Source organism: Guopingia tenuis (assembly GCF_014384805.1).
GTDB lineage: Bacteria > Bacillota > Clostridia > Christensenellales > Christensenellaceae > Guopingia > Guopingia tenuis.
In genome coordinates this window covers 57,444-172,786 of record NZ_JACRSS010000003.1, presented here as the reverse complement: position 1 = coordinate 172,786, position 115,343 = coordinate 57,444, and the positions used below count along the sequence as shown (strand labels likewise).

Genomic DNA, 115,343 nt, shown 5'->3' with positions numbered 1-115,343 from the left:
TCCTGTTCGATCATGAGATAGGAGAGATCCTGCACGGTAAAAATGGTTTCCCCTTCCACGGTAACCAGCGGAGTGGAGGGGTCATCCTCCAAAACAGAGGCTTCCTGACATCCCGCAAAAAGCAGGAGCAAAACCAAAAGGAGCGGAATGAGCTTTTTCATGGCAAGGGTTCCTTTCTTGGGGTCAGACCGCCGTGATGCTCAGGCAGAGCAGAAGCTGGGCCACATAATAGGTCGACAGGTTCCAGGCCGTGAGATGGCGGTGGGGACGGGAATAGAAATATTTGAAGAGCAGGAACACATCCGAGGCCAGAAACAGCGCCTTGCCCACCGCCAGGAGCAGCGTAGCCGGGCCGGGGTCCTTGAAATACCGGAAAAGTGCCGCCGAGAATGCAAAGGTGAGGAGCAGGGAATAGACGAGAATTGCCGCCAGAAATCCGCCCCGAAGCTTCATCTGGAACAGATGAATGCCAACCGCGGCAAGCGCCGTCAGCCCGATGGCCAGGAGCAGGGGTTCCCACATAGTATAGCCTCCCTCCAGCGCGTGCCAGCTATAGGCGATCTGGGCCAGGCAAAAGGTTGCAATTCCCAGATAGAAATCATAATTATGCTTTTTATGGTCATAGAGGGCCAGAAATCCATCCCCGCCAAAGGAAAAGAGAAGGCCCAGGACGATGGGAAGAGCTTCCCAGTGATGCAGATAGAGGCCGATGGCGCCCAGGGCGACGAACATGAGGCTTGCCAGGGTTTTATAAATATACCGTTCCCGGGGTCCATGGCGGTATTCCGAGACGATCAGACAGACAGAAAAAATAAGCAAAAGGGCCGAAATGGCAATGACCCAACCCAACATATGAAACACACCTTCCTTCAATTGTCCGCTTCTATTATAAACAAAAAGCGCGGCAATGTAAATTCTTGCCGCGGCAGGAAAACCTGTTTTTTCTGTTTTGTTACAGCCCGTTTACGATATGGAGCGGGCGCATGTCCTGCTCTATCCGGCGGATATTCTCCCAAACCGAGCGGTGCATGGAGCGGAATGCCTGGACGGTGACGCCGCCAATATGGGGCGAAAAGACAATCCGGCTGGCATATGGCTCCTCCAGCTGCAAAAGGGGATGCTCCGGGCACACGGGCTCGGGGGCGAGAGTATCTAGCCCCGCCCCGGCAAGTCGCCCGGATCGGAGCGCAGCGATGAGGGCACTGTCGTCCATCAGCTCTCCCCGGGAAGTATTGATGAGAATGCTGCCGGGCTTCATCTGGCGAAAATTCTCCCGGCTCATGAACTGAAAAGTATCCGGCGCGGAAGGAAGATGCAGGCTGACGATATCGCATTGGGAAAGGAGCTGGGGCAGCGGCGCATAGGTGACGCCCAGTGCGTTTTCCTCTGCCAGGCGGCGCGTCCGGCTGTAATAACAGACCGGGCAGTCAAAGGATCGCAGGCGTTTGGCCGTTTCCCTGCCAATGGCGCCAAGGCCGATGAGGCCCACCCGGCAGCTCCATAGCTCCCGAATACCCTCCAGGCTCCATGTGCTTTTTGCCTCCATCTGCCGCCCGACACGAACCATCCGGTCGCCTTCTACAGTCCGGCGGAGACAGGCCAGCATGAGCAAAACAGCCTGTTCGGCCACCGCCTGGCTGTTGGCGGCGGCATTGTTGCAGACGAAAACGCCCCGCTCGCGGGCGGCGGCGCAGTCGATTTTATCATAGCCGACGCCCTCGGAATGGATGAGCTTCAGATGGGGCATCTTTTCGATCAGCTCCCGGGGCACCGGTCGGATGGCGTCTGCAAAGATCACATCTGCATCTTCCCCCAAAGAGAGGAGGCGGGACGGATCTGTCTCATCCCCGGCAAACATCAGGGAATAGGAGGCGGGCAGAGAGGCGAGATCATAAAACCGCTCTACCCGCTCCTTTAACGTCAAAATCAATATTTTCATAATTCCTCCTGATATCCACCTCGGCGGTGGGCCCTGACACTGCCGCTGTTCCGGCAAGGAAAGCAAATTACTGCCGAGCGAAAAACAGAGCGGCGGCATATGATTCATCACCTCGGCGGTGGGCCCTGACACTGCCGCCGTTCCGGCAAGGAAAGCAAATTACTGCCGAGCGAAAAGCAGAGCGGCGGCAAGTGACTCAACACCTCGGCGGCAGGTCATAACGCTGCCACTATATCTGCAAAGATAAAGGATGCACTCATAATACTTTGCAATCATGCAGCGGTTTTCCGCAAAAAACGAAGCTTTCCGGCTGGAGAGACGCGGATAACCCCTGACGGCGGAGCCCCGCTGTGCGACGGCTTTGATCCCCACAAGGAGAGAAGTTTGGAAACTGCCGCAATCCGCACGATAAACTTGTTGCAGTCACACAGACTCCGCAGCGGCTGGGATAGCATTTCTGCGCGGGGCATCTGAGGCCTCCCCAGCCGGAATCCAGGCGATGGAATAGCCGCTCCCGCCACCAGGCGCAGCGAATCACATATGGGAGAATCCTCCAAAGCCAAAGCTGGCTGCGGCTTGCTCTGCTCTGGATACGCGGGACGTATCCCGGATATTTCTGCCACTGGCCGGGATAAAATCGCAGATCTTCGGGCGACCGGAAAATATGGCAATTTCATTTGCCTTACTGCCGCATATCTTTCCGCAGACGCGCCTATTTCGACTGCTGGTGCGCTTCGGCGATCCGGCGGGTATGGGCCAGAATCTTTTTCAGATATTGGCCGGTATAGCTTTCAGGGATCTCGGCAACCTCCTCCGGGGAACCCTGGGCGACGAGGGTGCCGCCGTGGTCGCCGCCTTCCGGGCCGAGATCGATGACATAATCCGCGCATTTGATGACGTCCAGATTGTGCTCAATGACCACAATGGTGTTGCCCGCTTCCCCCAGACGCGTGAGAATGTTGATGAGCTTTTTCACGTCGTGGGAATGCAGGCCAGTGGTAGGCTCATCCAGGATGAAGAGGGTGCGGCCGGTCTGGCGGCGGGAAAGATAGGTGGCCAGCTTGATGCGCTGGGCCTCGCCGCCCGAAAGGGTGGTGGAGGGCTGCCCCAGCTTGATATAGGTGAGGCCGACATCCTTCAAGACCTTAAGAATCGGCTCGATGCGCGGAATATTTTTAAAGAAATCATAGGCCTCTTCCACGGTCATATCCAGCACTTCATAGATGTTTTTGCCCTTATAGCGCACTTCCAGCGTCTCTTTGGTATAGCGCATGCCCTTGCAGACCTCGCAGGGGACGTATACGTCGGGCAGGAAGCTCATGCCGATCTGGATGATGCCATCGCCCTTGCAGGCCTCGCAGCGCCCCCCCTTGACGTTGAAGGAGAAGCGGCCCTTGTTGTAGCCCCGAACCTTGGCGTCGTTGGTCATGGCAAACAGGTCGCGGATATAGTCGAACACGCCGGTATACGTCGCCGGATTCGAGCGGGGCGTCCGGCCGATGGGGGACTGGTCGATATTCACGACCTTATCCAGATGCTCCAGCCCCAGAATTTTTTTATATTTGCCTGGCCGCATATGCGCCCGGTTGAGCTCCTTTGCCGTCACCTTATAGAGAATTTCGTTGACGAGAGAGGACTTGCCGCTGCCGGAAACGCCGGTCACTGCCGTCATCAGCCCCACGGGGAAGGATACGTCGATATTTTTCAGGTTGTTTTCGCGCGCTCCCTGAATGGTGATGAATTCCTTGCCCGGCTTTTTGCGCTCCTTTGGCAGAGGGATGTATTTGCGCCCGGAGAGATAGTCTCCCGTGATGGAAGCCGTATTGGCGGCCACCTCTGCCGGCGTCCCCAGGGCGACGACCTCGCCGCCGTGCGCTCCGGCTCCCGGCCCGATATCCAGGATATAGTCGGCCTCCTCCATAGTCTCCTCGTCGTGCTCCACCACAAGAAGCGTGTTGCCCAGATCCCGCAGCCGCTTCAGCGTGTTAAGAAGCATGGTGTTGTCCCGCTGGTGCAGGCCAATGCTGGGCTCGTCCAGGATATAGAGCACGCCCATCAGCCCGCTGCCGATCTGGGTTGCCAGGCGGATGCGCTGGGCCTCGCCGCCCGAAAGCGTCCCCGCCGAACGGGACAGCGTCAGATAGGAGAGCCCCACGTTGATCAGAAAGTCCAGACGGGCGTTCAGCTCCTTGAGCACCCGGGAGGCCACCGCCTGCTGCTTGGCGTTCAGCGTCAGGTGGTTCAAAAAGTCCTTGATTTCGTTGATGGGCAGATCCGAAAGCTCGGCGATGTTGAGGCCGCCCAGCTTGACAGCCAGGGCCTCGGGACGATACCGCTTGCCATGGCAGGTATGGCAGGGGCTTTCCACCATATACCGCTGAATCTCAGCCTTTGTGCCTTCCGAGCTGGTTTCCCGGAAACGCCGCTCCAGGTTGGGGATGATGCCTTCGAAGGGCTTCTCATAGCGGGATACGCCGCTGCTGCTCACATATTTGACCTTGATCTTCTCGTCGCCCGAGCCATAGAGGACGATGTGCCGCGCCTCTTCGGAAAGGTCTTTCCAGGGGGTATCCATGGAAAAGCCGAAATGATCGGCCACGGCGGCAATATGCTGGTGATTCCATTTTTCCCAGGCCGAAAGGTTCCATCCTGAAACCTTCACGGCCCCCTGATTCAGCGAAAGGTTGGGATCCGAAACGACCAGGCTTTCGTCTACCCGGAGGATGACCCCCAGGCCCGTGCAGTCCGGACAGGCGCCGAAGGGGCTATTGAAGGAAAACAGCCGCGGCGAGATCTCGTCGATGCCCAGACCGCAGTCCGGGCAGGAGAAATTCTCGTTAAACACGAATTCTTCGCCGCTGTCCACTTCCTGGACGATGACCAGCCCGCCCGAGAGCTTGAGGGCGGTTTCCAGGGAGTCTGCCAGGCGCTTGGCACTGTCCGGCCGGACCCGAATCCGGTCCACCACAACCTCAATGGTATGTTTGTTGTTTTTGATGAGGGAAATTTCCTCTTCCAAAAGACGCATCTCCCCATCCACCCGCACACGGGCGTAGCCGGTCTTGGCCAGATCGGCCAGCAGCTTCTTGTGCTCGCCCTTTTTGCCGCGGATGACCGGCGCCAGGATGTTGATGCGCACATCCGTGGCATGCTTCAAAATCTGGTCGATCATCTGGTCAACGGTCTGCCGCTCGATGGGCTTGCCGCATTTCACGCAGTGGGGGACGCCCGCCCGGGCAAAGAGAATCCGCAGATAGTCGTGAATTTCCGTCACCGTGCCCACAGTGGAGCGGGGGTTGCGGCTGGTGGTCTTCTGATCGATGGAGATGGCAGGGGAAAGCCCTTCGATATAGTCCACATCCGGCTTTTCCATCTGGCCCAGAAACTGCCGGGCATAGGAGGAGAGGGATTCCACATACCGCCGCTGTCCCTCGGCATAGATGGTGTCGAAGGCCAGGGAGGATTTCCCGCTCCCGGAAAGGCCGGTCAGGACGACCAGCTTGTCCCGGGGGATTTTGACGCTGATGTTCTTCAAATTGTGCTCACGGGCACCCTTGATGCTGATATATTCGTTCATGGATTGTCTATTGCTCCTCGTCTCTTAATTGTTTGATCTCATCCCGCAGCTTGGCGGCAATCTCGAATTCCAGCTCCTTGGCGGCCTGGCGCATCTGCTCCTCCAAAACGGCGATGCGCTTTTCCCGGTCGAACTCGATGGCCGGGGCGGTTTCCCCGGCTTCTTCTGCCACCTGGCTGGCCATTTCCAGGCTGGCAGCCACTTCTTTGGAGATGGATGTGGGGGTAATGCCGTGTTCCCGGTTATATTTCTTCTGCAGCGTCCGCCGCCGGGCGGTTTCGCAGATTGCGCTCTTGATGGAACGGGTCATCACGTCGGCATAGAGAATGACGCGCCCTTCGGCGTTGCGGGCGGCGCGGCCGATGGTCTGGATCAGGGAGGTTTCATTTCTGAGGAATCCTTCTTTATCCGCATCCAAAATGGCAACCAGAGCTACCTCCGGGATATCCAAACCCTCCCGCAGGAGGTTGATGCCCACCAGCACATCAAATTCCTTTAAGCGCAGGCCCCGGATGATCTCAATGCGCTCCATGGTGTCGATATCCGAGTGCATATATTTGACGCGGATGCCCATTTCGGCGTAGTAATCCGTCAGCCGCTCGGCCAGTTTTTTGGTGAGAGTGGTGACAAGGACGCTGTAGCCCTTGGCAACCGTCGCCTTGATCTCGCCCAGCAGGTCGTCCAGCTGGTTTTCCACCGGCCGGACGGATATCTTGGGATCGAGAAGGCCGGTGGGCCGGACGATCTGTTCAAAGATATGGTCCTTCCCCGCCAGATTCCGCTCATATTCCGCCGGCGTGGCCGAGAAATAGATGGCCTGGTTGATCCGGTCGTTGAATTCAGGAAAGGTGAGGGGCCGGTTGTCCCGGGCGGCGGGCAGGCGGAAGCCGTATTTCACCAGCATATCCTTGCGGGCCCTGTCGCCGTTATACATCCCCCGCACCTGAGGCAGGGTTACATGGGACTCGTCCACAAACAGGAGATAGTCCTCGGGAAAGAAGTCCATGAGGGTGAAGGGCGGCTCACCGGCCTTGCGCCCGTCGAAATAGCGGGAATAGTTTTCGATTCCCGAGCAGCCGCCCACTTCCTTCAACATTTCCATGTCATAGGTAGTCCGCTGCAAAATCCGCTCGGCTTCGATGAACTTACCCTCGGCCTTAAACTGCTCGGCCTGGGCCACCATATCCGCCTTGATCTGGGGCAGGGCGTTCAGGACCTTTTCCCGGCCCACGGCATAGTGGGTGGCGGGGAAGATCATGGTATAGCTGACCTGGAGGAGGGGTTTGCCCGTGAGGGCGTCCACTTCCAGAATGCGGTCGATCTCATCGCCGAAAAATTCGATGCGGGTGGCCTTATCGGCCATGCCCATGGGAAAGACTTCCACAATATCGCCCCGGACCCGGAAGGTCCCCCGGGTGAACTCGATATCGCCCCGGGTGAAGTTGATGGAAACCAGCTTGTCGATCAGCTCATCCCGGTCCAGGGTCATGCCCGTGCGCAGAGAGACTGTGGCGTTTTTGTAGTCGTCCGGGTCGCCGATGCCATAGATACAGGACACGCTGGCCACAACGATGACATCCCGCCGCTCGAGAAGGGCGGAAGTGGCGCTGTGGCGCATCCGGTCGATCTCCTCGTTCATGCTGGAATCCTTTTCGATATAGAGATCGCGCTTTTCGATATAGGCCTCCGGCTGGTAATAATCGTAATAGGACACGAAGAATTCCACGGCGTTATGCGGGAAAAACTCCTTGAATTCGCTGCAAAGCTGGGCGGCCAGCGTCTTGTTATGGGCGAGAATCAGCGCCGGGCGCTGGGTCTGCTCGATGATGTTGGCCATGGTAAAGGTCTTGCCCGAACCCGTGACGCCCAGGCAGACCTGATGCTTGACATTGTCCTTCACGCCCTGGGAAAGCCCGGCGATGGCGGCCGGCTGGTCTCCCGAGGGCTTATATTTGGAACACAGAACAAATTTTTCCAAAGATCGGCTCCTTTGCTTGGTTTCAAAAACGAAACTTTTTCTCTTCTCTATAATATACTACTAAAATAAGTATTGCAAACAAAACTTGAAGTATGTATCATATAGTTTAGATGCGAAACCCTATCAAACAATGGAATATGGAATAATGAAAAAAGGAGCAAAAGATGATTATTTACGCAAAAGACAGAAAGCCGGTTCTGGAGAAAAATGTTCTTGGTGGACAAGGGACGGAGACGGAATGGGCGGTATTTGATTATAAAGCTGTGGATGCCCCCAAAAACTGTTCGCTGTTTATGGAGGTGGAATATCCGCCAGGGACGGGAACAGGTTATCACCAGCATCACGGGGCCGGCGAAATCTATTATATTCTCTCGGGAAAAGGAAGGTATAACGACAACGGGACGGAAGTCATACTGGGCCCGGGAGACAGTGCTGTGAGCTATGATGGACAATCCCATTGCATGACCAACGACGGCCCCGCTCCCCTGCGGTTTCTAGCAGTGATGTTTACGTCGGATCCCAAAGAATTTGACGCGTTTGTAGATCAGGCAGGATATGAACATTTGGAAAAATAGGAGAGCCAAAATATGATTATTTACGGTAGAGACCGCAAGGTCGTGGAGGAGAGCGCCGTTCTGGGCGGAACGGGAACGGAGATCCAGCGGGCCATGTTTGATTATGACGCGGCGGACGCCCCCAAAAACTGTGAGCTGTTTATGGAAGTGGAATACCCGCCGGGAACCGGCGCGGGCTATCATCCCCATGCGGGCGCCAGCGAGATCTATTATATTTTGTCTGGCGAAGCGACATATAACGATAACGGCGTGGAAACCAAGCTACATGCGGGGGATACGGCGGTCTGTTATGACGGCGGCTCCCACAGCATCCGCAACGACGGGACGGAACCCATGCGGTTCCTGGCCGTCATGTTTACATCAGGAGAGGAGAAATAGGAAAATGATTGTGTATGGAAAAGACCGGAAATTACAGGTCCGCTCGGAAGTTTGGGGCGGCAAGGGCGACACCTATCAGCGGGATATGCTGAGCGAGGAGCTGGGTGAGCGCCCGGCCCATTATAAGCTCATGACGGAAATCGAATATCCCCCGGGCAGTGAGCTGGGATACCACCAGCATGTGGGAACCAGCGAGATCTATTATATCATTGAGGGTGACGCAATCTATAACGATAACGGCACGGAGGTTGCGCTGCATGCCGGAGATACGGCGATCTGCCCGGATGGAAGCTGGCACGCCATCAAAAATGTCAGCGATAAGCCCATGCGGTTTCTGGCGACGATTATCAACACCTGATGATACAAAACGAGAATGCAGACAGCAGAAAACAAAACGGCAAGGCAGCAGTTATATTCTGCCGCCTTGCTTTTTTGTTTTCAGTGAAAGCAGGATAATTTAAAAACCAGAATATTTTGCCGCACTTTTTGTTGACAAGAGAGAATGCTTGCGTTGCCAAAAACGTATAAGCTAAAATGTTTGCCGGGTGGTTGATGGATAAAGGAAGCGCTTTAACGCGGTCAAACGGAGAGGCAATGTCATGAAGAATAGAGAAGGGTTTCGTAAAATACTACAGAAGCTTTATGGGCTGTTGGATGCAAAACAGAAAAGAAATTTTGCTGTGATTATTCTCATCATGATCGCGTCTGCAGGATTGTCACAGATAACTCCCAAAGCAATCGGCTGGTTGACAGACGATATTCTGGTGCAGAAGCAGATCGAGTTCTTAAGCATCATTCCTTTTCTGCTGTTTATCCTCGCAGCAAACGTGGGAAATGAAATGATAAAGATTATAAGGCGGGTACTGGTAGAAGACACTGCGACGAAAACCGAGAAAAAAGCTCGCGGACTTGTGATTCGGTCTTTGCTGAAAGCGCCACTGTCTTATTTTAAAAAAAATATGACGGGAAATATCCACGGCAGGCTGAATCGCTGCCTTGAAGGGACAGTAAACCTGGAAAAACTGTTGTTTATGGACTTTGCACCGGCGATATTCAACAGCATCGCAGCAATCGTCGTTATTTTCATGACTCTGCCGGTCATACTGGCATTGCCAATGCTGCTTGTTATTCCCATTGGAATGGCCATCGTATTCCGCCAGATTAGCACACAAAGAGGAATCCGCGTCGAACTCCTGGAAACCAAATCTGCGATGGATGGAACGATTGTTGAGCTTTTAAACGGTATTGAAGTTATTCGGATCGCGGACAGCACGGCCGTGGAAGAGAAAAGATTTGATGGAAAATCGGAATTTCTGCGGAAAAAAGAAATGAAGCATCATAAGCAGATGGCGAAATATGACTGCCTGAAATTTATAAACGAGGCTATTTTTACAGTTCTGATGATCGGTATTTCGACATACCTTGCAACGCGGAATATCATAACCGTAGGAAGTGTCCTGACGGCATATCTCTGCTTTGCGCAGCTGATCAAGCCTCTGGAGGAGCTGCATAGAATTCTGGATGAATTGTCAGAATGTATGGTTTTAGCGGAAGATTTTTTTAGAATGACCGATTTGCCCAGTGATTTTTCATATGAGACGGTACCCGAAAAAGCACAGAAAAACCGCAGAGATTCGGCTGCGGCCATAGAGATTCGGGATCTGACATTTTGCTATGAGGAAGGAGACGCGATACTTAACGCAATTGAATTGAATATACAAAAGGGTATGTTTCTGGGCATCGCGGGTCCGAGCGGATGTGGAAAGTCCTCCCTGATAAAAGCGATTTGCAGGCTGGAAAAATGCCAAGGGGATATCTTCATCAATGGAAGGGATATAAATTCCTTGTCCAGAAAGGATATTTCCAAAATGATTGCCCTGGTTCCCCAAAATCCGTTTTTAATTGCAGGAACAATCTATGAAAATATCTGCTATGGTCTGGATCGGGAGATATCCCTCCCTGAAGTGGAGGAAGCAGCGCGGAAAGCGTATATCTATGAGTTCATTGAAAGCCTGCCCGATAAATTTGAGACGGCAGTCTCCGAGGGCGGAAACAATCTATCCGGCGGACAAAAACAAAGGATCGCTATTGCAAGGATATTTCTGCGAAAGCCAGAAATACTCATTTTGGACGAGGCTACCTCAGCATTGGATAATACGTCCGAAAAGCATATTCAAATGGAGATTGAGCGGATGAAGGAAGAACAGAACATGACGATTATATCCATAGCTCACCGGCTCACAACCTTGAAGAATTGTGATAGAATCATTGTGCTGCATAAAGGGAATATTGAGCAAACCGGCAGATACGATGATCTGATTCAAACTCCAGGGATATTCAGTGATATGTACTATGGCAGATTAAAGTAAAGCGCCCATGGATAAGCTGCATTTTGCGAAAGAAGATATTGATGGATAATTCCAAAATGAGATGAATGGAGGAGGAAGGATGACCGAACGGGAGAAAATGCTGGCAGGACTGCTTTATGACTGTGCAGACAGGGAGTTGCTGACGCAATGGCATAAGGCTAAGAATTTGATCCGGGAATTTAACCAAATGGATTCGGCAGATATAGAAGGAAAGAATCGTATTCTCCATAGTCTGCTAGGCGGACATGGCAAAGATTTATGGATCACGCCGCCCTTTTTTGTGGACTACGGCAACAATATTTTTTTTGGAAACAACTGCGAAGTCAATATGAACTGTACCTTTTTGGATGACAATAAAATAACGATCGGTGATAATGCGCTGATTGCGCCCAACGTTCAGATCTATACCGCTTTTCATCCGGTAAACGCGGCAGATCGATTTGGAGAAACCCGAAGTGATGGCTCCTTTGCATTTTGCAGAACCCAGACAGCTCCCGTGACCATTGGCGATAATGTCTGGATTGGCGGCGGAGCGGTCATCCTGCCGGGCGTTACTATTGGGAATAATGTAGTCATTGGCGCAGGCAGCGTCGTGACCAAAAGCATTCCGGCAAACAGTATAGCCTATGGAAATCCCTGCCGGGTAGCAAGAGAGAATCGATGAGTTTCATAAAGAATGCCATGCCGCCGGGAAGAATTTGTCTTTGGCCTACAGCAATAAAGGGTTATGACTCTCCGGATTCCGGAAAAGAGTCCTCTCCCAGCAATTCCCGGGCAGTAAACAGGTCGGCTTTCTCCATGCCTTGGAGCCGGCGCTCGATGCCCCGGGAAGCGGCGAAGGCACGCTCCAGGTTGTTTTCCGCCGCCCGCAGGCTTTTCTGCGTGCTCTCCAGCCGGGCTGAAAAGGCGGCAAAAGAGGTTTTCACCGCGCCCAGCAGCTTTAGGATCTCCCCGGACTGCCTCTCGACAGCCAGCGTCCGGAAGCCCAGCTGGAAGCTGTTGAGCAGCGCGGAAAGATTGGAAGGCCCGGCAAGCAGGATGCGGAAATCCCGCTGCAGCGCAAAGGGGAGATCCGCCGCCGCCAGATAGGCATATAATCCTTCGGAAGGGACGAACAGGACGGCGAAATCCGTGGTGTCCGGCGGGAGAATATATTTGGCGGCGATCTTTTTGGCCTCGTCGCGGACGGTTTTGAGGAGGGTTTCCCTGGAAAGGGCTTTGGCCCGGTCGTCTCCATATTGCTCGGCATCCAGAACCGCCCGATAGCGGTCCATGGGGAATTTGGAATCGATGGGCAGATAGACGGGTTTTTCCCCGTCCCCCGGGAGCCTGACGGCAAAATCCACTTTTTCCGCCGAACCGCTGAGGGAGAGCTGGGCGGCATATTGCGAGGGAGACAGGATATCCGAGAGCAGGCTTTCCAGCTGTACCTCGCCCCAGGTGCCGCGGTTTTTCACGTTCCCCAAAATGCGCTTGAGATCCGTCACGTCTGCCGTCATGCTCCGCATCTCGCCCATACTCTTATAAACCTGTTCCAGCTGGCTGGAAACGGATTGAAAGGAGGCCGCCAGGGAATCCGTGAGGGTTTCGGAAAGATTTTTGTTCACGGTCTGGCGCAGTTCGGCGAGGCTTTTTTCATTTTCTGCCTGAATTTCCGCCAGACGGCGATCCATGGCGGCGCGCATAGCCTCCAGATCCCGCCCCGTGTTGGAGGAAATCTGGGAAATGGCGGCCAGAGAGATCTGGTTCAGGTTTTTGAACTGGCTGAGAATCTCCTGCCGGGAGAGACTCTGGGCTTTTTCGTTCATGCCGCGCAGCGCGCGCATCTCCTCCCGGAGAGCGGACGTATCCGCCGGCTTTCGCAGGAGAAGGACGATGAGCAGCACGAGAATGGCGAGCCCCAGGACAAGGGCAATCAGCAGAATCGGGTCCATTCCATTTCCTCCGTTGTGTGTGTTGGGTTCATTATAGCATCCTCTCCCCGGGAACTCAAATGTGTGCTATAATATCTATGGATAAAACGCCGGGAAAACCCGGCAAAAGAGAAGGATGGCGCCGGGCAGCGAGCGGCATGAGGGAGGAAATATGCTTACAAAGAACCAGATGGCGGAAATAGAGATCAGCGATATAACGGTGGATGGGCTGGGCGTCGGCCGTGTGGATGGCATGGCGGTGTTTGTGGCGGATATGCTGCCCGGGGAGAAGGGCGACATAAAGATCATCAAGACAGCCAAAAACTATGCTGTGGGCCGCAGTGAGAGCGTGACCGAGGTATCTCCCGAGCGGGAGGTGCCGGTCTGCAAGGTGTTCAGGGAATGCGGCGGGTGCACGCTTCAGCATCTGAGCTATATCGGGCAGCTGGGAATTAAGCATGAGCGGGTCAAAAGCTGCATGGAAAAAATCGCCAAATGTCCCGTGCCCGTAAACTTTCCCCTGCCCGCTAAGCAGCCGCTGCGCTACCGCAACAAGACGGCGTTTCCCGTGCATCGGGGTGAAAACGGCGTGGAGATCGGCTGTTATAAGGCTCATAGCCACACCGTGGTAGACGCCAAAGTCTGTTTTCTCCAGTCCGAGCGGGCGGATGTCTGCGTGGAGGCTGTGCGCCGCTGGATGCAGGAATACGATGTTCCCGCCTATGATGAAACGACGGGGGAGGGCCTTGTGCGCCATGTGGTGGTGCGGGTGACGAGCTATGGAGATATCATGGTGGCTCTTGTCATCAATGGGACGGTTATCCCGCACCAGCGGGAGCTGGTCCGCGCCCTGCGGCTCAACGTGCCGGAAATCCTGAGCATTCTTCTGAACACGAACCGGGAACGCGGCAACGTGATCCTGGGCCGGGAAACCCAGGTGATTTTTGGGACGGACCGGCTGGTGGAAACCATCAAGGGCCTGGATTTCTCCATTTCGCTTCATACGTTTTTGCAGGTGAACCATGCGCAGACCGAGCTGCTCTATACCCAGGTCCTCAAATTTGCGAAGATTTTTCCGGATGAGGTGGTGGCCGATCTATACTGCGGCGCGGGCACCATCAGCCTGCTGGCGGCGCAGCTGGCCCAAAAGGTAGTGGGCATCGAGATCGTTCCCGAGGCTGTGGCGGACGCCCGGGCAAACGCCCAGGCCAACAACATTGAGAATGCGGAGTTTCTCCTGGGCGACTGCGCGGAAATTTTCCCGCAGATTTTGGAAAAGGAAGGACGGCTGGACGTGATCATTGCCGATCCGCCCCGCAAGGGGATGGATGCGCGTGTGATCCGGGCAATATCGGATTCGGCGGCTAAACGGCTGGTCTATGTTTCCTGCGATCCCGCCACCCTGGCCCGGGATACGGCGCTGCTGATGGAGCAGGGCTGGGCGGCGCAGGTCTGCCAGCCTGTGGATATGTTCCCCCAGACGACGAATATCGAAACGGTACTGCTGTTTTCCCGGGAGGCATGATGCGGCAGGAAGAACATGAAAAAGCGCTGCCGGTGCCGGTCCATGCGCTGCATACTACGCCCATGGGAGCGGAACGGATCCGGAAAAATCTTTCGCTGGGCGAGCAAGACGCGGCTTCCTGGTGCCGGGAGCAGCTGCGGCGGCCGGACGCGGTTTTCGTGCGGAAGGGAAAAAACTGGTATGTCCATGGGGCGGGCTGTGTCATCACCATAAACGCTGATAGCTATACGATTATCACCGCCCATCCCGAAAAGATATAAAAAGAGAGGTGGTGTGCCGTGCGGCGCTGCATTGGCAAAGCTGGAACCGCTTAAGAGAAAAATGAACATGCGAGGAGGATTTGCATATGACGGTTCCAGAACAACAACTCTATCCCCGTTTGGGGGATCGGCAGACAATTTATCTGAAGGCTGCCGTCACAAACCCCAATATCTCCGTTGGGGAGTATACTATGTATCACAGCTGCGAGGGAGATCCCACGCTGTTTGAAAAGAAAAACGTGCTGTATCATTATCCCATCAACCACGACCGGCTGGTAATTGGGAAGTTCTGCTCGATAGCCAGCGGCGTGCGCTTTCTGTTCAACAGTGCCAACCATGCGCTGGGCTCGCTTTCCACTTATCCCTTTCCCTTGTTTTTTGAGGAATGGGGCCTGGACCCCGGGGATGTTGCAGACGCCTGGGATAACCGGGGCGATATCGTCGTCGGCAACGACGTCTGGATTGGCTATGAAGCGGTTCTGCTGGCCGGCGTCACCATCGGGGACGGCGCAATTATAGGAGCGCGGGCGCTGGTAACGCGGGATGTTCCGCCCTATACCATCGTGGGCGGCGTTCCGGCGCGGCCCATCCGGCCGCGGTTTTCGCAGGAAACAGTTTCCGCCCTGCGGAGGCTGAAATGGTGGGATTGGCCCCGGGAGAGAATCCGGCGGAACATTGCGGCGATTTCGGCGGGCGCGCTGGATAAACTGCAGTGAAATCATAACAAAAAGGGGAGCAAAGCCTTTTATGGACTGCTCCCTTTTTATACTGTAAGAAAATGGAGGGATTCAGACGAGACGGGCAAAGGCGCCTGCCTGCGGAAGTTTTCCCAGCGAACGGATCCCCCGGAAGGCTCCCGGTGCGTCTGCCATGGCGGCCATGGTGATCTGGCTGTTGTCATAGGTTCTAAAATAGCATTCCTGCGCCTGAAGGCTGTAAAACGCCGTATACTGGGTATAGTCGGAGATGTCCCGGCTGGTGACAACCGCCCCTTTGGGGATGCTCAGGCTTTCCATCACATGAAAACAGGCTCGAACCGCCGCGTCCCGGCCGGGCGGGAATTCCGTGTGGGTTTTCAGATAGGCGGCGCGGACGAACCGGGATGGCGGCGTGAAATCTCCGGGCAGGCCAAAGGTTCCGCCGCCCTGCCCAAAGGGTTCAAGATGAACCGGGCCCCACTCCGCCTCGGAGGGTTGGGTGGGGGCGGCCTGCAGATAGTTTCGCAGGTTGGTCATGTGCCAGGGAAAATTGGGGCTGTTGGAGAGCACGCCCAGGGGATTAGGCATAATGTGCAGGCCATCGGTCATTTTTTCCGCCGCCATGCAGTGCCCGCCGGCATCGGCCAGAAGCCAGTGGAGCGGGGTGACCGAGCGGGTCACAGGGTCTTCCGCGCCGACAATGCGGATGGAGCGCAGCAGAGAAACGGCCTGGGCCACTGTGGCGCACTGGCCCAAAAGATAGCCCACGAGCTCCGCAGCCGCGACCTGGAGAATCCCCTCCTCCTGGGAAGGGGCGTCATAGGCGGCGTAGCCGGGAAAATATAGCATGGCGGCGGCAAACCCCCTTTCGTTGACACCGTCTGAAAACACAACCGGAGAGATATCCTGCCCGATGCCCATGAAACGAAAACGGCCCTGGAGCATCTGGGTGCCGGTAAGGCTGGGCCAGGCATAGCCCGGGGCGGCCACGAAGAGCTCGGGGTCCAGGGGATAGGAAAAATCCATAGTGCGGCCCAGGAGAAAGTCTCCCTCGGCGGTTTTTGCGGCAATAGCAGTGCACATAAAAGAATACCTCCCAAAATGTGAAATTTTTTTATCCCTATTCAAAGAAGACGGCGGGCATTCCGGTCTTTTCCGCATGAAAAATACAACCTGCCCTGCAAACGTATTGCCAGCGGAGCCGGACGGCAGGTATAATAGAATTGCCTTATGGATTGATAAAAGGGAGGAATGGCGGATGAAACGAGTAAAAATTACAGTTTTAAAGACGACGCTGGACCGGGAACTGGCGGCGGAATACGGCGCAGAGGGGCTTGGCGCATGTCCCATGCTGCGGGAAGGGCAGGTGTTTTATGGAGACTATGCAAAGCCCGAAGGCTTCTGTGACGAGGCGTGGAAAGCCATCTATCAATATGTATTTGCCCTGGCCCATGGCGCCGGGGATGGGCTGTTCTACTATGGAGACTGGATCCGTAAGCCCGGCGTCGCAATCGTGAGCTGCAACGACGGCCTGCGCCCCGTGATTTTCAAGCTGGAGGCGACGGAGGAAGAGGCGGCGATGGAGGATGACCAGCTGCTGCAATAAGGCGGCCAAAAATCGGAAGGGTCGGCAATCCGTGCGCGCCCGGCATCCTGCCGCATGATGGCGATGCAGAGAGGAGACGAGAATGGAACTGAAAAATCCCATGTTGGTTGTGACAGATCTGGAAAAGAGCAAGGCATTCTATAGAGAGGTGCTGGGGCTGCGGGTAGTGTTGGACTTTGGCGCCAATGTGACGCTCACGGGAGGGCTCTGCCTGCAAACCCGGGAAAGCTGGATGGAATTTCTCCATAAGGAGAAACAGGAAATCCGGTTTGGGGGATGCGATGGGGAGATCTATCTGGAAACAGAGGATCTGGACGCCTTTTTGGAAAAGCTCCCGGCCTTTTGCGTGGAGCTGGTGCATCCGCCCTATACGCACCGCTGGGGGCAGAGGGTGGTTCGACTCTTTGACCCGGACCGCCATATCCTGGAGGTGGGAGAGAGTATGAAAACCGTTGTCCGGCGCTTTTTGGAAGAGGGGATGCGTCCGGAAGAAATCGCAGTCCGCATGGACGTTCCCGAAAGCTATGTCCATAGAATGCTGAAATAACGGGGAAATGGTATGGAGCCAAGCTGGAGGTTTCCGGCGGCTCCGGGAGAGGAATAGAAAGAGAGGATCTACCGATGAAAACATATCGTATTGCAGTCATCGCCGGAGACGGCATTGGCCCGGAAGTGGTGAAAGAGGGGATGCGGGTGCTGAAGCATGCCGCCCGGCAGGATGGCAGTTTTGACTTTTCCTTTTGTGAATTCCCCTGGGGATGCGACTATTATCTGAAAAACGGCCGGATGATGCCGGAGGACGGCATGGAGCGGCTGGCCGGATTTGACGCGATTCTGCTGGGGGCTGTGGGGGATCCCCGGGTGCCCGACCACATCTCCCTTTGGGATCTGCTTCTGAAAATCCGCAAGGGTTTTGATCAATATGTCAACCTGCGGCCGGTCAGGCTGCTGAAGGGCGCGCCCTGTCCCCTGAAGGGTGTGGAGCCGGGGCAGATCGATATGCTGTTCATCCGGGAAAACAGCGAAGGGGAATATGCCGGGAGCGGGAGCTGGCTGTTCCGGGATACGCCCCGGGAGGTAGTGCTGCAAAACGGCGTGTTCTCGCGCCATGGCTGCGAGCGGATCATTCGCTATGCCTTTGAAACAGCCCGGGAGCGCAAACAGAGCCTGACGAGCATCAGCAAGGCCAACGCGCTGAACTATTCCATGGTGTTCTGGGATCAAATATTCGGGGAAGTGGGCCGGGAGTATCCCGATGTCCCCACGGAGAGCCTTCTGGTGGATGCGGCCAGCATGCTCATGGTCAAGCATCCCGAGCGGTTCCAGGTGGTGGTGACGTCCAATCTGTTCGGCGATATTCTGACCGACCTGGGAGCGGCAATCACCGGAGGCATGGGCATTGCGGCGGGAGCCAATCTGAATCCCGAGAGAAAATACCCTTCCATGTTTGAACCCATCCATGGTTCTGCGCCGGATATCGCGGGGAAGGGCATCGCCAATCCTCTGGCGACCGCCTGGACGGCGGGGCAGATGCTCTCCTTTCTGGGCTATCCCCAGTGGGAAGAACGGATCGTGAATGCCATTGAAAGGGTGATGGAGGAAGGACGTGTTCTGACGCCGGATATGGGCGGCCGCGCCACGACCCGGCAGGTGGGAGATGCGCTGCTGGCCTGTTTGGCATAGACGGGCCAAAAAGAGGGCGGAAGAAAACCATATGGTTTTCTTCCGCCCTGATTATTTTATATAAAGATAACAGATGCGGCGGCCTGAGGGCCATGGCCTTTTCTTTCCCCGCCCTATCAACTATTCTTTGGGCGAAGCGCCGGTTACATCTGGAATCGCTGGCGCGGCCTTATCCCTTTTTTGCAGATTTCTGTATTCCCTGGGGGAATATCCGGTTTTCTCACGGAAGCATTTCCCAAAATGGCTCATTTGATGAAAACCGACGGCGGCGGCGATATCCCCGACGGGCCTGTCGGTATTTTTTAAAAGCCGCGCTGCCTCGGAGAGCCGGAATTCCGCGAGATACTTATAGGGCGTCGTGTTCAGGCTGAGCCGGAAACATCGGGAACACTCGGATTTGCTGATATTTGCGCTGTTTGCCAAGTCTTCCAGCGTCAGATCGCCGCCATAATGCCGGGCAATATAGGAGAGGATTTTGTGCATGCGGCGGCGGAGGGTACTCTCCTTCTTTTCCGGCAGGAGGGTCAGATTCTTCCGCATGGCAAGCCAGAGGGAGGAAAGCAGGACGAGCACCTCATAGCTGTAGAATTCGGTTTTGTTTTTTTCCAGTTCTGCCAGCTGCCGGAGAAGGGAGAGGACGGCATGGCTGCCTTCCTCCTTGCTGGAAAAATGAAACAATGGGATCTGCCCGTTTTCCGTCACGCCGTCCACAAATGCCTTTGCCGGGCTTCCGGCATAAAATCCGAGAAAATATGCCGGGAAAAGAAAGCTGTTGTAATGGCATTTTCCCCGGCGCCCCACATAGTGCACCACATTCGCGTTGATAAAAACCCCTTCTCCCGCCTCCGCCGCAATGACGGTGTCCAGCGTCCGTACCTCGATGGTTCCGGCCAGGACGTAGATAAACTGCAGGTCCTCATGCCAGTGCATAACCTGAAAACCCGGATTGCGGGGATGGGGAACGCCGTTTGCCACGTCCAGAACAAGATAGGGAAAGTCCGTGCCGGTGTTGAGATTTATGGAGTTGATGTATTTTTCTCTTTCCAAAACCATGCCCTCATTTTGGGAATATTTTGATAATAATTGGCGATTTTATAATATTATTCGCCGATATATTGTGATAAAATCATAATATGAAAAAGAGAGAAAGTCAATGGGATAGGAGGATGCGCTTTGTATTTCCATTATGGCAGAACAGAGACGGAATATCTGAAGGGCAGGGACAAGATCCTGGGCGAGTGCATAGACAAAATCGGCCCTATCCGCCGGGAGGTGGACGACGGCCTGTTTTCCTCCGTGCCGCTTCATTGTATCGGCACAGATTTTCAAAGGGAGATATGGGAAATTCTCTGCACGATCCCCTATGAAAAGACGATAACCTATGGAGAGATTGCCGGGCAGATCGCTACAAAAAGAGGGAAGAAATGGATGTCTGCGCGGGCAGTTGGAGGCGCGGTGGGGCACAACAAAATCTCACTCATTATCCCCTGTCACCGGGTCGTCGGTTCGGACGGCAGCCTGACCGGCTATGCGGGCGGACTGGAAAGGAAGGCAGGGCTGCTGGCCTTGGAAGGGGCGGGCAGAAAAAACGGATTATCCCCGGAAAAGGAGGACAGTTGTGATGAAACCGGAAAATATAGAAAAGATTCGCCGTTCTTTTGAAACCCAGGCGCCGGAATTTGAGAGCAAGGCACTGAATTTTTCCAAAGAAGAATACCTGGATTACGCGCTGACTGAGATCGCGCCCGCTCCGTCGGACGATGTTCTGGAAGTGGCCGCAGGGACCTGCGCCTGCGGGCGCTCCTTTGCCTCTCGGGTGCGTACGGTGGTCTGCCTGGATGCGACGCCATCGATGCTGGAGGTGGGAAGGCGGGCGGCAGAAAACAGCGGCCTTGGCAACATGGTTTTTGTCAGGGGTTATGCCGAAGAACTGCCGTTTTTGGAAAACAGCTTTACCATTGTGTTTTCCCGCCTGGCCTTTCATCATTTTGCGGATGCGGAAGCGGCATTTTCGGAGATGGCGAGAGTGCTGAAACCCGGCGGAAAGCTGGCGATGATTGACATGGAGGCGACTGGAGGGGAGCTCCGGGAAGTGCGGGATGAAATCGAAACGCTGCGCGACCCGTCGCATGTGAGGAACCTGCGCCGGGAGGAAATGAAGGCGCTGTTTTCCGCGCACGGCATGGAAATAGAAAAATGCGGGGCTATAACCATCCCTCAGCGTTTGGAAAGCTGGCTTTCCCTCACAAAAACGCCCCAAAGCGTCTGCCGGGAGATCCGGCGGCGCATGCAGGCGGATATAGACGGCGGGAAAAAGACGGGCTTTTGTCCATACATACAGGAGGGCGATATCTTTTTCCCGCAGAGATGGGTTTTGACTATGGGAAGGAAGGGATGTTAGGCGGGACGGATATTTGGAAATCCGGCGCAGTGCGCTTTTTCCGGGCAACACATAAAATGAACCGGCAGGGCGTTTGCCCCGCCGGCAAATGGATAAATGACAGAGAGTGCAGCGGCAGCCGGTTTTGCGGCTGCCGTTTGCTTTTCGGTTTACATAAAAAACTGGAGAACCGCAGGAGTGAGAAAAGCCTCTACTGCGGCTGCCACCAAAAGCAGGGGCAGGCAGATCATCAGATAGGTGCGAAGCGCACCCGTCATCGCCGCCCTGCATTCCCCGGGCAAGGCCCGGTGAAGGGTATAGCGGGTAAACGAGCGGCAAATGGCAAAGCCGCAGGCCAGAGCCAGGGCGATGGCCGGGATCTCCAAAATGCCGTGGGGCAGGATGCCCGCAAAAAAGGTCACGGCGGATATCCCCATCCGTTCATAGATGGCGCCTATCAACCCCATGGAACAGGCGTTTAGCAAAAGCGGCGCCGCCGGAGCAAAGAGAAACGGGAAAAAGCCCATAGCGATATAGACGGCGCTGACCAGCAGGTTGTTCCAAAGGATGCGGAGGAAATCCATGACGGGGCTGATGCCGAATAAATCATTCTGCATGTTGGCCGACAGCTGGGCGAACAGAGTGGCCGTCCATTCCGGATTTGCCCTGCAGATAAAATAGAACCCTATACTGGCGGCGATAAAAGCAGCAAAACAGATCACGAAGATGCGCCAGAGCCGGCGTCCGAAATATTGCCAGGCTGCCAGCCAATGACGTTGAAACGCGTTCATAGGCAGATCCTCCTTTTTTCTTTCATTATAGTACGGCGGGATCTAAAAGACCAGCGTTTCTTTCGACAATCTGCAAAAGAATCCCCCGGTCTTTTCCGGAACGCATCCCTGGAGGCTGCATCTTTTTCGGCAAGGGCGGGTACTCAGGTGAAAATCTGCAAAAGACCGAGCCCCATCATGGCGATGGCGGAAAGCAGGGAGAGCAGCCTGCCGTTGAGCTTTTTTCCGGTGGTGAGGCCCAAAACATTGCCGATGCCCACGGAAAGAAAGCTGAATCCCCCCACAAACAGGCCCACGAGCAGGGGAGAAAGGCCGCTCATGCCGACGCCGAAGGCTGCGGCCAGGCAGTTGAGGGCCAGGGCAACGCCCAGCATGAGGCTCTCGCCGGGGGAGAGCTTGGCGGGAGCGCCGGCCTGCATAATCTTTTCTTCTGCCGGGGCGCCTTTGGCGGGCAGAAGGGAGAGAACACCCAAAAGAATGAGAAGCGATCCTCCAAAAATGGCGGGGAGACGGCCCAGTCCGGCCAGGAGCGAGGAAAGGGAGCAGCAGACAAGGGCTGCCGCTCCCGAGCAGAGGGCAATAAGCAGGTTGTTCATCCAGGAAATATGACGGCGCCGCAGCCCCAGTGCCGCGCCGATCAGCAGGTTATCGAGGTTTGTGGCTACCCCGATGAGCAAAACCGAGAGAATATCCAAATTGCAACGCCTCCTTCTCCCTCATCATATGAGAGGAAGAGAAAACGGGTTCCCCGCAAAACGTTTACTTTGCAGGGGGAGTCTGCTAGAATATAGAAAAACGAAAGAAAATGCCCGGTTTTGGCTTTTTGGGCCTGGGATGGGGGTGCGAAAGTGCTCCCGCGTGACGAAAATCGGCGGGGCGGTTCCTGCCCCCTGTATTTCTGGCGCAGTATGCGCCGGAATCCGGAAAAACGGCAATGGAAGGTAGAAAGATGAAATCTCTTCGTGAATTATATAAAATCGGGAACGGGCCATCCAGTTCTCATACTATGGGGCCGCAAAAGGCGGCGGAACAGTTTTTGCAGGCATATCCCGGGGCGGATGCCTATGAGGCAGTCCTTTTCGGCTCTCTGGCCCGGACGGGCCGGGGACACCGGACGGACTGGATCCTGAAAAAGACGCTGGAACGGGAGGGAGTGCCCGCAGAAATTCGCTTTGATATGGAGACGCGGGAAGAGGAGCTTCCCCACCCCAATACCTTTACTCTGACTGCGAAAAAGGAGGGAAAGGTTCTGGGGGAATGGCGGGTCATGAGCGTCGGCGGCGGAGCGATCCAAATCGAGGGCCAGAGCGATCCGCCCAGCGCCGAGGTCTATGCTCTCTCCACTTTTGCCGGGATCAGCGCCTATTGCCGGGCCCATAAGCTGCGGCTCTATGAATATGTGGAACAGGAAGAGGGCCCGGAGATCTGGGGATTTCTGGAACGGGTCTGGCAGGCCATGAAGCAGGCTATATTGGACGGCCTGGAGGCCGAAGGAGAATTGGAAGGCGGGCTGCATATCGAGCGCAAAGCCAAATTCCTCTATAACCAGCGGCATATGGATGAGAGCGCGCAGACCCGGGAGAACCGGCTGGTGAGCGCCTATGCTTTCGCGGTGAGTGAGCAGAATGCCGGCGGCGGTCAAGTCGTGACGGCGCCGACATGCGGCGCCAGCGGCGTTTTGCCGGCGGTGCTCATGTATATGCAGCAGACCCGGGAGGTTTCCGACCGGCGTATCCTGCGGGCCTTGGCGACGGCGGGGCTCATGGGCAACCTAATTAAGACAAACGCCTCCATCAGCGGGGCAGAATGCGGTTGCCAGGCCGAGATCGGGAGCGCCTGCGCCATGGCGGCCGCCGGCCTGGCGGAGATGTTTGATATGGAGCTGGAACAGATCGAATATGCGGCGGAGGTGGCGCTGGAGCATCATTTGGGGCTGACCTGCGATCCCATTGCCGGATTGGTGCAGATTCCCTGCATTGAGCGGAATGCCGTGGCGGCTATGCGGGCCATCAACGCGCTGAGTCTGGCGAATTTTCTCACATATACCCGGAAAATATCCTTCGACCTGGTGGTGCGGACGATGTATGAAACCGGAAAGGATCTTCACGATCGTTACCGGGAAACCAGCGAAGGCGGGTTGGCAAAACTGTATCAATAGATTATAATTGGATGTATATAAAAATGGGAAAATAGGTTCTTTTTTGAAAAGAGAATAAATCCGGATCTGTGCAATAAAAAAATCCCCCACAGAGGGGGATTTCGGCGGCAATATATTTCCCGGGGAGAACTATATCTTCCCATAGGCTATTTATAGCCCATCCCGGCTGCGAAAATCTTATTCCGCAAGATCGGCGGGATCGATAGGGCCATGGTTCTTCTCGAAATTTTCGATCAGACTGCGCATCATAAACTCGATTTGTTTGTTTTTGGATCGGCCATAATATTCCGCAACATATCCGAATTTTTTCATAATGACAGGATCAATGCGGATTAAAAGGGCATATTTCTCGCTCATAATCCCTCGCCCCCTATACAAAATATTTATTTATATTTTATCGGGAACATTGCTCTAATATACTTATAAGATATTTAAAAGATAATAAAATGATATCTATTATATAGAAAGAGGTGAATGCTATGCGTGCTGCTATTCTTGGAAAAGGGAATTGCACGGTTCTCTTGGAGAAAGTCCTGCCCCTGGGAATCGATCAGCTGCTGATTTGTGCCGAGGACGGCGTTTTACGGCAGGCAACGGAATTTGCCGACCGCAGCAAGATTCCCCGGCTCATCTGGAAAAAGCCTGGGGCATATGAACGGGTGCCTATAGAGGAAATGGTTGCCTTTGTGGAATCGGCGGAGTATATCCTCTTTCTTTACAGCGAAGAGGATGAACAAATCCACAGGGCCAAAGAGCGGGCCCGGGAGATTGGCAGACGCTTTCGGGTAGTTATTCTGGATGCGCAGGGGGATATAAAAGAATTACCGATATAGCATTTGCTGTCCGCGCAGGATATGTTGAAAAAACGGCCTTTCGTCGTTTTTTGTTTTTTTATGAGGACTTCTGCTGTCGGGCTTGCCGGGAGATCAAATGCGTGAGAACATATGCGGTACATCTTTGTCGTTTTTTTATGCCGTGGGAACGGGAAAGGAAATTCGGAAGGCAATCCAACACCGCGTCATTTGCTCCCGCCCCGGGAGATTTGTCGCAAAATGAAACAATAATCCCCCGGATCCGGCAAAGCAGGTTGCCTTTTTTTGGACAGGCCGTTATAATAAAATTAAGCCAAAAAGGGAGTAGCTTGCATTCCAGGGGGAATGTGGCATAGGACGTCAGCACGGTTGGAAAGCGATGGAAAACCCGTCTATGCGTTTAAAAAGCGAGACTTTTGTTCAAGGTTCTATATAACAAAAGTATAAAGGAGGATTTTATGGAGGCGCTTTTTTCAAATGTGCTGAACATTACCTGGCAGCAGGCCGTCATGTGGGTCATTGGCGGTGTGCTGATCTATCTCGCCATCAAAAAGGATATGGAGCCTGCGCTGCTCCTGCCCATCGGCTTTGGTGCGATTCTTGTCAACCTGCCCCTTTCCGGCGCGGTGACCCAGGTGATTGACAATGTAACGGAAGTGGGAATTTTGGATGTGCTCTTTGACGCGGGCATTGCCAATGAGCTGTTCCCATTGCTGCTGTTTATCGGAATCGGGGCGATGATCGATTTCGGCCCGCTGCTCTCCAATCCGAAGATGCTGCTCTTCGGTGCGGCGGCTCAATTTGGAATCTTTTTTACACTTTCCATGGCGACGCTTCTGGGATTTGGGCTGACGGACGCTGCCAGCATTGCCATCATCGGCGCGGCGGATGGCCCCACGTCTATTTTCGTGGCTAACTATTTCAACACACCCTATATCGGCGCGATCATCGTGGCGGCCTATTCCTATATGGCGCTGGTGCCCATTGTGCAGCCCATTGCAATCCGTGCGGTGACGACGAAGAAGGAACGCCGTATCAAGATGACATATAACCAGAAGGATATCTCCAAAACCACCCGTATCCTTTTCCCCATTGTGGTGACGGTGATCGCGGGCATTGTGGCGCCGCGCTCTGTGGCCCTTGTGGGATTCCTCATGTTCGGCAATCTGATCCGGGAATGCGGCGTGCTCAATTCCCTTTCGGAGACAGCCCAGAAAGTACTGGCAAACCTGATCACCCTGTTCTTGGGGCTTACCGTAGCGGCCAAAATGCGGGCGGATATGTTCCTGACACCCTCCACTCTTATGATCCTGGGGCTGGGGCTGGTGGCCTTTATCTTTGATACTGTCGGCGGCGTTTTGTTTGCCAAGCTCCTAAACCTGTTTTCCAAGAACAAGATCAACCCCATGATCGGTGCGGCGGGCATTTCGGCTTTCCCCATGTCGGCGCGGGTTATCAATAAGATGGGCCTGAAGGAAGATCCCCATAATTTCCTGTTGATGCATGCGGCGGGGGCGAATGTGGCCGGGCAGATCGCGTCGGTCATCGCGGGCGGCATGATCCTCTCGCTGGTGGCGTAAAGGAGGTATATGATGAGTTTATTTATGAAGAGCCTGCAGATCATGTTATATGGAATGCTGGGGATTTTCGCGGTGATCGTTGTAATCTATCTGGCGATTCTCCTGATGAACAAAGTCTTTTCCAAACCCCGGAGCGAAAAGAAAGAATAGCTCCAAATAGAATAGAAACGGTACGGCGCCGCGGGTATCTGCGGCGCTTTTTATTTTGAGCCTTCAACCGAATCGTTCCCAAATAAGTTTATTAGGATGAATGGAATACAAAAGCTATATAAGGACATTTTTTGTGAGGGTAAATGATTTTTCTACATTGTTGCGGAAACAGTTGGGAAAAAGGGAAGGGAGGACATAATAGACTCCTTTGTTTTTTTCAAAGAAAAGAGTCTGGACAAAATAAATGGCCTCTCTGGATTTTTGGATATGCAGAAAATAAAGACTTGAGGGTAGCCAATCGTGAAAACTTTTTGCTTGTATCTTTTCAAAGAAAAGGTTTTTGTGGAACAAAAGGTCTCTTTGGATTTTTGAATGTGCAGAGAATAAAGGTTTTGAAGTGACCAGTCGTGAAAACTTCTTTGCTTGTTTCTTTTCAAAGAATAGGTCTTTACGGAACAAAAGGCTGCTCTGGATCTTTGAATATGCAGAGGGATAAAGGTTTTGGGGTAACCAGTCATGAAAGTTTCTTTGCTTCTTTCTTTTCAAAGAAAGAAGGGTGGGTGTACTTTTTCCGCAAATTATAGTATAATCGAACTGTATTTCCAAAAAAACAGAAGGATATGAGGGAGGAAAAATGGAAAGAAAGAGCGATATTGCCATTGCCCAGGAGACGCCCCTGCTTCCCATTGGCGAAATAGCCCGGGAAGCGGGAATTCCTGAGGAATATATAGAGCCCTATGGGCGGTATAAAGCGAAAATTGACGATAAAATCCTGAAAGAGCGCACGGATAAACCGGAGGGAAAGTTGATTTTAGTGACGGCGATTTCCCCCACGCCGGCGGGCGAGGGAAAGACGACGGTGACAGTGGGCCTGGGGGACGGCCTGCGCCGCCGGGGGAAAAAGGCCATGGTGGCCATCCGGGAGCCTTCCCTGGGCCCGGTGTTTGGAATCAAAGGCGGCGCTGCCGGCGGCGGCTATGCCCAGGTTGTGCCCATGGAGGAGATCAACCTGCACTTTACCGGGGATATCCATGCCATTGGGGCGGCCAACAACCTGCTGGCGGCGCTTCTGGATAACCATATCCACCAGGGAAATGCCCTTGGAATCGACCCCAAACGGATCACATGGAAACGGTGCCTGGATATGAACGACAGATTCCTGCGCCAAATTGTGGGCGGCATGGGGCCAAAGGCCAACGGGTGTGTCCGAGAAGATGGCTTTGATATCACTGTGGCGTCGGAAATTATGGCGATTCTCTGCCTTTCCCGGGATCTGAAGGACCTGAAGCGGCGGCTGAAGCGCATTGTGGTGGGATATACCTATGCCGACCAGCCTGTGACAGCCGGGGATCTGCGGGCGGAGGGGGCCATGACGGCTCTCCTGAAGGACGCCATAAAGCCCAACCTGGTGCAGACGCTGGAGCATACGCCGGCCCTGGTGCATGGCGGCCCCTTTGCCAATATCGCCCATGGCTGCAATTCGATCATGGCGACCCGCATGGCACGGCGGCTGGCGGACTATGTGGTGACAGAGGCAGGCTTTGGTTCAGATCTGGGCGCGGAGAAGTTTTTGGATATCAAATGCCGCAAGGCAAAATTCCGGCCGGACGCCGTTGTGCTGGTGGCAACCATCCGGGCGCTGAAGATGCACGGCGGACTGGCTAAAAACGAGCTTTCCGAGGAAAATCTGGCGGCGCTGGAGGCGGGAACGGCAAACCTGCTGCAGCATCTGGAAAACCTGCGGGGCGTCTATGGCCTGCCCGTTGTGGTGGCGGTCAATCGGTTTCAGACGGATACGCCCGCGGAGATTGCCCTGGTGCAGGAGGTTTGCGCCCAGGCCGGTGCGCAGGCGGTTCTGACGGAGGTTTGGGCCAAGGGCGGCGCCGGTGCGCTGGAGCTGGCAGATGCCGTTGTTGCCCTGGCGGAAGGGGAGAGCGAATTTTCCTATTGCTATCCGGATGCCATGCCGCTCAAGGAGAAGATCGAGGCGGTGGCTCGGAAAATTTACCATGCCGACGGCGTCGACTTTGCCCCGGCGGCGGAAAGCCAGCTGGCGCGCCTGGAGGAGCTGGGCTTCTCCCGCTTCCCGGTCTGCATTGCCAAAACCCAATACAGCTTTTCAGATAATCCGGCGTTGCTGGGCGCTCCCCGGGGTTTCCGCATCGCTATACGGGAGGTCAAAGTTTCGGCAGGTGCCGGATTCGTGGTGGCGCTGGCGGGAAATATAATGACGATGCCCGGCCTGCCCAGAGTTCCGGCTGCCGAGGGGATCGATGTGGACGAGGGCGGAAGGATATCCGGGCTGTTTTAGGAAAAACCAGCCGTGCGATGGCCTATATTGATTTTTTTTTTGGCAGATCAGGTATAATGAATGCACGGACGAAGCGGAAACAAGCTTCCGCGTCCGGGGTATTCCTTTGATAACTGCCCGTGCTGCACAATGCGCGGCAGAGACATCATAATACAATGGGTGCGCACCTACCAGCAGTCAGGCGAAATGTCTGGCTGCTTTTTTGCTTGAGGAGGAGAGGTATGATTCATTTGCTATGGCCCATTCTTTTGGTTGTGGGCGCCAATACGGTCTATAATATCGCGGCAAAATCGACGCCGCCGGGGATCAATTCCTTTGCTTCACTGGCCGTATCCTATTTTGTGGCGATGGTGAGCGCAATAGCCCTGTTTTTTGCGACATCCGGCCAGAAAAACCTGCTGGCCGAGTTTTCCAAAATGAATTGGACGTCGGTCGCCCTGGGCATTGTGATCGTCGCTCTGGAATTTGGGTATATCAGCGCCTATCGTGCCGGATGGAAGGTGAGCATAGCGTCACTGGTGGCCAATATCAGCCTGGCCGTGATCCTGCTGGCTGTGGGGCTGTTGCTCTATAAGGAAAGCCTTTCCCTGCGGCAAATCCTTGGCATGTGTCTTTGCGGGGCCGGGCTGGTGCTGATTGCCCGATAGGGGAGCCGGGAAAATAGAGAGCTGTTTTTCGGAGAAAAAATCCAAAACAAGAGGCGGAAGAAAATTTCTTCCGCCTCCCGTTTAAAAATGGAGATATCAGGTAGGGTGTTATACGCATTTTCATAGCCGCCGGCGAAGGTTCTCCAAAATTTCCCCTGCGGTCTTTCTGCACCGAATCGCAGAAGCATTTTTTATAAAAGATCGGTGATAATCCTGTGCATGGCCTCCCGGGTGACCTCCCGCTTGCAGAGCTTGGTGATGGGCACCGCCATGCCGGCGTCCACAATGGCGTCCACGTCCTCGGGCTTTACGCCGCGATCCGACAGATGCCGGGGCAGCCCCACGGCGTCATACAGCCGGTCGATCTCATCGATAAGAGCTTCGCTGCCACTGAACCCACAATACCGCCCCATGCGGTCCAATGCCGCTTTGACGGCTGGGTCCTCGGATTCATAGCGCAGGAAGGGGATCAGCGTGAAGGCGCAGGCCAGGCCGTGGTCAATGCCGTAATCCGACGTCAGCTTATAGCTGATGGCGTGGCAGACGGTGGTGCGGGTCTGGTTAAAGGAAATACCGGCGATATAGGAGGCGATAACCATTTCCTCCTGGGCGTCTCCGTCGCCGTTGCAGGCCGGATAGATATTTTTGACGATTTTATCCACTGCCTCCATGGAAAGCGCCTCGCAGAGAGGAGAGGTGCGGATATTCCAATAGGCTTCGATGGCATGGCAGAGAGCGTCGAACCCGGAGGCCGCCGCCACCCGCTTGGGCATGGTTTCGGTCAGGCAGGGATCGATGATGGCGATATCGCCATAGAGGATGGGATCCACCAGCGAAAGCTTTTTATTGATCTTGGGATCGGTCAACACGGAAACATTGGTCACCTCGCTGCCGGTTCCCGCTGTTGTGGGAACCAGGATCAGTTCCTGGCGATGCCGGCCCAGCGCCTTTCCGGCCATGTAGTCGGCGGTTTTTCCCTCTTCGCAGGAGAGGACGGCAACGGCCTTGGCCGTGTCCAGAACCGAACCGCCGCCAATGCCGATGACACAGTCCGCGCCGCAGCTCTTGCAGAGCGTAACGGCTTCGTCCACCATCTCGCATTCGGGATTGGGCATGACACCTGCAAATTCGCCGGCAATGCGGCCCTTCAGCAGCTCCTTGATCTCACCGTAAAAAGCCATGGAAGAGATAATCTTATCGCTGATAAGCAGAATTTTTTTGCTGCCTGTAAACTCGCCGATGGAGCGGAACTTGCCCCGCCCGGCCATGGATTTCACAGGACTTTGAAATGAAAAATCATACATTGCAATCACGTTCTTTCATAGGTAAGGATTTACTGCCGGATATCGGCACCGCAGAGCGTTCGCTATGCGGCGGCCTTTCCCATTCTTTCTTATTATACCGCCCAAGCGTGCTGATATCCAGCAAAAAACCCGGCTGCGGACGAAAGATCCGAACCATATGCCGGGTTAATTTGCCGTTGATATAAGGTGCGCCCGAAGATCCGCTGGGAAACATCGGGACGCTTATGTGGGAAACGACGAAGGGAATGCCCGTCGTTTCCTGGAAACAGAGATCCGAATCGGCTTAAAGCGCGCCGTCCCATGTGCCGACATGCTCTTTTTTCATATCCTCTTCGTTAAACCAACGGGTCGTAACGCATTTGGACTCTGTATAGAAGCGCATGCCGTCCTTCCCGAGGCAGTGCAGGTCGCCGAAGAAGGAGTTTTTGTGGCCGGCAAACGGGAAGATGCCCGAGGGAACGGGAATGCCCACGTTGATTCCGACCATGCCGCCGTGCGTTCTCTTGGCAAACTCACGCGCATAATAACCATTCTGCGTGAAGATCACCGAGCCGTTGGCGAACGGGTTGGCATTCATGATGCTGATGCCCTCTTCAAAGTCTTTGACGCGTTTTACACAGAGCACCGGCCCGAAAATTTCTCTCTGGCCAACGGTCATCTCAGGAGTTACATGGTCCAAAATGGTATGGCCTACATAGAAGCCGTTCTCATATCCGGGAACCACGACGTTTCTGCCGTCGAGAACCACCTTGGCGCCCTCGTCGATGCCCTTCTGGATCCAGTCGCAGACGAATTTTTTGTGGGCCGCGGTGACAACAGGGCCGAGATTTGTCTCTTTATCATAGGCGGGGCCGATCTTCTTCTTGGAAACCTGCTTGACAATTTCATCCACCAATGCGTCGGCGATGGATTCCTGCACGACGATGACCGGAAGGGCCATGCAGCGCTCGCCTGCGCAGCCAAAGGAAGAATTGATGATGCCGGCGGCTGTCCGGGTGATGGGAGCATCCTCCAGGACAAGCGCATGGTTTTTCGCTTCGCACAGGCACTGCACCCGCTTGCCATGCTTGGCCGCTTCGCCATAAATATGCAGGCCGACCTCGGTAGAACCGACCAGCGTAACCCCCTTTACGTCGGGATGGGACAGGAACATTTCGGATTCCTTCCGGGAACAGGTCACGATATTGACAACACCTGCCGGCAAGCCGGCTTTTTCCAGAAGCGCAACCATTTTGAGCGAGGTCATGGGGCACATGCTCGCCGCTTTCAGCACCAGCGTGTTACCGGTGGCGATGCACATGGGCATCATCCAGCCCATGGGGATCATGGCGGGGAAATTGAAGGGAGCGATGCCCGCAAAAACGCCCAGAGGCTCTCTATACAGCGTGGTATCAAAGCCGGGGGTGACATTCATGGTGGATTCGCCCATCATGATGGTGGGCGCGCCGCAGGCAACCTCAACGGGTTCCTTCACCTTTAAAATATCGCCCTTTGCCTCGTCCCAGTTTTTTCCGTTTTCCCGGGCCAGCGTATAGGTAAGGTCGTCCATATTTTCCATGAGAAGATCTCTGAATTTATAGAGAACCTCCACCCTTCTCTGCACGGGCGTATCCGACCATTTGGGGAAAGCGGCCTTTGCGGCGGCAATGGCCGCCTCCACTTCCTGCGCGGTGCAGCAGGGAGTCTGCGCGATAACTTCGCCTGTGCTCGGATCATAAACAGGCATATACTTATCCGTTTTAGATTCCACAAATTCACCGTTGATATACGGCTTTAAAATTTCCATTGCGAGTCTCCTTTTCTAATTTTAATCAAAAATCTTTCTTTATGATAATATGGAACCGGGGAAAGTGTCAATATAAAATGTTAAATTTATATATTAAATAACATGGCATAAATTAGATAAGAAGAAATAAATTGCAAAATGAAAGAATTGAGATAATAATAACGTGATATTTGTTATAATATTTATAAAAAAACATTTTATATGAGGAATTATTAAAAAATATGAAAATTATCCATGCATAAGAACATTTTTTATGAAATTTTTCCCGGATGCTATTGTCAGAAGAATAAGAAAGTGATATAATACAAAAGATATTGGCATTTAAATCAAAAGGGCCGCCGGGGCGGCGCCGGATAAGGAAATTCTGTTTATCCCAATGAGAATCAACAATTTAATAGCATCCGACGGAATAAAAACATGAGAAAGGATCCATTTGAAGGAGGAAGAAGAATGATCGACAAGAAACGTTCGCTGTGGATTTACAACAAAATGAATGAAATCCGCAATTTCGAGCTGAAAGCTTTGGAGCTTTTTGAAGAGAACAAGCTGCGCGGCTCTGTCCATCTCTATATCGGCGAGGAGGCCGTTGCGGCAACCATCTGCTCGAGCCTGCGGGATGAGGACTATATTACCAGTACCCACCGTGGCCACGGCCACTGCATCGCCAAAGGCGCGGAGCTGGATAAAGCCATGGCCGAGCTTATGGGCAAGGCCACGGGCTATTGCCGGGGCCGGGGCGGCTCCATGCACATTGCCGATCTCACCAAGGGCAACCTGGGCGCCAACGGCATCGTGGGCGGCGGTCTTCCCATTGCCACGGGCGCGGCTCTCGCCAGCAAAATGCGGGGGCAGGATCGGGTGGCGGTCAGCTTTTTCGGCGACGGCGCCTCCAACGAAGGCACTTTCCATGAGAGCCTGAACCTGGCGTCCCTCTGGAAACTGCCCATCATCTTTGTCTGCGAAAACAACGGCTTTGGCATCTCCGTGCCGGCATGGCAGTCCACGTCTGTGGAAAATATCAGCGACCGGGCCCATGGATACAACATGCCGGGCGAAACCGTGGACGGCAACGACGTAAACGCCGTGGACGAGGCCTTCCAGCGCGCCCTCAAGCGGGCCAAGGCTGGCGAAGGCCCGACGCTCATCGAATGCAAAACGTATCGCTGGATGGGCCACTGGATCGGCGACCCGCAGCTCTACCGCACCCGCGAAGAGGTGGAGGCATGGAAGGAAAAGTGCCCCATCAAGCGGTATCGCGCCTATCTGCTGGAAAATGGCATTGCCAGCGAGGAAGAACTCGGCGAAATCGAAAGCCGGACCAAGGCGGCCGTGGATGCGGCGGCGGAATTCGCCATGAACAGCCCTGAGCCGGATCCGGCAGGCGTCCTGGAAGACGTATACTTTGAAGGTTAAGGAGGAAAAGCAATGAGCATCAAGACATATGCAATGGCAATTCGCGATACCATCGCTTCGGAAATGCGGCGGGACGAAAATGTGTTCTGCATGGGCGAGGATATCGAAACTGCGGGCGGCTCTTTCGGCTGCACCCGGGATTTATATAAGGAATTCGGCGTGGAGAGGGTGCGCAACACCCCCATTTCCGAGGCGGGCTTTGTCGGCGCGGGTGTCGGCGCAGCTAACGCGGGTATGCGCCCCATCGTGGAGCTCATGTATTGGGATTTTGCCTATGTGGCTATGGACCAGATTTTGAACCAGGCGGCGAAAATCCGCTATATGTTCGGCGGCAAGGCTAAGGTGCCGATGGTCATCCGCGGCCAGCAGGGCATCGGCAAGGGCAACGCAGCCCAGCACAGCCAGTGCCCCGAGGTGTTTTTCATGCATATCCCTGGCCTGAAGGTCGCCATGCCCTCCTGTGCGGAGGATGCGGCCGGCCTGCTGCGGACGGCGATCCGGGACGATAACCCGGTTGCCTTTATCGAGCATAAGGCCCTCTATTTCATCAAAGGCGAGGTGCCGGACGATCCGGAATTCATGATTCCCTTCGGCCAGGCCAAAATTCGCCGGGAGGGCAGCGACGTGACGATTGTCGCCACGCACCTGTTTGTCAACCGCTCGCTGGAAGCGGCGGAAAAGCTGGAAAAAGAGGGCATCTCCTGCGAGGTCATCGACCCGCGGACGATCGTTCCCTTCGATTATGATACCGTCATCAACTCCGTGAAAAAGACCGGCCGGCTGGTCGTTGCCCATGAGGCGCAGAAGACGGCGGGCATGGGCGCGCAGGTCGTGACCTATGTTCAGGAGCATGCCTTTAACTATATGGATGCCCCGGCGCAGGTGGTTGGCGCCAAGCCCTGCCCGGTTCCCTTTAACCTGGGGCTGGAGACGGCGGCGATTCCCACCGTGGACGATATCGTGGCGGCGGTGAAAAAGACGCTCTATAAATAAGGAGGAACACATGGCGCAGAAAATTATCATGCCCAAGCAGGGCCTCCAGATGACCGAGGGCACGATCATCAAGTGGCTGGTGGAAGAAGGCGGCCAGGTCAAAGAAGGCGATCAGCTTTTCGAGATGGAGACGGATAAGCTCACCATCACCATTGATTCCACAGCCACCGGGACGCTCCTCAAAATCGTCCATGGCGAGGGAGACGTGGTTCCCATCGCCGAGACGATCGCCATTGTGGGCGAAACGGGAGAGGATTTCAGCGATCTGCTTCCCGCGGGAGAATCAAAAGAAGAAGCCAAGGACGAAGCCCCTGCGGCGGCTCCTGCCAGGGAACCCGAGGCCCTTGCCATTGCCCATCAGGGCGGCGGCGAGCGCCGGTTTGTGACTCCCCGAGCCCGGATGCGCGCCGGGGAAAAGGGAATCAATATCGACGATGTCCCCGGTTCCGGCCCGGAAGGCCTGGTGATCGAGAAAGACGTCTTGAACTATGCGGCCTCCGCGCCCAAGGCGACGCCGCTGGCGAAAAAAATCGCGGCCCAGGAGGGCGTATCTCTGGCGGATATCCAGGGGACCGGCTCTCATGGCAAGATTCAGGCGGCGGATATCGCGGCAAAAATTGCGGCGCGCACCAGGGGTGCGGCCCGGGGCGAGCGGCTAATCCCGCTCACGGGTATGCGCAAGATTGTTGCCGAGCGGATGAAGGCCAGTCTGACGGATATGGCCCAGGCCAACCACCGCATGAATGTGGATATGACCGAGGCTGTCCGCATCCGCGAGCAGCTCAAGGCAAGCGGCGTCAAGGTGAGCTATAACGACATCATCATCCGCTGCGTCGCCAAAGCGCTCACGGAATTCCCCATGATGAATTCTTCCATGACCGACGATGGTATTGTCGTGAAGGAGTATGTCAACGTGGGGATGGCGGTGGCCGTGGAAAACGGGCTGATCGTTCCGGTCATCAAGGACGCAGACCTGATGACGCTCCAGGAGATTGGCGCCTGCTCGGGCGAGCTGGCGGCAAAAGCCAAGGAAAACCGCTTGAGCCCCGACGACTATACCGGCGGGACCTTCACGGTTTCCAACCTGGGCATGTTCGATGTGGATAGCTTCACGGCTGTCATCAATCCGCCCGAGGCGGGTATTCTGGCCGTGGGGAAAATCGACAAAACGCCGGTGGTGGTGAACGATGAAATCGTCATCCGTCCCATCATGACCTTGAGCCTGACTTATGACCACCGCGTGGTGGACGGCGCTCCGGCAGCCCAGTTCTTAAAGCGGATCAAGGAGCTTTTGCAGGCTCCGGCGCTGCTTCTGTAAGGCGGGGGACAGCATATGAAAGAATTTCAAGTGGCCGTCCTGGGCGGCGGCCCGGGAGGATATGAGGCGGCAATTCGCTGCTCGCAGCTGGGGCTGAAAACCGCGCTGATCGAGGCGCGCGAGCTGGGGGGGACCTGCCTGAACCGGGGCTGTATCCCCACCAAGGCCCTGCTCCACAGTGCGGAGCTTTTTGAAGAGGCAAAAAATGCCGCTGCCTTTGGCGTGAAGGCTGAAAACGTCTCCTTTGATTTTGCCGCCATGGCAAAGCACAAGGACGGCGTGGTTGCCCGTCTGCGCCGGGGCATTGAGGCCCTGGAAAAAGGCCATGGCGTGGAGGTGATCCGCGGCTTTGGCAAACTGACGGGCAAGAATACAATCGATATAAACGGCGAGACCGTTCGGGCGGAAAAGATCATTCTCGCTATGGGTTCCGCACCGGCCCGCCCGCCCATTCCGGGCATCGACGGGAAAAATGTCATGACCAGCGACGATATCCTGGCTATGGAGAGCTGTCCGGACAGCTTTGTCATCATCGGCGGCGGCGTTATCGGCATGGAATTTGCCACGCTGTTTGCCACTCTCGGTAAGCCGGTGACGGTGATTGAGATGATGCCCAGCATTCTGCCGGGAGTGGAAAAGGAGATCACGGATCTGCTGCTGGCGGGCTTGGGCAAAAAAGTGAAAGTAATTACCGGCGCGAAGGTGACCGCCATCGAGGGCGGAGACACCGTGACCGTTCGCTATGAGGAAAACGGAACGGCGCAGACAGCCCAGGGCGGCGCCTGCATCGTCAGCGTAGGCCGGCGGCCCATGACAAAGGATATGGGTTTGGAGGCGCTGGGAATCCGCATGAACCGCGGGTTTGTGGATGTAGACGACTTTCTGGAAACCAGCATTCCCGGCATCTATGCCATCGGCGATATTACCGGCAAAATTCAACTGGCTCATGTGGCCAGCGCCCAGGGGCTTGCTGCGGCGGCGAACTGCGCTGGCAAGCGGGAGCGCATGGCATATGATATTGTTCCGGCCTGCATCTATACATCTCCGGAAATTGCCTATGTGGGGATGACGGAGGAAAAGGCGAAAGCCGCGGGAAGGGAATTTGCTGTCGGCCGCTTTAACGTGGCGGGCAACGGCAGGGCCATGGTTATGGGCGCGGCATCTGGACTGGCAAAAATTCTGAGCGACGCCAAAACCGGGGAGATCCTGGGAGCGCAGCTTATGGCGCCCCGGGCGACGGATATGATTGCCGAGATCTGCGCCGCGATGAAATGCGAGGGCACCATTGAAGAATTGGCGGCAACGATTCATCCGCATCCCACGGTGAGCGAGGTTATCATGGAGGCGGCCCACGATGCCGAAGGCCTCTGCTGCCACGCCATGCCCAAGAGGAAATAGCAGCATTTCCGGCGAAAACAAAAAGAATAACAGTTTCATGGCGGAACGCAGGGGAAAGGGCGAGCTCTCTGCCTGCCATGAAAGACACAAGGGGGAAACCCGCAGAAACTTCTGCGGGTTTCTTTTTTTGCGATGAGGGAAAGGTTCCTCTTTCCAGTATAGATTCCGGCAGCCGTCTTTTCACAAACCGATTTGTGCGGCTGGCTGTTATTTGCAAAAAGGCGCCGGACAAGGCGGGGAAGAGCATGGCGCAGGCATGGATTTTGCTGTTTGCTTTAGAGATTCCGGGTGTTTTTATGGCTTGGGAAAGGAAACAGCGGCCGGAGAATTTTGATGGGATTCCAAAGCCCAGGAAAAACTGCCGCCGGAAATAAAAAAACCGTTTGACATCCTATGCGGAAAATGATATTATAATAAGGCTGAATGGGTAAGCGCCCAGAAAGGCAGATTGCGCTGTTAGCTAAGCTGGATATAGCGTTCGGCTACGGACCGAAAGGACGGGGGTTCGAATCCCTCACAGCGCGCCACGTCGGAGCAAGCTCCGCTTACAATACCCCATCTAAAGGATGGGGTATTTGTTTGCTTCGCTGCTCCTCCTCCTTTATGCACAAAGTCACGCTGCACCTTCGCTGTTCGATTGTAAACGCGCTCACTACGCTTCGGCTTGCTACCAACTTTTTGCGGGTCATCGTTAAAAAATCTATATTGTCAATGATAAGCACGTCACGGTGGATTCCGCGCTTTATAACCCGCTCGGGCAACCGGGCGGGTTTTCAAATTGCTTCATCACCGTTCCTCCTTCACAAAAAGTCACCCTTACTCCGCCTGCTCGCTGTGAAACGCCCTCGCGACAGCTTTTTACGGCTTGCCGGTGGAGATGTGCATTTTTGCCGTCTAGCATCTGTCGGAGGAACCCCCGCGGCTATGTATCCCACCCTAACAGATGGGATTTGATTTCTCCTGCCGGTTCCACGACATCGGATAAGGGCTTGTAACCGCGCCCTTTTATCGCTGATTTGGTTACGATCACTTTTCTGCGGGTGCGTTTTGTTATAATTCAGGAGTTCAAGTTTGGCAGGGTACTCCACGTCAGAACAGATGATGCTTGTTCTGATTTTTTATTTTGTAAAAAATCAGTCACCGCTGCACGGTTCCTTCTTATTCTCAAAAAAAGCACGTTTGCCGGGGTTGTTCGCTTGTCTGCGTTCTAGGGGATAAACGCGTTTGCGGCGAGTACATAGCAGTGGACTTTGCGGCAGTTATCCCACCTGAAAAATCAGATGGGATTTTTGCTGCTCTTATTAAGACGTTGCCTTGAAAAAGAGTACTTTGCACAAATCGCGAAGGAAAGCGGCTATTTACAAAAATCTAGCCTTTTTTTCACAAATTAGTCACATATATTGCTTAGACTTATAATGAGGTGAGTATGCTTTGGATATGAATTTCAGGAATACAGAAAAATTTCTGCCCTATCCTTTGAAATGCAAACAAATCATAGAAGAAGTGGAAAAGGTATTTCTCGGAAACCGGGAAGCCGTGCGCAAAGTGCTCATGACCCTGCTGGCAGGAGGGCATGTGCTGCTGGAGGATATCCCCGGCGTGGGGAAAACGACGCTGGCCACTGCCTTTTCCAAGGCTCTGGATCTGGAATGCAACCGGATTCAGTTCACGCCGGATATCATGCCCTCGGATGTGACGGGATTTACCATGCTGCGCCAGGATACGCGTACATTTGAATATAAGCCGGGGGCGGCGATGTGCAACCTGCTTCTGGCAGACGAGATCAACCGTGCGTCCGCCAGAAGTCAGTCCGCCCTTCTTGAAGCGATGGAGGAGAACGCCGTTACGGTCGACGGCGTGACGCATGCGCTGCCGCAGCCTTTTATGGTCATCGCCACACAAAACCCCTATGGTTCGTCGGGGACGCAGCTCCTCCCGGATTCCCAGACAGACAGGTTCATGATGTGCCTGTCCATCGGATATCCCAATGAAAAGGACGAGCTTGAGCTGCTGCGGCGCAAACACGGCAGGAATGGGACGGAGGCGATTGCCCGTGTCACCAATGCGGCCGGCGTTGCCCAGATGCGGCGGGAGGTTTCGGAGATCTATATTCATAAGAGCATTTATGCGTATATTCTGCATCTGGTGCGGGCGACAAGATCACACGAACTAATTGTCCGCGGGGCAAGCCCCCGGTGCAGCGTGGCGCTTGCCGCCCTTGCGCAGGCGGCGGCGTATATTTCTGGGCGGGATTTTGTGATCCCGGAAGATGTGCAGATGGTGTTTAAGGGATGCACGGCGCACCGGATCGTGCTGTCTCCCCAGGCGAAACAGCATACGTCGGCCGGGGAGATTCTTTTAGAAATACTGCGCACGGTCAAAGCGCCTGCCCTGAGGGAACGCTGATGGCGGGGCGCAGGGCGGCTTATCTGCTGTTTCTCGCGGCATCGTTTTTATATTATGTATTCTATACCTGGTATGTGTCCTGGATGCTGTTTCTCCTTGCCCTGCTGCTCCCTTTCCTGAGCATCGGGCTTACCCTTCTTCTGACACGGGGATGCCGTGCGGTTATGGCGTGTGACGTTACCCAGGCGGAGAGGGAGGAAGGATTTGATCTCCGATTCCGGGTGACGGTCAAAACGGGAGCTGTCCCCGCAGTTCGGATCCGGCTGCGTGCCGAAAATCTGTTCTCCGGCGAGGCCAGAAACTATAAAGTTCTCATAAAGCCGGGAAAAATGAAATCTCTGCATATGGAAGGGCGGCTTTGCGGCGTTGTGCGGTGTTCGGCTGTGCGTGTGCGCCGGATGGATCTTCTGGGGATTTTCTGGCTTCCCATGCCGCCGGTAAAAGCTGTGGAAGTCCTGCTCCTGCCGGAAAAAATACCGTTTGCCGGGGAACTGCGTCTGCCTGCCCCGGCGCCGGAACCTGCCGGCGCTTCTTCCGGCGGCAGCGGCCGGGGAGAATGGCTGGACGTGCGCGGCTATCGGGAGGGAGACCCCCTCCGGGAAATTCACTGGAAACTGAGCGCACGGACGGGGAAGCTGGTCGTGCGGGAATATGAAGGCGAACAGAGCGATATTCTGCATGCCGTTCTGGCGTGGCAGGGAACGGCAGAGGCGCTGGACCGTGCCCTGGGGCGGCTGCTGGGCGTTGCAGAAGCGGCGGAAAGAGATGGAATCCGCCTGCATATATTCTGGACATCGCAGGGAAGGGCGCAGAGGTTCCGGAACCGCGAAGAAATGGATGCGGCTCTTTGGCAGGCGCTGGGGCACACGCCGGAGCAGGCTGAACAATGGATGGAAAAAGGCCCCGAAGAATCCATGGCAGGATCCGGCAGGGTTATCCGGATAACGCCGGAAGCCGTTTTGCCCGCTGGGATAACGCAGCCCGGGGAGGTGTCCCGGTGAAGAAATGGAGTATAGATAAAGCGGCGGGTCTTTGCCTCGCTGCCATGGGCCTGGTGGGTGTTGTGGGCATTCTTCATGCCTGTTTTTCCATCCCACAAACGGCGGCGATGCTTGTGTCTGCCTGTCTTTTGTGCGGCGCGGCCTGTCTGGTATTCCTGCTGAAAAAACAGAAAAGACGCATATTGCTGCTGTGTCTGCTCTGCGCATGGGTGATTTTCGGGCTTGTGTGCTGGGAACAGCTCCGCGATGGGGCGATTCTTCTCGTCCGGCTCGTCACGCCGCATCTCATGCAGGTTCTGCGTTACGATACAACGGCGGTTCAGCTACCGGCTTCGGCCGTGCAAGGGTCCTATTTGTGGTTTGGGATATATGCTCTGATCCCCTATGCCTTTGGCATGGCGCATGCTGTTGCTGTGCGCAAAAGCGCGGTTTTGGGCCTCCTTTTGACGGTTCCGCCCTTTGCTTTTGGATATGCGGTCACAAACACGTCGCCGGATGTGTATATGGCGCTTTTGTTTGCCTTCTGGGCGGCGGTTCTCTTGCAGGCGCGGTTTCCCAAAGGGGAGAAAAAGCAGAGATTCCCGGTGCGGGCGGTGAGTCTGGCGGTGTGCGCCGCTGTTTTTGCCGCGCTGTTCGCCGTGTTTCCCCAGGAAAGCTATACGCCGTCCCTGCGGACGATCGCATTTCGGAACCAGATCAAGGAGACGGCGGCGGAAGTGGGATATGCCCTCAGCGGCGGCATGGGAAGCCCCATTGCCAATCCCAATGGGGAAACTTCACTGGATGCAGCCGGCAGCATTCTTTTGACGGACAATCCCGTTCTGCGCGTGCGGGCAGCCGAACCGCAGGATATCTATCTGCGGGGATATGCGGCTTCGGAATATACGGGGCATGCCTGGCTGCAGGCAGACCCTTCGGCTTTTGAAGAAAGCGGCGCCGGGATCGAACCGATGGAATATCTGGAGCAGGATGGCCGCGGCAGTGCATATTTTGAAGGGATACGCTCGCAGATCCGGGTGGAGCCGGTTCGGGCGGGCTCCCGCTGGCTGTTTTCTCCTTATCAGATTGCGCAGGTGCAGACGGAGGCCGAATGGGTGGGGGACGCCTATCTGGCGGCGGATGGACAAGAAAGCTATCTGTTTGAGGTTTATGGCGACGGTGAAGAAAAGTTTGTCATAACAGGCAATGGCTATGGAGCGTCTAACTGGCTGATGCGCAACATTTCGGATAATGGGAACAGGCAGGCGGGAACTCTGGAATTTGAAGGATATGAGATCCCCTATATCAGCACAGCCCAGGGGATCTGGATCATGGCCTTTCGGGCCGAGGAAGCACTTCCCGACGATGTGATCCAGCGCGCCTATGCTTATCTTACGGCCCTGCCGGACGACGAGGATGATCTCTCCCTGTTCTATCCCCAGGATAATGCCGACGCCGCATATCTGCGCTATATCAGAGAGGAATATACCCGGCTCCCGGACGGCCTGCAGGAGCAGCTTGCCGCCTGGTGGGAGGAACAGACGGGAATGGCGGCCAATGGGAACACGCCGTATTACAACTGGGCGGCTATGGCCGGCATGGTGGCAGACGTTGTGCGTGAGTCGGGAACCTATAGCACGAATCCGGGCCAACAGCCCGTCAACCGGGATTTTGTGGAATATTTCCTGACGGAGAGCAACAAGGGATATTGCGTCCATTTTGCCAGCGCGACGGTGGTCATGCTGCGGGCTTTGGGCGTTCCTGCGCGGTATGCAGAGGGATATGTCGTGCGGGAGAGCGATTTTGATGAAAGCGGAGTGGCCGAGGTCCCGGCGCGGCGCGCCCACGCCTGGGCCGAGATATGGGTTCCGGATTTCGGATGGGTTCCCGTGGAATCCACGCCGGGCGGTGATGCGGTTCCGCTGGGCTCTGCTGCATCCGCTGAAAATGGCGGAGCCGATGCACCTGGAACGGTGGAGGATGAGGGAGAAGATCCCGGGGAGGATGCAGAAACCCCGGAGGAGAGCGCCCAGGCCTCGGAGCCGGTGGATTTGGACCCGACAGCCGGATCGGGAGAGGGGGCCGGAGCGTTATGGTGGATTCTGCCGATATGTGCGGCCGCCGGCGTGGGAGCGTTGTTCCTGATCCCCGCTGCCCGCCGGGCAAAACGCTCCCGCATTCTGCAGCATGCGGACCGCAGGCAGGCGGTTCTCTGCCTATATGATTCTCTATGCGAGCTGTCCCTATATGATGGCGAAGCCGTCCCGCAGGCGGCGATGGAGCTTGCCCGGGGGGCCCGCTTCAGCAGGCACCCCATTGCTCCCCAAAAAGTGCGCTGGCTGGAAAATCAGACAAAAGAGAAACGGAAAAAAATCATGGCGGCCCTGTCTTGGCGCAGGAAACTGTCGCTGCTTTGGAAGGGGCTGTAATGTTGTCTGGCCAGTATGGAAAAAGCCGGAGGGAATGTTTGCGCCGTAAGTGCGTTTTATAACATCCATCTGTATCCGGAACTGAGATGCGGATGGGTGTTGGCAGGGGGATCAGCGGGAGCTGCGGAAACTTTCTTCCCCCAGACGGACAGGGCGAAACATTCCCCCCCTTGCTTAAAGTAACTGGCGAAATGTACCGACACAATTCCACATACCGGAAGAAAGCCGGAATTCTGCGGCAAAATGACAGGGCGGGCTGCTTTTCTGATCGCTCTGCGTTGGGAGATATCTATGGAATTTGGGCGCGAAATGCAGTATAATAAATGTATGGACGGAGCGGAAACAAGTTTCCGCGGTTTGGCGCTCCTTGACGGATATTGCCGCACGATGTATGGCAAAGCCACGGCATAATGAAAGCCAAAAGAGCCAAATCCGCAGAGACTGCCCTGCGGGTGCGTATCAGGCCGGAAGTATTTCGGCATACTATGGAAAAATGAGAAGCAACGGAGGAAAGCGCATGCTCAAGAATATCAAAAAATCCGAGATTTTGTCCCTGAAGGATGAAATTGCCTATCAGGAGGGGCAGGTTGTCAGCAAAACCCTGGCCCAGAATCCGGCGGTCAGCGTGACCCTCTTTGCCTTTGAAAAGGGCGAGGAGATCAGCACCCATGAGTCCGGCGGCGACGCGATGGTGACCGTGCTGGACGGCACGGGAAGAATCACCATTGACGGCAGGGAATTTGTCCTGCAGCAGGGCGAAAGCATCGTCATGCCAGCGAAAACGCCCCATGCGGTGTTTGGGGAAGAACGGTTCAAAATGCTCCTGACCGTAGTTTTCTAAACAAAAAAAGCAGCCTGGCGGGCTGCCTTTTTTGTTGGGGAAAAATATTGTCAGGACTTCATATCGCGGTATTCGATATTGCCGCATTTCTTGCAGCGGATCTGAAGCCTGTTCACAGATGGGCAGTCGATAATGTCCCAGTCTTTACATCCGCATTTGTTACAGATCGCATATTTGTTGCCGTACCAGTGGTGCTCGGGATTGATCTCCACGCCGCCGGAAGCCTCCATCAATTCCTCTTCGGAGAGGGGTTCGCCATTTTTATCAATGAATTTTGCCATTTGTGAATCCTCCTTGTTTTTTGTTATTATCTTATACGAAATCGATGAAAAAACAGCTCATTTTATAAAAAAACGGCCGGTTCCGGCCGTTTTACTGTTTTTTAAAGCTCGTTCAGCTCCTCCTGAGAGAGCAGGCGGACGTCGTGCCGGGTCAGGATATCCACAGCCTTGTCGTTGTCCTCCACGCGGAAAATCATATAGGCGCAGTCCTGCCGCCGCGTGATGAAGGCATAGGTATACTCTACATTGATGCCTCCTTCTTTCATCAGCCGGAGCACCTGCAAAAGGCTGCCGGGCTCATCGGGGATGGCAACCGCCAGCACCGGCGTGATGGAAAATACATAGCCGGATTCTTTTAACAGGCACGCCGTCTTATAGGGATCGTCCACGATGATGCGCAGAATGCCGAAATCCCGGGTTTCCGCCATGGAAAGGGCGCGCATGTCGATCTGATGTTCAGACAAAACTTCTGCGAATTCCGCCAGCTTTCCGGGTTCATTTTCCACGAATACAGAAATTTGTTTCACAGCCATAGGGTTCCCCTCCTGTTTATTTTTTAATAGAGCTTGCGCTTATCGATGATGCGGACGGCTTTGCCCTCGCTGCGGGTGATGGACTTGGGAGCCACCAGATGCACGTTGGCATAGATGCCCAGCATAGCTTTCAGGGCGGCCACCAGCTCCTGTTCCCGCTTGGAAATCGTGCTGATGCTGTCCGAGAACATCTCGGGCGTCATTTCCACCTGCACATCCAGCTTATCGCTGTTGTTTTCCCGGCTGACCGTAATCTGATAGTTGGCCGGATATCCCTTGTTCAGGAGGACGGTTTCGATCTGCGACGGGAATACGTTGACGCCCTTGACGATGAGCATATCGTCGCTGCGGCCCATGGGTTTGGACATTTTTACATGCGTCCGCCCGCAGGAGCATTTTTCCCGGGTGAGAACGCAGATATCCCGGGTGCGGTAACGGATGAGCGGGAAGGCTTCCTTGGTGATGCTGGTGAACACCAGCTCGCCCTTTTCCCCGTCCGGAAGCACTTCGCCGGTGTTGGGATCGATGATCTCGGCGATAAAATGGTCCTCGTTGATGTGCATGCCGGTCTGTTCGCTGCACTCAAAGGAGACGCCGGGGCCGGAAATTTCCGTCAGCCCATAAATATCATATGCTTTAATATGCAGTTTATCCTGGATATCCTGGCGCATTTCCTCGCTCCAGGCCTCTGCGCCGAAAATGCCGGCCTTCAATTTGATCTTATCCTGGAGGCCGCGCTCGTGGATGCTCTCCGCAAGATAGGCGGCATAAGAGGGCGTGCAGCAGAGAATCGTCGAGCCCAGATCGCACATGAACTGGATCTGCCGGTCGGTATTGCCCGACGACATGGGGAGGGTCAGGGAGCCCACCTTATGAGAACCGCCGTTCAGGCCGGGGCCGCCGGTGAAAAGGCCATAGCCATAGCAGACATGGACGACGTCGTCTTTGGTGCCGCCGGCAGCCATGATGGCCCGGGCGCAGCAATCGTCCCAAAGGTCGATATCATGCTGGGTATAGAAGGCGACGACCCGCCGGCCGGTGGTGCCGCTGGTGGACTGAATGCGGACGCAGTCAGAAAGCGGGGCGGCCAGCAGGCCATAGGGATAGGCGTCGCGCAAATCGTCTTTTGTCAGAAAAGGGAGCTTTTTCAGATCGTCCACCGAGCGGATGTCCGCCGGAGTGACGCCTTTTTTCTCCATCAGATTGCGGTAGTAGGGGACGTTGTTATATACGCGCTCCACAGTCTGCACCAGGCGCTCATTCTGCCACGCCAAAATCTGTTCCCGGGACGCACATTCGATCTCGGGCTGATAATAATGCTCCATTCCTTGTTCGTTCCTTTCCTATCGAGGGCCAAAACCTTCGGACTTTTTTTCTTAATCATACCATTTTTCCCGCCGCTCGAAAAGAAAAAACAACAAATTTCCGCTTTTTTTTCTTAAAAAAATACACACGAAAAAGAAAAAACTGCGCCTTAAGGAAGGCGCAGTCCTGCCGCTTCGGGGATATGCCGGGCCAGAGTGTCCCGGGCGAATTCAAACAGAGGGCGGTATAGCGCATCGATATCCCGGCGGATGACATCCGGGTCTGCCGCGGGCAGCTCGAGATCGGCCAGGAGTTTTTGGGCGGCTTTTTTGGTTTGGGATAGCCTGTCCTTCTCCCGGACAAAATATGGTTCCAGGCACACCCCCCATGCCATGGAATTTTTGAGCTGGTCATAGATGGCGTGGAGCGTTTTGGAGGGAATGCACTCGAAGAAAATATCCAACAGAGGTTCGATGGCAAAACGGGGATGGCTGTCCATCTCCGCCCGGAGCTTACGTATCTGTTCCGACGTGAGATAAAAGAGGGCATGCGGCGCGGCGGTTTTGGAAAATATGCCGGCCATTTGCAGGCCCATGAGGCAGATATACAGATTTTTTTGCAGAGCGGGATTCTTTATGGAACGCTCCGCGCTGCGGATGGTGCAGGCCGCAACCCTGGTGCCCACGCCGTTTTGGGTTTTGACGATATGGTATCCGTTTAAAATGCCGATGGCCTTTTCGGCAGTCTTGCCGGAAACGCCATAGAGCTGGGCCAGACTGGCATAGGAAGGGAGCAGGGAGCCGGGGAGATAACGCCCCGTGTGGATGCCGCGCAGAACGCCGGTGATAACCTGGGCATAGAGGTATTCCTGGCGGGGATCCATGGCCCAGAAGAAAGCCGAAGAAGCCTCCGGGACGGGGACGCCGGCGGAGATCCGGGCAAAGAAGCCTTCCGCATAGCGGCGCATGGCCCTCAGATACTGTGTCACAACCCGGCAGAAACCGGCGGCATCGCGCCGGGAGGCAAAGTCCAGAAGCTGCCGGAGGAGGCCCTGAGAGGCGGCACGGAGCTCGTCATATTGCATGCCATAGGAATAAGCGGCCATGGAGAAACACTTGGTATACTGCATAAGAGAGGTGAAGAGATCGGCGATATAGGGATTCCCCAGCGAGGAGAAAAATTCGCCGTAAAGCTGAATCAGCATATCTGAAAAGGAAAAAAGCTCGTTTTCGGCGGGCTCCGCCAAAAAGCCGGCCGCCCGGCGGGAAAGAACGGACAGCTCCTCTTCCGGGCAGACATGGAGACAGGGGCCCAGGACGGAAGGGAGAAGAAGGGCGAGGGTATCGAATACATCCAGAATCGCTTCCCGGCGCAGGAGAAGATCCCGCAGATACTGCGCCCGGTGCCCGGGATTTTGCAGATCGAACACGACCTCCGCCGCCCGCCCGCGGCTGGAGCGGATATATCCGTTTTCCGCCAGACGGGAAAGAACCATGCGCATGGTGTTGCGCCCCACATGATATAGGCTGCAGAGCTCCTCCAGTGTGGGCAGAGAAGAGCCGCGGGCGTAATTCCCGGTATAAAGCTCTGTAATCATTCTGTCATAGATAGGGTCGGTTAAAACAATGCCGCGCTGCATATCCTGACTTCCTTTCTCCGCATTTCTTTGTTTTTCCATTTAATATTGCCATTTTATCACAAAAAGCGAGGAGTTCCAATGCGCCGTCACGGCCGTTTCCCGAAAAAGCGGGGATTTTTTGTGGATTGCAGAAATCCCTTTTTGGGTATGGTATACAGAGAAAGATGCCACGAAAAGCGGATAAAATGCAGTTTTTTGCAAGATCTCCCAGGGAACAAGGGAAAGGCTCGGCAAGATGCATAAATCTTTATAAAAATTTTATACATGGAGAGAAAAAAAGAAAGTACCGAAGCCGAAAACCCCCGGGAACCCATTGCGCAGGCAGGGGGGCAATGATACAATAAAACTAATAAAGGAAAGTTTTTTCCCAATAGACAGATTGGAAAACGCAGGAGGAAAACCATGAAAACAATTGACGGCGTGCATGTGTTGACGGCTGAGGGAACCGCCAGGGAAGTGGGACTGGCCCATGGAAGCGAAGCGGGGGAGCTGGTGAAAAAGACCATTGCGGCCTATCAGACCATGTTTGAAAACCAGGGAATTGCCTGGAAGAAGGCAAATGCCATTGCCCGGACGTATATTCCCGCCATTACAGACTATAACCCGGAATTCATTGAAGAGATGGAGGGGATTGCCGAGGGGGCGGGCGTTCCCTTTGACGATATCCTGACCCTCAACTGCCGCAGCGAGATCACCTTCCAGAGCGGCAGCACGAATACCGATGGATGCACTACGGTTTCGGTGACGCCGGAACGGGCAGAACATGGAGACACGCTGCTCTGCCAGACATGGGACTGGAAAATGGCTCTTCGGGAATGTGTGTTGCTGCTCCGGGTGAAAAAGCCGGGGAAGCCTGAGATCATCACACTTGTGGAAGCTGGGACGCTTGCCAAAATGGGTATGAACTCGGCGGGCGTCGGGATTCTGCTGAATGCCCTGGCCAGTGACTGCAAGGCGGAGGGAGTGCCGCTGCTGCTGGCCCTTCGGGGAATTCTGGAGGCGGACAACTTCTGCCATGCTGTGGCGGCGGCGACAAAAAAGCGCGTGGCCTGCTGCGGCAATGTTATGATGGCAACCCGGGACGGCGAGGCGCTGGATATCGAGCTGGCGGGGGAGGATTTCGATGTTCTCTATCCCAAGGAGAGCATTCTCGTGCATACCAACCATTTTGTCAGCAATCGCGTGCCCCGCTATCCCTATAAGGATACGATGAAATTCGGCGCGGCCAGCTCCTTCATGCGCCGGGGGCGGGTGGATAAGCTGCTGCGGATGGTGGAAGGCCCCATCGGCCTTTCGGATATCAAACGGGTGTTTTCCGACCATGCCGACTATCCCAACGGCATCTGCAGCCATGAAAACCCCACGGAGCCTAAGGCAGACCGCTACTGCACCACCTGTTGCGTGCTCATGAACCTGACCAAAGGGGAAATTCACGTCTGCCCGGCGAACCCCTGCGATACGCCCTTTGTGAAGTTTACCTTTTAAGAATTTCAGGGGGAAGGCGGTGGATGGAGTGGATTTCCTCCGCGCCTTTTTCTTGGGGTGCAGGGAAATGTCTATCGCCGGCGCACACCGCGGAAGGAAGCTTTCCGGGAAAGCCTTTTGGGAGCGGGCGGCCGGGAACCGCATCTGGCAAGTGATGCGTAAACAGGGAAGAAAAAGAAACGGTTTTTGGCGGATGGCCTGCCCACCCCGCCGGAAACCCGAGAATGATTTTGCCATAGTATGAGGAGAGTTATGAAAGAACAAAAGCTGCGCATTCCCTATGGATCTGGGGGGCTGGAAACCATCCTTCCGGCGCAGGCGCGGGTGTATACATCGCGCATTGATGAACTGCCCCAAAGAGGGGATGAGGATGCCATCGTCCGGGAGGCAATGAAAAATCCCATCGGGAGTGAGCCGCTCTGGAAGCTGGCCCGGGGGAAGAAAAACGCTGTGGTCATCGTGAGCGACCATACCCGGCCAGTGCCCAGCCGCCATATTCTGCCCTTCATGCTGGAAGAACTGCGGCGGGAGAACCCGGAAATCGGCATCACACTTTTGGTAGCCACTGGGTGCCACCGGGGCACGACGCCGGAAGAGCTGGAGGCAAAGCTGGGGCGGGATATCGCGCAGCGGGAACGGATCGTCGTTCACGACTGCGAGATCCCGGAAAGCAATGTCGATATTGGCGTACTTCCCTCGGGAGCCCATCTGATCGTCGATAAGGCGGCGGCGGAAGCCGATCTGCTGGTGGCGGAAGGGTTTATTGAGCCGCACTTTTTCGCCGGATATTCCGGCGGGCGCAAGAGCGTGCTGCCGGGGATCTGCGACCGGGTCACCGTGCATGGAAACCACTGCGCGGCTTTTATCGACAGCCCCTTTGCCCGCACGGGCATTTTGGAGGGCAATCCCATTCACCGGGATATGGAGGCGGCGGCCCGGATGGCTGGGCTGGCCTACATTGTTAATGTGGTCATCGATGAAGAAAAACGGGTGGTGGCGGCCTTTGCCGGAGACGCTCTGGAAGCCCATGCGGCGGGCTGCACATTTCTTGCGCCCTACTGCACATTGGAAGTGGAAGAGGCGGATATTATCCTCACATCCAATGGCGGCGCGCCGCTGGATCAGAACCTGTATCAGGCCGTGAAGGGCATGACGGCAGCGGAGGCCGCCGCCGCGCCGGGCGCCATCCTCATCCTCTGTGCCGAATGCCTGGACGGCACGGGCGGAGAGAGCTTCTACCGTGCCCTGGCGGGGTGTGCGTCGCCGTCGGCGCTTTTGGAGGAGATTCGAAAAATCCCCATGGACAAGACCGTGGCCGATCAATGGCAATATCAAATTCTGGCGCGGGTGCTGGAAAAGCACCGGGTGATTCTCGTGACGCGGCCGGAGCTGAAGGAGACGGTTGCCGCCATGAAGATGGAATACGCCGCGTCGCCCGGGGAGGCGCTGGAGCGCGCCCTGGCGGCAAAGGGAAAGGACGCTCGCATTGCCGTGATCCCCAACGGGGTGAGTGTGGTAGTGAAACGCCGATAAAGAAGAAAATAAAAGGGAATCGGGCAGAAGCCCGCAAGGGACGATTGACGGAAGGGTTGCAGAAAAGACTGGAACAGGAGAACACATGGAGAAAAGTGAGACACAAAAAATTGTTCACCCTCTGCGGCCGGTATATGACGCCAGCTCGCGAGTTTTGATTCTGGGGACCATGCCCTCCCCCAAATCCCGGGAAAACGGATTTTATTACACCCATCCCCAAAACCGTTTCTGGCGGGTGCTGGCGGGAATTTTGGGGGAAGAGACTCCGGCGGACAACGCCGGGCGAGAGGCGATGGCCCGGCGGCACCATATCGCCCTTTGGGACGTGCTGGCGTCCTGTGAGATCCGGGGGGCGGCAGACGAGAGCATCCAAAACCCGGTTGCCAACGATCTGGGGGAGATTTTGAAGGAGGCATCCATCCGCCGGATTTTCACGACGGGGCGTAAAGCCACCGAGTTATATGCCCGCTACTTGCAGGCGCAGACCGGCCAGATTTCCGTTTATCTGCCTTCCACCAGCCCGGCGAATGCTGGAGTTTCCCTGGAAGAACTGGAAAAAGAATACCGGCAGATTCTTCCCTTTTTGGAGGAGGTGCGGCTGCTGGATGCCCGGCCGGAGGATGGACGGGAGATGGCGCATCTGTTCTATGATGCGGTGCATATGGTGAATTGCCAGGATTATACCCCGGAGCAGCTGGCTGCCTGGGCGCCGGAACGGGAGGATGCCGAGCGGTTTTCGGGCATCCTTTGGGACAGCGACGACGCCCTGACGGCTCGGGCGGGGGAAACGCTCATCGGCTTTGCCAACCGGAAGGGGAAAACCTTTGACTGCCTCTATGTCCAGCCTGGCTGGCGGGGGACGGGCGTAGCCGGGGAGCTGGCTGAGGCCTTGGAGAACCGGGCCCGGGCGGCGGGAGTATCCGCGTTCCGGGTGGAGGCGTCCATTACCGCCCGGGGATTTTTTGCCCGCCGGGGCTATGCTCTGAAGGGAGAGCAGACGGTTTTCCGCCGGGGCGTTGCCCTCACGAACTATCAGATGGAGAAGCGGCTTTGAAACGGCTAGTCGTCGTAAACGGGACCATGGGTGTCGGCAAAAGCACTGTCTGCCAAGAGCTGAAAAAGCTCCTGGCCCCCTGCGTGTATCTGGATGGAGACTGGTGCTGGGATATGAACCCCTTTCTGGTCACGCCGCAAAACAAGGGGATGGCCCTGGAAAACATATCTTTTCTGCTCAGGAATTTTCTGGAGAATCCGGCGCTGGAAACGGTGATATTCGGCTGGGTGCTTCCCGGGGAGGAGATTCTGGCCGAACTTCGCCAAAGGCTGACAGGGATTGCATTCCAGGAATACGATTTTACCCTGCAATGCACGCAGAAGGCCCTGCGGGAGCGGCTGGAAAAGGACATCCGCTGCGGCAGGCGGGAGCCGGATATTATGGAAAGAAGCATGGCGCGGCTGCCTCTCTATGAAAGCATGCGGACGCGGAAAATCGACGTGACGGACATATCGCCCCGGAAGGCTGCGGAGCACATCGCGGCAATTTTGCAGGAGGAGGAACATGGCGGATAAGCTGGATTATAAGAAGGAATATAAGGATTTATATATGCCTGGAAAGACGCCCATGCGCATTCTGGTACCGCAGATGCATTTTATCGCAGTAGACGGGCAGGGGGCTCCGGAGGGAGAGGAATACCAGGCCGCCATTTCTGCGCTTTATGCCCTGTCTTTTACCATAAAAATGAGCAAGATGGGCACGCCGCCGCCGGGATATTTTGAATATGTGGTGCCGCCGCTGGAGGGACTTTGGTGGAGCGGCGATCCCGCGGAAGGCCGCCTGGAAATGGACTGCCGGGCGGACTGGCACTGGACGGCCATGATCCGGCAGCCGGAATTTGTGACGCCGGAGGTGTTTTCCTGGGCGGCGGAGGAATGCCGGCGGAAAAAGCCCGAGATATCTATAGAACGGGCCCGGTTTTTTACATATGCCGAGGGGGAATGCGTGCAAGTGATGCACATGGGCCCCTATAGCGCGGAGGAAGCCTCCATGGAAAAACTGGCGGCGTTTATGGAACAGAATGGCCTTCGCGGCGATTTGGGAACCCGGCGCAGGCACCATGAGATTTATCTGTCAGATCCCCGCCGCACGGCGCCGGAACGGCTGAAAACCGTATTGCGGACGCCGGTTCGGGAAAAATTGCAGCTTTTTTGAGCTGCTTTTCTTTTCTGGCCGTATATAAAGGCAGAGAGAAATAAGGAGGGGCCATCTATGAAAAAGGAAATTCAAACCCGCCCATTGGCGGAAGAAGAGGCTCAGGAGATAAACGGCGGCACGGGGCTTGCGGAACAGTTTTCGGGTCTGCCTATGGAGGAGCTGATTGGCGGTCCCCTGCGGGCGGCCTGCGATGCACAGGAGCAGCTGGCCCGGGCAACGGCAGATTTTATCAATGCTGTAGGTTTTGATAGGAACGACGGGCAAAGGGCAGACGGCAAAAAATGAGCCAATCGATAAAAAAGCGGCGGAAACACGGTCCGCCGCTTTTTAACAGTGTAAAAGGGCTGGCAGGCGCGGCGGCAGGAGAGCAAGGGAATGAGAAAAATTCTCTTTGCCGCAAAAAAAGCCGGAACGGCAAAACCGCAAGGGCGGAATGTCCGGATAAGCCGGGACAATGGAATTCGTGTATTATACATGAATAAGCGGCAGTCCATATACGGCCGGCAGCTCCTGTTCGCATACCTGGCGTGAATATGACATGGGTCCCTGCCTGTTTGAAAAATACGGCCGGTTCCGCCGGGAACAGCCATTTGCACATGAAAATATATTAAAAGAATAGGGGCCAGATGGATATTCCGGCTATAGGAGCAGCCTTTTCGACGGAATGAACGGAAATGCAACGGGGAAAGAGGCAGCTTACAGCCGGGAATGCGAAATAAAATTGCCCGGATATCCGCGCATCAGGCGAGAGGGCGGCGGCAGAAGATTCATCTGCATCACGGGCGGAAACCGAAAAGCTGAGAGAAACATAGACGGGGGGGTTCAGCAGTTCCCGCATTGGGTGGATGGAAAAGGGAAGGTCGCCAAAAGATGAAAATTGCCGCTTCTCCCTCATCGAGAAGCAATAGAATTTGAGTTCCACTCATAGACCGCGGCGATATATTTGTACAAAAAAGCCCATCTCTTTGCGGAGAAGGGCTTTTCCAACATAGAACAGATTTTTACTTGATTACGTCCACACCCATATAGGGGCGCAGGGCGTCCGGAACGACAACGCTGCCGTCGGCTTGCTGATAATTTTCCAAAATGGCGGCCACTGTCCGGCCTACGGCCAGACCACTGCCGTTCAAAGTATGGACAAAGCAGGTCTTGCCGTTTTCGTCCTTATAGCGGATATTGGCCCGGCGCGCCTGGAAGTCCTCGTAATCCGAGCAGGAGGAAATCTCCACATAGCGGCCATAGCTGGGCATCCATACTTCGATATCATAGGTCTTTGCAGCCGAGAAGCCGAGATCGCCCGTGCAGAGGGTGACGACGCGATAGGGAAGCTCCAGCTTTTTGAGGATGAGCTCTGCATCCGAAAGGAGCTTTTCCAGCTCGGCATAGGATTCCTCCGGCCGGGTGAACTTGACCAGCTCGACCTTGTTGAACTGGTGCTGGCGGATCAGGCCGCGGGTATCCCGTCCGGCGCTGCCCGCCTCGGCGCGGAAACATGCAGTATAGGCGCAGTGGCAGATGGGAAGCGTTTTGCCGTCCAGAATTTTCTCCCGGTACATATTGGTTACGGGAACCTCTGCCGTGGGGATCAGATAGTAATTCGTCCCCTCCAGCTTGAACATATCTTCGGCAAATTTAGGGAGCTGCCCTGTGCCGATCATAGAACGTTCATGGACGATATAGGGCGGGAACACTTCCGTGTACTTGCCGTTTTCCGTGTGGGTGTTGAGCATGAAGTTATAGACGCTGCGCTCCAGCCGGGCGCCCAACCCGCGATAGAAGGTAAACCGCGCGCCGGTGACCGAGGCCGCCGTTTCAAAATCCAGAATGCCCAGAGCTTCGCCCAATTCCCAATGGGGTTTGGGATCAAAGGCAAAGGAAGTCGGCTCCATGAAGCGGTGATGTTCCACGTTATCCGCATCCGATGTACCCGTGGGGATATCCGGATTGGGGGTGTTGGGGATGGAGAGAAGAACTTCCTTTAATTGAGCGTCCGTCTCGGAAAGTTCGGCATCCAGCGCTTTCACTTCCTCGCCCACCTGCTTCATTTCCTTAAAGAGCGGCTCCACATCCTCCCCCTTTTTCCTGAGGGCAGGGATTTCTTTGGAGACTGCGTTGCGCCGGGCCTTCAGGGCCTCCGCCTTGGTGAGAATTTCCCGCCGCTTGGCGTCGAGAGCCAAAAGCTCGTCCATATTCGTCTGTTTGCCGCGCCGTGCCACGGCTGCCGCAACCTCCTCCGGGTTTTGGCGAATGCGTTTGATATCCAGCATGAGAGGGTACTTCCTTTCGCAAATTTATAATAGTGGGATCAAATTTTCTGTTTACATCCGGTCCGGCGCGCCCACGCCGATGAGATAGAGGCCGGTTTTCAAAACCTGGGCCGTGGCCCGGCAAAGCTCCAGCCGGGCGGCTGTGGCCGCTGCATCCTCGTCGATGATGCGGATGTCATAATAGAACTTGTTGAAGGACTGGGCCAGGTCGATCATATGCCGCGTCACCACCGAGGGCTCGTTCTTTTCGCAGGCTTTTTCCACGATATCCGGGAACGCCGCCAGGTTTTTGAGAACGGCCAGCGCCTGTTCACCTTCCAGGGCCGAATAGTCCGGCGCAGATTCGGCGCCGTCCCCTGCCTTGCGCAGCACGCTCATGGCCCGGGCATGGGTGTATTGGACATAGGGCCCGGTTTCACCATCGAAATTCAACACCCGATCCAGATCGAACACGATATCCTTGATGCGGCTGTTGGAAAGCGCGCTGAACACCACGGCGCCCACGCCCACTTCCCGAGCGACGGCTTCCTTGTCCGGAAGCTCGGGATTCTTCTCGTTGATGACGCGCAGGGTCTTGTCCATAGCCTGATGGAGAACATCCTCCAAAAAGACGACCCGGCCCTCCCGGGTGGAAAGCGTGCCGTCCTGGAGCGAAACCATGCCGAAATTGACATGGATCATATCCTTGGCCCAGGGATAGCCCATTTTTTCGATCACCTTGAAGAGCTGCTTGAAATGCAGGTTCTGCTGATAGGCAACGACATAGAGGCATTTATCGAAATCATATGTCTTTTTGCGGTAAAAAGCGGCGGCCAGGTCGCGGGTGGCATAGAGGGTTGTCCCGTCCGACTTCAAAATGATGCAGGGCGGCAGGTTATCCTCATCCAGCCGAACGACATAGGCCCCGTCGCTCAGCTCCAGCATGTTCTTTTCCCGAAGCTCGTCGATGACCGGCTGCATTTTATCGTTATAGAAGCTCTCGCCGGCATAGGAATCAAATTTCACACCCAAAAGGTCATAGACCTTGCCCACTTCTTTCAGAGTGATCTCCTTGAACCAGCCGAAGATTTCCAGAGCCTCGGCGTCGCCGTCCTCGATTTTTTTGAACCAGGCGCGGCCCTCGTCATCCAGAGCAGGATCCTTCTTTGCCTCCTCATGGAACCGGACATACAGCTCCAGAAGGCCGTGAATGGATTTCTTCTCGATCTCTTCCCGGCTGCCCCAATGCTTATAAGCCGCGATGAGCTTGCCGAACTGGGTGCCCCAGTCGCCCAGATGGTTGACGCCTACGCAATGGTATCCCAGGAAGGAATAGATGCGGTAGAGAGAGTTGCCGATGGCCGTCGTGGAGAGGTGGCCGATATGGAAGGGCTTGGCAATGTTCACCGAGGAATAGTCAAGGACAATGGTTTTCCCTTCCCCCTTGGAGGAGGAGCCATAGTCCGCCCCGGCTTTTGCCACCGCTGTCAGAATATCCGCGGCAAAGGAGGACTGGTTCAGAAAGAAATTGAGATAACCGCCCTTGACCTCCGAGCGGCCGATGCCGGACGGGAGGGAAAGGCTTTGCTGAAGCTCCTGCGCAATGGCCGGAGGCGCCTTCTTCATCGTGCGCGCCAGCTTGAAGCAGGGCAGGGCAAAATCGCCCATGGCCGGGTCCGGCGGCGTTTCCAGCATATCCTTGAGTTCGCCGGCCGGCAATCCCGCAAGGGGGGCCAGGGCGGCTGCCAACTTTTCCTTGTAATCCATGAATTCACACCATCCCAAAATTTTTCGCGCCGGTTTTCCGGCGAAATCATGCGTTTTCGTAACTTTTATGATAACACAACCCGCCCGGCCGTGCAACGGAAATGCTATGCAAACGGCGAAAAAAACGGTATACTGAAAGCGTGAGGTGAAAATGATGAAAGATTGGCAGATCCGGCTGCTGTTCGCGCTGCCCTTTGTGGCAGCGGCGGTATGGCTGCTGGTGATATCCTTTAAGTGAATATGAGACGGCGGATTATGTATCTTGCGGCAGTTCTTGTTCTGGGGCTGCTTATAACAGCCGGATGCGGCCCGCAGACCGAAACATCCCAATGCTTTGCCATGGGCACGGTCTGTTCCCAGACGGTCGCCGGTCCGGAGGAATGGCTGGCGGAGGGGGAACAGATGCTTTTCGCCATGGATGCCCGGTATTCCTGGCGCAGGACGGACAGCGAAATTTCCCGGATCAACGCCCATGCCGGGGAATTTGTGGAGGTGAGCCGGGAAACCTTTGACCTTGTGGCTAAGGCCCGGGAGATGGCGGAGCGGACGGGCGGCGCCTTTGACCCGACCATCGGCGTCCTCTCCAAAGAGTGGAATTTCGTGGAAGACCCCAAAGTGCCTTCGGCGCAGGTGATTGAAAATGGCCTTGCCTATATTGATTACCGGCAGATCGAGCTGGATGCAGCCGGCTGCCGGGTAAAAATTGCGCCGGGACAGTTTCTGGACCTGGGCGGCATTGCCAAGGGCGCCGCGGCGGACGCACTGGCGGCCTATTACCGTGCCCAGGGAGCCGAGAGCGGAATTCTCAACCTGGGCGGGAATGTCTATGTTCTGGGAACCCAGCCGGACGGGACGCTGTATCGGGTGGGCATGCGGGACCCGGAGGGCTCGGCCAACGACGTATACGGCTCGATCGCCGTCCGGGATAAGGCCGTGGTGGTTTCCGGGGCGTATGAACGGAACTTCACGGAAAACGGCGAGACCTATCACCATATCCTGGATGCGGAGACTGGCTGGCCGGCGGAGAGCGACCTGCTTTCGGCCTGCATCGTGGCGGACGACGCCACCCTTGCCGACGCCCTTTCCACGGCGGTTTTCGTCCTGGGAAGCGAAAAGGGGATGGCGCTTGTCCGTGAAATGGAGGGTGTGGACGCCATCCTCATCCGGAAGGACAACACGATCCTGGCAAGCGATGGATTTGTGGAGAAATATGCGCTTCAGCTGACGAAAGGAAAGCCCTATACGTTATGATCAAAAAAGCGGATATCTTCCTGGGATTGGGACTCATAGCGGCGGCAGTGCTGGCCCTGCTTTTTTTGGGGGGCGGAGACGGAGAGGCCATGGTTACCGTCCGGCAGAGGGGAGAGATCGTCTATCAGGGCCCTCTGGCCCAGGATGAGGAAATATCTCTTGCGGGGGATTTTCATAATGTGATCAAAATCCAGAGCGGCGAGGTGTTCTATGCCCATTCCGACTGCCCAGGACAGGACTGCGTGAAAATGGGGCGGTTATCCGGCCCGGGCCAACTGGCCTGCGCGCCCAATGAGACGATTGTTGTGGTGGAGCGAAGGGAAAGCGGGGTGGACAGCATTGCGGGATAAAATGCCGTCTCCGGCTCGGCGGGCTGCCATTTTCGGGCTGCTGGGGAGCCTGGCTATCGTCCTTTCCATTTTGGAAAACAGCATCACCGGCATGCTGAACTTTGCCGTCCCCGGCCTGAAGCCCGGGCTGGCGAATCTGGCGGTGGTTCTGGCTCTGCCCTATCTGGGCGGCGGCGCGGCGCTGGCCGTCTCTCTCTTAAAGGCGCTGGCTGTGTTTCTGGCCACGGGCACGGTGACGACCCTCTGGTTTTCCCTGGCGGGCAGCCTGCTCAGCGTGGCGGGGATGTGGCTGCTCTGGCGGTTTTGCCGCCGGATATTTTCCCTGGCCGGCATCAGCGCCCTGGGAGGGGCTCTGTCCAACCTGGGGCAGGTAGGGGTCATGGCCGCGATCTCCAACACCCCGGCTTTTTTCTATTATCTCCCGGCGCTGGCGATCTTTGGCGTGGGTTTTGGAATGCTGGTGGGGCTTCTGGGAAATATGGTGCTGCGGCGGGTTCCCCGGGAACGCATGCTGGGGCAGGCGAAAAAGAGCGGAGTTTGAATTTTTGGCGCCGCTCAGGCTTCTGTCCGTCAGGGTATTTTTGCGGGAATAATCCCGCCCTTTCAAAGCCTTCTGCGCTGTGCTGCGCGGGAGGCTTTTTCGTATATTTAAAAGGCCGGCTGTTCATGGGGAAATGTCGTTTCGAGTTTTTCAAGCATCCGATGGTAGCGGCAGAAATTTTTTTAACGTCAATGTTTTGCCGGATGGCGCAAGAGAGAAGCCGGATTGTTTTTTAAACGACTGCGGAGAGTTTCATAAAACAAGACCAAAGCGGAGAATTTGTGTGACCGCATATGAGGAACCAAATCAGGATGTTTTTACTATAAGGCCATTGCCGGAAGGATCGAGGGTTATCCTTGTCTGAGAGCCGCTGTATACATCCATACAGGGAATGGAATGGAGATCAGTTATTTCGGCGGCGGGCCAGCAGAAACAGACGGAGAAAATGGAGAAAGGCAGTGAGCGTAGCGGCGACATAGGTAAGAGCAGCGGCAGAGAGAACCTTTTTTGCCTGCGCCAGCTCCGGCGGAAGGAGGATGCCTTCTTCCTCCAAAGCCTGAATGGCCCGGCGGCTGGCATTGAATTCCACCGGCAGCGTCACCAGCTGAAAGACAAAGACTGCGCCGAAGGCAATGGCTGCGCCATAGGCCAGGGAGGGGACGCCCAGCAAAAGGCCAAACAGGAGAAGAGGAAAGGCGAGGCTGGACGCCAAATTGACAACGGGGAGAATGGCGCTGCGCAGCTTCAGGGGAAGATAGCCCTGGGAATGCTGAAGGGCATGGCCGGATTCGTGGGCAGCGATGGCCACGGCTGCGATCGAAGATGAACCATACACCACCGGAGAAAGGCGTATGGTATTTTTCAGCGGGTTATAGTGATCGCTGAAATTGCTGCCGCCGCTTTGAATGGAAACATCTGCCGCGCCATGGCGCCGAAGAATGACGGATGCGGCCTCCTGGGCCGGGATGCCGCGGGCGGACGCGACGGCAGAATATGTCTGGAATGCCGAAGATACGCGGATTTGGGCATAGACGGCGAATGCCAGGGCGGGAAGCAGAAGCAGCAGCGTCGGGTCCCAAAACAAACCAAAAAAATACATGACAGAAAACCCTCCGTTTTTTGTTAGTTTGCCGGAAAAGCCGGAAAGCATACAAAGCGGGAGGAGCTTTCTATTATTTGCGGATCAGGAAATATTGCTGATTTTTCCGCCGCTCCATTCGATATGGAAGATCCGCGTCACAAACACATTTTCGGCGACGGCATAATGAAAGGCGACGGTGTCCGCCGTGCAGTTTTCCCGGTCGATGCCGGAGAATTCGCCGAAAAATTCCTGTAAGTCGGAAAAGGCCACTTCGCCACGGAAGGAGGGAGCCAGATGCGAAAGCGCCAGTTCTCCGGCTCCATATTCGATGGCCAGGGCGAAGGACAGGAGCGTGTTTTCATGGCTCTCGGCCTGGGGATCGCCCTGGGGAACCAGGGATTCGGCGGTTTTGGTGAGGCCCTCGGGCTTCTGGCTGTATTGCTGATCCAGCATATGGCCATAAGGTTCGCCCACATCCGCATACACATGCAGGACCCCGTCGGAAATCATATACGAAGTGCAGGCAATATCAAAGACAAACCCCGGCGGATCGACACGGACGCAGAGCAGGTGCTTTTCCTTTCCCTGCACCTGCACCAATACATAAGCATCTTCTCCAATACGTCGGGCGGCTATCTGGGGCGAGGAGATTTTTTCCGGAAAACCATAGGCGAACAGGGCCCTGCCGGACGAATCCTCCAGGGAAAAATTAAAAATGCGGTCAAAATAGACGGCGGCCCGGTAACCCCGGCCCCCGGTGTTGAAAGCATGGGAACGGACGATATGGGGAACGATGGGAGGGTCCAGAGGCACATAGGGAGGAAACAGCCGCGCCTGGATCACATTTTCCGGAAGAAGCTGGAGAATAACCGCGCCGTCATTTCCCGTAATGGACGGCGGATCTTCATCCAGGGACAGGATGCGGGAAAAGGGAAGATAGATCCGATGGGGCGCGCTGTGGAGCGGCGTAAAGGAGAGGAAAAACCGCCCTTCCGGGACAAACAGCTGGAGAGAGCCGCCGGCGGTTTCTCCGGCCGGGCTGCCGTTGATCTCCAAAAGGCCATGGATATCGCAAAGTATATTTAAAATGGTGAGTTGTTGATTCATAGACAGATAGCCTCCATTCCCTAATGTATATGAGAACCGCTGCCGCGAAAGTACGGGAAAAAAGGGAAGAAAATGTTCTATCGGCGGGAAAAGCGCATAAAATAATTTGAGAACAGCACCCCGGCACAAAAGCAGAACCCCTCTGCTTTTTCTTTGTTTGCCCCATTTTTCAAAAGCAAATGTTGGAAGGAAAATCCAGAAGAGGAATAATTTTTTTCATGCCTGTCCATACTATGGTTACGAAACAAAGGGCAGATTTGTGCCCGCAGGCAGTATTTTTGAAAGGAAGGATGCAAGCATGAAGACGGCGGAAAATACAAGGCAGGAAAATCCCCATCCCCGGAGCGGATGGAGCTATGAAGAGACGGATACACTGTTTAACGAGGCACGGGCGGCGGGAAGAGATGGGCGGCCCATCAAAAGCGTGTTTGACAAGGTCGCCATGCTCACTGGCCGCAAGCCCAACAGCATCCGCAATTATTATTATTTGAAGCTGAAGGAAAACGACGACCTGGGAAAGACGAGCTTTGTCCCTTTTCAGGAAGAGGAAGTTCATGAGCTCATCAAAACCATGCTCCGGGAACAGGCCGAGGGAAAATCGGTGCGCAGCATCGCCATGGCTATGGGCGAGGGAGATAAGAAAAATATGTTGCGCTATCAGAATAAATACCGCAGTATGCTGCGCAACAATCCGGATTATGTCAAAAACGTCATGGAGGAAATGCGCGCGGCCGGGGAAAAGTATATCAATCCTTTCACGGAAAAGCGCCGCCGCGTCAGCCGGAAAAACCGGGATATGGGCGAAATGGCCATGGAGCTGATCGCCAGCTTATCCAAGCTGGGAAAGGATGGGGAGGCCATCGTTTCCAGCCTTTATGAAATTTTTTGTCGGGCATCCGGAAACATGGCGGAGAGCGATACGGAAACCCCTCGGGAGCTTTCGCGCCTGCGCTCAGAGAACGCCCGGCTGGAGAGGGAGCTGGAACAGCTGCATCAATCCAAGAAACAGCTGGCAGAGGAACTGGCGAAGCAGGCGGCGCTGGGAAGCGAGCTGGAACGCAGGCTTTCGACCCTGGAATCGCTGAATCGGGGCTTTGTTACGTTGGCGGGCATGGAGAAGATCTCCGGCCTTTCGGATTATGTGACGGCCATTACCCGGTGTATTGGGCCGCAGGACAGCGGCGCCCATTAAACCGTCTCCCCCAAAGAGACTGGCAGAAGCCAGTCTCTTTTTTTATGCAAGAATCTATCCCTTTTACTCAAAAAAGGCGGGGATACTTTACAAATGGAGGAATATGCGATAGAATTTTGTCGTTAAATATCGTAAATATAAATTTATATGATGTTAATTGTCGTTTATGTGGCACTTTTATGCAGGGGGATTTATGGTATTTGGTATTCTTTTATTTTTGATTTTGTCCTCGGGCAGTGTCCTCGCCGCCGCCTATGCGGATCACCGCTATGAAGAGGCCCTTCCTCTCACGATTTTTGGAATTATGGCGGTTTTCTATTTTCTGGGGATTTTCGGTGCGCTGAAAAGCGGGCTGTATACGGTTTTGGCGCTGGCGGCCGCGGCCTATCTTTTGGCGGGATACCAGGTGATCCGCCGGCGGGATTTTTTCCCTTTCCTGAAACGTATTTTTACGCCCGGATTCTGCTTTTTTGCGCTGATGTTCCTTTTGGCGATTTTCTCCAATAAGGGCATGACGCCGCACTGGTGGGACGAATTTTCTCATTGGGGAGATACGGTAAAGGTCATGACCATGAGCGATGCGTTTAACGCATCTTCGGGATTTCACACGCTGTTTCCCTCCTATCCTCCGGCGATGTCCACCTTCCAATACTTTATGCAGATCCTGCGGCAGATGCTCTATAAAACGGATTTCTGCGAATGGCTGATGTATTCCTCATATCACATGGCCTGCGCTGCATTGCTGGCCCCTTGCTTTGGGCGCCTTCGGTGGAAAAATATTTCGGGGATTCTTTTTTGTGCCTTGGGAGCGGCCTTGATACCGCTGGCAGGCTATGCAAATTATTATAATATTTTGACCATCGACGCTTTTCTGGCGCTGCTGGCTGGATTCTGTATGGTGTATCCTTTCGCTATAGAGAAAAAAAGAGGCTGGCTGCAAATATCCACGCTGGCCAGCGCCCTGTTTATACTGGTGCTCACCAAGCAGACAGGGCTTCTGTTTGCGCTTACGGCTGCGGCCGCCTATCTTGCCGGCCTGTGGATGGAATACCGCCGGGGAAAAGCCGGGGAACGGACGGAAACACCTCCCAAGCGGCTTTTGGTGTATGCGGCCCTGGCCATTGGAGCAATCCTGCTGGCAAAGGGGAGCTGGGAGATTTATCTGTCTGTCCAAAACGCTCCCCTGCAGTTTGACGGAGAGGTGAGCCTTTCCGGCCTGTTTCGAGTGCTGTTTGAGAGCAATCCGGCAGATACTTACCGCCGGGAAACCGCTTTGGCGTTTTCCAACTGGCTGGGGAGGTCAAAGTATTCCCTGGGGGATACGGGAATTTCGGTGAGCTTTCTCTTGTTTTCGGCGATATTACTTTTGGGGAAGACTTGTCTGGCGCATCAGGAGGATAGGCAGTATCCTCGGGAAAAAATAATCCGAAAAACCCTGGATATCCTCTGCATCACGACATATGTGCTGTATGCAGCCGGGATGTGCATTATGTATATGTTCAAATTCACCGTGGAGGAGGCGGTGGGGCTTTCGAATATCGAAAGATACATGAAGGTCATTATTCTGTTTCTGCTGTATATACAGTTTGCCCGCCTGATGCGGCTGGTTGGAGAACAGAAAACAGGCGGGAGAGCGATGGCGGCGGCGGCCGCTGCCATTCTGCTGTTCGCTCCGGTCAACGCTTTAATAGAATATATTCCCCGGCAGCAGGTAGACACGATCTATGCCCAGCAGGAACCCTATATTTCCTTTGAAAAAAAGGCGTTGGCGGCGATTCCGGAGGAAAAGGCGGACATCCTTCTACTGCTGGATCCCGAGGATGCAGAGTTTAAGAAGACCTATTGGATTATGCATTACCGGCTGCGCCCCCATCATGTGACGCACCAGCTGGGGAACTTTGATGTGCGGGATGTTGCGGGGAAACCCTTTGCCGGAGCCAACGCGCAGGAGCTTCAGGAGGGACTGCGGGGGGATTATGAATATGCCATGATTGCGCTTTCCGGAACGGAATATATCCGGGAAAATTACGCGAATGCCTTTGAAAATCCAGAGGAGATCCAGGCATGGAGCCTTTACCGCGTGACGGAAGCGGGAAAGCTTGCGCGGGTTCCCATTGGATAGAAAAGGATAATGCAGGTGGAGCTAAACAATAAGGCTTTGTCCCATAAGACAGGGACAAAGCCTTATTGTTGATTCGTGCCAATTTCCAAAATATGTTTATTTTCCCGGGAACGGGCGGACTTTTTGGAAAACAAAAACGCAAGCCGGCCCGCTAAAAGCGTGTTCCATCAGCGCAGCGCGAAGGAACAATGCCCCGCCTTCACATCCTGGGCTTCTACGACCAGAGTGATTTCCCCGGATGCAAAAGACGAGAGATCCAGCGTATTCCCGGAGGCAGAGAGCTCTTGCTGCTGCTCCCCCTGCTCTACTAAGACGCGGAGCTGCCCGTCGTCCGAGGTGATTTTGTATTCCAAAGAAGGGGAATTTTCCGAAGCAATGGAAAAATTATGCCGCAGCGTGCCGCTATAGGAATCCATCGATACTTCCCAGGTCGTGGGAGTGCTTACCTCAGAATAGGAAGAAACCGGGCAGGCCGTTAAAATGCAGAGCAAAAGAACGGCAACCAAAACAAGAGCGCATTTTTTTAAAGATTTCATATACATCCTTCCTTTCTTTTCCCGTTTTTGGGAATCATTTTGATATCTGATATATGCCTGCGGGCAGCGCATTCAGCCGAACCGCCTGGTCATACCAAATCCGGAAGAGAATGAAAAATGGGCTGCCGCTTGGAGAAGGTGCAGACATATTTTGCCCCCAAAGCCTGCAGCTTTTTCAGGGTTTGGGGGATATAGTTCCCCGCGTCCGCCGCCCAGTGGGCATCTGAACCCACCGTGAGAATCTCGCCGCCCAGCTCCAGATACCGCGATACCATCTCGCTGGTGGCCACCGTGTCGTCGGTTTTGGGGATGCTGCTGGTGTTGATCTCGATGCCTTTGCCGTCGGCAATGGCCTGTTTTAATATCTCGTCGATAATCTCGGCGAATTCACTGTAGATGAATTTGCAGGGCTCTGTGCCGCGGTAGTATTTGCTGGGATAGCCGATATGGCCCACCACGTCGTATTCCTTGAATACCCGCAGGGTTTTGCAGATCTCCTCCAGATATTCCTGATATGCCTCATGCATGGTTTTTCCCTCATAGAATTCCGGATAATAGGGGTCCCGGGTGCCTACAAAATGCTGAGAGCAGATGACAAAATCATAGTCATGAGCGCGGGCGATGGCGGCAAATTCCTCTGCACGGTCGCCAAAAGCGCCCAGCTCGACGCCCTGTTTTACGGCGATGGGGCAGCCTTCCGCCATGAGGTTTTGGTAAACGGCGTCATATCGCGCAAAATCCAGGCCGATTTCCTCCCGCCCTCCGGCAGGGTCAATATCCATATGCTCCGTGAAGCAGATCTCTTTGAGCCCCTTTTGCGCCGCGCAGGCGACGATTTCCCGGGCGGGAGAATGGGCGTCAAAGGAAATATCCGAATGAATGTGGTAATCAAACATGAGAAACTCCTGTACGCTGTTTTCCTTTATTATACGATGGGGCATGGATTTTGACAATATTCCCTTTCCTGGCAAAATAGTGTATAATCACTTGTAAAGAGACATACTATGAAAGGAAACTTGCATTTTGAAGAATAAGGGTTTGTGATACATCATCCAGGGAGGCATCATCGCCGCGGTCTATGCGGCACTGACTCTGATTACGCCGATTTTCAGCTATGGCGTGGGCCAGGTCCGGATTTCCGAGGCCCTGTGCGTCCTGCCGTTTTTTACGCCCGCGGCCATTCCCGGGCTGTTTGTGGGATGCGCGCTGGCGAATCTGGGAAGTCCTTTTGGAATGGCGGATATCATTTGCGGCAGTATAGCCTCGCTGTTAGCGGCTTATGCCACCTCGAAGGTGAAAAACAAATGGCTGGCGCCGCTGCCGTCTGTGCTGTTAAACGGGCTGATCGTGGGGCTGATGCTTTCCACTCAGATTCCGGGGCAGGCATGGTGGGCGGCGATTCTCTATGTGGCCGGCGGCCAGGCCATCGCCTGCTATGCGCTGGGGATGCCGCTGCTGTTCGCCCTTGACAAGTTCCGGGGAAAATTATTTGGAGAGACAAGGAGGAAGGAAGAATGAGAGTTTGTGTCTATGGCGCTTCCAGCACAGAGCTGGAGCAGAAATATATCGACGCGGTTTATGAATTGGGAAAGGAAATGGCGGCGCGGAACATGGGCCTTGTGTTCGGCGGCGGCGCCCAGGGAATGATGGGCGCGGCGGCCCGCGGCGTGCGGGACGGCGGCGGAAGCATCATCGGCGTGGCGCCGGACTTTTTCGACGTGGACGGCGTGCTGTTTCCCGACTGCACGGAGTTTATCTATACCAAAACCATGCGGGAACGCAAACAGATTTTGGAGGACAGTTCCGACGCTTTTATCATCACGCCCGGCGGCTTCGGCACGCTGGATGAGTTTTTTGAGATCCTGACACTGAAGCAGCTGGAGCGGCATAACAAGGCCATTGTGGTTTTGAATGTGGCGGGATATTACGATAATTTATTCGACTTTGTCGCCCAGGCGATGCAGGAACATTTCATCAAGGAAGCCTGCAAACAGCTATATCGCCTGGTGGACACCCCAAAAGAGGCTCTTGACTATATCGAAAGCTACAAGCCCGAACAGCTGAGCATCAAAAAGCTCAAGGATATCCAGGACGGCATGACCTACGACTACAAGGGGAAATAGGGCCTGCGCTGGGCCCTGCAAAAGAAAAAACAAAGCCGGAAGGCGGGAGGGGAAAGATGGAAAGGTCGAGGACGCTTAGAGAACTGTTTTCGGATATGTTTCGGATTGGCGGGCAGAATTTTTTGAAGATGTTCGCCCTGACCGGCCCTTTTATGGGCCTTGCTGCTCTTATCATCTGTCTAAGTGAAGCCTCCCTGCTGGGAATGGCACAAACACCGCCGGCGAGCACTGCCTGGGATGGAACATCGGCCTATCTTTCTACTGGTGCGGCCTTTTTGGGGGAGATCGTTCTGCTCTTTCTGTCGACCTTTATCGGGGCCTATAACTATCAGATTGCCTTTTCCAGCCTGGGCGGAGAAAACATCTCCATCCGGGAGGGCCTGCGCCGGGCGGGACGAACGTTTCTGCGCCTGGTGCTCAACGGGCTGTGCCTTGTAGTGCTGCTCTATGCGGCATTGTTCGTACTTCTCCTGCTGGCCGTGCCCAGCTTAACGGGAGCGGGCCTTGCCGGAGTGCTGACTCCCTGGTCCTATTCTCTGACAGGGACTGTGATTCTTCTTTGGATCATTTGGCTTGGCCTTGCATTTGCCGCGCTGCATATCTCGTTTGTCACGCCCCATACGTTATACACCGGGCGCTGCGGGTTTCCGGCAATTTTTAAAAGCATAGGGATATTCTTTCGGGGACGGTATGGCCGCAACCTGGGGCATATTCTCCTTTTGAATCTCTGCGCCGGGGTCTTTGCCTATGCCGGGATGCAGCTCATGGGGACAGGCGCATTTTTCTCGCCCGAGGGCGGCGTATTTTTCTGGATCGGAGTTTTTCTCATGATGCTGGCCTATGGCGCTGTGATGCAGTTTTCAGTTGTGGGAAACTGCATGGTCTATCTGAGCGCCAAGCACGATGCGGACGCCAAAGAGGCCGAAAGGCAGGCGGATTTCTGGAATGGATCGGGCGCGCGATAAGCGCGGAGGGCTTGTTTCCGCAAAAGAAGAATTTGAGCCGGAAGGCGGGAGAAAAAGGATGAAAGAGATCGGGGGATTGCGGAGGCTGTTTTCGGATGTGTTCCGGATTCTGGGCCGGAATTTCTGGAAACTGTTTGCCGCCGGAGGAGTATTTTCGCTGGTTGTTACGGTGGTCTTGCTGCCGGCATTGGTCTGGGGACGGGAAACTCTGGTCTGGCCGATGCTTGCGTTCCTGTTGTGCTTTATGGACGCCTATGTTTCCCAGATTGTGTTTGGGGAGCTGCGCGGAGAAAGCCTTTCCATCGCAGAGGCCAACCGGCGGGGATGGAGAACTTTTCTTCGCCCGCTGGCCAACGGCATATGCCTGGGGCTTTTATACTATGGCGCGGCGCTGGTGCTGGCCCTGTGTTTTTCGCCCGAGCTGCTCAATGGGAACCTGCGGCTGGCGTTTGAGGCGAAGCCCGGGGTGATGGCGGTTCTCTCCATTATTCTTTTTGCCATGGAGGTGCATGCGTCCCTGCTCCTGCCCTATACCATTCATACCGGGAGGTATGGATTCCCGGCGATTTTCAAAAGCATCGGAATCTTCCTCCGGGGACGGTATGGCCGGAATTTGGGACATATGCTTCTGATTCTCCTCTGCACGGCGGCAGGGGCTCTGGCAGCTATGCAGATTTTCCGCATCTGTCAGTTCTTTTCGCCCGGAGGAGGCGTTCTGTTCTGGCTGGGCGTGCTGCTGGCGTTCCTGGCGCAGGCGGCCGTCGTTCTGCCGTTTTCCATCGCGGCCCGCAGCCTGGCCTATCAAAATGCCGGAAGGGATGCGGGGTGCAAAGCAGTTCTTCCCGCGGAAGAAGCTTCGCAGGATAATACAATAGAAATAGAATGAATCAATAGATCGGAGAAATGAAATGAAAGCAGTTGTAACAGTAATCGGACAAGACCGGACGGGCATTATTGCCAAGGTGAGCGGCGTGCTCTATGCCCATGAGGCAAACATATTGGATATTACCCAGACGGTTCTGCGGGACGGCATTTTCACCATGATTATGCTGGTAGATTTGGACAAATGCACGGTGCCGTTTCCGGCCTTCAAGGAGGCGCTCGCGGCCTGCGCAGAGGAGCTGGGCATGGAAATCCAGGTACAGCGGGAGGAAATCTTCCATTCCATGCACCGGATCTAGGCGGAGGGCAGCGGCATGAGCATCAACACAAGGGAAATTTTGCAGACCATTGACATGATCAAAAATCAATGCCTGGATATCCGCACCATCACCATGGGCATTTCGCTTCGCGACTGCGCCACGGGCGACGCGGTTTCCACCCGGCAGCGCATCAAGGAAAAAATCTGCCGCAAGGCCGAGAATCTGGTGGCGGTGGGGGAGCAGATCGAGAGCGAGTTTGGCATCCCCATCGTCAACAAGCGCATTTCCGTAAGCCCTATCTCCATCATTGCGGAGTCCTGCGGGGTAACGGACTATGCGCCCTTTGCCGTGACGCTGGATGAAGCGGCAAAGGAGGTGGGAGTGGACTTCATCGGCGGCTTTTCGGCCCTGGTACAGAAGGGCATGACGGATGGGGACCGGAATTTCCTCCTATCCATTCCCGAAGCGTTGGACAGAACCCAGCTGGTGTGCTCCAGCGTCAATGTGGCCACAACCCGGGCGGGCATCAACATGGACGCCGTGGCTCTCATGGGCCGGATGGTCAAGGAAACGGCCCAGCGCACCGCCGACCGGGATGGAATCGGCGCGGCCAAGCTGGTGGTGTTCGCCAACGCCGTGGAGGATAACCCGTTTATGGCGGGAGCATTCCATGGCATGGGCGAGGGCGAATGCGTCGTGAGCGTGGGCGTCAGCGGCCCGGGCGTCGTCTCGGCGGCCATTTCGGATATGAAGGGGGAACCCTTTGATAAAATTGCCGAGACTATTAAAAAGACGGCGTTTAATATTACCCGCATGGGCGAGCTGGTAGCCCGAGAGGCGTCCCGGCGGCTGGGCGTGGAATTCGGCATTGTGGATTTGTCTCTGGCGCCCACGCCGGCACAGGGCGACAGCGTGGCCCATATTCTCGAGGCCATGGGCCTGGAGCGCACGGGAACCCACGGCACGACGGCGGCGCTGGCCCTCCTGAATGATGCGGTGAAAAAAGGCGGCATCATGGCTTCTTCCCACGTGGGCGGGCTTTCGGGAGCGTTTATCCCGGTGAGCGAGGACGCGGGCATGATCGACGCGGCCCGGGCCGGCGCGTTGCATCTGGATAAGCTGGAGGCCATGACCTGCGTCTGCTCGGTGGGGCTGGATATGATCGCCCTGCCCGGCGACACCCCGGCGGAGACGATTTCCGCCATTATTGCCGACGAAATGGCCATCGGCATGGTCAACTGCAAGACCACGGCGGTGCGCGTCATTCCGGTTCCCGGGAAAACCGTGGGAGACGAGGTGAGCTTCGGCGGGCTTCTGGGAACTGCGCCCATCATGGCCTATAATACCTGCTCTTCGGCGGATTTTGTGGCCCGGGGCGGGCGGATTCCCGCGCCGGTGCATGCCCAGAGGAATTAAACGGGCAGGCGCATGGTTTGGCGGCAAAATGGGGAAGATAGCCATAATTCAAGTGTAAGGAGCTGTTGTAACTATGAAAACATGGGAAGCGCCCCGCAAGCGGGCGGATATTGAAGAACAATATAAGTGGAAGCTGGAGGATATCTATGCCAGCGACGCCGAATGGGAAAAGGAATATGAGGAGCTTTCTGACGCCATTTCCAAGCTGCCTGCGCTGGAGGGCAATCTGGCGTCCTCGGGGCAGAAGCTGGCCGCCGGCCTGAAAGAGATCGATGAGGCCGGGCATAAGCTGGAGCGCCTCTATGTCTATGCCCGGATGCGGCGGGACGAGGATAACGCCAACCCCACATACCAGGCATTGACCGACCGGGCCACCTCCATCTCCGTGCGGTATTCGGCGGCGGTTTCCTTTGTGAGCCCGCTGCTGCTTTCTCTGGATGAAAGCGTTCTGCGGGGCTATCTGGAAGGCTGCCCCGAGCTTTCGGATTATGCCTTTATGATCGAGGATCTTCTGCGCTCCAAGCAGCATGTGCTCTCGGCCGGCGAGGAAAAGCTCCTCTCCCTGGCGGGGGATTTTTCCGGCGGCGCCAAAGATATTTTCACGATGCTGGACAACGCGGACATGAAGTTTGCCAGCGTGGAGCAGAATGGAACGACGCATTCTCTCTCCCATGCCTCCTATATCGGCCTCATGCAGTCGGCCGACCGGGAGCTGCGCAAAAAGGTGTTTGAAACGTATTATCAATCCTATAAGGACGAAATCAACACCATCGCGGCGACGTATGCCACCAACGTGAAAAAGGATCTGTTCTATACCCGGGCGCGCAATTTCGGCACCTGCCTGGAACGGGCGCTGTTTGGCGACAACGTGCCTGTGGCGGTCTATGAAAAGCTGCTGGAGACAGTGCATCAGAACCTGCCGATTCTGCACAGATATATGGAGCTGCGCAAAAAGGTTCTGGGCGTCGAAGAACTGCATATGTATGACATTTATACGCCGCTGGTGAGCGAAGTAGAGGCCAGCTATTCCTATGAAGAGGCAAAAGACCTGGTCTTGAAGGGCCTGGAAGCTCTGGGCGGGGAATATCTGGAAATTTTGAAAGGCGCTTTTGAGGAAGGCTGGGTGGATGTCTATGAAAACCAGGGCAAATCCTCCGGCGCATATTCCTGGGGCGTTTATGGCGTTCACCCCTATGTCCTGCTCAACCACCGGGGCGATCTGGACAGCGTGTTCACCATTGCTCACGAAATGGGCCACGCGATGCACACCTATTATTCCAATGCCGCCCAGCCCTATCCCACCAGCGGCTATGCGATTTTCGTCGCCGAAGTGGCCAGCACGGTCAATGAAATTCTGCTGACAAAATATCTCTTAAAAACCGTGACGGACAAAAAGCTGAAAAAATATATTCTCAACCACTATATCGACCAGTTCCGCACGACCGTCGTGCGCCAGGCCATGTTCGCCGAATTTGAAAAGATCTCCCATGAGATGGCGGAAAAGGGCGAGCCGCTGACAGCCAGCAGCCTCTGCAAGGTATATGGGGATTTAAACGCCGAGTACCATGGCCCGGCGATGGCGAAGGATGAAACCATCTCCTATGAATGGGCGCGGATCCCGCATTTTTATAACGCCTTCTATGTCTATAAATATGCGACGGGCTTCTCCAGCGCGTCGGCCATCGTAGCCGGCCTGGATCAGCCGGGGAATCTGGAAAAATATAAGGACTTTTTAAAAAGCGGCGGCAGTGATTATCCCATCGCGCTGCTGGAAAAGGCGGGTGTGGATTTCGCCCATGTGGTGGAAGTCTGCATGCAGGAATTTGCCCGGGCCCTCAGTGAATTTGAGGCGCTTTTATAGGAGGCTTTTCTCCGGCGGGATTGTGTGATATGATAGAGGAAAGCAGTGAGAACGGAGGGAAACAACATGAAACTGAGCTTTTCAACATTGGGCTGCCCGAGAATGAGCTTTGGCGATATTCTGGCGATTGCCAAGGATCTGTCCTATGACGGCATTGAGATCCGCGGCGTGATGCACGTCATTGACGCGCCGGATATCCGGGAATTTTCGCCGGAAAAGCGGGAAAAAACCATGGCGCGGCTGAAGGAGCTGGGGCTGGCCATTCCGATTTTGACCTCCGCCTGCGATCTGCATGTTCCCGCGCGCTGGGAAGCGGATTTTGCCATGGCGAAACGCTATGTGGATACGGCCAAGGCCATGAATATTCCCTATGTCCGGGTGCTGGCGGATCGGAACCCCGCGCCGGAGGGCGAAGTGGACGATGCGCTGGTGGCGGCGAACCTTTCGGCCATCTGCGGTTATGCCGCGGCGCAGGGCGTGGAAATTCTGGTGGAAACCAACGGCGTATATGCCGATACGGCGCGGCTTCGCAAGCTCATCGATGCTGTGAATCAGCCGAATCTGGGTGTGCTTTGGGATTTCAACCATCCATACCGCTTCTTTGGGGAAGCGCCGGAAACCACCATGGAAAATATCGGCGCGCTGGTGAAGCACTGCCATGTGAAGGATTCGGAGATGCAGGATGGCGAAATGGCCTACTGCATGGTGGGTTATGGCGACGTGCCGGTGAAAAAGTGTATCGCGCTTCTGAAGCAAAGCGGATATGACGGCTATTTCTCGCTGGAATGGGTGAAACGCTGGAATATGTCGCTGGAAGAGCCGGGTATTGCCTTTGCAAAATATGCCGGCTTTATGCGGAATCTTTAAGAAGAAACGCTGCCCCGCAGGGGCGGCGTTTTTGTATATGGAAAAATAGGGAGGGGAAGAGAATGAAACGGGAGCATGCAGCGGAACGCCTGGAGAAAAAATGGTTTGGCAAGGGATTCCGGGCCTTTGCCGGCGGGGAGCAGGACCCGGAGCTTTATGCGATGTTTGAAAACTGGGCCTTTGGCGAGATCGCATCCGGCGCGGCCCTGACGGCAGAAGAACGGGTGCAGGTAACGCTGGCCGTTTTGGCGGCCCAGGGCTGCTATAGCCATATGCAGATGCTTTTACAGGCCGGACTGCGCCTGGGGATGCAGGCGGTCACTCTGCGGGAGGTGCTCTATCACTGTTCGCCGTATATCGGTTTTCCCCGGGTGATGGAGGCGCTTTGGCATGCCAACAAGGAATTTGAAGAGGCCGGGATTGCCCTGCCCCTGGAGCCCTGCGGCACGGCTAGGGAGGAAACCCGGCGGGAAGCCGGATTTGCCAAGCATGCGGAAATTTTCGGCGAGGCGCCTACGCAGGCCCTGCGGCAGGCGAAGGGTGACCAGCGGAACGTCAGTGGATATTTGGCGGGAACCTTCGGGGATATCTATTGCCGGGAAGGATTATCCGTCAAAAACCGGGAGCTTATCACTGTCTGCCTGCTGGCGGTGTTGGGCTGTGAACCCCAGCTGAAAGCCCATCTGCAAGGCGCCATGCGGGTGGGGGTTTCCCGGGAAAAAATCGTGGAGGCATGGGAACAGTGCCTGCCCTGGATCGGCTATCCCCGAACCCTCAACGCTTTTTCCTGTTTGGAAGGGCTCTGACAAGAACCTATCATGGGACGCGCGGGGAATCCGAGAATGTTGGAAAAGCCCCGATTGTCTAAAATCCCAGGGCAGACGTCGGTATATCTGGGAGAAAAGAGCACGAATAAGAAAATAAGCACACCCAGTCACAAAGTTTCTCTGTCCGCTTTCTTTTTAAAGAAAGCAGGAGAAAAAGGAGCCGGTATATTTGCCGGCTCCTTTGCCGTTTCAAACGGCAATATTCCTGAGAAAATAGAGAGGTAGGCCATCCGCCTCAAAATCCGGCGGGAAGCCTCAGTACTTTTGCGTATAGGTATTGCAGTGGCAAAGGGTTCCCCCTTCGCCGGGCAGAACCGGCGCGTCAATTTCGATGCGGCCGGCCTGGCAATACGAGTCCTTATAATGGATGCAGTCAAAAACCGCGCACGCGATGGTTTCATGGGGCACCATTTTCTGCGAACCCCGCGGCACACCGGAAGAGGGCCAGTCCTGCTCGGCCCCTATCTCGGCATGATGGGCACGCATGGCGGTGAGTGTGGGGATGACGAGAGCCTTTTCGTCGGTCACGAAGGTTTCGCAATAGGGAAAAATTGTTCTTTCATCCACATATTCCTGCACCTGCACCAGCTCGCTGGCGCATTTTCCCGAGATGTTGTGAATGCAGTCCCGGGCTGCGCATTGAATTCTGCTTTTCAAAATAATCCACGATCCTTTTTTTCAAAATTTGCGCACATACTCTCGCTCTTGTGTTCCACCGTATCGCAGTCGTAAGGCCGGCATGGATAAATGCAGATGGACTTTAGCGTGCAATAATGGTCGGGCGAGTTATGAACGCAGCTTTCGATTTGGCATTTGATGATCTGCGGTGGCTTCATATCGATACCTCCTCGTTTTTTCTCCATCTATATCTTGCGCAGAATGCGGGGCGAATATGTCCGGAAAAAACATGCACATTCTGTAAAATCCAAAAGACTGCATAAGCTTGCGCCAAAATACGCAGGATAGAAAAAACGGGAAAAAGGAGGGTATTCTCTTGTTTAGAAATTCCCGAAACGACGGGGAAATAACCAAAACCATCCATAAAAATATTGAAAAAAACTACCAGCAGCTTATGGAAACCTTTGAAAACTGCTTTGACATCGTCAAACGGCGGCTGACCAATATTGAAGGGCGAAAGGTAATTGTGACGTTCTCCGACGGCCTTGTGACCAAAGACAGCATTGCCGAAAACGTCATCCGTCCTTTTTTGGGGTTCAGCTTTGATAAAGAAGGATTTTCTCCCCGCAATCTGGAGGATTTGAAAGAAAAGCTCTTAACGGCAGTGGACATCAAGCCGGAGGCGGATTTTCAAAAGGCCGTGACCAAATGCCTGAGCGGAGATACTGTGGTGTTTGTCGATGGCTATGACCAGGCGCTCATCATTCAGACCCGGGGATGGCCGAACCGGGGGATTCCCAAGCCGGATACCCAGCAGGCCGTGCGCGGGCCAAAGGAGGGGTTTACAGAAACGCTGCTGTTTAACGTCGCCCTGCTGCGGCGCAAGATCCGTTCCCCCAAGCTGAAAACCGAAATCCTCCAAAAGGGCAATCTTACGCAGACGGATATCTGCATGGTTTATCTGGAGGGCGCGGTACAGGAAGAGCTGGTGGAAAAGGTGCGCAAGCGGCTTCAGGATATCGACGTCGAGTATATTTTGGAATCCGGGCATATCGAACAGCTGATTGAAGATAACCCGCGGACAGTTTTTTCCACCATCGGCAACAACGAAAAACCGGATATTGTGGCGGCCAAGCTGATCAAAGGGCGCGTGGCGGTCATCGTGGACGGGACGCCCTTTGTCCTCACGATCCCTATGCTGTTCACCGAGACCTTTCAGGTGGTGGAGGACTACTATACCCGGCCCTATTATGCCAACTTTCTCCGGATTCTCCGGGTGATCGCCTATGTGCTCACCATTATGCTTCCGGGGATTTATGTGGCCCTTGTCACCTATCACCAGGAGATGATCCCAGACCAGCTTTTGGAAACCCTGATCCGGGCCAGCGAGGGAGTGCCCATGCAGCCGGCGGTAGAGATGTTTATTATGCTGCTGCTCTATGAGCTGCTGCGGGAATCGCTGCTGCGTCTGCCGGCGTCTCTGGGCTCCACGGTGGGCATTGTGGGGGTGCTCATCATCGGAGAGGCGGCGGTTGGGGCCAATCTCATCGGGGCGCCCTCCGTGGTGATTGCAGCCATGACGTTTATCACTTCGGCTGTGGTGAATTCTGCCATCGATTCCATTGCCATTTTGCGGATCCTGCTGCTGGTGCTGGCGGCAGCCTTTGGGGTCTATGGCATTCTCATCGGCCTGTTTATGATTCTGGCCCATCTTTGCACACTGCGCTCCTTTGGCTATCCCTATATGCTGCCTCTGGCTCCGATCCGCTGGAAGGGGCTGAAGGACAGCGTGATCCGGACGAGCACCAAGCAGATCCTGAAGAGAAAGGGGCTTTTATGAAACAGCGACGTTTGATCTGTCTTCTCCTTGCCTGCTCCCTGCTGCTGTCCGGCTGCGTATATAACGCGAACCGGCTGGCGGATATCGGCATCGTCAAAGGTGTGGCCTTTGATACGGGGGAGAACGGGGAAAAATATAATATGACCGCCTGCATGCTCCGCTCGGCAGAGGATGATGGCGGCTATATCAACTATAGCGCTATGGGCTCCACCCTTGCCGAGCTGCGGGCGGGAATCTCGAATATGTCGGAACGGAGCCCTTTTTTGGGGCAAAATGATATCATTGCGGTGAGCGAGGAGCTGGCGAAAAAGGATTTTGCCGGAGTTGTGCAGGCGTTCTTTGCCTCTCAGGAAAAATACGGAACGGAGCAGATCGCCATTATCGAAGGCGCTTCGGCGGCGGACGTGCTTTCCTATGAAAACGGCTTCTCCCAACCCCCGCCGGTATCCCTGCTGCTGCTCATCAAAAACGCTGCCACACACTCCTTTGCAGTGAAAACCAATGTGAAAAATGTGCAGAATGGCCTGAAGGGCATTGGAAACACCGCCCTGGTTCCAGTATGCCGCCTGGAGGGGGAAGGAGAGGATGCCAGGCTGACCGTCAGCGGCATGGGAGTCGTCAAGGGCAAGGTGCTGACGGGGATTTTGCAGCCGGAGGAGGCGATGGGGGTAAAATGGATCTCCGGAGATATGGAGGATACCTTTCACACCATCTATGTGCCGGAGCTGCAGGAGGATTTCGGCGTGGAAATCGTCGAGGCAGAAACGAATGTGACGGCGGAAAAAAAGGATGGAAAGCTGCATTTCTCCATCGCCATACAGTTCTATTTCTCCATCAGTGAACAGAGCGGAAGCGCCAACACTCTTGCAGAGCAGAATCAGGCATATATCCTGAAGGCGGCGGAGGCCCGGGCGGAGGAACAGGCTATGATGGCCATTGATAAAATGAAGGAATGGAAAGCAGATTTTTTGAACCTGGCGGCGATATATCTGAACCGCCATCCGGAGGAAATAGAGGCATATCAGGATTCCTGGGGCGACGCCCTGGCAGAGGGTACCTACAGCGTGGATGCCAAAAGTGCGCTGCGGTTTCAGGGCACGCCGGAAAAATCCGAATATTTATGGGAGTAGGGCATGGAAAAGAGACAGAAAATTTACCTTTATCAATACAGCTTTCTTCTGGTACTGGCGTGTCTATCCAATCTTTTCATCATTGGAGCCGTGGAGGGGCAGGCCGGGTCAGAAACCTGGATGGCCTTTCTCTTCTGCTTCCCTCTGGGACTTCTTGTCAATCTCCTGGCGATCGGGCTGTTTACCAGGAATCCTGGCTGCACACTCCATGATATCAATATCAGGGCCTTTGGAAAAATCCTGGGGAATATCGCAACGGTGCTGTATACCCTCTATTTCTTCCTGATCAGCGCCATCCTGCTCAATTATTACGGCCTGTATACCGTGGATACTGTGCTGGTGCAGATGCGGCTGATCTTCTTTATCGCGCCGGTCATGCTGGCTGTGGCCTATACGGCTAAAAAGGGGATCGAGACGCTGGGGCGCATGAGCGTCATCGTGGGGGCGGTTATTCTCGTGGTCTGCATTGCCGCTGTCGTGTTTGAAATCGCCACGGGAGAGCCCGAGCATCTCCTGCCCATTTTGGCGGCGCCGCCGGAAAAGATGATCCAGGTGGTTTTGGCCCTGACCACCATTGAATTTGGCGAACTGCTGGCCGTCATGACCTGCGTTCCCAATATCAAGGAGAGAAAAAAGCTCGTCAAGCCGACACTGTTGAGCATTCTGGCGGGCAATGGGCTGGTTCTGCTGTTCGCCGTTGGCAACATTCTGGTGGGCGGGCAAACCGCCTATATGAACACTGTGGGATTCTTCCGCGCGAGCCAGAGCACGGAGCTGTTCCAGGCTATCAACGGCGTGAAAATGCTGGTCGTGGCGGCATTTTTCTTTGCCGTGGTATTCCGGCTCACGATTCACCTGCGGGCAATCTGCCAATGCCTGGCGGAAACTTTCCATCTGGCAGACCAGAAACACCTGGCGCTGCCCGTGGGGGCGCTGGTGGCCGGCTTTGCCCAGTTCATTTCGGGAAGCTCTCTGGAGGTGTCCCGGTTCCTTGTGCAGGTCTATCCGTATATCGCCGTGGTTCCCCAGGTGGGGCTTCCGGCCCTGGCTCTGTGCCTGACCTGGCGAAAACAGAAAAAGGAGGAATAAGACGATGTTCCTGATGACCTTCATTTTGGCGGTACTGTTGTTTTGGGAAATCCGAAGCTTGCACCGCCAGGGAGAAAACCGAACGATGGCGGCCTATATCCTCATTTCCCTGGGGGCGCTGGCGCTCTTTGTCCTGGCGGCCATGGACCCGTTTTATCCGGGACTGCTGTAGCCTGTTTTTAAAGAAGAAATGGAATGGCGTTGTTTGATTGAGAGATAAGAAAAAACCTCTTTAAATGTGAAACAGAAAGAAAAGATGTGAAATTATAACGTAGGCAAGATGCCCCACGCCTCTTAGGCGGCAGAGTCCCTTTTCTCATTCGACAGGAGATGCAATCTCCCGCGGAATGCCCGAGGTTGGATCGCGCCGACCCTTGCCGCGTTTCATGACACGGCAAACCGCCTATTAAAAAGAAAGGGAAAAAGCGGAAGGAACAGGGCGAGCTTATATTTGAACGGTTTCCCTTCTGGCGTGCCCGGCTGGATTTCCCGCAAAAATATGCATCCGGATATTGGAACGGCGGCCGCATCCGGCAGAGGAATGCTTCAGTATCGAAGGGATGGAAAGGCTCTGAAAACGCATCCTGACGTCCAATAAAAAAACAGGAACCCGCAAAGGGCTCCTGTTTTGGTATGCTGGGATTATTTGACTACGACATTGACGATCCGTCCGGGAACGACGATCAGCTTCAAAAGCTGCTTGCCTTCCCAATAGGAGGCAAAATGCTCGCGGACATGGGCCTCGATTCCCGCCTTATCCAGGTCTGCGGGGACGGAGAAACGCTCCCGAACCTTGCCGTTGACCTGCAGGGGATAGGTAACCTCCTCCTGCGCCAGAGCGCTCTCGTCATATTCGGGGAAGGGCTGGTTGAAAATGCTGTATTCACCGCCCAGACGTTCCCAAAGCTCCTCGGCAAAATGCGGAGCAAAGGGCGCCATCAGCTTCATCATGGTTTGGATGGTATTGAGGGCATATGTCTTGTTGATGGGGCCGTCGGTATAGCGGTAGAGAGCGTTGGTCAGCTCCATCAGGCGGGCAATGGCCGTGTTGAAGGAGAAATTCGTGAGATCGGCCGTCACACTCTTGATGGTGTTGTGAAGAACGAAGTTGACCTTCTTTTCCTCTTCTCCCATGGCATCGTGATCGTCCGCCGCGTTCTGGATGCGTTCCACCAGCCGTTCGACACGCTCCATATATTTATAGATGGCCTTGATGCCGCCGTCGTTCCAGGGGCCGCCCTCCACATAGGAGAAGCCAAAGCCCAGATACATCCGGAAAGCGTCCGCGCCGTATTTGTTGACGTATTCATCCGGGGAAATGACGTTGCCCCGGGATTTGCTCATACGCTCGCCGTCCGGCCCCAGAATGACGCCCTGATGCACCAGAGAGGCGAAGGGTTCATCGAAATTCAGATATCCCATATCCCGGAAAGCCTTGGTGAAGAACCGGGAATAGAGCAGATGCATGCAGGCATGCTCGGCGCCGCCGATATATTTATCGACCGGGAGCATCTTGTTGATGATGGCCGGGTCCCAGGCCATTTTGTCGTCCTTGTTGTCCGGATAGCGCAGGTAATACCAGGAAGAACACATGAAGGTATCCATGGTATCCGGGTCGCGCCGGGCATCCGCACCGCAGACCGGGCATTTCACGTTCATGAAGCCTTCATGCTTGGCCAAGGGGGAGGTGCCATCCGGCGTGAAATCCACATCATAGGGAAGCTCGACGGGCAGATCCTCCTCAGGCACGGGAACCGTCCCGCAATGGGGGCAATGGATCATGGGAATGGGCGCACCCCAATACCGCTGCCGGGAAATCAGCCAGTCCCGCAGGCGGTAGTTGGTCTTGAAGCCGCCGCAGCCCCGTTCATGGAGCAGCTCCAGCATAGCCTTTCTGGCGTCGTCGGCATTCATGCCGTCAAAGCCCGGGCTGTTGACCAGCACGCCATGTTCGGTATAGGGCAGGCTGTCGTCCTCTCCCTTTTCCTTTGCCGCGATGACCCGCTCGATGGGCAGGTTATATTTGGTCGCAAATTCAAAGTCGCGCTCGTCATGGGCCGGAACAGCCATGACGACGCCCGTGCCATAGCTGGCCAGGACATAGTCTGCCGTCCAGATGGGAACGGCGCGGCCGTTGATGGGATTCACTGCATAAGAGCCGGTGAACACGCCGGTTTTTTCCCGGGTTGTGGCCAGGCGGTCGATCTCCGAAGCCGCTGCCGCATAGGCCTTGTATTCCTCCACAGCCGCCTTGTTTTCCGGCGTAGTCAGCTGATCCAGAAGGGGATGCTCGGGAGAGATAACGACGTAGGTGCAGCCATAGAGCGTATCCGCCCGGGTGGTGAACACGGTGAATTCGCCGCCGCCCTGGATTTTAAAGGTGATTTCACCGCCCACCGACTTGCCGATCCAGTTTTTCTGCATCAGCTTGGTCTTGGCCGGCCAGTCGATCTTATCAAGGTCTGCCAGCAGTTCCTCGGCATAATCCGTGATTTTGAAAAACCACTGGGTCAGATGCTTGCGGGTGACGGGCGTGTGGCAGCGTTCGCAGGCGCCTTCCACCACCTGTTCATTGGCCAGAACCGTGTTGCACTTGGGGCACCAGTTGACCGGCGCCTCCTTGCGGTAGGCCAGGCCCTTTTTATAGAGCTGCAAAAAGCACCACTGGGTCCATTTATAGTATTCGGGCATGCAGGTTTTCACCTCATAATCCCAATCAAAGGAGGCCCCCATGGCCCGCAGCTGCTTTTCCATGGTCTCGATGTTGGCCAGGGTGGAATCCTTGGGATGAATGCCGGTTTTGATGGCATAGTTCTCGGCCGGCAGGCCGAAGGCGTCAAAGCCCATGGGATGAAAGACGTTATAGCCCTGCATCCGGCGGAACCGGGCATAGGTATCCGAAAGGCCATAGTTATACCAGTGGCCCACATGGAGCTTGGCCCCGGAGGGATAGGAGAACATCTCCAGCACATATTGCTTGGGCTTATCGCTGTTTTTATCGAATTTATAGAGACCTGTCTCTTCCCAGCGTTTCTGCCACTTTTTTTCAATTTCCGGTAAGTTCACTTTGTCAACTCTCCTTTTTTAATTTTTCCGAAAAAAACGCCTCTTTCTTTTGAAAAGAGGCGAAATATTCCGCGGTACCACTCTTTATTCCAGGGCAGCGGCCCCGGCGCTTGTTTTCACCGCGAGGAGCAAAGACGAGTTCTTCCCGCCCGCCCTGCCGGCCTTGCAGCCTGGAGCCGGCTCTCTTTCCAGGGGGAATACGGAAATACTGCTTCTTTTCACGGCCCATATAAGTAATATAGGTAAAATATATAGCATATCGGCGGGAATGTCAACAAAAACGGGGGCGGGAACGAGAAAAACTAGCAAAAAAAGTTGAAAAGTGGGTGGGTTATATGATATAGTAAGTTCGGATAATTGACTGGTGGGTAGCCGTCAAAAATAGGGATAGAATAAAACCGGGCGAAAGCCCGGATAAAATTTGGATTCTTTATCTATATTGAAATCCGCAAGCATAGGAAGGTGTATCGATGAAAAACCAAGGCAAACTGGGAATCGAGGTTCCTGAAATTTTGATTCCGGATGAAAAGGTCAATATGCGAAAATGGTCGGTTGTCGCATGTGACCAATTCACCACTAACCAGAGATACTGGAATGAGGTGGAGCGCATGGTGGGGAACAGCCCGTCCACGCTGCATATCATGCTGCCCGAAATTTATTTGGAGGATGCAGACGTTTCCCAGCGGATTTCCCGCGCTAAAGAAGTGATGCGCAGTTATTTGGACGACAGCGTCTTAAACCTGCTGCCCCGGGGCTTTGTCCTGGTGGAACGCTATATTGACGGGAAGCCCAGAAAGGGCCTGATGGTGGCCATCGACCTGGAAGAATACGACTATGATCTGGAAAGCCGCCCCCTGATCCGGGCCACAGAGGAGACGCTTCTCGAGCGCATTCCTCCCCGCATTGCCATCCGCAAAAATGCGGACGTGGAAATGCCTCACGTTCTGGTCCTGATGGACGACAAGGAAAAACAGGTCATCGAGCCGCTCTATCAGCGCAAAGACCGCTTCCCCAAGCTCTATGACTTTGAGCTTATGCAGAACGGCGGCCGGGTCGCCGGATATTTTGTGGATGATGAGGCCTCCATTGAGGGAGTTCTTGAGGCAATTTCTCAGCTGGAGCTGCATGACGGCATGCGGTTCTGTGTGGGAGACGGAAATCATTCCCTGGCTACGGCAAAGACCGTCTGGGAAGAGGCGAAGGAAACGCTTTCCCCGGAAGAGCTGGAAACCAGCCCTCTGCGCTATGCGCTGGTGGAGCTTTTGAACCTTCATGACGACGCCCTAACCCTGAAGCCCATTCACCGGGTCATCAGCAAGGTCAATTCCGCCCAATGCATCCAATATGTGGCGGATCAGCTGAACCGCGCGGGATTGGACGCCCGGCTGGTGTTCTCCCGGCGCAAGCCCTCCATGCAGATGAGCAGCGCGCCCCAGACCGTTTTCTTCACCAGCAAGGACAGCGCGGGCCGCATTGAGATTCATAACCCGGTGCATCCCATGGTAGTGGGAGAGATCCAGCCCGTCTTGGAAAAATATGCAGAGAAGAACAACTGCCGCCTGGAGTATATCCATGGCGACGAGGAATTGGAAGAACTGGCGGGCGAATACGACACGCTGGGCTTCTATATGCCCGCGATGGAAAAGGAAACCTTCTTTGACACGGTGATTGAGTGCGGCGTGCTGCCCAAAAAGAGCTTTTCGCTGGGTGAGGCCAATGAAAAACGCTATTATCTGGAATGCCGTCTGCTGACCCAAGCAGAGGAGATCGTTGAGGACGAGGAAGCCGAGGAGCCGATTGCCGAAGAAGAGGATGAGGCCCGGATGGCTGAAGAAGAGATCATCGGCGAGGACGTCCCTGAGGAAGAAGAATAACGAAAAAAGACATGGCGGCGCCGCCGCCATTTGGAGGAGAAAGATAGAAATGGCTGGGATAGTGGCCAAATTTGGGGGCAGTTCGCTGGCGGACGCCGCCCAGTTGGAGAAAGTTAAGAAAATTATCGAGGCGAACCCGGAGCGGCGCTATGTTGTGCCGTCTGCGCCGGGCAAGCGGCACAGTGACGATACAAAAGTGACCGATCTGTTGTATATGTTCCAAAAGTCCGTGCAGTATGGGCATGATTCGACGGAGATTTTTCGGAAAATCTTTGAGAGATACGTGGGCATCCGGGATGCCCTCCATTTGAGCATTCCCATCGAAGAATATCTGGAAACCGTCCGGGAAAACGTCATGAAGGGCGCTTCCGAGGACTATACGGCGAGCCGGGGTGAATATCTGAATGGGCTTCTTCTGGCAGACCTTTTGGGATATGAATTTATCGACGCCGCCGAAGTGGTGTTTTTCGATAAGCGCGGAAAATACGACGCCGCCAAGACCATCGACCATATGGAGACGCGGCTTTTGAAGGCGGGAAGGGCTGTGATTCCCGGGTTTTATGGAAGCATGCCGGATGGCAGCATCAAGACCTTTTCCCGGGGCGGCTCGGATGTGACGGGGGCGATTGTGGCCGCGGCGGCCAGTGCCGATCTCTATGAAAACTGGACGGATGTTTCCGGCTTTTTCATGGCGGATCCGCGGATCGTGAAGAATGCGAAAAAAATCGACTGCATCACCTATAAAGAACTGCGGGAGCTTTCCTATATGGGCGCCTCTGTGCTCCATGAGGATTCGATTTTTCCGGTATATCAGGCGGCAATTCCCATCAATGTGCGCAATACCAACGCACCCGAGGAGAGCGGCACCATGATTGTTCCCATGATTGAGGACGAGGACGGCCCGGCTGTGACCGGGATCGCGGGAAAGAAGAATTTTACCGTGCTTTCCATCGAAAAGAACGGCATGAACACCGAGCTTGGCTTTGGCCGGAAGGTGCTGGCCTGCATTGAAAAATACAGCATTCCCTTCGAACACATGCCCTCCAGCATCGATACGCTCTGCGTCGTGCTGGAAGACAGCAAGGTGAAGGACAACATTAACGACATCATCGACGATATTCACCGAGTCTGCGAGCCGGACAGCGTCGAGGTAGTGGGCCATATGGCGCTGATTGCCACAGTGGGGCGCCGGATGATCCGCAGCGTGGGCTGCGCGGCCCGGCTGTTTGGGGCGCTAGCGGACGCGAACATCAACATCCGCATGATCGACCAGGGTTCCAGCGAGCTGAACATTATTGTGGGCGTGGAAAACGACGATTTCGAAAAGGCGATGAATGCCATTCATAACGCCTTTGCAGGGGAAAATTGAACATTGACGGCGGCCGGAGGGAAGAAACCTTGAAAAATGAGAAAACATCCCAGGGGAATGCGTATTTCCCGGAAATAGGGCCGCGGCGGGACGAATAAAATGCGGACAAGCTGCTGCGCGGGAAAACGCGCCCAGCTTGTCTTTTGCGTAAAGAGGCGGAAGGCCTTTGAAAATTGGGGAAAGAAAAAGCTTTTAGGAGTGTTGGAAAGATGGATGTAAAACGGATTTTTGTGGAAAAGAAAGAGGGGTTTGCCGTCGCGGCCCAGGACGCTTTGGCGGATTTTCGGGAAAATCTGGGCATTGCCTCCCTGGAGGGCGTGCGGATTGTGCTGCGCTATGATGTGGAGGGCCTGGACGGAGCGGATTTTGAGGCGGCCTGCCGGTCGGTGTTTTCCGAACCGGCGGTGGATAAGGTATATTTGGAGGAGCTTCCTCTGGCGGCGGGAGAAAAGGTCTTTGCCGTCGAGTTTCTTCCGGGACAGTATGACCAGCGGGCGGACAGCGCGGCCCAATGCGTCCAGCTTCTGACCAAAAAAGAGCGGCCGACTGTGGCCACGGCAAAGCTCTATATCCTGACCGGCGGTGTGACGGACGGGGAAATTGAGAGAATCAAAAAATACGTCATCAACCCGGTGGACTCCCGGGAGGCCCGGCTGGAAAAGCCCGAGACGCTGCAGATGCAGCTCAAGGTGCCCGATCATGTGGCGACAGTGGAAGGTTTTATCCGGATGAGCAAGGAGGAGATCGCCCAGTATTGCCAGGAGAACGGCTTTGCCATGACTCCCGCCGACCTGCTCTGTACCCAGGAATATTTCCGGTCTGAGAAACGCGATCCTACCATCACCGAGCTGAAGGTTATCGACACCTATTGGTCGGACCACTGCCGGCACACCACCTTTCTGACCCAGCTCACGGATGTGGAATTTGAAGAAGGGCCAGTCAGCGCCCGAGTACAGGAGGCGTTTGAGGAATATAAAAAGGCGCGGGAATTCGTCTATGGCGAGCGGCAGAAGGAAAAATATATCTGCCTTATGGACGTGGCCACGATTTACACCAAAGAGGCCAAGAAGCGCGGTCTGCTCAAAAACCTGGACGAGAGCGAGGAGATCAACGCCTGCTCCATCAAGCATAAGCTCAAGACAGACAAAGGCGAGCAGGATTATCTCATCCTGTTCAAAAACGAGACGCATAACCATCCCACCGAGATTGAGCCCTTCGGTGGCGCGGCGACCTGCCTGGGCGGCGCGATCCGCGATCCCCTCTCGGGCCGCAGCTATGTCTATCAGGCCATGCGGGTGACGGGCAGCGGCGATCCCCGGGAATCCACGGCGGACACCATGGAATATAAACTGCCCCAGCGCAAGATCACCCGGGAAGCCGCGGCGGGATATTCTTCCTATGGCAACCAGATCGGCCTGGCAACTGGGCTGGTGCATGAGGTATACCATCCGGGCTATAAAGCCAAGCGGCTGGAGATCGGCGCGGTCGTCGGTGCGGCGCCCGAAGAAAACGTGCGCCGGGAGGTTCCCGCAGAGGGGGATATCATCCTTCTGATCGGCGGGCGCACCGGCCGGGACGGCTGCGGCGGTGCAACGGGCAGCAGCAAGGCCCATGACGAAAAATCCATCGAGGAATGCGGCGCGGAGGTGCAGAAGGGAAATCCCCTAACCGAGCGCAAGCTCCAGCGGCTGTTCCGCAATCCGGAATTTTCAAAGCTCATCAAACGCTGCAACGACTTCGGCGCGGGCGGCGTGTGCGTGGCCATCGGCGAGCTGGCCGAGAGCCTGGATATCGATTTGGACAAGGTTCCCAAGAAATATGAAGGGCTGGACGGCACCGAGCTGGCCATTTCGGAATCTCAGGAGCGCATGGCGATCGTGGTGGAGGCCAAGGATGCGGAGCGCATGATCGCGCTGGCGGACGCAGAAAACTTGGAGGCGACGGCGGTTGCCAAGGTGACGGATACCGGGCGCATGCGGTTTACATGGAAGGGCCGCACGATTGTGGATATCCGCCGGGAATTCTTGAATACCAACGGCGCCACTCAGTATGCCAAAGCTCGGGTGACCAACGGGGAATCCTCGGGTCTGTTTGATGAAAAGGTAGAAGGCACGCTTTTGGAACAGATGGAGGCGCTGCTTTCGGATTTGAATATTTGCAGCCAGAAGGGGCTGATTGAGCGGTTTGACTCCACCATCGGCGCGGGCAGTGTGACCATGCCCCTTGGCGGGAAAAGCCAGCTCACGCCGGTGCAGGCCATGTCGGCGCTGATTCCCGTGCTGGGGGCGCAGACCAAGGACGCCACGATCATGGGCTTTGGCATCGACCCGTATCTCATGGAGGAGAGCCCCTTCCATGGCGCAGTCTATGCCATCTTGAGTTCGATTGCGAAGATGGTGGCGGCGGGCGGCGATTTCCGCAAATCCTGGCTGACCTTGCAGGAATATTTCGAGCGGCTGGAGGATGTTCCGGAAAAATGGGGCAAGCCCCTTGCGGCGCTTCTGGGCGCATGGGTGGCCCAGCGGGGCATGGGCGTGGCGGCCATCGGCGGAAAGGACTCCATGTCCGGCACCTTCCGGGATCTCACGGTTCCGCCCACCGTCTGCTCCTTTGCCATCTGCCCTTCCACGGCGGACGAGGTGATCACCCCCGAATTCAAGCAGGCCGGACATGCCCTCTATCTCATGGAGATTGCCCGGGACGAGCTGGCGCTGCCGCTGTATGAAGATGTGAAAGCGAAATACGACCGGTTGCACGAGCTTATGGAAGAAGGAAAAATCCATGCGGCTTATGCCGTGGAGCGGGGCGGCATTCTGGCGGCGGCCGCCAAGATGGGCCTGGGCAACGGCATCGGAACGGCGTTCCAGGAGGATATCTCCTTAAAGCAGCTGACCCGCAAGAGCTATGGCGCCATCCTTGTGGAAACAGACGCGGACCTCGGCGGAGAAGCGGGATTCCAGCGCATCGGCACGCTGACCGCCGCGCCGGAAATCCGGGTGAACGGGGAGGGCGTCTCGCTGGAAGATTGCCGGGCGTTCTATACCAAGCCGCTGGAAAAGGTGTTCCCCACCAAGACAAAGGAAGCGCCGATGGAAAATACGCCGGTTTGCCGGGAGCGTTCCCGCCTGGTTCCCCAAGTGAAGACGGCGAAGCCGCGGATCGTCATTCCGGTGTTCCCCGGAACCAACTGCGAATACGATACGGCGCGCGCCTTTGAGCGGGCCGGCGGGATTGCCACAACTGTTATCATCCGCAACCTTTCGGCGGCGGCTATCGAAGAGTCCATCCAGTTGCTGGTGAAGGAGATTGACAATGCGCAGATCGTCATGATCCCGGGCGGCTTCTCGGGCGGCGACGAGCCGGACGGCTCCGGCAAATTTATCGCCACCACCTTCCGCAATCCCGAAGTCAGCCGGGCAGTGATGGATCTGCTCAAAAAGCGGGATGGCCTGATGCTGGGTATCTGCAACGGATTCCAGGCGCTCATCAAGCTGGGCCTGGTGCCTTATGGCGAGATCCGGGAGATGCGGGACGACAGCCCCACACTCACTTTCAATAATATCGGGCGGCACGTCTCCTGCCTGGTGAACACGCGGATTACTTCCGTTAAATCGCCGTGGCTTTCCAAGGTGCAGCCGGGAGATGTGCACCGCATCGCCGTTTCCCACGGAGAGGGGCGGTTCGTTGGAACCGAGGAGGAGATCCGCGGACTCTTTGCAAACGGCCAGGTGGCCACGCAGTATTGCGATGAAAACGGCGTGCCCGGCATGGATATTGCCGTGAATCCCAATGGCTCGCTTTATGCCGTGGAGGGGTTGCTCTCGCCGGATGGACGGGTCTTTGGAAAAATGGGCCACAGCGAGCGGTTTGTGCCCGGCCTGTTCAAGAATGTTCCCGGAGAGAAGGATCAGCATCTATTCCAGGCGGGCGTGGAATATTTTAAATAAGACCGGATAAATAAGAATATGCAGGAAGGCGCCGGGCAGGATTCCGGCGCCTTACATTTTTGTAACAAAAGCCAAAAACGATTGACTTTTCCCGGGAGGCCGTCATATAATATGCGAAGGGATTTTGTAAGGAAAGCGTAAACATTCGGTGAAAAAGATTGTTTACGCATAAAATTTCTGTAAAATAAGGGTGTGGAGAATCGTCAGGATGGGAAAGAAGTAAGAAGATTTGAAGCAAGTTTTTTATAAATGGACCGAAATCTATTGGAAAAATACGACGCGGAATGAAAAGCTGGCGCTGCTTCTTGTGGCCTCTCTCTTTTTCACAGTGTATGCGACCATGGCCGCGGCGCTCTATATCATTGCGGATATGGCCCGGCATAAGCGCCTGGGCGACGTGGTGCGGGGCGGGCGCTATACGCTCTGTCTGCTGCTTTTCTGCGGCATCAGCTTCATTGTTTCCTGTGTCTATGCAAACTGGGAGGGCATGGCGATTGCCGTTGCCATGGCTATCATTTTTGTTGCAGCGGCATTTTTGCGGCTGGTGATGACCCGGGCGTTTTTTGAAAAGCTCATCGACTTATGCTGTGATTTAAGCATATTATGCGCCGTGATCGCCGTGGCGGAGATGATGATATTCCTTCCCATGGATCCGGAATACCGGGCGGCGTCGCTGTTTTTGAACGCAAATTACTATGCCACGGCGGTGGAGATGGTCATTCTCATGGCGGCCTATAAGCTGCTCCGGGGGAAACACGGGCGCCGGGGGATCTATTATATCGGCGTCATCGGATTGAATCTTGTGGGGCTGTTTTTGAGCGACTGCCGGACGACCATTCTGGTGCTGCTGGTGGCGATCCCGGTGATGATGGCGATGTTCCACAAATTCCGCGAGCTCAAGTGGTATGGCCTGTTTGCCTTTGCCTGCCTGGTGATGTTCTGTCTGGCCCCGGAGATTTTCCCGCGGGTGGATGAGCTGACGGTGGATTTCGGCAAGCGGTTCTCGATTTGGGAGACGGCTGTTGCCGGCATCCGGGAGCATCCCCTGTTCGGCCAGGGCGGAATGACCTATTCGCATATTTTTGCGGCGCTGGGCGGCCATAAGGCGCCTCATGCCCATAACCTGCTGCTGGATCCTTTGCTGAATTTTGGCGTGGTGGGAATTGGTTTCCTGCTGCCCTATTTTGTGGATATCATGAAGCGGGCAATGAAGATGTATACCGAGGAGATCGACAAGGGCCGGGCTTTCCTGATCTTTACGCTGGCTTTTGCCACAGTGGTGCATGGGATTACGGATATTACGATTTTCTGGCCGCAGACCTTCCTGCTCCTGGCGTTTGTTTTGAGCAGCGTTGGGATTTATGAGCGCAAGCCGGCAGTGGTTTGGGATTTGGCGGTGGTGCGGGTCAACCGCAAGGGCAATCGGACGGCGGTTCGGGGATTTACCGGATGCGTCAGCCTGCAAAAGCCCATCCGCGAAATCGAGGCCATTCTCCCCAAAGCACGGATCCTCATTGAGAAGCCGGAGCTCTGGATGATTCTGGCCACATCTGAGGGATTTAATGGAAAATTGCCCCATCAGCGCCGGTCCGGCATGGTGAATCTGGGGCAAAAGGTGCAGGCATTTAACGGAAAAGTGAAAAAAGAGCTTCGCCGAAGGGCTGTACCCCAGGATTCCATGCGGTTTCACGGCAAAGCGATGGCCAAGACAAAATAGCTGAAAACGAATATAGATAAAAATCCCATCCCGGCATCGACTGGGATGGGATTTTTATTGCATGAAACAAGGCGGCGTCCCTGCGGGCAAGAGGGAAGAAAGACGGGGATTGGCATGGGTGCATCCGTCTGAACCAGAGGAGGGGAAAGATATCGGTGCATCCCGGGAAGAATTTTCCGGATGCGAAGGGAAGAGATAAACGCCGCCTTTAGATACGCCTGCGGCCAACGAATCAGCCGGGCGGTTTTGCACAAACCAAGACCAGCGCGGATGTGGCCTGAAAAACAGCCAGCCGAAGCCCAGTAATGGATATATTTTTGATCTGGCAGCCCTTCATTCGCCGCCGTTGCCGAAGAATGCGGCAAACAGGGCGTCCTGTTCCGGGAAATGGGTGACAAAACCAATGGCGACTCTTCCTTGCGTCATGCGGATAAGCTCCTGGGCCTTTTCTTCCCCAAAAGCGCCGCAAAGCTCGATGGCGCCGTATCCATTTTCAAAAAGAGTGCGTATGACGGCCTGGGCCTCCGGATAGTCCCGCACTGTGCGGATCGAGGTGAGGCGGTTTTCGGTTTCAAAATCCGCCTGGTGACGGGCCGGGTCATAATGAGCACCCATGAGAAGGAAGGCAAATTTCTTTTTCATATCGTTCAATTCTCCTTTGTGCAGAGTTTTTTATTTCATTTCCTTGATAAAGTCCTTATGGAAGTTCCCAAATGGGCTTCGATTGATGTGGCTAATTCCTCTTTATTCTGCCTCCCGGCAGGAACGCTTTTTTGCACGGCCCTGAAAATTCTCCCAATATGATTAGGAGCGGCGTTTTCCTTGTCCTTTGATGCAGTCTCGGCAACCACCGGAGAGACGGGCAGAAATACAATTATAAAAAAGGCGGGAAATTTGTTTCCCGCCCTGCATCTGTTTATGGTTTACACATGATGGATTTCCCGCACGCGGAGAACCCCGTCGATGGCGCCAAACGCCTGCATAATCTCTTCACTGGGCGCGGAGCTCAGATCAAAGACCGTATAGGCGATTTCCCCGCGGGATTTGTTCACCATTTCTTCGATGTTGATGTCCTCTTTGGCGATGAGGGAGGTCATCTGGTTCACCATGGTGGGCAGGTTCTTGTGAATTACGGTGAGCCGGTAATGGGCAGGCTCAGAGAGCACGCAGGCCGGCATGTTCACCGAATTTTTGATGCTGCCGAACTCGATATAGTCCCGAAGCTGCGCCGCCGCCATCATAGCGCAGTTTTCCTCAGATTCCGGTGTGGAAGCGCCCAAATGCGGAATGCAGATGGTTTTTTCATGGCCGAGAATGTCCGCTGTCGGGAAGTCGGTGACATACTGGGCGATTTTTCCGCTGTCCAGGGCTTCCAGAAGGGAAGAGGAGCGGACGATGCCATTGCGGGCAAAATTCAGAAGAATCACGCCGTCCTTCATCTTGTCGATCTCGGGAGAGCTGATGAAATCACGGGTCTTATCCATCAGGGGAATATGAACGGTGATATAATCCGAAGAGGAGAGAAGATCGTCTAAATTGACAGCCCGGTGAACCGCGCGGGAGAGATGCCATGCGCTCTCCACGGAAACATAGGGGTCATAGCCGATGACGTTCATGCCGATGGAGGCCGCCGCATTGGCAACCAGAACGCCAATGGCGCCCAGACCAATCACACCGAGGGTTTTGCCCATAAGTTCGGGGCCGACAAACTGGCTCTTGCCCTTTTCCACCAATTTCATGGTGTCGCCTTCCGCACCGATCAGGGTCTTTGCCCAGGCCACGCCCGCCAGCACGTTGCGGGATGCCATCAAAAGCCCGCAGAGCACCAGCTCTTTTACGGCATTGGCGTTAGCACCGGGGGAATTGAACACGACGATGCCCTTTTCCGTGCACTTGTCAATGGGAATGTTGTTGACGCCTGCGCCCGCGCGGGCGAAAGCCAGCAGACGATCGGTAAGTTCCAACTCATGGCAGTTGGCGCTGCGGACAAGATATCCATCTACATCCGCATCCTCGATATGCGAGGATACCAGATACTGGCTCTTGGGCAGATAGTCGTATACGATGCCGGAAATAGCGTTGAGTTTTTTGATATTATACATGAGAATCCCCTTTCGATCAGGCGTTGTTCTTCTTGAAAGCTTCCATGAAGGCGGTCAGCTTTTCAATGCCTTCCACAGGCATTGCATTATAGATGCTGGCGCGCATGCCGCCTACCGTGCGGTGTCCTTTCAGGTTGACAAATCCGGCGGCGGCTGCCTCGGCGACGAACTTCTTCTCCATCTCGGGATCGCCGATGACGAAAGGAACGTTCATCAGGGAGCGGTCTTCCCTGCGGGCCGTGCCCTTATAGAAGCCGGAGTTATCCAGATAGTCATAGAGGATGGCTGCCTTGCGCTCATTGACCTTTTGAATCTCGCCAAGGCCGCCCAGATCCAGCAGCCATTCAAACACCAGACCGGCGATATAGATAGCATAGGTCGGCGGCGTGTTGAACATGGAGCCGGCATCCGCATGGGTTTTATAGTCCAGCATTGTGGGGATTTCAGCCACATTGCCGATGAGGTCGTCGCGGATGATGACGATGGTCAGTCCGGCGGGGCCGATGTTCTTCTGCGCCCCGGCATAGATAATGCCGTATTTGGAGACATCCACCTCTTCGGAAAGAATGCAGGAGGACATATCCGTCACAAGGGGAATCCCATTGGTTTCCGGGATTTCCTTGAATTTCGTGCCATAGATTGTGTTGTTGGTGGTGATATGAACATAGTCGGCGTCCGGCGTGAACATATCGGCGGAGAGCTTGGGGATATAGGAGAAGGTCTGATCCTCGGAAGAGGCGGCCACGTTCACTTCCCCGAAGCGTTTGGCTTCCTTGATGGCCTTTTTGGACCAGAGGCCGGTGTTGACATAATGCGCCTTTTTATGCTTGGAAAGCAGGTTCATGGGCACCATGGCGAATTGCAGCGAAGCGCCGCCCTGCAGGAACAGGACCTTATAATTCTCGGGAATATTCATCAGTTTGCGGAGGTTGGACTCAGCGGCGCCGATGATCTCCTCATATGCCTTGGAACGGTGGCTCATCTCCATGACGGACATGCCGGTTCCCTGATAGTCGAGCATTTGCTCCTGCGCCTTTTGCAGCACTTCTACAGGCAGGCAGGCCGGACCCGCCGAAAAATTATAGACTCTGCTCAAAATTATTTCCTCCTAAAATTATAATAATTTTTAATAAGCGATACTGTGGTTTTCTGCAGTGGTAGAGATGCAAAAAATGACCATGCCGGCTATTTTTTTACGTCTTCTATATTTTTATATTATACCGGACAATTTCAGAATGGGCAATAGAAAGAACGCACGATTTTTAAGCAAAAAATACAATAATTCGTTTTATGACGAACAATGCGGAGGATTTTTTGCAGCGGCGCGGGGAGAGAAGCGGCGCCCCAAGGTTTCCGCTTTTGAGGGTGCCGCAGCAATCAAGAATATGGTATAATGAACGCAGCCCTCGCCGGGCGGGCACGACCATGGGAGTATGTACGGGAAAGAAATCCTGCCGGCACAAGGAAAGATGGACGGATAGGCAGACCTCCCTCGCCGGGCAGGCGCGACCATGGGAGTATGTACGGGAAAGAAATCCTGCCGGCACAAGGAAAGATGGATGGATAGGCAGACCTCCCTCGCCGGGCGGACGTGACCATGACAATATGTGCGGGAAGGCAATTCTTCCGGCACAAGAAAACATGGGGGCGTGATCCGGCAGGGACGGATACAGAAAGAAAAACGGATGCCATGGGCTTTGCATACGCCCGGCAGGAACGACTGCGTAAAGAGGCAAAAAACAGGTGAGCGGCGGCAGAGGCCGGAAAAAGGAGGGAAAGGCATGGATTTATTTTCGGGCAACGCGGCCAAGGGCGCGCCCTTGGCCGACCGGATGCGCCCGCGGGTGCTGGATGAATTTATCGGCCAGGAGCATATTGTGGGAAAGGGAAGGCTGCTGCGCCGGGCCATTGAGGCAGACAAGCTGACTTCCTGCATCTTCTTTGGGCCTCCGGGCTGCGGGAAATCCACGCTGGCGGAGATCATCGCAAATACGACCAAATCCAATTTCCGCAAGGTGAACGCCGTCACCACGGGCGTAAAAGAGGTGCGGGGGATTTTATCCGAGGCCGAAAGCGAGCTGATGATGAACGGCAAGAGCACCTATCTGCTGCTGGACGAGTGCCACCGCTGGTCCAAGGCGCAGTCAGACAGCATTCTGCCCGCCATTGAAAAGGGAATCATCAAATTTATCGGCAGCACGACGGAAAACCCTCTGGTAGCCATGACGCCGGCTATTGTGTCCCGGTGCCGTCTGTTTCAGTTCCAGCCGCTCACGCCTCAGGACGTAGAGAAGGCCATTCACGCGGCCCTGGCTGACGAGGAGCGGGGGTTTGGGCGCATGCAGGTGGAGATGACGCCGGAGGCGGTGGGGCATATTGTGGACGTGGCCAACGGCGACGCCCGCAGTGCGCTGAACGCCGTGGAGCTGGCAGTGCTCACGACCCATCCGGACAAGGATGGAGTCATCCGCATCGACCTCTCCATTGCCGAGGAATCGATCCAGCACCGGGCGGTCCGGTGTGACGAAGAGGAATACTACAACATGCTTTCGGCCTTCTGCAAGTCCCTGCGGGGTTCGGATGCGGATGCGGCGCTTTATTGGTGCTCCCGAATGCTCTATGCCGGAGTGGACCCGCGGATTATCGTCCGCCGGATGATCGCCCACAGCTCGGAGGATGTGGGGATGGCCAACCCCATGGCGATGCTTCAGGCCGTGGCGGCGGCCCAGGCATTGGAGTTCAACGGTATGCCCGAAGCCAAGCTGAACATCGCCCAGGCGATTATCTTTATCTGCGAAAGCCCCAAATCCAACAGCGTCGTCATGGCCATTGACGGCGCCATGCGGGATGCGGAGCACAGCTATCAGGTGGGCGTTCCGCTGCATTTGCGGGACACGCATTACCGGGGAGCCGACAGCCTGGGCAACGGAAAGGGGTATAAATATCCCCATGAATATCCCGGGCACTATACGCCCCAGCAGTATATGCCGGATAATCTCGCGGGCAGGCAGTATTATGTTCCCAGCCTCCAGGGCAGCGAGGCCAAAATCGCCGAGGCCAAAGCCCGCCGGAAGCAGCGGGACGCCCAGGAGGGAAAGAAGAGATAACAAAGGCAGGGCGAAATATGCCCTGCCACAAGGTCGCCTCCGGCGGCTAAGACCCTTTTTCGGGAAAAAGGGTCTTAGAACCCCAAAAAGCTTTCAATAAGGGGCTTGCCCCGTCATCCAACGTGGCAAGAGCCGGCAAAGCCGGCTTGTATTCAGCGGTGGTTACAATCCACTGCTGAATACGAAATGTCCCCCGCCGCCTTAGAGGCGGGGGACATCTTGACGAAGTTATATGGAAAATGCCTTTAAAAAAGGCATTTTCAGGGGCCTGGGATTCTAAAGGCAGTGCCCCAAAAAGGCTTTCCCAACAGACTGAAATGCCGTCCTTTGGACGGCATTTTTTATTTATCTTTTATCTGTATCAAGTTTGATTTCCCCATTTGATTCCTCAAAAGCCCGGATACATTGACGAATTAAATAAATGATCTGTCCATTTACAGAACGACCTTCATATTTTGCGATATAACGAAGCTTACCGTGCAACTCAGGCTCCACTTCAATTCCTAAATGCTTATTATTTTTGTTTCTCAAATAAACACCGCCGTAATAATCTTATTTTAAGTATATTTTAAGATTAGTTTGCGGTATAATGTTTAAAGTATACTTATTTTAAGTATACTAAATTTGGAAAGGAGATAATTCTATGAAGGTAACCTTTTTTGGACACAAAAATACCCCTCAGGAAATCCAGCCGAAGCTAGAGGGGATATTAGCAGATTTAATTGAGAACGATGGAGCGGATACCTTCTATGTGGGAAATCAGGGCTGTTTTGATTTCATGGTGCGAAGGACTCTTCAAAGATTAAAAAAGACGTATCCACACATTACCTATACCGTGGTTTTGGCATATATGCCCGGTGTCCGCACCGGGCATGCCCCAGATGGCTGCCCGGAAACGATATATCCGGAGGGAATGGAAAACACGCCGCTGAAATTTGCCATAATAAAAAGAAACCAATGGATGATCGACCAGTGTGATACGGTTGTAACCCATGTGAAATATCCCTTTGGCGGGGCGGCCCGATTTAAAGAATTTGCAGAGAAAAAAGGCAAGCGAGTAATCAATATTACATGCTGCGCAGAAAATACCGAAACAACATAAATACGGTTGACGCTCACCTGTGCCGGTACAGCTTTCCATATTCCACCGGCTTGTCCGAAAAGCTCAGAAGCTCATCTACCGTGACGAACTGATAGCCCTGCTCGGCCAATACGGGAAGGATCCGCTCCATGGCGGCCAGCGTCGTGGGATAGAGGTCGTGGCAGAGGATGATGCGCCCGCTTTTGGCCTCTGCCGTAATGACGTTATACACGGCGTCGGCATTGCGGGTCTTCCAATCCAGGGAATCCACGGTCCAGTTGGCCATATACATTTCCAGCTCTTTGGTCACCTGTTTGATGGTATCGTTGAAAGCGCCGTAGGTGGGGCGATACATGCGGATGCGGTAGCCGCCGGTCACCTGGGCCACAATATCATTGGTATCCGCGAGCTGTTTTTTGGCGTCCTCGGCAGAAAGCTCGGTCATTTTGGGGTGAGTCCAGGTGTGGTTGGCGATCTGATGCCCGTCTGCTGCCATGCGCTTCACGACCGCCGCATGCTTGGCAACCCGGCTGCCCACCACACAGAAGGTGGCGCGGCCGTTATAGCTTTCAAAGAGATCCAGCAGCTTGGGCGTAACTTCCCCATGAGGGCCGTCGTCAAACGTGAAGGCGATCATGGGCTTATCCGGATCGATGGAGCGGCCCTGGGAAACCGGCGGGGAGGGCGCCGGCGCAGGGACAGGAGCGGCCAGGGAGGCAAGCTCGGAGGCGGTCAGATCTACCTGCATATCCTGGGTGGCCCCGGCGAGGGAATTTTTTAGGAAATAGACGACAGCGCCGGTTTTTGTGAGCTGAAGGTTCGTCAGCCCGGAAAGGGCGACCGGCGTGGCGGCAAAATCCAGATTCGGATTCTGTTCCTTCAGCTTGGCCGTGACCAGGGTGTTGAGCGCAGTCTCATATCCCTCGGCAAACAGGTCGCCGGCGCCGAGCAAAGCGCCGGATTCCAAATTAAAATTGAGGGTATAGAGAACCGAAGCGGGTTCCCCCAGACCGGCGTACATATACTGTCCCTTTTCCAGGATGCTGGCTCTCTTGCCATCCGCGAGGGAGAGGGAAGAATAGTCCAAAAGAATGCTTCCCTTTTCTGTTTCCGGATGCTCGGCCCGATAGCCCTCGATCTCCGTTTTGATGGGAGCAAGGGCGCTTTGCAAAGCCTTGGAGATTTCATCGTCAATGGAAGGAACGTTGGCCTTGGGAATAAAAGCCGTAACCGTCCAGGCATCGCCCTCCTCCGTATATAGCTCGGGAACGCCGAATTCTTCGGCGCCTGCCGCATGCTGCGGCGCGCTGGGAGACGGCGCCGGGGAAGGCGAAGGCGTGACCTTGGGCATCTCGCTGCATCCCGCAAAACCGGCAAGCAGGAGGGCGGCGGCAGAAAGGGACAGGATTTTTCGTATATTCATAAAAAGAAGTACTCCTTAGTATAAGCTTTGTCCGTATTTACTATACACTTTCAGTATACAGCCTGACAAGACAAAATACCGCAAACGATACAATCTTTTTACAAGGGTTTCGACAGGTTTCTCTGCCGCCCGGCTCCAAAAAAAGGAAAAGCCAAAAATACTTTGACAAACCCGGCAAAAAACCATATAATGTTGGCTAGGCTTATATGTCTTTTGGAAAGAGACACGCCATGATGCAGGAAAGCCTTCAGCGAGCGGGGAAGGGTGCAAGCCCGGCGGCGGATGCGCATGGTATCACTTTTTCCTGCAACCGCGCACTGTGCGCCGTAGGCTGTGCGTTAAACAGAATCGAGCGCCCCTGGGAAACCGGGGGAAGATAGGTGGTACCGCGGCTTTCCCGTCCTATAGAGGGGAAGGCCTTTTTTATTTTCAAAAATATTTGCAGGAGTGAGAGGAATGTATAAAAAAGTTTCGACGGATCTAAACTTCGTGAAACGCGAAGAGGAGGTTCTTGCGTTCTGGAAGGAAAACGAAATTTTCCATAAGGCCCAGAAAGCCGGGGAGGGGAAGCCGGAATTCACGTTCTATGACGGCCCGCCGACCGCCAACGGCAAGCCGCATATCGGGCATATCCTGACCCGCTGCATCAAGGACCTGTTCCCCCGCTATAAGTCCATGGAGGGCTATAACGTCCTGCGCAAAGCCGGATGGGATACCCACGGGCTGCCCGTGGAGCTGGAAGTGGAAAAGCTGCTGGGGCTGGACGGCAAGGAGCAGATTGAGGAATACGGCGTTTCGGATTTTATTCAGAAATGCAAGGAAAGCGTCTGGAAATATAAAGGCGAATGGGAGAAAATGTCCGACCGCGTGGGATACTGGGCGGATATGGAAAATCCCTATGTTACCTATGACAACGACTATATCGAATCCGTGTGGTGGTCGCTGAAGCAGATCCATGAAAAGGGCCTGCTCTATAAGGGGCACAAAGTCGTCCCCTATTGCCCCCGCTGCGGAACCGCCCTTTCCTCCCATGAGGTGGCGCAGGGGTATAAGGACGTGAAGGAAACGTCGGCCACCGCCCGTTTCCGCTGCACGGATGACGACGCCAGCTATCTGGCATGGACGACGACCCCCTGGACCCTGCCCAGCAACGTATGCCTCTGCGTCAACGCCAACGTGGAATACTGCAAGGCGAAAAAGGACGGCGAATCCTTCATTCTGGCCAAGGACCTGGTGGGGAGCGTTCTCGGGGAAGAGGGCGTGGAAATCGTCGAAACCTATATGGGTTCGCAGCTCGTGGGCCGCAGCTATCAGCCGCTTTTTGAATGCACGGCCAAGGCATGCGGCGGCGAAAAGGCCTTCTATATCATCGCAGACGACTATGTCACCACCACCGACGGCACCGGCATCGTGCATAACGCGCCGGCCTTTGGTGAGGACGACGCCCGGGTCTGCATGGAAAACCATCTGCCCTTCATCCAGCTGGTGAACACCAAGGGCGAGATGTGCGGCGGGACGCCCTGGGACGGAACCTTTGTCAAGGATGCGGACAAGCTCATCATCGAAGCGCTCCGGGAAAAGGGCCTGCTGTTTGACGCGCCCGAGTTTGAGCACAGCTATCCCTTCTGCTGGCGCTGCAACACCCCGCTGATCTATTACGCCCGCAGCACCTGGTTTATCAAGATGACCGCCCTTCGGGACCATCTGCTGAAAAACAACGCCTCTGTCAACTGGCTGCCCGAGACTATCCGGGACGGGCGCATGGGCAATTTCCTGGAAAACGTCATCGACTGGGGTGTTTCCCGGGAACGCTATTGGGGAACGCCGCTGCCGGTCTGGACCTGCAAATGCGGCCATATCCATGTGATCGGCTCCCGGGAAGAGCTTCGGAAGATGGGCAAAAACGTGCCCGAGGATATCGAGCTGCATAAGCCCTATATCGATGAAATCAAGCTCACTTGCCCGGAATGCGGCGGGGAGATGACCCGCGTGAGCGAAGTGATCGACTGCTGGTATGATTCCGGCTCCATGCCCTTCGCGCAGTGGCACTATCCCTTTGAACACAAGGAGGAGTTTGAGAAGCGGTTCCCTGCGGACTTCATCAGCGAGGCCGTGGACCAGACCCGCGGCTGGTTCTATACCCTGCTGGCCATCGGGACGCTGATCTTTGACAAGGCTCCCTTTAAAAACTGCATCGTGCTGGGGCATGTGCAGGATAAGGACGGGCGCAAGATGTCTAAGCACATCGGCAATGTCGTCGATCCCTGGTCGGTTCTGGATAAGCAGGGAGCGGATGCGGTCCGCTGGTATTTCTATTCCAATTCGGCACCCTGGCTGCCCAACCGGTTCTATGATGAGGCGGTTTCGGAATTCCAGCGCAAGTTTATGGGGACGATCTGGAATACCTATGCCTTCTATGTCCTCTATGCAGAGATCGACGGGTTTGACCCGACGAAATATGAGCTTCGCAAAGATGGCCTGCCGGTTATGGACCGCTGGGTGCTCTCCCGCCTGAATTCCCTTGTAGGGGCGGTGCGGGGCTATCTGGACACCTATCACATCACCGAGGCGACCCGGGAGCTCACCAAGTTTGTGGATGAACTTTCCAACTGGTATGTCCGCCGCTGCCGCGACCGCTATTGGGGCAAGGAAATGACCCAGGACAAGATCGACGCCTATATGACGCTCTATATCGTCCTGGAAACCCTCTGCCGGCTGATCGCGCCCTTCACGCCCTTCATGACAGAGGCGATTTATCAGAACATCGTCCGCAGCGTCGATACAGAGGCTCCCGAGAGCGTACATCTTTGCAGCTATCCCGTCGTGGATGAGAGCCGGGTGGACAAGGAGCTGGAAGCCAACATGGAAAATGTGCTCCAGATCGTGGCGCTGGGACGGGCCTGCCGGAACGCCGCCAACATCAAAAACCGCCAGCCCATCGGCAAGCTGTTTGTGGGCGGGCTTTCGGATCTGCCGGAGATGTATGCCGATGTCGTCAAGGGCGAGCTGAACGTCAAAGAGGTGGAGCTGGGCGCTGCCACCGAGGAATACATTACCTATCTGGTGAAGCCGCAGATGCGGACGCTGGGGCCGCGCTATGGCAAGCTGCTTGGCGGCATCCGCAATCACCTCATGAATGGAGACGGCACGAAGATCGCCGGGGCCGTGAAGAACGGCGGAACCTATACTTTCTCGCTGGATGGCCAGGAGATCGCCCTCAAGGAAGAAGATCTTCTCATCGAACCCAAGCAGAAAGAGGGATATGCCGTGGAAACCGACGGCGGCCTGGCTGTGATTTTGGATACCGAGCTGACTCCGGAACTCATTGAGGAGGGCTATGTCCGGGAGATCATCAGTAAGGTGCAGACCATGCGCAAGGAGGCCGGGTTCGAGGTGGTGGATCATATCCGCCTCTCTGCGGCGGGCAACGAGAAGATTCTCGCCGTAATGGAAAAGAATAAGAGCCAGATTGCCGGAGAGGTTCTGGCAGACAGCATCGAGCTGGGGAGCGTCAGTGGATATCAGAAGGAATGGGATATCAACGGGGAAAAGACGAGCTTTGGCGTGGAAAAGCTGGGCTGAAGGAAACCGAACGGGCAAAAAAGCAAATAAAAGCAAGACGGGCGCTGGGAAACGCCCGTCTTATGCTATCACATGCAATATAGAGGAGAACCAAGGAGGGAAAGAGATTGAAGAAACAGCAGGGCATCAAGACATGGCGCAAGGTAATGTATGGCGTGGGGGAAATCTCCAATACGCTCATTTTCACCGTGGTTCCCCTGTTTTTGATGTTTTATTTGACGGATGTGTTGGGTATCCCCGCCGGATGGGCGGCAGTTGTCAGCTTTGCGGGAAATATCTGGGATGCGATTACCGATCCCTATGCGGGATATAAATCGGATACCTGCCGGAGCCGGCTGGGCAAACGGCGGCCCTTTTTCCTATATATGGCGCTTCCCATGGCGGCAGCCTTTGGCCTGATGTTCTCCATCCCCACGGGAGAAACCATGGCGGTCAAGCTGATTCTGATTATCCTGGCATATATGCTGCTCCTGGTGCTCTCCACCTTTTTCATCGTGCCGTATCTGGCCTATGGTATGGAGATCGACCCCACTTATGACGGGCGCACTTCGGTTTCTGCCTGGCGGATGCTGTTTTCCATTGCCTTTGGGCTGGTGGGGGCGACCATCCCCTCCATGATCTGGAAATCCGCGGATGTGGTTTCCCAGGGATTCTCCCAGATGGCCTGGATCATGGCCATTCCCATCGCCATTTCGCCGCTGTTTGCCTTTTTCAGCGGCAAGGAGCCCAAGAGTGAAATCAAGCCCAAAACCAAGACCCAGCGCACCAGCTTTTTCAAGGACCTGCGCCGGGCCGTGAAAAACAAGGATTTCAACAAGGGCCTCGCCATCTATGTGTTTTCCTGGATGGGAATTGCCGTTTTGCAGCTTCTGCTCATCTATTATGTGAAATATGTGCTGCTGATGTATGACGAATATGCCTTGATTGCCGGCATCATCTTTGGCCTGGCTATCGCGTTTCTGCCCTTCTGGGTCTGGGTCAGCAATAAGTTTGACAAGCGCAAGGCCTATATCTGGGGCGCGGCGCTGTTCTGCGTGACGCTCTGCTGTCTGGCGCTGCCCACGGACTTTGTCCGCAGCATTGTGTGGGTGCTGGTGCCTCTATTGGGCATCGGCGTATCCGCCCTGCATGTCATGCCTTCCGCTATCGTGCCCGAAGCCATCGACCGGGCCATTGCTGCGGATCACACGACGGGAAGCGGAAGCTATACCGGCGTGATGACATTTTTAACCAAAATCGGAAATGCCGCATTCAGCGCCCTCATTATGGGCATACTGGGATGGTGCGGATATATCTCCACGGCGGAAGAAGTTTTCGTCGAGCAGCCGGCAGGGGCCATTCTGGCCATCAAGCTGCTGCTGGTTATCATGCCGCTCATCGTGTTTGTGGCGGGAATGATCGTCTGCGCCAAATTCAAAATCGGGCGCGAAGATGCAAAACAGGAGGGAACCGCGCAGAAAGAAGGCTGAAAATGGCGGTGACTGTGAAAAAAGAACGGGGAAGAGGAGGAAAAGCGTTTTGGGGCCTTCCCGGGCTTTTGGGGCAGGAGCCGGGCCTCTGGTTGGAAAAAAAGGAAGATGCCCTTTCTGGAAGTACGCACCATGCCTCCTGTTTTCTGGCATGGGAGGACGGACAGCCGGCGGCGCGGATATTTGTGGATAAGAGCGCAGAGCTTTCCCGGAAACGGGGAGAGCCCTGTGCTCTTTTTGGGCTTTTGATGGGAAAAAAACAGGAAGCTGTGCAGGCCGTGCTGGAAGCGGCGGAAAGGGAAGCCCGCCGGCTGGGGGCCGCGCGCCTTTTGGGGCCGCTTCATCCCCGGGACTGGGAGCAGGGACGCGGCCTGCTTTTGGGCGGGGAATGCTTTGGCCGCCGGGACCCGGATTGGATGCGGGAATGTCTGGAAAAGAAAGGATATCGGGAATGGAAAGCCTGGGATGTCCTGACAATAAAAGCGGAGCAGATCCCTGTCCTGCGGCTCGAAAAGGCCGCGGCCTGGGCAAAACAGCGACATGGCTATGTTGCGGTTTCCATGGGGCCGGAAAATACCCGGCGGATGGCGGGCGATGTGGCGGCCATCCTGCGTGCGGCGGGCGAGTATCCCCAAAACGGTTTTGGGAAAATGGCGCGGGAAATGGGATATCTGTTAGACCCGACGGTTTCCTATATCGTATACGACCGCGCAGGCCGGCCTGCGGCCTGCCTGGCCGGGATGCCGGATTATGACTGGATCGCCCGGCAGATGCAGGGCAGGTGGGGCCTGCGGCATGCCGGGGAATTCCAGCGCCTGTGCGCAAAGGCTCCGGGGTGTCGGTTCTTCTTGCAGGCCGCAGTTCCCGCAGCCCAGGGAAAAGGGGCCATCCTTTCGGCCTATGCCGCCGCCCTGGAAGGGGTGGAAAAACGGGGATATAGCTATATACAGGCCGGCCTCATGGGAGAAGTAGCGTGGCTATCCCGGCATACCTGCCGGGCCTTGGGCGGAACGCCCGCCTGCCGCGCGGCAGTCTTTGAAAAAAACTTGTAAAAAGTTGAAAATGCCGCTTGCAGTTTGCAAAAAAACGAGTATACTAAAAAAGGATCAAATCCGGGAAGGAGGAAAAACAAGTGGATAATTGCGGCCGAAGTAAAAGTATGGACACAGACGATCATTTGTGCAGCAGGAAAGCCGCGGCGCTTGTCTTTCTGCGGGGATAGCCCCCTTCCTTTTTATTTCTTAAGGAAACAAATCATCGGATAAAAAATTCATTCCATATCCCCGCGGGGCGGCAGAAAAAACAGCCGCGCGAGGGGAAGAATGCTGTGCCCTTTTTTCACTTCCCGCCTTGGAACGAAAAAAACGAGCAAGGAGGGCTTGAAAAATGGAACGTCAATTTGCAGATCTTATGCAGCTTTTGGAGGAGCGCCGGTTTGCCGCGCTCCGGGATGCGCTTCAGGAAGAAAACGAAATCGATATTGCGGATTTTCTGGAATCGCTGGATGCGGAGGAAGCAGCGGTTGTCTTTCGTATGCTCAAAAAAGAGATGGCGGCGGAGGTTTTTTCCAACTTGTCCGCGGATACCCAGAAGGTCATTGTGGATTCCATCACCGACCAGGAGATCGTGGGCATCATTGAAGATTTATATGTGGACGACGCGGTGGACGCGCTGGAGGAGCTGCCTGCCAACGTAGTGAAGCGCATCCTGAAAAACGCAAAGCCGGAGACGAGGAATCTCATCAACCAATTTCTCAAATATGAGGAAAACACGGCCGGCAGCATTATGACGGCGGAATTTGTGGATCTCAAGCGGGGCATGACCGTGGCAGAAGCCATCGCACATATCCGCCGCACCGGCGAGGACCGGGAAACCATCTATACCTGTTATGTTACCGGCCCCAGCCGGGTGCTGGAAGGGGTTGTGACCGTCAAAGAGCTTTTGCTTTCCCGAGATGACCAGCGGATCGAAGAGATTATGGACGACGATGTCATATGTGTGACGACGACGGAGGACCGGGAGGAGGTCGCCCGGACGCTGGCGAAATATAACCTGCTGTCCCTGCCGGTGGTGGATCAGGAAAACCGGCTGGTGGGCATTGTAACCATTGACGACGCTGTGGAGGTCATGGAACAGGAGGCCACGGAGGACTTTGAAAAAATGGCGGCTATGTCGCCCTCGGAAAAGCCTTATCTCAAAACCGGCGTTTTCACCATGGCCCGCAAACGGTTCATGTGGCTGCTGGTGCTCATGGTTTCGGGCATGATTACCGGGGGTATTCTCGGGCAATATGAGGCCGCCTTTGCCTCCATGCCCCTTTTGGTGACTTTTATCCCCATGCTGACGGACACGGGCGGCAACGCGGGCTCCCAGAGCAGTACTCTGGTGATCCGCGGCATGGCGCTTTCCGAGATTTCCACGAAGGATCTGTTTGCCGTCATGTGGAAGGAAATTCGGGTGAGCCTGATTGTAGGCATAGGGCTGGGAGCTGTCAACTTTGTTCGCCTGATCCTGACGTACCCGGGCAATGAAATGGTGGCACTGACGGTGACGCTGGCGCTGGTGGCCACCGTGCTGATCGCCAAGACCATCGGCGGGGCTCTCCCGATTCTGGCCAAGTTCCTCAAGGCGGATCCGGCAATTATGGCGGCGCCGCTGATTACCACGATCGTGGATGCGCTGTCGCTCATCATTTATTTTACAATTGCATCCCATCTGCTTCCCATTTGACTGCGGAAGCGGAACAATAGAGGCAGAACGGATTACCAGCCGCTCTGCCTTTGCTGTTATTCCGGAAAATGGGAAAAGACCTTTGACGGGGGCGGCGTTTGGGGGTATACTATACATACAGCAACACAACAAAAGAAAAGAGGAGTGCGTTATGAAGGATTTGACGAGCAGTTTTATGTTGAACAATGGGCTTTCCATTCCCTGCGTGGGATATGGCACGTTCCAGACGCCCAACGACGAGACTTGTGCGGCTGTGTTGGAGGCCATCAAAGTGGGATACCGCCATATCGATACAGCGGCGTTTTATGGAAATGAAGAGGGCGTGGGAGAAGCCGTCCGCAAAAGCGGCGTGCCCCGGGAACAGCTGTTCATCACCAGCAAGGTTTGGAACAGTGACCGCGGCTATGAAAAAACCAAGGCTGCGTTTGCCAAGACCATGAAGAACCTGCAGATGGAGTATCTCGATCTTCTGCTGATCCACTGGCCGGCCAACCGCAAACAGTTTGGCGACGCCGCCAAGGGGATCAACGCCGAGACCTGGCGCGCCATGGAGGAACTCTACCAGGAAGGGAAGATCAAAGCCATCGGCCTTTCCAACTTCCTCCCGCATCATATCGACGAGCTGATGGAAACCGCGCAGATCAAGCCGATGGTAAACCAGATCGAGTTCCATCCGGGATGGGCGCAGACGGATATCGTGGAATACTGCCTGAAAAATGACATTGTCGTGGAGGCATGGAGCCCCCTGGGCCGCAAGGATGCGCTGGAAAACGAGACGCTGAAATCCATTGCGGCGAAATATGGGAAATCTGTGGCGCAGCTCTGCATCCGCTGGGTGCTGCAGCATGGCGTTCTGCCCCTGCCCAAGTCTGTAACCCCCAGCCGGATTCTGGAAAACACCAAGGTCTTTGATTTCACCATCGATGCGGCGGATATGCAGGCCATTGACGCCCTGAAAAACATTGGCGGACAGTGCGCTCTGCCGGACGAAGTGGATTTCTGAGGCGGCATGACGGCGGTGCAGTAAAGAAGGCGCGGCCGGACAAAAATGAAGAACAGAATAAAACACACCTGGGACGGTAGGCCGCTCCAGGTGTGTTTTGCTTTTGCCGCCGGAAAAGGAAAAATCACCTGTGGACAGATGCGAAGCCATCGGGAAGAGTCCTTTTGCCGCAGACAATGCGCTATAACAGGTCAAAAATCAATTTGATGATGGATCCGATAAAGATCAGACCGCCGATGCCGCCGATGATTCCATAGATCTTTCGGGATTCCCGGTCGTCCTTTTCTTTCCTGAAGTAGTAAAAACTCGCTCCAAGAACCATTGCGCCGATGACAGCGCCGATAATGCTGATTGCCATGTTCTATTTCCTCCTTTTCCAATGGTAAAGCAACGCCGAATTGATGATGACGAGCACCGATCCGGCGTTATGCACCAACGCCCCCACAACTGGGTTGAGAATTCCGGTGATGGCCAGGGCAATGGCCAGGAAATTCAGACCCATGGAGAAGCTCAAATTGCATTTGATGGTGGTCATCATCCGTTTGGATAGGGCGATGAGATGGGGGAGTTCCCGCACTTCGTCATCCACCAGGGCGATATCCGCCGCATCAACTGCGATGTCGCTGCCCACGCCGCCCATGGCGATCCCCACATCCGCCTTTTTGAGGGCAGGCGCATCGTTGACCCCGTCTCCGATCATACAGACGGACTCTCGGTTTTTCTGATACATGCCAATGCAGTCCAATTTGTCTTCGGGCAGGCAATTGGCATGAATTTCACCGATATGAAGCTGCCGGGCGATAGCTGCGGCGGCATTTTCGTTATCTCCCGTGAGAAGGACTGGCTGAACGCCAAGCCCGGCCAACGCCTGGATCATGCCCGCACTTTCCGCCCGCACAGTATCGGAAAGGACGAGATATCCGGCCAGACGTTGGTCCGCCGCCATATAAATGACTGTGCATCCCTGGGAGAGATACGGGTCCAGTTGGGCTGCGGAGGCATCGTCCAGGGCGATGCCCTGTTCTGCCAACATTTCCCGGTTGCCCGCCAGGACAATTTTTCCCTGGACCCGGGCAAAAACGCCCCGGCCCGGGAGCATCCGGAAATCCTCCGCCGGGAGAAGGACTCTGCCGGATTCCTTTTTATAGCAGGCAGTCACCGCCCGGCCCAAGGGATGCTCGGAAAACTGCTCCGCGGCGGCGCAGAGGGCGTATACCTCGGATTGCGTCATTTCCGGCAGGACGCTGGCGGCATGAATGACCTGCGGCGTGCCATAGGTGAGGGTGCCGGTCTTGTCAAAGGTGATTTTTGTCACTTTCGCCAGCCGTTCCAGGGCGTCGCCTTCCCGGACGAGAAAGCCGTGCCTGGCGGCGTTGCCGATGGCGGCCATGATGGCGGTGGGTGTGGCGAGAACCAGGGCGCACGGGCAAAAGACGACGAGAATGGTCACCGCCCGGATGATCTCACCGCTGATCAGCCATGTCAGGACGGCGGCGCTCAGGGCGATCACGACGATCCATGTGGCCCAGCGGTCTGCGATGCCAACAATTTTTGCCTTTCCCGCGTCAGCCGACTGCACCAGACGGATCATGCGCTGGATGGAGCTGTCCTCGCCAACCTTGTCCGCCCGCATTTCAAAGGCGCCGAATTGATTGACTGTTCCGCTGGAAACCGCATCCCCGGCGGCTTTATCCACCGGCAGGGATTCGCCGGTCATGACCGCCTGGTTTACTGAGGTCTGGCCGGAGAGGATGACGCCGTCCACCGGGACAGTCTCGCCGGGGAGCACCCGGAGAATATCGCCGACCCGCACCTGTTCAGCGGGGAGGATGCGCTCGGCGCCATCGGAGATGACCCGCGCCGTCTGGGGCGTCAGATGAACCAGCTTTTCGATTCCCGCGCGGGCTTTGGACACCGTGAGATCCTCCAGCAGGGCGCCCAGCTGCATGATAAAGGCGACTTCGCCGGCTGCAAAATCCTCGCCGATGCAGATGGAGGCGATCAGGGCCAGGGAGACTAAAACGTCTGCTTTAATGTCAAAAGCAGTGATCAGGCCGATAAGAGCTTCCAAAATGATGGGAACGCCGCATAATATGATGGAAACCCATGCGGGATCCAAAGGGAGGGGCGCATGGAAGAGGCTCAGCAGGAGAGCAATGCCGGAAATGGATAAGAGCGCGATATCCTTTTTCGTGCCGCCCAGTTCCAGAATATGCTCGAGCTTTGCCATGAGCGTTTTCATAGGATCTCCTTTCCCATATACCTAATGGGGTATATGTATAGTTCAATTATACATATAGGGGTATAGGTTGTCAAGGCGTTTGTATGCTGCAGAGAATAGAAAGTGAGAAAGGATTTGGTCTGTTTAGCTATGCCGCGGATGGATATTTGGGCAAAAAAATAACAGCGGCAGCATACAACAGCCAGCTGTTATGATAGGGCGACGCCCTGCGTCATGTCATGTTGGCAAAACGCTCCACCGCCTTTGTGAAGCTCTCGATGGTCTTGTCGGCGTCGCCATGCGCGATGCCGTCCCGGACGCAATGCTGGATATGGCCTTCCAGCACCACCTTGCCGCAGCCATGAAGCGCTGACTTGGCGGCGTTGATTTGGGACAGAACATCCTCGCAGGGGATATCTTCGTCGATCATCCGGTCAATCGCCTGCACCTGCCCGATGATTTTTTTCAGCCTCCGGTGCAGATTTTCAGAGTCCATACATTGTCTCATGCTTCCGCCTCCAATACAATACGGGGTATATGTATTATATATTGTATCGGCGCGGGCATCTTCTGTCAATGCCGGAAACCGAAGCCAAAGCGGGAAATAAAAAGGCGCGCCGCAGCAAAAACAGCCTTTTGCGGCACGCTTAAGATCTATTTCCCCGGCAAGAGAAAAATTACGTTCCGGAAGCTGCCGGCTGGGCAGTCAGGGAAGAAGGGGAAGGGCTGACCTGTGATGCAGCTGCCGGAGCAGGCAGGTCATCAAGACTTTTCAGGGTGTATCCATTGGCCTGCCATTTATCAATGACATCGCCCAGAATCTGCGCGTTGGTGGCAGAATTGGAATGGAGCAGAAGGACGGCGCCAGGGTGTGTGCGCTTCAGGATTTTTTCCATGGCGGCGGAGGCGTCGGGCTGCTCGTCGTTGAGCCAATCCTTATAGGCAAAGCTCCAGAATACGACGGTATACCCCTCCTGATCGGCAATTTTAAGCATGCGTTCGCAGTATTTTCCCTCCGGCGGCCGAAGATATTTGGGCATTTCCTTTCCCACAATCTCTTTATATTTTGCCGCCAGACCATCCACTTCTGCCGCGAATTCCTCCTGACTGGAGATGGCGGATAAATCCTTGTGGTTCAGAGTGTGATTGCAGACCAGATGGCCCTCCGCTTCCATTCGTTTGATGAGGTCTGGATTGCTTTCCATATAATGCCCGGTGACAAAAAAAGCTGCGGGAACCTTTTTTTCTTTTAATATATCCAGAATCTTTTCCGTGTTTCCGTTTTCATAGCCCACGTCAAAGGTCAAAAAGAGATCCTGGCTGTCCGGGCTTCCCAGATACCGCACATTGTCATATTGGGAAAGGAAAGCTGCGTTGTCTGCAACGACAGGCTGCCGGCCGTCCTCCCGGGGCTTGAAATACCAGCTGTAGGAACTGGATTCGGTGTGTGATACTGTGGTAACAGCCGGCTGCACAGTGAGCGCCACCAGGGCAACGGCCAAAAAAACCAGCGCAACGGCGCAGCTGGTGATGATGAGATTGCTTTTCATAGAGAGCTCCTTCCCTCTTGTCGATTCTAAGATATAAATATGAGAGGGAAGGAGCGTTTATGCGGGACGGTTTATTGCGGGATTTCTCCGCGGGTTACGTTATGCACCCATTTGCCGCTCTTCATGCGCAGATAGCAGAGAATGGCCTTGATGGGAACGTCGATGCGAAGGAGGATATAGGTGATAAGGGCGGGCAGATGGAGCACCAGGCCGCCGATCAGTCCCAGGGGGATGGAAAGCAGCCAAAGGGTCAGAACATCCACATACATGGAATATTTGGTGTCGCCGCCGCCCCGCATGACGCCGACAATGGCAATGCTGCTGATAGAATCGATGAAAACGATCAGGGAAGTGACGATCAGGAAGGACATGGAGAGCTCTTTTGTCGCTTCGGGAATCTCATAGAGGGATACGATGGGCCCCCGCAGGAAAAAGAGGCCGAGCGCCAGAACAAAGCCGAATCCCACGCTTAAATACATGCAGGTATTGGCGCATTGCTTGGCATAATCCACCCGCCCGGCGCCGATTTCCCGGCCAATGATGATGCAGGCGGCGTTGCAGATGCCGAACACGATCACCGTGGCCACCTGCTGAACCGAAGAGGCGATGCTGGAGGCGGCCACGGCGTCACTTCCCAGGCGGCCCAGAACCACCGAGATCATGGAAATGCCCACGCCCCAGATAAATTCATTGCCCACGACAGGCGTGCTGTATCTGACAAAATCCCGCAGCAGGGCTCGCTTGAAGCGGAAAAGCGTATGAAACCGGAAGCCGATGACCTTATCCCGGAACCGGATATAGACGAGCAGAAAAAGAAATTCGACAAACCGGGCGGTCAGCGTGGCGATAGCCGCACCCCGGACCCCCAGGGCCGGCATCCCCAGCTTTCCAAAAATGAGAACCCAGTTGAGAAATACGTTGAGGACAAAGGCCATGGCGTTGGCCAGCAGCGTTACCTTTACCACCTGGACACTCCGCAGCACCAGAACCAGCGTGTTGGAGATGCCATAGAGGAAATAGGTCCAGCCCACGATGCGGAGATATTCGACGCCGACGGGGATCAATTCTTCCTTATCCGTAAAGATGCGCATGAAAAATTCCGGAAACAGCAGAACCGCCGCTCCGATGAGAACCGAAAAGGCAATGGTGATGCTTAAAGTCATGGAGACGACTTTGCGGACGGTCGCCATGTCCTTCTTTCCATAATACTGGGTGATCAGGACGGCACCGCCGCCCGCCAGGCCAAAGCAGAGCATGGAGAACATGAAGAAGGGCTGGTTTGCCAGAGAGACCCCGGAAAGAGCTGTCTCAGAAACCGCCCCCACCATGACGTTATCCATCAGATTCAGGCCGAATTTGATGAGATCCTGCAAAGCGATGGGCAAGGCAAGGGCAACAAGGGTTTTATAAAAACTCTTTTCTTTGATGAACTGCACGGGCGACCTCCAAAATATACGTTGTGTTTTCGTGTTTCCTAGTATATCATATTTATAATGAAAGTGTTAGCGGCGAGGAGAGAAAAATGCGGAAAATCCAGGGAAAAAAGAAAAAATCCCCGTTTTTGATCGTTTTGATGGTTGTCTGTTTGGCGGTCTTTGTTTTCTGCGCTGTCCAGATCGCAAAAATTCTGCTGGAAGACCAGGCGGGAAACAGCGCGGCTGAAGAGACTGTAAAGAAATATGTGATCACCCGGGAGCCGGACTCCGCCGGTGGGGAAGATAAGGAGCCGGCGGCATATGCGGTGGATTTTGCCGCGCTCCAGGCAGACAATCCGGATGTCTGCGGCTGGCTATATTCTCCGGGAACGGTGATTGAATATCCCGTTTTGCAGGGGGAGGACAACGACTATTATCTGGACCATACCCTGACGGGGGAAAAGCATAAATATGGAAGCCTGTTTTTGGATATGAACAATGCGCCGGACTTTACCGATCCGAACACGGTGATCTATGGGCACCGCATGAACAGCGGGGCTATGTTTGGAAGCCTGCCCCAATATGAAAAGCAGGAATACTATGAAGAGCACCCCACCATGCAGCTATATACGCCCCAGGGCAGCTACATGCTGGAAATTTTCTCGGCTTTTGTGGCAAAAACTTCGGAGAAATACTATCAGCGCACCTTTGCTTCCCAGGAGGAATTTGCGGATTTTCTCGAAATATTTCGGGATAAATCTGCAATAGCGACAGATGTGGAAGTGGGGCCGGAGGACCGCATTGTGACGCTTTCCACCTGCACGAAAAACGGCGGGGACGACACGCGTTTTGTCGTGATGGCCCGGCTTGTGGCGGAGGCATAGCAAAAGGAAGGGAAAAAGCGAGAAAAAAATGCTTTAGAAGGCTTGCAATTCCCCGGGGTTTTGGGTATAATAATCATCGTGCCGTGTGGCTTCACGCGGACATGCTGACGTAGCTCAGTAGGTAGAGCACTTCATTGGTAATGAAGAGGTTCGGCAGTTCGAATCTGCTCGTCAGCTCCACGGGTGACGGCCCGAGCGAATATCGCAATTCACTTTGGTGAGTTGCGATATTTTTGTTGCCCGAAAGGAAATATCCATTTCGGCAATATCTACCACGTCGCAACAAGCGGCATTGACATGACCTCCTCGCAAAAGCGATGGGGTCGTTGTCTTATGCCGCTGATACTCCTATTCCGAGAAAAGTCACGCTTGCTGCGGTTATGCCCTTATAAACGCGGGCATAACCGCCTCCACTGTGCTCCATTTTTTCTCGACTTTGAAATCGATAGTTTAATCATATTCGATAAGCGTAAGTGGTTTGCGAATTATTTATATCCTGAAAACAAATATCTGTTCCGTAAGACTCCACCGTGCCGTATCATGCAGCACAAATATAGGGTCACGCAAAAACGTGGCCCTATTGTTTTGGATGCATACCCTTGTAATATGCCCTTATATTGCGGTAAATTTGACAGCGGGAAGGTGGGAAATCGAGAGGGGATGCTATAAGCGCAACGGCCATGGATACAGAAACATGAGATTCCGGCAGGGAACTTCTAAAAAGTCGAATGCGGCGAAATCACGAAAATGTACAGATATCTGATCGAAAAGAGGATAAGCCCAAGCGTAAGGTTCCAGATTCATGACAACAGCGTAAAGAAGCCATTGCATGCAGCCTGCCGGGCGGGGAAAATGGGGTATTTCAAGCCGGTATTCCGCAGAAATCTTGTCTTCTTTGTTTTCATATCCTGGGTTGCGTTTATGTATAAAACGGTACTTTTGCGGCGGATGGAGGAATACATGCCTCCGTTTCCTGCAAAAAGGGAAAAGCACCGGAAAGGACTGTCCCTTTTTCTTGACGGAGAGAGGGAAAACCCGGTATAATCAAGTTGGCCTGGAAATTGCAGCCAGGAAAAAAGGACTTATGCCTGCGGGGTGCATAGAAATCCCCGCTTTTTGGGAAAATAAATCCATAGGGAAAGGAAGGAAAAGCGCATGCATTGCACGAGAGAAGTCACAAAAGATATCATTTGGGTGGGCGGAAACGACCGCCGGCTGGCCTTGTTTGAAAATTTGTTCCCCATTCCGGATGGGGTTTCCTATAATTCCTATGTCATTCTGGATGAAAAGACAGCGGTAATGGACACAGTGGATGCCTCCATCACGCGCCAGTTTATTGAGAATGTGGAGCATGCTTTGGGCGGCCGGAAGCTGGATTATCTTGTGATCAACCATATGGAACCGGATCACTGCGCCACGATCGGGGAGCTTCTGCGGATCCATCCCGAGCTGACGCTGGTGGGAAACGAAAAGACTTTCCGCCTGATTTCGCAGTTCTATGATATCGATATGGAGGGGCGGACCTTGGCTGTCAAGGAGGGAGATA

The 115,343-nt window shown here is 55.0% G+C and carries 100 protein-coding genes, 2 tRNA genes and 1 pseudogene (2 of these 103 cut by a window edge); 67 read left to right on the top strand and 36 right to left on the bottom strand.

Features of this window, described 5'->3' with window-relative positions; all coding sequences use genetic code 11:
• From H8693_RS07405 to uvrB, 5 genes are all read right to left on the bottom strand, one after another.
• Positions 1-161, bottom strand: partial view of a hypothetical protein gene (locus tag H8693_RS07405; protein ID WP_249280456.1) — the 5' end (the start) only. The gene continues 451 nt to the left of window position 1, outside the view; only the first 161 of its 612 coding nucleotides appear in the window; its start codon is at positions 159-161; its stop codon lies beyond the left edge, outside the window.
• A gap of 22 nt (positions 162-183) precedes the next feature.
• The gene (locus H8693_RS07400; RefSeq protein ID WP_178620515.1) at positions 184-852 is read right to left on the bottom strand and encodes a lysoplasmalogenase; all 669 of its coding nucleotides are present in this window, start codon (positions 850-852) and stop codon (positions 184-186) included.
• 100 nt (positions 853-952) lie between these two features.
• Positions 953-1,939: a 2-hydroxyacid dehydrogenase gene (locus H8693_RS07395; protein ID WP_249280455.1), complete on the bottom strand. Its 987-nt coding sequence runs from the start codon at positions 1,937-1,939 to the stop codon at positions 953-955.
• A gap of 712 nt (positions 1,940-2,651) precedes the next feature.
• A complete protein-coding gene (gene uvrA / locus H8693_RS07390) occupies positions 2,652-5,516 on the bottom strand; it encodes an excinuclease ABC subunit UvrA (RefSeq protein ID WP_249280454.1) in 2,865 nt (954 codons plus the stop codon).
• Positions 5,517-5,523: 7 nt separating this feature from the next.
• The gene (uvrB, locus tag H8693_RS07385; protein WP_249280453.1) at positions 5,524-7,494 is read right to left on the bottom strand and encodes an excinuclease ABC subunit UvrB; all 1,971 of its coding nucleotides are present in this window, start codon (positions 7,492-7,494) and stop codon (positions 5,524-5,526) included.
• A gap of 164 nt (positions 7,495-7,658) precedes the next feature.
• Here uvrB and H8693_RS07380 point away from each other — a divergent pair, with 164 nt between their 5' ends.
• From H8693_RS07380 to H8693_RS07360, 5 genes are all read left to right on the top strand, one after another.
• Entirely contained in the window at positions 7,659-8,069 is a 411-nt protein-coding gene (locus H8693_RS07380) for a cupin domain-containing protein (protein ID WP_249280452.1), read from the top strand.
• A gap of 12 nt (positions 8,070-8,081) precedes the next feature.
• The gene (locus tag H8693_RS07375; RefSeq protein WP_249280451.1) at positions 8,082-8,447 is read left to right on the top strand and encodes a cupin domain-containing protein; all 366 of its coding nucleotides are present in this window, start codon (positions 8,082-8,084) and stop codon (positions 8,445-8,447) included.
• A gap of 4 nt (positions 8,448-8,451) precedes the next feature.
• Positions 8,452-8,805, top strand: coding sequence for a cupin domain-containing protein (locus H8693_RS07370; RefSeq protein ID WP_249280450.1), 354 nt, complete (start codon positions 8,452-8,454; stop codon positions 8,803-8,805).
• A 241-nt stretch (positions 8,806-9,046) separates the two neighbouring features.
• Entirely contained in the window at positions 9,047-10,816 is a 1,770-nt protein-coding gene (locus H8693_RS07365; protein ID WP_249280449.1) for an ABC transporter ATP-binding protein, read from the top strand.
• A 79-nt stretch (positions 10,817-10,895) separates the two neighbouring features.
• Positions 10,896-11,480 (top strand): sugar O-acetyltransferase, encoded by a 585-nt coding sequence (locus tag H8693_RS07360; protein WP_249280448.1) that lies wholly within the window; start codon positions 10,896-10,898, stop codon positions 11,478-11,480.
• A 61-nt stretch (positions 11,481-11,541) separates the two neighbouring features.
• Here H8693_RS07360 and H8693_RS07355 read toward each other — a convergent pair whose 3' ends face one another.
• Complete coding sequence (locus H8693_RS07355; RefSeq protein ID WP_249280447.1) at positions 11,542-12,750, bottom strand: DNA recombination protein RmuC; 1,209 nt, start codon at positions 12,748-12,750, stop codon at positions 11,542-11,544.
• A 151-nt stretch (positions 12,751-12,901) separates the two neighbouring features.
• Between H8693_RS07355 and rlmD the strand changes: the two genes are divergently transcribed.
• The 3 genes from rlmD to H8693_RS07340 all read left to right on the top strand — a co-directional run bounded on the left by rlmD (position 12,902) and on the right by H8693_RS07340 (position 15,230).
• A complete protein-coding gene (rlmD, locus tag H8693_RS07350; RefSeq protein ID WP_249280446.1) occupies positions 12,902-14,254 on the top strand; it encodes a 23S rRNA (uracil(1939)-C(5))-methyltransferase RlmD in 1,353 nt (450 codons plus the stop codon).
• Entirely contained in the window at positions 14,254-14,514 is a 261-nt protein-coding gene (locus H8693_RS07345) for a DUF3781 domain-containing protein (RefSeq protein ID WP_249280445.1), read from the top strand. The genes rlmD and H8693_RS07345 overlap by 1 nt, the downstream gene beginning before the upstream one ends.
• Positions 14,515-14,600: 86 nt before the next feature.
• Entirely contained in the window at positions 14,601-15,230 is a 630-nt protein-coding gene (locus tag H8693_RS07340) for a CatB-related O-acetyltransferase (protein ID WP_249280444.1), read from the top strand.
• Positions 15,231-15,302: 72 nt separating this feature from the next.
• Here H8693_RS07340 and H8693_RS07335 read toward each other — a convergent pair whose 3' ends face one another.
• Complete coding sequence (locus H8693_RS07335) at positions 15,303-16,295, bottom strand: linear amide C-N hydrolase (RefSeq protein WP_249280443.1); 993 nt, start codon at positions 16,293-16,295, stop codon at positions 15,303-15,305.
• 175 nt (positions 16,296-16,470) lie between these two features.
• Here H8693_RS07335 and H8693_RS07330 point away from each other — a divergent pair, with 175 nt between their 5' ends.
• From H8693_RS07330 to H8693_RS07320, 3 genes are all read left to right on the top strand, one after another.
• On the top strand, positions 16,471-16,818 hold the full coding sequence (locus tag H8693_RS07330; protein ID WP_178618158.1) for a TIGR04076 family protein: 348 nt from the start codon (positions 16,471-16,473) through the stop codon (positions 16,816-16,818).
• Positions 16,819-16,900: 82 nt separating this feature from the next.
• Complete coding sequence (locus H8693_RS07325) at positions 16,901-17,365, top strand: VOC family protein (RefSeq protein WP_249280442.1); 465 nt, start codon at positions 16,901-16,903, stop codon at positions 17,363-17,365.
• 74 nt (positions 17,366-17,439) lie between these two features.
• The gene (locus H8693_RS07320) at positions 17,440-18,501 is read left to right on the top strand and encodes a tartrate dehydrogenase (protein WP_249280441.1); all 1,062 of its coding nucleotides are present in this window, start codon (positions 17,440-17,442) and stop codon (positions 18,499-18,501) included.
• A gap of 120 nt (positions 18,502-18,621) precedes the next feature.
• Here H8693_RS07320 and H8693_RS07315 read toward each other — a convergent pair whose 3' ends face one another.
• Entirely contained in the window at positions 18,622-19,554 is a 933-nt protein-coding gene (locus H8693_RS07315) for a helix-turn-helix domain-containing protein (protein WP_249280440.1), read from the bottom strand.
• 120 nt (positions 19,555-19,674) lie between these two features.
• On the opposite strand from H8693_RS07315, the gene H8693_RS07310 reads away from it, so the two are divergent.
• Entirely contained in the window at positions 19,675-20,163 is a 489-nt protein-coding gene (locus tag H8693_RS07310; RefSeq protein ID WP_283243770.1) for a methylated-DNA--[protein]-cysteine S-methyltransferase, read from the top strand.
• Positions 20,123-20,902 (top strand): class I SAM-dependent methyltransferase, encoded by a 780-nt coding sequence (locus H8693_RS07305; RefSeq protein WP_249280439.1) that lies wholly within the window; start codon positions 20,123-20,125, stop codon positions 20,900-20,902. Before H8693_RS07310 ends, H8693_RS07305 begins: the two co-directional genes overlap by 41 nt.
• 149 nt (positions 20,903-21,051) lie before the next feature.
• Here H8693_RS07305 and H8693_RS07300 read toward each other — a convergent pair whose 3' ends face one another.
• Together H8693_RS07300 and H8693_RS07295 are read right to left on the bottom strand one after the other, a co-directional pair.
• Positions 21,052-21,672: a stage II sporulation protein M gene (locus tag H8693_RS07300; RefSeq protein ID WP_178620899.1), complete on the bottom strand. Its 621-nt coding sequence runs from the start codon at positions 21,670-21,672 to the stop codon at positions 21,052-21,054.
• A 143-nt stretch (positions 21,673-21,815) separates the two neighbouring features.
• A complete protein-coding gene (locus H8693_RS07295) occupies positions 21,816-22,367 on the bottom strand; it encodes an MntP/YtaF family protein (RefSeq protein ID WP_178620897.1) in 552 nt (183 codons plus the stop codon).
• Between the two features lie 254 nt (positions 22,368-22,621).
• On the opposite strand from H8693_RS07295, the gene H8693_RS07290 reads away from it, so the two are divergent.
• On the top strand, positions 22,622-23,830 hold the full coding sequence (locus H8693_RS07290) for an L-serine ammonia-lyase, iron-sulfur-dependent, subunit alpha (RefSeq protein WP_249280438.1): 1,209 nt from the start codon (positions 22,622-22,624) through the stop codon (positions 23,828-23,830).
• A gap of 177 nt (positions 23,831-24,007) precedes the next feature.
• Here the strand turns inward: H8693_RS07290 and H8693_RS07285 are convergent, their stop codons facing one another.
• Positions 24,008-24,187, bottom strand: coding sequence for a hypothetical protein (locus tag H8693_RS07285; RefSeq protein ID WP_249280437.1), 180 nt, complete (start codon positions 24,185-24,187; stop codon positions 24,008-24,010).
• A gap of 122 nt (positions 24,188-24,309) precedes the next feature.
• On the opposite strand from H8693_RS07285, the gene H8693_RS07280 reads away from it, so the two are divergent.
• The 5 genes from H8693_RS07280 (at position 24,310) to H8693_RS07260 (ending at position 29,330) form a co-directional block, all read left to right on the top strand.
• Positions 24,310-24,663: a hypothetical protein gene (locus tag H8693_RS07280; protein WP_178621655.1), complete on the top strand. Its 354-nt coding sequence runs from the start codon at positions 24,310-24,312 to the stop codon at positions 24,661-24,663.
• Between the two features lie 437 nt (positions 24,664-25,100).
• Entirely contained in the window at positions 25,101-26,222 is a 1,122-nt protein-coding gene (locus tag H8693_RS07275; RefSeq protein ID WP_249280436.1) for a sodium ion-translocating decarboxylase subunit beta, read from the top strand.
• A gap of 12 nt (positions 26,223-26,234) precedes the next feature.
• Complete coding sequence (locus H8693_RS07270) at positions 26,235-26,372, top strand: OadG family protein (RefSeq protein ID WP_249280435.1); 138 nt, start codon at positions 26,235-26,237, stop codon at positions 26,370-26,372.
• Positions 26,373-27,006: 634 nt separating this feature from the next.
• A complete protein-coding gene (locus tag H8693_RS07265) occupies positions 27,007-28,683 on the top strand; it encodes a formate--tetrahydrofolate ligase (protein ID WP_249280434.1) in 1,677 nt (558 codons plus the stop codon).
• A 221-nt stretch (positions 28,684-28,904) separates the two neighbouring features.
• Positions 28,905-29,330, top strand: a complete 426-nt coding sequence (locus tag H8693_RS07260) for an EamA family transporter (protein ID WP_249280433.1) — start codon at positions 28,905-28,907, stop codon at positions 29,328-29,330.
• 191 nt (positions 29,331-29,521) lie between these two features.
• On the opposite strand, the gene H8693_RS07255 is transcribed toward H8693_RS07260, so the two are convergent.
• Positions 29,522-30,634, bottom strand: coding sequence for an iron-containing alcohol dehydrogenase (locus tag H8693_RS07255; RefSeq protein ID WP_249280432.1), 1,113 nt, complete (start codon positions 30,632-30,634; stop codon positions 29,522-29,524).
• Positions 30,635-30,917: 283 nt separating this feature from the next.
• Positions 30,918-32,420, bottom strand: a complete 1,503-nt coding sequence (locus H8693_RS07250; protein WP_249280431.1) for a CoA-acylating methylmalonate-semialdehyde dehydrogenase — start codon at positions 32,418-32,420, stop codon at positions 30,918-30,920.
• A 450-nt stretch (positions 32,421-32,870) separates the two neighbouring features.
• On the opposite strand from H8693_RS07250, the gene H8693_RS07245 reads away from it, so the two are divergent.
• The 9 genes from H8693_RS07245 (at position 32,871) to H8693_RS07205 (ending at position 44,198) form a co-directional block, all read left to right on the top strand.
• Complete coding sequence (locus tag H8693_RS07245) at positions 32,871-33,833, top strand: thiamine pyrophosphate-dependent dehydrogenase E1 component subunit alpha (RefSeq protein ID WP_249280430.1); 963 nt, start codon at positions 32,871-32,873, stop codon at positions 33,831-33,833.
• A 12-nt stretch (positions 33,834-33,845) separates the two neighbouring features.
• Positions 33,846-34,826: an alpha-ketoacid dehydrogenase subunit beta gene (locus H8693_RS07240; protein WP_249280429.1), complete on the top strand. Its 981-nt coding sequence runs from the start codon at positions 33,846-33,848 to the stop codon at positions 34,824-34,826.
• Positions 34,827-34,836: 10 nt separating this feature from the next.
• Positions 34,837-36,144 (top strand): dihydrolipoamide acetyltransferase family protein, encoded by a 1,308-nt coding sequence (locus H8693_RS07235; protein ID WP_249280428.1) that lies wholly within the window; start codon positions 34,837-34,839, stop codon positions 36,142-36,144.
• Between the two features lie 15 nt (positions 36,145-36,159).
• The gene (gene lpdA / locus H8693_RS07230; protein ID WP_249280427.1) at positions 36,160-37,542 is read left to right on the top strand and encodes a dihydrolipoyl dehydrogenase; all 1,383 of its coding nucleotides are present in this window, start codon (positions 36,160-36,162) and stop codon (positions 37,540-37,542) included.
• 450 nt (positions 37,543-37,992) lie between these two features.
• Positions 37,993-38,069: transfer RNA gene (locus H8693_RS07225), tRNA-Arg, on the top strand.
• 910 nt (positions 38,070-38,979) lie between these two features.
• Entirely contained in the window at positions 38,980-39,948 is a 969-nt protein-coding gene (locus H8693_RS07220; RefSeq protein ID WP_249280426.1) for an AAA family ATPase, read from the top strand.
• Positions 39,948-40,949, top strand: coding sequence for a DUF58 domain-containing protein (locus H8693_RS07215; RefSeq protein WP_249280425.1), 1,002 nt, complete (start codon positions 39,948-39,950; stop codon positions 40,947-40,949). The genes H8693_RS07220 and H8693_RS07215 overlap by 1 nt, the downstream gene beginning before the upstream one ends.
• Positions 40,946-43,357, top strand: a complete 2,412-nt coding sequence (locus H8693_RS07210) for a transglutaminase family protein (RefSeq protein ID WP_249280424.1) — start codon at positions 40,946-40,948, stop codon at positions 43,355-43,357. Before H8693_RS07215 ends, H8693_RS07210 begins: the two co-directional genes overlap by 4 nt.
• Before the next feature lie 517 nt (positions 43,358-43,874).
• Positions 43,875-44,198 (top strand): cupin domain-containing protein, encoded by a 324-nt coding sequence (locus H8693_RS07205; RefSeq protein WP_249280423.1) that lies wholly within the window; start codon positions 43,875-43,877, stop codon positions 44,196-44,198.
• A gap of 50 nt (positions 44,199-44,248) precedes the next feature.
• Here the strand turns inward: H8693_RS07205 and H8693_RS07200 are convergent, their stop codons facing one another.
• The 4 genes from H8693_RS07200 to H8693_RS07185 all read right to left on the bottom strand — a co-directional run bounded on the left by H8693_RS07200 (position 44,249) and on the right by H8693_RS07185 (position 47,956).
• The gene (locus H8693_RS07200; protein WP_178618521.1) at positions 44,249-44,479 is read right to left on the bottom strand and encodes a hypothetical protein; all 231 of its coding nucleotides are present in this window, start codon (positions 44,477-44,479) and stop codon (positions 44,249-44,251) included.
• 101 nt (positions 44,480-44,580) lie between these two features.
• Positions 44,581-45,012: an acetolactate synthase gene (locus tag H8693_RS07195; protein WP_178618518.1), complete on the bottom strand. Its 432-nt coding sequence runs from the start codon at positions 45,010-45,012 to the stop codon at positions 44,581-44,583.
• Between the two features lie 23 nt (positions 45,013-45,035).
• Complete coding sequence (locus H8693_RS07190) at positions 45,036-46,337, bottom strand: phenylacetate--CoA ligase family protein (RefSeq protein ID WP_178618515.1); 1,302 nt, start codon at positions 46,335-46,337, stop codon at positions 45,036-45,038.
• Between the two features lie 149 nt (positions 46,338-46,486).
• Positions 46,487-47,956, bottom strand: coding sequence for a GntR family transcriptional regulator (locus H8693_RS07185; protein WP_249280422.1), 1,470 nt, complete (start codon positions 47,954-47,956; stop codon positions 46,487-46,489).
• Between the two features lie 402 nt (positions 47,957-48,358).
• On the opposite strand from H8693_RS07185, the gene H8693_RS07180 reads away from it, so the two are divergent.
• The 6 genes and pseudogenes from H8693_RS07180 to H8693_RS10795 form a co-directional block, all read left to right on the top strand.
• Positions 48,359-49,441, top strand: coding sequence for a C45 family autoproteolytic acyltransferase/hydolase (locus tag H8693_RS07180; protein ID WP_249280421.1), 1,083 nt, complete (start codon positions 48,359-48,361; stop codon positions 49,439-49,441).
• 252 nt (positions 49,442-49,693) lie between these two features.
• Positions 49,694-50,974 carry a nickel-dependent lactate racemase gene (larA, locus tag H8693_RS07175; protein WP_249280420.1) on the top strand — a complete coding sequence of 427 codons (1,281 nt, stop codon included), beginning with the start codon at positions 49,694-49,696 and terminating at the stop codon, positions 50,972-50,974.
• 85 nt (positions 50,975-51,059) lie between these two features.
• The gene (locus H8693_RS10735) at positions 51,060-52,028 is read left to right on the top strand and encodes a DNA-deoxyinosine glycosylase (RefSeq protein ID WP_330605729.1); all 969 of its coding nucleotides are present in this window, start codon (positions 51,060-51,062) and stop codon (positions 52,026-52,028) included.
• A complete protein-coding gene (locus H8693_RS07160; RefSeq protein ID WP_249280419.1) occupies positions 52,025-52,543 on the top strand; it encodes an AAA family ATPase in 519 nt (172 codons plus the stop codon). The genes H8693_RS10735 and H8693_RS07160 overlap by 4 nt, the downstream gene beginning before the upstream one ends.
• Positions 52,533-53,183, top strand: a complete 651-nt coding sequence (locus tag H8693_RS07155; RefSeq protein WP_249280418.1) for a GyrI-like domain-containing protein — start codon at positions 52,533-52,535, stop codon at positions 53,181-53,183. Before H8693_RS07160 ends, H8693_RS07155 begins: the two co-directional genes overlap by 11 nt.
• Positions 53,184-53,336: 153 nt before the next feature.
• Positions 53,337-53,459, top strand: a pseudogene (locus H8693_RS10795) (DUF2589 domain-containing protein); the annotation flags it as partial.
• 728 nt (positions 53,460-54,187) lie between these two features.
• On the opposite strand, the gene serS reads toward H8693_RS10795, so the two are convergent.
• Positions 54,188-55,453 carry a serine--tRNA ligase gene (gene serS / locus H8693_RS07145; protein ID WP_249280416.1) on the bottom strand — a complete coding sequence of 422 codons (1,266 nt, stop codon included), beginning with the start codon at positions 55,451-55,453 and terminating at the stop codon, positions 54,188-54,190.
• A 51-nt stretch (positions 55,454-55,504) separates the two neighbouring features.
• On the bottom strand, positions 55,505-57,199 hold the full coding sequence (gene argS / locus H8693_RS07140; RefSeq protein ID WP_249280415.1) for an arginine--tRNA ligase: 1,695 nt from the start codon (positions 57,197-57,199) through the stop codon (positions 55,505-55,507).
• A gap of 255 nt (positions 57,200-57,454) precedes the next feature.
• Between argS and H8693_RS07135 the strand changes: the two genes are divergently transcribed.
• From H8693_RS07135 to H8693_RS07125, 3 genes are read left to right on the top strand one after another with little or no spacing between them, the layout of a single operon-like run.
• On the top strand, positions 57,455-58,450 hold the full coding sequence (locus tag H8693_RS07135; protein ID WP_249280414.1) for an FAD:protein FMN transferase: 996 nt from the start codon (positions 57,455-57,457) through the stop codon (positions 58,448-58,450).
• The gene (locus H8693_RS07130) at positions 58,447-58,800 is read left to right on the top strand and encodes a NusG domain II-containing protein (RefSeq protein WP_249280413.1); all 354 of its coding nucleotides are present in this window, start codon (positions 58,447-58,449) and stop codon (positions 58,798-58,800) included. The genes H8693_RS07135 and H8693_RS07130 overlap by 4 nt, the downstream gene beginning before the upstream one ends.
• A complete protein-coding gene (locus tag H8693_RS07125) occupies positions 58,790-59,341 on the top strand; it encodes a Gx transporter family protein (RefSeq protein WP_249280412.1) in 552 nt (183 codons plus the stop codon). The genes H8693_RS07130 and H8693_RS07125 overlap by 11 nt, the downstream gene beginning before the upstream one ends.
• Before the next feature lie 403 nt (positions 59,342-59,744).
• Here H8693_RS07125 and H8693_RS07120 read toward each other — a convergent pair whose 3' ends face one another.
• Together H8693_RS07120 and H8693_RS07115 are read right to left on the bottom strand one after the other, a co-directional pair.
• On the bottom strand, positions 59,745-60,440 hold the full coding sequence (locus H8693_RS07120) for a zinc metallopeptidase (protein ID WP_178618478.1): 696 nt from the start codon (positions 60,438-60,440) through the stop codon (positions 59,745-59,747).
• A gap of 84 nt (positions 60,441-60,524) precedes the next feature.
• Positions 60,525-61,529 carry a hypothetical protein gene (locus H8693_RS07115; RefSeq protein ID WP_249280411.1) on the bottom strand — a complete coding sequence of 335 codons (1,005 nt, stop codon included), beginning with the start codon at positions 61,527-61,529 and terminating at the stop codon, positions 60,525-60,527.
• 298 nt (positions 61,530-61,827) lie between these two features.
• Between H8693_RS07115 and H8693_RS07110 the strand changes: the two genes are divergently transcribed.
• Together H8693_RS07110 and H8693_RS07105 are read left to right on the top strand one after the other, a co-directional pair.
• A complete protein-coding gene (locus tag H8693_RS07110) occupies positions 61,828-62,721 on the top strand; it encodes a hypothetical protein (protein ID WP_249280410.1) in 894 nt (297 codons plus the stop codon).
• 193 nt (positions 62,722-62,914) lie between these two features.
• Complete coding sequence (locus H8693_RS07105) at positions 62,915-64,843, top strand: hypothetical protein (protein ID WP_249280409.1); 1,929 nt, start codon at positions 62,915-62,917, stop codon at positions 64,841-64,843.
• A 167-nt stretch (positions 64,844-65,010) separates the two neighbouring features.
• Here H8693_RS07105 and H8693_RS07100 read toward each other — a convergent pair whose 3' ends face one another.
• On the bottom strand, positions 65,011-65,379 hold the full coding sequence (locus tag H8693_RS07100; RefSeq protein ID WP_249280408.1) for a hypothetical protein: 369 nt from the start codon (positions 65,377-65,379) through the stop codon (positions 65,011-65,013).
• An 89-nt stretch (positions 65,380-65,468) separates the two neighbouring features.
• Entirely contained in the window at positions 65,469-66,275 is an 807-nt protein-coding gene (locus H8693_RS07095; protein ID WP_249280407.1) for a histidinol-phosphatase HisJ family protein, read from the bottom strand.
• 151 nt (positions 66,276-66,426) lie between these two features.
• Between H8693_RS07095 and H8693_RS07090 the strand changes: the two genes are divergently transcribed.
• The 10 genes from H8693_RS07090 to H8693_RS07045 all read left to right on the top strand — a co-directional run bounded on the left by H8693_RS07090 (position 66,427) and on the right by H8693_RS07045 (position 74,805).
• On the top strand, positions 66,427-66,897 hold the full coding sequence (locus H8693_RS07090; protein WP_330605742.1) for a QueT transporter family protein: 471 nt from the start codon (positions 66,427-66,429) through the stop codon (positions 66,895-66,897).
• Positions 66,894-67,502, top strand: a complete 609-nt coding sequence (locus H8693_RS07085; RefSeq protein WP_178618918.1) for an LOG family protein — start codon at positions 66,894-66,896, stop codon at positions 67,500-67,502. Before H8693_RS07090 ends, H8693_RS07085 begins: the two co-directional genes overlap by 4 nt.
• 56 nt (positions 67,503-67,558) lie before the next feature.
• On the top strand, positions 67,559-68,467 hold the full coding sequence (locus H8693_RS07080; protein WP_249280406.1) for a hypothetical protein: 909 nt from the start codon (positions 67,559-67,561) through the stop codon (positions 68,465-68,467).
• A 58-nt stretch (positions 68,468-68,525) separates the two neighbouring features.
• Entirely contained in the window at positions 68,526-69,353 is an 828-nt protein-coding gene (locus H8693_RS07075) for a hypothetical protein (RefSeq protein ID WP_249280405.1), read from the top strand.
• Positions 69,354-69,375: 22 nt separating this feature from the next.
• Complete coding sequence (locus H8693_RS07070) at positions 69,376-69,648, top strand: ACT domain-containing protein (protein WP_178618909.1); 273 nt, start codon at positions 69,376-69,378, stop codon at positions 69,646-69,648.
• A 21-nt stretch (positions 69,649-69,669) separates the two neighbouring features.
• Positions 69,670-71,025 carry a PFL family protein gene (locus tag H8693_RS07065; RefSeq protein WP_407926346.1) on the top strand — a complete coding sequence of 452 codons (1,356 nt, stop codon included), beginning with the start codon at positions 69,670-69,672 and terminating at the stop codon, positions 71,023-71,025.
• Between the two features lie 73 nt (positions 71,026-71,098).
• Complete coding sequence (gene pepF / locus H8693_RS07060) at positions 71,099-72,886, top strand: oligoendopeptidase F (RefSeq protein ID WP_249280403.1); 1,788 nt, start codon at positions 71,099-71,101, stop codon at positions 72,884-72,886.
• Positions 72,887-72,952: 66 nt separating this feature from the next.
• Positions 72,953-73,753, top strand: coding sequence for a sugar phosphate isomerase/epimerase family protein (locus H8693_RS07055; protein ID WP_178618901.1), 801 nt, complete (start codon positions 72,953-72,955; stop codon positions 73,751-73,753).
• A 62-nt stretch (positions 73,754-73,815) separates the two neighbouring features.
• Positions 73,816-74,559 carry a carboxymuconolactone decarboxylase family protein gene (locus tag H8693_RS07050; protein WP_249280402.1) on the top strand — a complete coding sequence of 248 codons (744 nt, stop codon included), beginning with the start codon at positions 73,816-73,818 and terminating at the stop codon, positions 74,557-74,559.
• A gap of 36 nt (positions 74,560-74,595) precedes the next feature.
• Positions 74,596-74,805, top strand: coding sequence for a hypothetical protein (locus H8693_RS07045; protein WP_249280401.1), 210 nt, complete (start codon positions 74,596-74,598; stop codon positions 74,803-74,805).
• A 30-nt stretch (positions 74,806-74,835) separates the two neighbouring features.
• Here H8693_RS07045 and H8693_RS07040 read toward each other — a convergent pair whose 3' ends face one another.
• Positions 74,836-75,237, bottom strand: a complete 402-nt coding sequence (locus H8693_RS07040) for a DUF1540 domain-containing protein (RefSeq protein WP_249280400.1) — start codon at positions 75,235-75,237, stop codon at positions 74,836-74,838.
• Complete coding sequence (locus H8693_RS07035; RefSeq protein ID WP_178618892.1) at positions 75,234-75,416, bottom strand: DUF1540 domain-containing protein; 183 nt, start codon at positions 75,414-75,416, stop codon at positions 75,234-75,236. Before H8693_RS07035 ends, H8693_RS07040 begins: the two co-directional genes overlap by 4 nt.
• Before the next feature lie 158 nt (positions 75,417-75,574).
• Here H8693_RS07035 and H8693_RS07030 point away from each other — a divergent pair, with 158 nt between their 5' ends.
• From H8693_RS07030 to H8693_RS07015, 4 genes are read left to right on the top strand one after another with little or no spacing between them, the layout of a single operon-like run.
• Positions 75,575-77,038 (top strand): spore germination protein, encoded by a 1,464-nt coding sequence (locus H8693_RS07030; RefSeq protein ID WP_249280399.1) that lies wholly within the window; start codon positions 75,575-75,577, stop codon positions 77,036-77,038.
• Positions 77,035-78,168 carry a Ger(x)C family spore germination protein gene (locus H8693_RS07025; protein ID WP_249280398.1) on the top strand — a complete coding sequence of 378 codons (1,134 nt, stop codon included), beginning with the start codon at positions 77,035-77,037 and terminating at the stop codon, positions 78,166-78,168. The genes H8693_RS07030 and H8693_RS07025 overlap by 4 nt, the downstream gene beginning before the upstream one ends.
• Before the next feature lie 3 nt (positions 78,169-78,171).
• Positions 78,172-79,257 carry a GerAB/ArcD/ProY family transporter gene (locus tag H8693_RS07020; protein ID WP_249280397.1) on the top strand — a complete coding sequence of 362 codons (1,086 nt, stop codon included), beginning with the start codon at positions 78,172-78,174 and terminating at the stop codon, positions 79,255-79,257.
• 4 nt (positions 79,258-79,261) lie between these two features.
• The gene (locus H8693_RS07015) at positions 79,262-79,429 is read left to right on the top strand and encodes a hypothetical protein (protein WP_249280396.1); all 168 of its coding nucleotides are present in this window, start codon (positions 79,262-79,264) and stop codon (positions 79,427-79,429) included.
• A 470-nt stretch (positions 79,430-79,899) separates the two neighbouring features.
• On the opposite strand, the gene leuS is transcribed toward H8693_RS07015, so the two are convergent.
• A complete protein-coding gene (gene leuS, locus H8693_RS07010; protein WP_249280395.1) occupies positions 79,900-82,323 on the bottom strand; it encodes a leucine--tRNA ligase in 2,424 nt (807 codons plus the stop codon).
• 470 nt (positions 82,324-82,793) lie between these two features.
• Between leuS and H8693_RS07005 the strand changes: the two genes are divergently transcribed.
• From H8693_RS07005 to H8693_RS06990, 4 genes are all read left to right on the top strand, one after another.
• A complete protein-coding gene (locus H8693_RS07005; protein WP_249280394.1) occupies positions 82,794-84,197 on the top strand; it encodes a DUF1015 domain-containing protein in 1,404 nt (467 codons plus the stop codon).
• A gap of 49 nt (positions 84,198-84,246) precedes the next feature.
• Positions 84,247-85,566: an aspartate kinase gene (locus H8693_RS07000; RefSeq protein WP_178621734.1), complete on the top strand. Its 1,320-nt coding sequence runs from the start codon at positions 84,247-84,249 to the stop codon at positions 85,564-85,566.
• A gap of 209 nt (positions 85,567-85,775) precedes the next feature.
• Complete coding sequence (locus tag H8693_RS06995) at positions 85,776-89,513, top strand: phosphoribosylformylglycinamidine synthase (RefSeq protein ID WP_249280393.1); 3,738 nt, start codon at positions 85,776-85,778, stop codon at positions 89,511-89,513.
• Positions 89,514-89,742: 229 nt separating this feature from the next.
• On the top strand, positions 89,743-91,230 hold the full coding sequence (locus H8693_RS06990) for an O-antigen ligase family protein (protein WP_249280392.1): 1,488 nt from the start codon (positions 89,743-89,745) through the stop codon (positions 91,228-91,230).
• A 333-nt stretch (positions 91,231-91,563) separates the two neighbouring features.
• Here the strand turns inward: H8693_RS06990 and H8693_RS06985 are convergent, their stop codons facing one another.
• The 3 genes from H8693_RS06985 to serC all read right to left on the bottom strand — a co-directional run bounded on the left by H8693_RS06985 (position 91,564) and on the right by serC (position 94,428).
• Positions 91,564-91,872: a DUF6506 family protein gene (locus H8693_RS06985; RefSeq protein WP_249280391.1), complete on the bottom strand. Its 309-nt coding sequence runs from the start codon at positions 91,870-91,872 to the stop codon at positions 91,564-91,566.
• 281 nt (positions 91,873-92,153) lie between these two features.
• Complete coding sequence (locus H8693_RS06980; RefSeq protein ID WP_249280390.1) at positions 92,154-93,332, bottom strand: phosphoglycerate dehydrogenase; 1,179 nt, start codon at positions 93,330-93,332, stop codon at positions 92,154-92,156.
• Positions 93,333-93,348: 16 nt separating this feature from the next.
• Complete coding sequence (gene serC, locus H8693_RS06975) at positions 93,349-94,428, bottom strand: 3-phosphoserine/phosphohydroxythreonine transaminase (RefSeq protein WP_249280389.1); 1,080 nt, start codon at positions 94,426-94,428, stop codon at positions 93,349-93,351.
• Between the two features lie 685 nt (positions 94,429-95,113).
• Here serC and H8693_RS06970 point away from each other — a divergent pair.
• Positions 95,114-96,439, top strand: a complete 1,326-nt coding sequence (locus H8693_RS06970) for a replication-associated recombination protein A (protein WP_178621688.1) — start codon at positions 95,114-95,116, stop codon at positions 96,437-96,439.
• 345 nt (positions 96,440-96,784) lie between these two features.
• Here the strand turns inward: H8693_RS06970 and H8693_RS06965 are convergent, their stop codons facing one another.
• Positions 96,785-96,970 (bottom strand): hypothetical protein, encoded by a 186-nt coding sequence (locus tag H8693_RS06965; protein WP_249280388.1) that lies wholly within the window; start codon positions 96,968-96,970, stop codon positions 96,785-96,787.
• Positions 96,971-97,082: 112 nt separating this feature from the next.
• Here H8693_RS06965 and H8693_RS06960 point away from each other — a divergent pair, with 112 nt between their 5' ends.
• Complete coding sequence (locus H8693_RS06960; RefSeq protein ID WP_249280387.1) at positions 97,083-97,541, top strand: hypothetical protein; 459 nt, start codon at positions 97,083-97,085, stop codon at positions 97,539-97,541.
• 13 nt (positions 97,542-97,554) lie between these two features.
• Here H8693_RS06960 and H8693_RS06955 read toward each other — a convergent pair whose 3' ends face one another.
• Positions 97,555-98,943: a polysaccharide deacetylase family protein gene (locus H8693_RS06955; RefSeq protein WP_249280386.1), complete on the bottom strand. Its 1,389-nt coding sequence runs from the start codon at positions 98,941-98,943 to the stop codon at positions 97,555-97,557.
• A gap of 456 nt (positions 98,944-99,399) precedes the next feature.
• Here H8693_RS06955 and ileS point away from each other — a divergent pair, with 456 nt between their 5' ends.
• From ileS to H8693_RS06930, 5 genes are all read left to right on the top strand, one after another.
• Positions 99,400-102,525, top strand: a complete 3,126-nt coding sequence (gene ileS, locus H8693_RS06950; RefSeq protein ID WP_249280385.1) for an isoleucine--tRNA ligase — start codon at positions 99,400-99,402, stop codon at positions 102,523-102,525.
• Between the two features lie 107 nt (positions 102,526-102,632).
• The gene (locus H8693_RS06945; RefSeq protein WP_249280384.1) at positions 102,633-103,994 is read left to right on the top strand and encodes an MFS transporter; all 1,362 of its coding nucleotides are present in this window, start codon (positions 102,633-102,635) and stop codon (positions 103,992-103,994) included.
• Positions 103,995-103,996: 2 nt separating this feature from the next.
• Positions 103,997-105,046, top strand: a complete 1,050-nt coding sequence (locus H8693_RS06940; RefSeq protein ID WP_249280383.1) for a hypothetical protein — start codon at positions 103,997-103,999, stop codon at positions 105,044-105,046.
• Between the two features lie 334 nt (positions 105,047-105,380).
• Entirely contained in the window at positions 105,381-106,724 is a 1,344-nt protein-coding gene (mgtE, locus tag H8693_RS06935; protein WP_249280382.1) for a magnesium transporter, read from the top strand.
• A 151-nt stretch (positions 106,725-106,875) separates the two neighbouring features.
• A complete protein-coding gene (locus H8693_RS06930; protein WP_178621346.1) occupies positions 106,876-107,727 on the top strand; it encodes an aldo/keto reductase in 852 nt (283 codons plus the stop codon).
• 181 nt (positions 107,728-107,908) lie between these two features.
• Here H8693_RS06930 and H8693_RS06925 read toward each other — a convergent pair whose 3' ends face one another.
• The 5 genes from H8693_RS06925 to H8693_RS06905 form a co-directional block, all read right to left on the bottom strand.
• A complete protein-coding gene (locus tag H8693_RS06925; RefSeq protein WP_178621348.1) occupies positions 107,909-108,085 on the bottom strand; it encodes a hypothetical protein in 177 nt (58 codons plus the stop codon).
• Positions 108,086-108,088: 3 nt separating this feature from the next.
• A complete protein-coding gene (locus tag H8693_RS06920) occupies positions 108,089-109,969 on the bottom strand; it encodes a heavy metal translocating P-type ATPase (protein WP_249280381.1) in 1,881 nt (626 codons plus the stop codon).
• 211 nt (positions 109,970-110,180) lie between these two features.
• Positions 110,181-110,456, bottom strand: coding sequence for a metal-sensing transcriptional repressor (locus H8693_RS06915; RefSeq protein WP_249280380.1), 276 nt, complete (start codon positions 110,454-110,456; stop codon positions 110,181-110,183).
• A 169-nt stretch (positions 110,457-110,625) separates the two neighbouring features.
• The gene (locus H8693_RS06910; protein ID WP_178621354.1) at positions 110,626-111,498 is read right to left on the bottom strand and encodes a polysaccharide deacetylase family protein; all 873 of its coding nucleotides are present in this window, start codon (positions 111,496-111,498) and stop codon (positions 110,626-110,628) included.
• Positions 111,499-111,569: 71 nt separating this feature from the next.
• Positions 111,570-112,934 (bottom strand): MATE family efflux transporter, encoded by a 1,365-nt coding sequence (locus H8693_RS06905; RefSeq protein WP_249280379.1) that lies wholly within the window; start codon positions 112,932-112,934, stop codon positions 111,570-111,572.
• Between the two features lie 86 nt (positions 112,935-113,020).
• Here H8693_RS06905 and srtB point away from each other — a divergent pair, with 86 nt between their 5' ends.
• The 3 genes from srtB to H8693_RS06890 all read left to right on the top strand — a co-directional run.
• Positions 113,021-113,797, top strand: coding sequence for a class B sortase (srtB, locus tag H8693_RS06900; protein WP_249280378.1), 777 nt, complete (start codon positions 113,021-113,023; stop codon positions 113,795-113,797).
• A gap of 103 nt (positions 113,798-113,900) precedes the next feature.
• Positions 113,901-113,977, top strand: a tRNA-Thr gene (locus H8693_RS06895).
• Positions 113,978-114,952: 975 nt separating this feature from the next.
• A protein-coding gene (locus H8693_RS06890; protein ID WP_249280377.1) for an FprA family A-type flavoprotein crosses the window boundary here: on the top strand, positions 114,953-115,343 show its 5' end (the start). 809 nt of this gene lie beyond the right edge of the window; 391 of the gene's 1,200 nt are visible here — the first part of the coding sequence; it begins with the start codon at positions 114,953-114,955; the stop codon falls past the right edge of the window.

Excerpts from the sequence above, each read along its gene's own strand:
- H8693_RS07400 (WP_178620515.1), bottom strand. The coding sequence starts at position 852 with ATGTTGGGTTGGGTCATTGCCATTTCGGCCCTTTTGCTTATTTTTTCT.
- H8693_RS07395 (WP_249280455.1), bottom strand. The coding sequence starts at position 1,939 with ATGAAAATATTGATTTTGACGTTAAAGGAGCGGGTAGAGCGGTTTTAT.
- uvrA (WP_249280454.1), bottom strand. The coding sequence starts at position 5,516 with ATGAACGAATATATCAGCATCAAGGGTGCCCGTGAGCACAATTTGAAG.
- H8693_RS07380 (WP_249280452.1), top strand. The coding sequence starts at position 7,659 with ATGATTATTTACGCAAAAGACAGAAAGCCGGTTCTGGAGAAAAATGTT.
- H8693_RS07375 (WP_249280451.1), top strand. The coding sequence starts at position 8,082 with ATGATTATTTACGGTAGAGACCGCAAGGTCGTGGAGGAGAGCGCCGTT.
- H8693_RS07370 (WP_249280450.1), top strand. The coding sequence starts at position 8,452 with ATGATTGTGTATGGAAAAGACCGGAAATTACAGGTCCGCTCGGAAGTT.
- H8693_RS07365 (WP_249280449.1), top strand. The coding sequence starts at position 9,047 with ATGAAGAATAGAGAAGGGTTTCGTAAAATACTACAGAAGCTTTATGGG.
- H8693_RS07360 (WP_249280448.1), top strand. The coding sequence starts at position 10,896 with ATGACCGAACGGGAGAAAATGCTGGCAGGACTGCTTTATGACTGTGCA.
- H8693_RS07355 (WP_249280447.1), bottom strand. The coding sequence starts at position 12,750 with ATGGACCCGATTCTGCTGATTGCCCTTGTCCTGGGGCTCGCCATTCTC.
- rlmD (WP_249280446.1), top strand. The coding sequence starts at position 12,902 with ATGCTTACAAAGAACCAGATGGCGGAAATAGAGATCAGCGATATAACG.
- H8693_RS07345 (WP_249280445.1), top strand. The coding sequence starts at position 14,254 with ATGCGGCAGGAAGAACATGAAAAAGCGCTGCCGGTGCCGGTCCATGCG.
- H8693_RS07340 (WP_249280444.1), top strand. The coding sequence starts at position 14,601 with ATGACGGTTCCAGAACAACAACTCTATCCCCGTTTGGGGGATCGGCAG.
- H8693_RS07335 (WP_249280443.1), bottom strand. The coding sequence starts at position 16,295 with ATGTGCACTGCTATTGCCGCAAAAACCGCCGAGGGAGACTTTCTCCTG.
- H8693_RS07330 (WP_178618158.1), top strand. The coding sequence starts at position 16,471 with ATGAAACGAGTAAAAATTACAGTTTTAAAGACGACGCTGGACCGGGAA.
- H8693_RS07325 (WP_249280442.1), top strand. The coding sequence starts at position 16,901 with ATGGAACTGAAAAATCCCATGTTGGTTGTGACAGATCTGGAAAAGAGC.
- H8693_RS07320 (WP_249280441.1), top strand. The coding sequence starts at position 17,440 with ATGAAAACATATCGTATTGCAGTCATCGCCGGAGACGGCATTGGCCCG.
- H8693_RS07315 (WP_249280440.1), bottom strand. The coding sequence starts at position 19,554 with ATGGTTTTGGAAAGAGAAAAATACATCAACTCCATAAATCTCAACACC.
- H8693_RS07305 (WP_249280439.1), top strand. The coding sequence starts at position 20,123 with ATGAAACCGGAAAATATAGAAAAGATTCGCCGTTCTTTTGAAACCCAG.
- H8693_RS07300 (WP_178620899.1), bottom strand. The coding sequence starts at position 21,672 with ATGAACGCGTTTCAACGTCATTGGCTGGCAGCCTGGCAATATTTCGGA.
- H8693_RS07290 (WP_249280438.1), top strand. The coding sequence starts at position 22,622 with ATGAAATCTCTTCGTGAATTATATAAAATCGGGAACGGGCCATCCAGT.
- H8693_RS07285 (WP_249280437.1), bottom strand. The coding sequence starts at position 24,187 with ATGAGCGAGAAATATGCCCTTTTAATCCGCATTGATCCTGTCATTATG.
- H8693_RS07280 (WP_178621655.1), top strand. The coding sequence starts at position 24,310 with ATGCGTGCTGCTATTCTTGGAAAAGGGAATTGCACGGTTCTCTTGGAG.
- H8693_RS07275 (WP_249280436.1), top strand. The coding sequence starts at position 25,101 with ATGGAGGCGCTTTTTTCAAATGTGCTGAACATTACCTGGCAGCAGGCC.
- H8693_RS07270 (WP_249280435.1), top strand. The coding sequence starts at position 26,235 with ATGAGTTTATTTATGAAGAGCCTGCAGATCATGTTATATGGAATGCTG.
- H8693_RS07265 (WP_249280434.1), top strand. The coding sequence starts at position 27,007 with ATGGAAAGAAAGAGCGATATTGCCATTGCCCAGGAGACGCCCCTGCTT.
- H8693_RS07260 (WP_249280433.1), top strand. The coding sequence starts at position 28,905 with ATGATTCATTTGCTATGGCCCATTCTTTTGGTTGTGGGCGCCAATACG.
- H8693_RS07255 (WP_249280432.1), bottom strand. The coding sequence starts at position 30,634 with ATGTATGATTTTTCATTTCAAAGTCCTGTGAAATCCATGGCCGGGCGG.
- H8693_RS07250 (WP_249280431.1), bottom strand. The coding sequence starts at position 32,420 with ATGGAAATTTTAAAGCCGTATATCAACGGTGAATTTGTGGAATCTAAA.
- H8693_RS07245 (WP_249280430.1), top strand. The coding sequence starts at position 32,871 with ATGATCGACAAGAAACGTTCGCTGTGGATTTACAACAAAATGAATGAA.
- H8693_RS07240 (WP_249280429.1), top strand. The coding sequence starts at position 33,846 with ATGAGCATCAAGACATATGCAATGGCAATTCGCGATACCATCGCTTCG.
- H8693_RS07235 (WP_249280428.1), top strand. The coding sequence starts at position 34,837 with ATGGCGCAGAAAATTATCATGCCCAAGCAGGGCCTCCAGATGACCGAG.
- lpdA (WP_249280427.1), top strand. The coding sequence starts at position 36,160 with ATGAAAGAATTTCAAGTGGCCGTCCTGGGCGGCGGCCCGGGAGGATAT.
- H8693_RS07220 (WP_249280426.1), top strand. The coding sequence starts at position 38,980 with ATGAATTTCAGGAATACAGAAAAATTTCTGCCCTATCCTTTGAAATGC.
- H8693_RS07215 (WP_249280425.1), top strand. The coding sequence starts at position 39,948 with ATGGCGGGGCGCAGGGCGGCTTATCTGCTGTTTCTCGCGGCATCGTTT.
- H8693_RS07205 (WP_249280423.1), top strand. The coding sequence starts at position 43,875 with ATGCTCAAGAATATCAAAAAATCCGAGATTTTGTCCCTGAAGGATGAA.
- H8693_RS07200 (WP_178618521.1), bottom strand. The coding sequence starts at position 44,479 with ATGGCAAAATTCATTGATAAAAATGGCGAACCCCTCTCCGAAGAGGAA.
- H8693_RS07195 (WP_178618518.1), bottom strand. The coding sequence starts at position 45,012 with ATGGCTGTGAAACAAATTTCTGTATTCGTGGAAAATGAACCCGGAAAG.
- H8693_RS07190 (WP_178618515.1), bottom strand. The coding sequence starts at position 46,337 with ATGGAGCATTATTATCAGCCCGAGATCGAATGTGCGTCCCGGGAACAG.
- H8693_RS07185 (WP_249280422.1), bottom strand. The coding sequence starts at position 47,956 with ATGCAGCGCGGCATTGTTTTAACCGACCCTATCTATGACAGAATGATT.
- H8693_RS07180 (WP_249280421.1), top strand. The coding sequence starts at position 48,359 with ATGAAAACAATTGACGGCGTGCATGTGTTGACGGCTGAGGGAACCGCC.
- larA (WP_249280420.1), top strand. The coding sequence starts at position 49,694 with ATGAAAGAACAAAAGCTGCGCATTCCCTATGGATCTGGGGGGCTGGAA.
- H8693_RS10735 (WP_330605729.1), top strand. The coding sequence starts at position 51,060 with ATGGAGAAAAGTGAGACACAAAAAATTGTTCACCCTCTGCGGCCGGTA.
- H8693_RS07155 (WP_249280418.1), top strand. The coding sequence starts at position 52,533 with ATGGCGGATAAGCTGGATTATAAGAAGGAATATAAGGATTTATATATG.
- serS (WP_249280416.1), bottom strand. The coding sequence starts at position 55,453 with ATGCTGGATATCAAACGCATTCGCCAAAACCCGGAGGAGGTTGCGGCA.
- argS (WP_249280415.1), bottom strand. The coding sequence starts at position 57,199 with ATGGATTACAAGGAAAAGTTGGCAGCCGCCCTGGCCCCCCTTGCGGGA.
- H8693_RS07135 (WP_249280414.1), top strand. The coding sequence starts at position 57,455 with ATGTATCTTGCGGCAGTTCTTGTTCTGGGGCTGCTTATAACAGCCGGA.
- H8693_RS07130 (WP_249280413.1), top strand. The coding sequence starts at position 58,447 with ATGATCAAAAAAGCGGATATCTTCCTGGGATTGGGACTCATAGCGGCG.
- H8693_RS07120 (WP_178618478.1), bottom strand. The coding sequence starts at position 60,440 with ATGTATTTTTTTGGTTTGTTTTGGGACCCGACGCTGCTGCTTCTGCTT.
- H8693_RS07115 (WP_249280411.1), bottom strand. The coding sequence starts at position 61,529 with ATGAATCAACAACTCACCATTTTAAATATACTTTGCGATATCCATGGC.
- H8693_RS07110 (WP_249280410.1), top strand. The coding sequence starts at position 61,828 with ATGAAGACGGCGGAAAATACAAGGCAGGAAAATCCCCATCCCCGGAGC.
- H8693_RS07105 (WP_249280409.1), top strand. The coding sequence starts at position 62,915 with ATGGTATTTGGTATTCTTTTATTTTTGATTTTGTCCTCGGGCAGTGTC.
- H8693_RS07100 (WP_249280408.1), bottom strand. The coding sequence starts at position 65,379 with ATGAAATCTTTAAAAAAATGCGCTCTTGTTTTGGTTGCCGTTCTTTTG.
- H8693_RS07095 (WP_249280407.1), bottom strand. The coding sequence starts at position 66,275 with ATGTTTGATTACCACATTCATTCGGATATTTCCTTTGACGCCCATTCT.
- H8693_RS07085 (WP_178618918.1), top strand. The coding sequence starts at position 66,894 with ATGAGAGTTTGTGTCTATGGCGCTTCCAGCACAGAGCTGGAGCAGAAA.
- H8693_RS07080 (WP_249280406.1), top strand. The coding sequence starts at position 67,559 with ATGGAAAGGTCGAGGACGCTTAGAGAACTGTTTTCGGATATGTTTCGG.
- H8693_RS07075 (WP_249280405.1), top strand. The coding sequence starts at position 68,526 with ATGAAAGAGATCGGGGGATTGCGGAGGCTGTTTTCGGATGTGTTCCGG.
- H8693_RS07070 (WP_178618909.1), top strand. The coding sequence starts at position 69,376 with ATGAAAGCAGTTGTAACAGTAATCGGACAAGACCGGACGGGCATTATT.
- pepF (WP_249280403.1), top strand. The coding sequence starts at position 71,099 with ATGAAAACATGGGAAGCGCCCCGCAAGCGGGCGGATATTGAAGAACAA.
- H8693_RS07055 (WP_178618901.1), top strand. The coding sequence starts at position 72,953 with ATGAAACTGAGCTTTTCAACATTGGGCTGCCCGAGAATGAGCTTTGGC.
- H8693_RS07050 (WP_249280402.1), top strand. The coding sequence starts at position 73,816 with ATGAAACGGGAGCATGCAGCGGAACGCCTGGAGAAAAAATGGTTTGGC.
- H8693_RS07045 (WP_249280401.1), top strand. The coding sequence starts at position 74,596 with ATGTTGGAAAAGCCCCGATTGTCTAAAATCCCAGGGCAGACGTCGGTA.
- H8693_RS07035 (WP_178618892.1), bottom strand. The coding sequence starts at position 75,416 with ATGAAGCCACCGCAGATCATCAAATGCCAAATCGAAAGCTGCGTTCAT.
- H8693_RS07025 (WP_249280398.1), top strand. The coding sequence starts at position 77,035 with ATGAAACAGCGACGTTTGATCTGTCTTCTCCTTGCCTGCTCCCTGCTG.
- H8693_RS07020 (WP_249280397.1), top strand. The coding sequence starts at position 78,172 with ATGGAAAAGAGACAGAAAATTTACCTTTATCAATACAGCTTTCTTCTG.
- H8693_RS07015 (WP_249280396.1), top strand. The coding sequence starts at position 79,262 with ATGTTCCTGATGACCTTCATTTTGGCGGTACTGTTGTTTTGGGAAATC.
- H8693_RS07005 (WP_249280394.1), top strand. The coding sequence starts at position 82,794 with ATGAAAAACCAAGGCAAACTGGGAATCGAGGTTCCTGAAATTTTGATT.
- H8693_RS07000 (WP_178621734.1), top strand. The coding sequence starts at position 84,247 with ATGGCTGGGATAGTGGCCAAATTTGGGGGCAGTTCGCTGGCGGACGCC.
- H8693_RS06995 (WP_249280393.1), top strand. The coding sequence starts at position 85,776 with ATGGATGTAAAACGGATTTTTGTGGAAAAGAAAGAGGGGTTTGCCGTC.
- H8693_RS06985 (WP_249280391.1), bottom strand. The coding sequence starts at position 91,872 with ATGAAAAAGAAATTTGCCTTCCTTCTCATGGGTGCTCATTATGACCCG.
- H8693_RS06980 (WP_249280390.1), bottom strand. The coding sequence starts at position 93,332 with ATGTATAATATCAAAAAACTCAACGCTATTTCCGGCATCGTATACGAC.
- H8693_RS06970 (WP_178621688.1), top strand. The coding sequence starts at position 95,114 with ATGGATTTATTTTCGGGCAACGCGGCCAAGGGCGCGCCCTTGGCCGAC.
- H8693_RS06960 (WP_249280387.1), top strand. The coding sequence starts at position 97,083 with ATGAAGGTAACCTTTTTTGGACACAAAAATACCCCTCAGGAAATCCAG.
- H8693_RS06955 (WP_249280386.1), bottom strand. The coding sequence starts at position 98,943 with ATGAATATACGAAAAATCCTGTCCCTTTCTGCCGCCGCCCTCCTGCTT.
- ileS (WP_249280385.1), top strand. The coding sequence starts at position 99,400 with ATGTATAAAAAAGTTTCGACGGATCTAAACTTCGTGAAACGCGAAGAG.
- H8693_RS06940 (WP_249280383.1), top strand. The coding sequence starts at position 103,997 with ATGGCGGTGACTGTGAAAAAAGAACGGGGAAGAGGAGGAAAAGCGTTT.
- mgtE (WP_249280382.1), top strand. The coding sequence starts at position 105,381 with ATGGAACGTCAATTTGCAGATCTTATGCAGCTTTTGGAGGAGCGCCGG.
- H8693_RS06930 (WP_178621346.1), top strand. The coding sequence starts at position 106,876 with ATGAAGGATTTGACGAGCAGTTTTATGTTGAACAATGGGCTTTCCATT.
- H8693_RS06925 (WP_178621348.1), bottom strand. The coding sequence starts at position 108,085 with ATGGCAATCAGCATTATCGGCGCTGTCATCGGCGCAATGGTTCTTGGA.
- H8693_RS06920 (WP_249280381.1), bottom strand. The coding sequence starts at position 109,969 with ATGAAAACGCTCATGGCAAAGCTCGAGCATATTCTGGAACTGGGCGGC.
- H8693_RS06915 (WP_249280380.1), bottom strand. The coding sequence starts at position 110,456 with ATGAGACAATGTATGGACTCTGAAAATCTGCACCGGAGGCTGAAAAAA.
- H8693_RS06910 (WP_178621354.1), bottom strand. The coding sequence starts at position 111,498 with ATGAAAAGCAATCTCATCATCACCAGCTGCGCCGTTGCGCTGGTTTTT.
- srtB (WP_249280378.1), top strand. The coding sequence starts at position 113,021 with ATGCGGAAAATCCAGGGAAAAAAGAAAAAATCCCCGTTTTTGATCGTT.